At 63.1% G+C, this 114270-nt stretch carries 108 protein-coding genes and 1 tRNA gene (1 of these 109 only partly in view); 32 read left to right on the forward strand and 77 right to left on the reverse strand.

Annotation, left to right across the window (positions count from 1 at the left end; all coding sequences use genetic code 11):
• On the forward strand, positions 1-437 hold the 3' portion of the coding sequence (locus DOD19_RS08010; protein ID WP_239497979.1) for a GntR family transcriptional regulator. 307 nt of this gene lie to the left of the window's left edge; 437 of the gene's 744 nt are visible here — the last part of the coding sequence; the start codon falls outside the window, past its left edge; the stop codon is at positions 435-437.
• A gap of 143 nt (positions 438-580) precedes the next feature.
• On the opposite strand, the gene aceA is transcribed toward DOD19_RS08010, so the two are convergent.
• The 32 genes from aceA to DOD19_RS08180 all read right to left on the reverse strand — a co-directional run bounded on the left by aceA (position 581) and on the right by DOD19_RS08180 (position 34679).
• The gene (gene aceA / locus DOD19_RS08015) at positions 581-1885 is read right to left on the reverse strand and encodes an isocitrate lyase (protein WP_112185977.1); all 1305 of its coding nucleotides are present in this window, start codon (positions 1883-1885) and stop codon (positions 581-583) included.
• A 393-nt stretch (positions 1886-2278) separates the two neighbouring features.
• The gene (locus tag DOD19_RS08020; protein WP_112185035.1) at positions 2279-2542 is read right to left on the reverse strand and encodes a hypothetical protein; all 264 of its coding nucleotides are present in this window, start codon (positions 2540-2542) and stop codon (positions 2279-2281) included.
• Between the two features lie 380 nt (positions 2543-2922).
• Complete coding sequence (locus DOD19_RS08025; RefSeq protein ID WP_112185037.1) at positions 2923-3342, reverse strand: gamma-glutamylcyclotransferase; 420 nt, start codon at positions 3340-3342, stop codon at positions 2923-2925.
• Positions 3339-3836, reverse strand: coding sequence for a ribonuclease E activity regulator RraA (rraA, locus tag DOD19_RS08030; protein WP_024975846.1), 498 nt, complete (start codon positions 3834-3836; stop codon positions 3339-3341). The genes DOD19_RS08025 and rraA overlap by 4 nt, the downstream gene beginning before the upstream one ends.
• Before the next feature lie 54 nt (positions 3837-3890).
• Positions 3891-5627, reverse strand: coding sequence for a thiamine pyrophosphate-binding protein (locus DOD19_RS08035; RefSeq protein ID WP_112185039.1), 1737 nt, complete (start codon positions 5625-5627; stop codon positions 3891-3893).
• A gap of 68 nt (positions 5628-5695) precedes the next feature.
• A complete protein-coding gene (locus tag DOD19_RS08040; RefSeq protein ID WP_112185041.1) occupies positions 5696-6532 on the reverse strand; it encodes a LytTR family DNA-binding domain-containing protein in 837 nt (278 codons plus the stop codon).
• Between the two features lie 3 nt (positions 6533-6535).
• Positions 6536-7810 (reverse strand): sensor histidine kinase, encoded by a 1275-nt coding sequence (locus tag DOD19_RS08045; protein WP_112185043.1) that lies wholly within the window; start codon positions 7808-7810, stop codon positions 6536-6538.
• Entirely contained in the window at positions 7810-8121 is a 312-nt protein-coding gene (locus DOD19_RS08050) for a 2TM domain-containing protein (protein WP_112185044.1), read from the reverse strand. The genes DOD19_RS08045 and DOD19_RS08050 overlap by 1 nt, the downstream gene beginning before the upstream one ends.
• A 128-nt stretch (positions 8122-8249) precedes the next feature.
• A complete protein-coding gene (locus DOD19_RS08055) occupies positions 8250-9209 on the reverse strand; it encodes a CysB family HTH-type transcriptional regulator (protein ID WP_024975850.1) in 960 nt (319 codons plus the stop codon).
• A 41-nt stretch (positions 9210-9250) separates the two neighbouring features.
• Complete coding sequence (locus DOD19_RS08060; RefSeq protein WP_024975851.1) at positions 9251-10360, reverse strand: sulfate ABC transporter ATP-binding protein; 1110 nt, start codon at positions 10358-10360, stop codon at positions 9251-9253.
• Positions 10357-11337, reverse strand: a complete 981-nt coding sequence (gene cysW / locus DOD19_RS08065; protein WP_112185046.1) for a sulfate ABC transporter permease subunit CysW — start codon at positions 11335-11337, stop codon at positions 10357-10359. Before cysW ends, DOD19_RS08060 begins: the two co-directional genes overlap by 4 nt.
• Before the next feature lies 1 nt (position 11338).
• Complete coding sequence (gene cysT / locus DOD19_RS08070) at positions 11339-12253, reverse strand: sulfate ABC transporter permease subunit CysT (RefSeq protein WP_112185048.1); 915 nt, start codon at positions 12251-12253, stop codon at positions 11339-11341.
• Between the two features lie 118 nt (positions 12254-12371).
• Positions 12372-13046, reverse strand: a complete 675-nt coding sequence (locus DOD19_RS08075) for an alpha/beta fold hydrolase (RefSeq protein WP_024975854.1) — start codon at positions 13044-13046, stop codon at positions 12372-12374.
• Positions 13047-13056: 10 nt separating this feature from the next.
• Positions 13057-13935, reverse strand: coding sequence for an EAL domain-containing protein (locus tag DOD19_RS08080; RefSeq protein ID WP_112185050.1), 879 nt, complete (start codon positions 13933-13935; stop codon positions 13057-13059).
• A 41-nt stretch (positions 13936-13976) separates the two neighbouring features.
• Positions 13977-14192 (reverse strand): molybdopterin-binding protein, encoded by a 216-nt coding sequence (locus DOD19_RS08085; protein ID WP_024975856.1) that lies wholly within the window; start codon positions 14190-14192, stop codon positions 13977-13979.
• A 70-nt stretch (positions 14193-14262) separates the two neighbouring features.
• On the reverse strand, positions 14263-15102 hold the full coding sequence (locus DOD19_RS08090; RefSeq protein ID WP_112185052.1) for an ATP-binding cassette domain-containing protein: 840 nt from the start codon (positions 15100-15102) through the stop codon (positions 14263-14265).
• Between the two features lie 19 nt (positions 15103-15121).
• Positions 15122-15928, reverse strand: a complete 807-nt coding sequence (gene ssuC / locus DOD19_RS08095; RefSeq protein ID WP_024975858.1) for an aliphatic sulfonate ABC transporter permease SsuC — start codon at positions 15926-15928, stop codon at positions 15122-15124.
• Positions 15929-15943: 15 nt separating this feature from the next.
• Entirely contained in the window at positions 15944-17107 is a 1164-nt protein-coding gene (gene ssuD, locus DOD19_RS08100) for an FMNH2-dependent alkanesulfonate monooxygenase (RefSeq protein ID WP_024975859.1), read from the reverse strand.
• 27 nt (positions 17108-17134) lie between these two features.
• Positions 17135-18166, reverse strand: coding sequence for an aliphatic sulfonate ABC transporter substrate-binding protein (locus DOD19_RS08105; RefSeq protein ID WP_112185979.1), 1032 nt, complete (start codon positions 18164-18166; stop codon positions 17135-17137).
• Between the two features lie 5 nt (positions 18167-18171).
• Positions 18172-19164: a sulfonate ABC transporter substrate-binding protein gene (locus DOD19_RS08110; protein WP_112185054.1), complete on the reverse strand. Its 993-nt coding sequence runs from the start codon at positions 19162-19164 to the stop codon at positions 18172-18174.
• A 115-nt stretch (positions 19165-19279) separates the two neighbouring features.
• Positions 19280-19912 (reverse strand): NADPH-dependent FMN reductase, encoded by a 633-nt coding sequence (gene ssuE / locus DOD19_RS08115; protein WP_024975862.1) that lies wholly within the window; start codon positions 19910-19912, stop codon positions 19280-19282.
• Between the two features lie 37 nt (positions 19913-19949).
• Complete coding sequence (locus DOD19_RS08120) at positions 19950-20969, reverse strand: sulfate ABC transporter substrate-binding protein (RefSeq protein ID WP_024975863.1); 1020 nt, start codon at positions 20967-20969, stop codon at positions 19950-19952.
• A 1337-nt stretch (positions 20970-22306) separates the two neighbouring features.
• A complete protein-coding gene (clpB, locus tag DOD19_RS08135; protein ID WP_112185056.1) occupies positions 22307-24895 on the reverse strand; it encodes an ATP-dependent chaperone ClpB in 2589 nt (862 codons plus the stop codon).
• A 170-nt stretch (positions 24896-25065) separates the two neighbouring features.
• Positions 25066-27243: a 3-hydroxybutyrate oligomer hydrolase family protein gene (locus DOD19_RS08140; RefSeq protein WP_112185058.1), complete on the reverse strand. Its 2178-nt coding sequence runs from the start codon at positions 27241-27243 to the stop codon at positions 25066-25068.
• A gap of 146 nt (positions 27244-27389) precedes the next feature.
• Entirely contained in the window at positions 27390-27770 is a 381-nt protein-coding gene (gene crcB, locus DOD19_RS08145; protein WP_024975866.1) for a fluoride efflux transporter CrcB, read from the reverse strand.
• Positions 27771-27785: 15 nt separating this feature from the next.
• Complete coding sequence (locus tag DOD19_RS08150; protein ID WP_024975867.1) at positions 27786-28307, reverse strand: molybdenum cofactor biosynthesis protein MoaE; 522 nt, start codon at positions 28305-28307, stop codon at positions 27786-27788.
• 16 nt (positions 28308-28323) lie between these two features.
• On the reverse strand, positions 28324-28581 hold the full coding sequence (gene moaD / locus DOD19_RS08155; RefSeq protein WP_024975868.1) for a molybdopterin converting factor subunit 1: 258 nt from the start codon (positions 28579-28581) through the stop codon (positions 28324-28326).
• Between the two features lie 12 nt (positions 28582-28593).
• Positions 28594-29853, reverse strand: coding sequence for a gephyrin-like molybdotransferase Glp (gene glp / locus DOD19_RS08160; RefSeq protein ID WP_112185059.1), 1260 nt, complete (start codon positions 29851-29853; stop codon positions 28594-28596).
• Positions 29854-29934: 81 nt separating this feature from the next.
• The gene (locus DOD19_RS08165) at positions 29935-30552 is read right to left on the reverse strand and encodes a uracil-DNA glycosylase family protein (RefSeq protein WP_112185061.1); all 618 of its coding nucleotides are present in this window, start codon (positions 30550-30552) and stop codon (positions 29935-29937) included.
• A 4-nt stretch (positions 30553-30556) separates the two neighbouring features.
• Positions 30557-32002, reverse strand: coding sequence for a threonine synthase (gene thrC / locus DOD19_RS08170; RefSeq protein WP_024975871.1), 1446 nt, complete (start codon positions 32000-32002; stop codon positions 30557-30559).
• Between the two features lie 15 nt (positions 32003-32017).
• A complete protein-coding gene (locus tag DOD19_RS08175) occupies positions 32018-33337 on the reverse strand; it encodes a homoserine dehydrogenase (RefSeq protein WP_024975872.1) in 1320 nt (439 codons plus the stop codon).
• A 100-nt stretch (positions 33338-33437) separates the two neighbouring features.
• Positions 33438-34679: a pyridoxal phosphate-dependent aminotransferase gene (locus tag DOD19_RS08180; protein ID WP_024975873.1), complete on the reverse strand. Its 1242-nt coding sequence runs from the start codon at positions 34677-34679 to the stop codon at positions 33438-33440.
• A gap of 296 nt (positions 34680-34975) precedes the next feature.
• Between DOD19_RS08180 and DOD19_RS08185 the strand changes: the two genes are divergently transcribed.
• From DOD19_RS08185 to DOD19_RS08240, 12 genes are all read left to right on the forward strand, one after another.
• Positions 34976-35356 (forward strand): Mth938-like domain-containing protein, encoded by a 381-nt coding sequence (locus DOD19_RS08185; RefSeq protein ID WP_112185063.1) that lies wholly within the window; start codon positions 34976-34978, stop codon positions 35354-35356.
• Between the two features lie 4 nt (positions 35357-35360).
• A complete protein-coding gene (locus DOD19_RS08190; protein ID WP_112185065.1) occupies positions 35361-37031 on the forward strand; it encodes a glycosyltransferase family 39 protein in 1671 nt (556 codons plus the stop codon).
• A gap of 126 nt (positions 37032-37157) precedes the next feature.
• Entirely contained in the window at positions 37158-37529 is a 372-nt protein-coding gene (locus DOD19_RS08195) for an SMR family transporter (protein WP_012761830.1), read from the forward strand.
• Between the two features lie 40 nt (positions 37530-37569).
• Positions 37570-38730 (forward strand): DegT/DnrJ/EryC1/StrS aminotransferase family protein, encoded by a 1161-nt coding sequence (locus tag DOD19_RS08200; protein WP_112185067.1) that lies wholly within the window; start codon positions 37570-37572, stop codon positions 38728-38730.
• Positions 38731-38737: 7 nt separating this feature from the next.
• On the forward strand, positions 38738-39733 hold the full coding sequence (locus DOD19_RS08205) for a glycosyltransferase (RefSeq protein ID WP_024975877.1): 996 nt from the start codon (positions 38738-38740) through the stop codon (positions 39731-39733).
• A complete protein-coding gene (locus DOD19_RS08210) occupies positions 39730-40671 on the forward strand; it encodes a formyltransferase (protein WP_112185069.1) in 942 nt (313 codons plus the stop codon). The genes DOD19_RS08205 and DOD19_RS08210 overlap by 4 nt, the downstream gene beginning before the upstream one ends.
• Positions 40672-40687: 16 nt before the next feature.
• Positions 40688-41746, forward strand: coding sequence for a bifunctional UDP-4-keto-pentose/UDP-xylose synthase (locus DOD19_RS08215; RefSeq protein WP_112185071.1), 1059 nt, complete (start codon positions 40688-40690; stop codon positions 41744-41746).
• 23 nt (positions 41747-41769) lie between these two features.
• Positions 41770-42663, forward strand: a complete 894-nt coding sequence (locus tag DOD19_RS08220; protein WP_112185072.1) for a 4-deoxy-4-formamido-L-arabinose-phosphoundecaprenol deformylase — start codon at positions 41770-41772, stop codon at positions 42661-42663.
• A gap of 96 nt (positions 42664-42759) precedes the next feature.
• Positions 42760-43224, forward strand: coding sequence for a peroxiredoxin (locus DOD19_RS08225; protein WP_024975881.1), 465 nt, complete (start codon positions 42760-42762; stop codon positions 43222-43224).
• Between the two features lie 466 nt (positions 43225-43690).
• The gene (locus DOD19_RS08230) at positions 43691-45418 is read left to right on the forward strand and encodes a PhoH family protein (RefSeq protein WP_024975882.1); all 1728 of its coding nucleotides are present in this window, start codon (positions 43691-43693) and stop codon (positions 45416-45418) included.
• Between the two features lie 118 nt (positions 45419-45536).
• On the forward strand, positions 45537-45962 hold the full coding sequence (locus DOD19_RS08235) for a hypothetical protein (protein ID WP_112185981.1): 426 nt from the start codon (positions 45537-45539) through the stop codon (positions 45960-45962).
• Between the two features lie 141 nt (positions 45963-46103).
• Complete coding sequence (locus DOD19_RS08240; RefSeq protein ID WP_112185073.1) at positions 46104-46853, forward strand: C40 family peptidase; 750 nt, start codon at positions 46104-46106, stop codon at positions 46851-46853.
• 78 nt (positions 46854-46931) lie between these two features.
• Here the strand turns inward: DOD19_RS08240 and DOD19_RS08245 are convergent, their stop codons facing one another.
• From DOD19_RS08245 to DOD19_RS08285, 9 genes are all read right to left on the reverse strand, one after another.
• Entirely contained in the window at positions 46932-47942 is a 1011-nt protein-coding gene (locus DOD19_RS08245; RefSeq protein ID WP_024975885.1) for an inorganic phosphate transporter, read from the reverse strand.
• Between the two features lie 15 nt (positions 47943-47957).
• Entirely contained in the window at positions 47958-48584 is a 627-nt protein-coding gene (locus DOD19_RS08250) for a DUF47 domain-containing protein (protein ID WP_024975886.1), read from the reverse strand.
• A gap of 149 nt (positions 48585-48733) precedes the next feature.
• Positions 48734-50122, reverse strand: a complete 1389-nt coding sequence (locus DOD19_RS08255; protein WP_012435397.1) for a replicative DNA helicase — start codon at positions 50120-50122, stop codon at positions 48734-48736.
• A 143-nt stretch (positions 50123-50265) separates the two neighbouring features.
• Positions 50266-50718, reverse strand: coding sequence for a 50S ribosomal protein L9 (gene rplI / locus DOD19_RS08260; RefSeq protein WP_024975887.1), 453 nt, complete (start codon positions 50716-50718; stop codon positions 50266-50268).
• Positions 50719-50742: 24 nt separating this feature from the next.
• Positions 50743-51030: a 30S ribosomal protein S18 gene (rpsR, locus tag DOD19_RS08265; protein ID WP_004626489.1), complete on the reverse strand. Its 288-nt coding sequence runs from the start codon at positions 51028-51030 to the stop codon at positions 50743-50745.
• Positions 51031-51033: 3 nt separating this feature from the next.
• Positions 51034-51360, reverse strand: a complete 327-nt coding sequence (gene priB, locus DOD19_RS08270; protein WP_112185074.1) for a primosomal replication protein N — start codon at positions 51358-51360, stop codon at positions 51034-51036.
• Positions 51361-51401: 41 nt separating this feature from the next.
• Complete coding sequence (rpsF, locus tag DOD19_RS08275; protein ID WP_024975889.1) at positions 51402-51770, reverse strand: 30S ribosomal protein S6; 369 nt, start codon at positions 51768-51770, stop codon at positions 51402-51404.
• Between the two features lie 93 nt (positions 51771-51863).
• The gene (locus DOD19_RS08280) at positions 51864-52856 is read right to left on the reverse strand and encodes an asparaginase (protein WP_112185984.1); all 993 of its coding nucleotides are present in this window, start codon (positions 52854-52856) and stop codon (positions 51864-51866) included.
• A 136-nt stretch (positions 52857-52992) separates the two neighbouring features.
• Positions 52993-53769: a ferredoxin--NADP reductase gene (locus DOD19_RS08285; RefSeq protein ID WP_112185076.1), complete on the reverse strand. Its 777-nt coding sequence runs from the start codon at positions 53767-53769 to the stop codon at positions 52993-52995.
• 254 nt (positions 53770-54023) lie between these two features.
• Here DOD19_RS08285 and lexA point away from each other — a divergent pair, with 254 nt between their 5' ends.
• Together lexA and DOD19_RS08295 are read left to right on the forward strand one after the other, a co-directional pair.
• On the forward strand, positions 54024-54674 hold the full coding sequence (gene lexA, locus DOD19_RS08290) for a transcriptional repressor LexA (protein WP_112185078.1): 651 nt from the start codon (positions 54024-54026) through the stop codon (positions 54672-54674).
• 119 nt (positions 54675-54793) lie between these two features.
• Positions 54794-54979, forward strand: a complete 186-nt coding sequence (locus DOD19_RS08295; protein ID WP_024975893.1) for a hypothetical protein — start codon at positions 54794-54796, stop codon at positions 54977-54979.
• Positions 54980-55320: 341 nt separating this feature from the next.
• On the opposite strand, the gene DOD19_RS08300 is transcribed toward DOD19_RS08295, so the two are convergent.
• Together DOD19_RS08300 and DOD19_RS08305 are read right to left on the reverse strand one after the other, a co-directional pair.
• Positions 55321-55632: a cupin gene (locus DOD19_RS08300; protein ID WP_112185080.1), complete on the reverse strand. Its 312-nt coding sequence runs from the start codon at positions 55630-55632 to the stop codon at positions 55321-55323.
• 16 nt (positions 55633-55648) lie between these two features.
• Positions 55649-57379 (reverse strand): dipeptidase, encoded by a 1731-nt coding sequence (locus DOD19_RS08305; protein ID WP_112185082.1) that lies wholly within the window; start codon positions 57377-57379, stop codon positions 55649-55651.
• A 132-nt stretch (positions 57380-57511) separates the two neighbouring features.
• Here DOD19_RS08305 and DOD19_RS08310 point away from each other — a divergent pair, with 132 nt between their 5' ends.
• Positions 57512-57904, forward strand: coding sequence for a DUF4440 domain-containing protein (locus DOD19_RS08310; RefSeq protein WP_112185083.1), 393 nt, complete (start codon positions 57512-57514; stop codon positions 57902-57904).
• Between the two features lie 55 nt (positions 57905-57959).
• On the opposite strand, the gene DOD19_RS08315 is transcribed toward DOD19_RS08310, so the two are convergent.
• The 3 genes from DOD19_RS08315 to DOD19_RS08325 form a co-directional block, all read right to left on the reverse strand.
• Positions 57960-58035: transfer RNA gene (locus tag DOD19_RS08315), tRNA-His, on the reverse strand.
• Between the two features lie 88 nt (positions 58036-58123).
• Positions 58124-59158 (reverse strand): tRNA dihydrouridine(20/20a) synthase DusA, encoded by a 1035-nt coding sequence (gene dusA / locus DOD19_RS08320; protein ID WP_112185085.1) that lies wholly within the window; start codon positions 59156-59158, stop codon positions 58124-58126.
• Between the two features lie 44 nt (positions 59159-59202).
• Positions 59203-60312, reverse strand: a complete 1110-nt coding sequence (locus tag DOD19_RS08325) for an enoyl-CoA hydratase/isomerase family protein (RefSeq protein ID WP_112185087.1) — start codon at positions 60310-60312, stop codon at positions 59203-59205.
• 146 nt (positions 60313-60458) lie between these two features.
• On the opposite strand from DOD19_RS08325, the gene DOD19_RS08330 reads away from it, so the two are divergent.
• Positions 60459-61364, forward strand: a complete 906-nt coding sequence (locus tag DOD19_RS08330) for a sterol desaturase family protein (RefSeq protein WP_112185089.1) — start codon at positions 60459-60461, stop codon at positions 61362-61364.
• On the opposite strand, the gene DOD19_RS08335 is transcribed toward DOD19_RS08330, so the two are convergent.
• Positions 61357-62226 (reverse strand): LysR substrate-binding domain-containing protein, encoded by an 870-nt coding sequence (locus DOD19_RS08335; protein ID WP_024975900.1) that lies wholly within the window; start codon positions 62224-62226, stop codon positions 61357-61359. The two genes, DOD19_RS08330 and DOD19_RS08335, sit on opposite strands and share 8 nt — an antisense overlap.
• Positions 62227-62413: 187 nt before the next feature.
• Here DOD19_RS08335 and DOD19_RS08340 point away from each other — a divergent pair, with 187 nt between their 5' ends.
• From DOD19_RS08340 to metC, 7 genes are all read left to right on the forward strand, one after another.
• Positions 62414-63250 carry a transporter substrate-binding domain-containing protein gene (locus DOD19_RS08340; protein ID WP_024975901.1) on the forward strand — a complete coding sequence of 279 codons (837 nt, stop codon included), beginning with the start codon at positions 62414-62416 and terminating at the stop codon, positions 63248-63250.
• Positions 63251-63266: 16 nt separating this feature from the next.
• Positions 63267-63959 carry an amino acid ABC transporter permease gene (locus DOD19_RS08345; RefSeq protein WP_112185091.1) on the forward strand — a complete coding sequence of 231 codons (693 nt, stop codon included), beginning with the start codon at positions 63267-63269 and terminating at the stop codon, positions 63957-63959.
• Between the two features lie 3 nt (positions 63960-63962).
• Entirely contained in the window at positions 63963-64655 is a 693-nt protein-coding gene (locus DOD19_RS08350; RefSeq protein WP_112185093.1) for an amino acid ABC transporter permease, read from the forward strand.
• A gap of 29 nt (positions 64656-64684) precedes the next feature.
• Entirely contained in the window at positions 64685-65440 is a 756-nt protein-coding gene (locus DOD19_RS08355; protein WP_024975904.1) for an amino acid ABC transporter ATP-binding protein, read from the forward strand.
• A gap of 68 nt (positions 65441-65508) precedes the next feature.
• Entirely contained in the window at positions 65509-66102 is a 594-nt protein-coding gene (locus DOD19_RS08360) for a cysteine dioxygenase family protein (protein ID WP_024975905.1), read from the forward strand.
• 92 nt (positions 66103-66194) lie between these two features.
• A complete protein-coding gene (locus DOD19_RS08365) occupies positions 66195-67784 on the forward strand; it encodes a rhodanese-like domain-containing protein (protein ID WP_112185095.1) in 1590 nt (529 codons plus the stop codon).
• A gap of 26 nt (positions 67785-67810) precedes the next feature.
• Entirely contained in the window at positions 67811-69010 is a 1200-nt protein-coding gene (gene metC, locus DOD19_RS08370; protein WP_112185097.1) for a cystathionine beta-lyase, read from the forward strand.
• A 74-nt stretch (positions 69011-69084) separates the two neighbouring features.
• Here the strand turns inward: metC and typA are convergent, their stop codons facing one another.
• Positions 69085-70905, reverse strand: coding sequence for a translational GTPase TypA (gene typA, locus DOD19_RS08375; protein ID WP_024975908.1), 1821 nt, complete (start codon positions 70903-70905; stop codon positions 69085-69087).
• 250 nt (positions 70906-71155) lie between these two features.
• Between typA and DOD19_RS08380 the strand changes: the two genes are divergently transcribed.
• The 4 genes from DOD19_RS08380 (at position 71156) to DOD19_RS08395 (ending at position 76175) form a co-directional block, all read left to right on the forward strand.
• Positions 71156-71674, forward strand: coding sequence for a MarR family transcriptional regulator (locus DOD19_RS08380; protein WP_175537105.1), 519 nt, complete (start codon positions 71156-71158; stop codon positions 71672-71674).
• 75 nt (positions 71675-71749) lie between these two features.
• Positions 71750-73279 (forward strand): AdeC/AdeK/OprM family multidrug efflux complex outer membrane factor, encoded by a 1530-nt coding sequence (locus DOD19_RS08385; protein ID WP_112185099.1) that lies wholly within the window; start codon positions 71750-71752, stop codon positions 73277-73279.
• Between the two features lie 61 nt (positions 73280-73340).
• Positions 73341-74615 carry an HlyD family efflux transporter periplasmic adaptor subunit gene (locus DOD19_RS08390; RefSeq protein ID WP_024975911.1) on the forward strand — a complete coding sequence of 425 codons (1275 nt, stop codon included), beginning with the start codon at positions 73341-73343 and terminating at the stop codon, positions 74613-74615.
• A gap of 3 nt (positions 74616-74618) precedes the next feature.
• The gene (locus DOD19_RS08395; protein WP_024975912.1) at positions 74619-76175 is read left to right on the forward strand and encodes a DHA2 family efflux MFS transporter permease subunit; all 1557 of its coding nucleotides are present in this window, start codon (positions 74619-74621) and stop codon (positions 76173-76175) included.
• A 67-nt stretch (positions 76176-76242) separates the two neighbouring features.
• Here the strand turns inward: DOD19_RS08395 and truB are convergent, their stop codons facing one another.
• The 8 genes from truB to DOD19_RS08435 form a co-directional block, all read right to left on the reverse strand.
• Positions 76243-77199, reverse strand: a complete 957-nt coding sequence (truB, locus tag DOD19_RS08400; RefSeq protein ID WP_112185101.1) for a tRNA pseudouridine(55) synthase TruB — start codon at positions 77197-77199, stop codon at positions 76243-76245.
• A 1-nt stretch (position 77200) separates the two neighbouring features.
• Positions 77201-77572, reverse strand: a complete 372-nt coding sequence (rbfA, locus tag DOD19_RS08405) for a 30S ribosome-binding factor RbfA (RefSeq protein ID WP_004626422.1) — start codon at positions 77570-77572, stop codon at positions 77201-77203.
• Positions 77573-77700: 128 nt separating this feature from the next.
• The gene (infB, locus tag DOD19_RS08410; RefSeq protein ID WP_024975914.1) at positions 77701-80595 is read right to left on the reverse strand and encodes a translation initiation factor IF-2; all 2895 of its coding nucleotides are present in this window, start codon (positions 80593-80595) and stop codon (positions 77701-77703) included.
• 62 nt (positions 80596-80657) lie between these two features.
• Complete coding sequence (nusA, locus tag DOD19_RS08415; protein WP_024975915.1) at positions 80658-82133, reverse strand: transcription termination factor NusA; 1476 nt, start codon at positions 82131-82133, stop codon at positions 80658-80660.
• Positions 82130-82618 (reverse strand): ribosome maturation factor RimP, encoded by a 489-nt coding sequence (gene rimP / locus DOD19_RS08420; RefSeq protein ID WP_112185103.1) that lies wholly within the window; start codon positions 82616-82618, stop codon positions 82130-82132. Before rimP ends, nusA begins: the two co-directional genes overlap by 4 nt.
• 206 nt (positions 82619-82824) lie before the next feature.
• Positions 82825-84609: a pseudouridine synthase gene (locus tag DOD19_RS08425; protein ID WP_112185105.1), complete on the reverse strand. Its 1785-nt coding sequence runs from the start codon at positions 84607-84609 to the stop codon at positions 82825-82827.
• Positions 84610-84702: 93 nt separating this feature from the next.
• The gene (gene scpB / locus DOD19_RS08430) at positions 84703-85548 is read right to left on the reverse strand and encodes an SMC-Scp complex subunit ScpB (RefSeq protein WP_112185986.1); all 846 of its coding nucleotides are present in this window, start codon (positions 85546-85548) and stop codon (positions 84703-84705) included.
• 486 nt (positions 85549-86034) lie between these two features.
• The gene (locus tag DOD19_RS08435) at positions 86035-86778 is read right to left on the reverse strand and encodes a sulfite exporter TauE/SafE family protein (protein WP_112185107.1); all 744 of its coding nucleotides are present in this window, start codon (positions 86776-86778) and stop codon (positions 86035-86037) included.
• 181 nt (positions 86779-86959) lie between these two features.
• Here DOD19_RS08435 and fnr point away from each other — a divergent pair, with 181 nt between their 5' ends.
• Positions 86960-87688, forward strand: coding sequence for a fumarate/nitrate reduction transcriptional regulator Fnr (gene fnr / locus DOD19_RS08440; protein WP_080693650.1), 729 nt, complete (start codon positions 86960-86962; stop codon positions 87686-87688).
• Positions 87689-87709: 21 nt separating this feature from the next.
• Here the strand turns inward: fnr and DOD19_RS08445 are convergent, their stop codons facing one another.
• From DOD19_RS08445 to DOD19_RS08485, 9 genes are all read right to left on the reverse strand, one after another.
• Positions 87710-87964 (reverse strand): hypothetical protein, encoded by a 255-nt coding sequence (locus DOD19_RS08445; RefSeq protein WP_092971415.1) that lies wholly within the window; start codon positions 87962-87964, stop codon positions 87710-87712.
• On the reverse strand, positions 87961-88188 hold the full coding sequence (locus DOD19_RS08450) for a FixH family protein (RefSeq protein WP_024975920.1): 228 nt from the start codon (positions 88186-88188) through the stop codon (positions 87961-87963). Before DOD19_RS08450 ends, DOD19_RS08445 begins: the two co-directional genes overlap by 4 nt.
• Positions 88189-88214: 26 nt before the next feature.
• A complete protein-coding gene (gene ccoG, locus DOD19_RS08455; RefSeq protein ID WP_024975921.1) occupies positions 88215-89678 on the reverse strand; it encodes a cytochrome c oxidase accessory protein CcoG in 1464 nt (487 codons plus the stop codon).
• Positions 89675-90598 carry a cytochrome-c oxidase, cbb3-type subunit III gene (ccoP, locus tag DOD19_RS08460; RefSeq protein WP_024975922.1) on the reverse strand — a complete coding sequence of 308 codons (924 nt, stop codon included), beginning with the start codon at positions 90596-90598 and terminating at the stop codon, positions 89675-89677. The genes ccoG and ccoP overlap by 4 nt, the downstream gene beginning before the upstream one ends.
• Before the next feature lie 12 nt (positions 90599-90610).
• On the reverse strand, positions 90611-90793 hold the full coding sequence (locus DOD19_RS08465) for a cbb3-type cytochrome oxidase subunit 3 (protein ID WP_009238364.1): 183 nt from the start codon (positions 90791-90793) through the stop codon (positions 90611-90613).
• A gap of 3 nt (positions 90794-90796) precedes the next feature.
• Positions 90797-91480, reverse strand: coding sequence for a cytochrome-c oxidase, cbb3-type subunit II (gene ccoO / locus DOD19_RS08470; RefSeq protein ID WP_012435344.1), 684 nt, complete (start codon positions 91478-91480; stop codon positions 90797-90799).
• A gap of 10 nt (positions 91481-91490) precedes the next feature.
• Positions 91491-92948, reverse strand: coding sequence for a cytochrome-c oxidase, cbb3-type subunit I (gene ccoN, locus DOD19_RS08475; RefSeq protein WP_024975923.1), 1458 nt, complete (start codon positions 92946-92948; stop codon positions 91491-91493).
• 95 nt (positions 92949-93043) lie between these two features.
• Positions 93044-93223, reverse strand: coding sequence for a cbb3-type cytochrome oxidase assembly protein CcoS (ccoS, locus tag DOD19_RS08480; protein ID WP_024975924.1), 180 nt, complete (start codon positions 93221-93223; stop codon positions 93044-93046).
• Between the two features lie 9 nt (positions 93224-93232).
• Positions 93233-95776 (reverse strand): heavy metal translocating P-type ATPase, encoded by a 2544-nt coding sequence (locus tag DOD19_RS08485; protein WP_112185109.1) that lies wholly within the window; start codon positions 95774-95776, stop codon positions 93233-93235.
• Between the two features lie 177 nt (positions 95777-95953).
• Here DOD19_RS08485 and DOD19_RS08490 point away from each other — a divergent pair, with 177 nt between their 5' ends.
• Positions 95954-96796 carry a 2-phosphosulfolactate phosphatase gene (locus tag DOD19_RS08490; RefSeq protein WP_024975926.1) on the forward strand — a complete coding sequence of 281 codons (843 nt, stop codon included), beginning with the start codon at positions 95954-95956 and terminating at the stop codon, positions 96794-96796.
• 20 nt (positions 96797-96816) lie between these two features.
• Here the strand turns inward: DOD19_RS08490 and zapE are convergent, their stop codons facing one another.
• The 9 genes from zapE to ugpB form a co-directional block, all read right to left on the reverse strand.
• A complete protein-coding gene (gene zapE, locus DOD19_RS08495; protein WP_112185988.1) occupies positions 96817-97914 on the reverse strand; it encodes a cell division protein ZapE in 1098 nt (365 codons plus the stop codon).
• Between the two features lie 101 nt (positions 97915-98015).
• A complete protein-coding gene (gene lpdA / locus DOD19_RS08500; protein WP_112185111.1) occupies positions 98016-99452 on the reverse strand; it encodes a dihydrolipoyl dehydrogenase in 1437 nt (478 codons plus the stop codon).
• 187 nt (positions 99453-99639) lie between these two features.
• The gene (odhB, locus tag DOD19_RS08505) at positions 99640-100893 is read right to left on the reverse strand and encodes a 2-oxoglutarate dehydrogenase complex dihydrolipoyllysine-residue succinyltransferase (protein ID WP_024975929.1); all 1254 of its coding nucleotides are present in this window, start codon (positions 100891-100893) and stop codon (positions 99640-99642) included.
• Positions 100894-101027: 134 nt separating this feature from the next.
• Positions 101028-103892, reverse strand: a complete 2865-nt coding sequence (locus DOD19_RS08510) for a 2-oxoglutarate dehydrogenase E1 component (protein WP_024975930.1) — start codon at positions 103890-103892, stop codon at positions 101028-101030.
• Positions 103893-104183: 291 nt separating this feature from the next.
• Positions 104184-104936: a glycerophosphodiester phosphodiesterase gene (ugpQ, locus tag DOD19_RS08515; protein ID WP_112185113.1), complete on the reverse strand. Its 753-nt coding sequence runs from the start codon at positions 104934-104936 to the stop codon at positions 104184-104186.
• Positions 104933-106030 (reverse strand): sn-glycerol-3-phosphate import ATP-binding protein UgpC, encoded by a 1098-nt coding sequence (locus DOD19_RS08520; RefSeq protein ID WP_024975932.1) that lies wholly within the window; start codon positions 106028-106030, stop codon positions 104933-104935. The genes ugpQ and DOD19_RS08520 overlap by 4 nt, the downstream gene beginning before the upstream one ends.
• A 10-nt stretch (positions 106031-106040) precedes the next feature.
• Entirely contained in the window at positions 106041-106889 is an 849-nt protein-coding gene (ugpE, locus tag DOD19_RS08525) for a sn-glycerol-3-phosphate ABC transporter permease UgpE (protein WP_024975933.1), read from the reverse strand.
• 18 nt (positions 106890-106907) lie between these two features.
• Entirely contained in the window at positions 106908-107789 is an 882-nt protein-coding gene (ugpA, locus tag DOD19_RS08530) for a sn-glycerol-3-phosphate ABC transporter permease UgpA (protein WP_024975934.1), read from the reverse strand.
• 76 nt (positions 107790-107865) lie between these two features.
• Complete coding sequence (ugpB, locus tag DOD19_RS08535; protein ID WP_024975935.1) at positions 107866-109188, reverse strand: sn-glycerol-3-phosphate ABC transporter substrate-binding protein UgpB; 1323 nt, start codon at positions 109186-109188, stop codon at positions 107866-107868.
• Positions 109189-109385: 197 nt separating this feature from the next.
• Between ugpB and DOD19_RS08540 the strand changes: the two genes are divergently transcribed.
• Positions 109386-110279, forward strand: a complete 894-nt coding sequence (locus DOD19_RS08540) for an HAD-IIB family hydrolase (protein ID WP_024975936.1) — start codon at positions 109386-109388, stop codon at positions 110277-110279.
• A 169-nt stretch (positions 110280-110448) separates the two neighbouring features.
• On the forward strand, positions 110449-110778 hold the full coding sequence (locus tag DOD19_RS08545; protein ID WP_024975937.1) for a hypothetical protein: 330 nt from the start codon (positions 110449-110451) through the stop codon (positions 110776-110778).
• A 115-nt stretch (positions 110779-110893) separates the two neighbouring features.
• Here the strand turns inward: DOD19_RS08545 and ntrC are convergent, their stop codons facing one another.
• The 3 genes from ntrC to DOD19_RS08560 all read right to left on the reverse strand — a co-directional run bounded on the left by ntrC (position 110894) and on the right by DOD19_RS08560 (position 114207).
• Positions 110894-112402 (reverse strand): nitrogen regulation protein NR(I), encoded by a 1509-nt coding sequence (gene ntrC, locus DOD19_RS08550; RefSeq protein WP_024975938.1) that lies wholly within the window; start codon positions 112400-112402, stop codon positions 110894-110896.
• A gap of 70 nt (positions 112403-112472) precedes the next feature.
• Positions 112473-113675, reverse strand: coding sequence for a nitrogen regulation protein NR(II) (glnL, locus tag DOD19_RS08555; protein ID WP_112185115.1), 1203 nt, complete (start codon positions 113673-113675; stop codon positions 112473-112475).
• A 7-nt stretch (positions 113676-113682) separates the two neighbouring features.
• Positions 113683-114207 (reverse strand): hypothetical protein, encoded by a 525-nt coding sequence (locus DOD19_RS08560; protein WP_024975940.1) that lies wholly within the window; start codon positions 114205-114207, stop codon positions 113683-113685.
• Positions 114208-114270 lie beyond the last annotated feature (63 nt).

Genomic DNA, 114270 nt, shown 5'->3' on the forward strand with positions numbered 1-114270 from the left:
AGACCCGCCGCATCATCGAACCCGAGTTGGCCGGCATGCTGGCAAGTGCATGCACGCCTGCCAAGGCCAAACGCCTGCGCGAACACATCGCAGCAGAACACGCGGCACGCGAACGCGGCGACCGAGCGGCCACCATCCGTCTGTCGGGCGAATATCACGTCCTGATTGCCGAGATGGCCGGCAACCACGTGCTGGAACGGCTCACGCGCGAAGCCGTCTCGCGCACGTGCCTGATCATCACGCTCTATGACCGCCCGGGCCTGCCCGCCTGCCCCGAGCACGAGCACGACACCCTGACCGAAGCGATTGCCACTGGCGATGCCGCGCGTGCGCACGACCTGATGCGCGAGCATCTGGAGCACATCGAGCACTCGCTCGACCTGCACGCGACGCCCACATCGGCGCTGGATCTCGAATCGATCTTCAAGCGCGCCTGATCAGCCACCCCGCAACACGCCGCGCCAAGCCGCAATCGCCCAGACGAAAAAAAACCGCGCCGTTGCAGAGGCGCGGTTCGAGAGGCCGGCGTGTGGTCAGCACGGCCGGCGCAGGTACCTGGATGCCGGATGCGTCGGCAACCTCAGGCAACCTTCTTGGCTTGCGCCGTTTCTTCGAAGAATTGTTCGTCTTCCGTCGAGCCCTTCAGCGCCGTGGTCGATGCCTCGCGTTCGATGGTCTGCGTCACGGCATCGAAGTAACCCGTGCCGACTTCGCGCTGGTGCTTCACAGCGGTGAACCCCTTTTCCGCTGCTTTGAACTCGGCTTCCTGCAGCTCGACGAATGCGCTCATCTGGTTGCGGGCATAGCCGTAGGCCAGGTTGAACATCGAGTAGTTCAGGGCATGGAAGCCGGCCAGCGTGATGAACTGGAACTTGTAGCCCATGGCGCCGAGTTCCTTCTGGAAGCGGGCGATGGTGACGTCGTCCAGGTTCTTCTTCCAGTTGAACGACGGCGAGCAGTTGTAGGCCAGCATCTTGCCCGGGAACTTGGCGTGGATGGCTTCGGCAAACTTCTTGGCGTATTCCAGATCCGGCTTGCCGGTTTCGCACCACACGAGGTCGGCCACCTCTGCGTAGGCCAGGCCGCGCGAGATGGCCTGCTGCAGACCCGGCTTGGTGCGGTAAAAGCCTTCGACGGTGCGCTCGCCGGTGCAGAAAGGCTTGTCGTTCTCGTCGACATCGGTGGTCAGCAGGTCGGCGGCTTCTGCGTCGGTGCGGGCGATCAGCACGGTCGGCACGCCCATCACGTCGGCGGCCAGACGCGCGGCCACGAGCTTGCTCACGGCTTCACGGGTCGGCACCAGAACCTTGCCGCCCATGTGGCCGCACTTCTTCACGGCAGCCAGCTGGTCTTCAAAGTGCACGCCTGCGGCACCGGCCTCGATCATGGCCTTCATCAGTTCGAATGCGTTCAGCACGCCGCCAAAACCGGCTTCAGCATCTGCCACGATGGGGGCGAAGAAGTCGATGTCGTCCTTGCCTTCGGACCATTGAATCTGGTCAGCGCGCTGGAACGTGTTGTTGATCTTCTTCACCACCTTGGGCACCGAATCCACCGAGTACAGCGATTGGTCCGGATACATCTCGCCGTTGCTGTTGGCATCGCCCGCGACCTGCCAGCCCGACAGATAGATCGCCTTCAGGCCGGCCTTGACCTGTTGCATGGCCTGGTTGCCCGTCAGTGCGCCGAGCGCGTTGACGAAGGGCTCGTTATTGATCAAGTCCCACAGCTTTTCGGCACCACGCTTGGCCAGCGTGTGTTCGATCTGCAGCGAACCGCGCAGGCGCACGACGTCTTCAGCGGCGTAACCACGCTTGATGCCCTTCCAACGCGGGTTGGTATCCCATTCCTTCTGCAACTTTTGCACTTCGAGTTCGCGTGACATCGCACTCTCCTGTTTGATCGCATCCATCAAATAAAAACCGGGTAACTCACTCTGCACCTTGAGCCGCTGGCACCTTCTTGGGGCGCTGCTGGGTGGCTCATGTCATATGTCTTATATAAGAGTGTAGAAATGGCCGGTGCAGCGCAACAAGGAGAACATGCGCAGGAATTGAAGTTTTTACATCATATTTTTCAAAGACTTAGCGCCTCCGTTTCATGATGCGGAAAGATTTTTTCTATCATGAAAGAAGGTGATGGTGCTGTGCGATGCAGAATTTTTGCGGACCAAAACCCCTTTCCGCATTGTGAAAAATCGTGGGCATCTGTCCGTCACATCGCAGGGCCACAAAAAACGCCGCAAATGCGGCGTTCAGGATGGTGATGGGGTGGAAACTCAAGACGTGCGTTCTACTTCCGCCAAGACATCCCACTGCAGGAGATCCGGGGCCTTGCCCTGGAGGGCTGCGGCTACGAACAGATAGATCGCATCGATGAAACCGGCTCGAAACTCGCGCGGCAGCGCGTGCGTGATGCCGTCGATCTTCGAGCGCAGCCGCATGGCGACAAACGGCCGGCCGGCACGTGCGTCGATGTGCGTACGGCAGAGAAAATCCTTGGCTGCGAGAGCGCCCGATTGGTAGTGGCGTAGCGCGCTCAACGTGCACCTCCGTAAGACGGATGCCAGGAGATGCAGGACGGTGGCGAAGGGTAAGACGCGGGGCGATGCCCGCTTGAGACCATCAACATGGAGCCTCCGTGGGATCAAAAGGAGGCCCAACCAATTCGCTGCTACGCGAGGGGTGGCGGGCCCGACAGTAGGGGTAGCAGACCGACTCCCACGGGGCCGGCAGACCTTGCGGTCTCCCTACCCGGCCCGCCATAAAAACAATAGGCGTGCGCAGGCTCCAGACGAAAAAATGCCGCGCTGAGGCGGCCGTCCGGGCCGTGGGAAAAAAGCTTGTGGCGGGCTGCTACACCCGGCTGTTCAGAGAACAGCGCGCGAATTATATCGTGCGCCCCTCCCCCTCCAAATCGGAATCAGCCTCGAGACAAGCGATGCGCCACCCAATCTCCACCTGTGATGACGGGCCGCCCGGCAATGTGCTGCGGGCTGACCGGATAGACAATGCAGTCGACCGGTTCGCTGCCCAGCATGACGGCGTGGCTCTCGCGCAGGAACAGCGCATCGCCGCCGGGGTAGACCTCTTCGATCTCGTCCAGCACGGGAACAAGCGCCGCGTCGATGCGGTACACATCGCCACGCACGGCGGTGCCGGTCGGGTCCTGCACGAGGCCGGGGTACGCACCAAAGTCGTATAGGCGGCCGTGCAACGTGGCGGTACCGAGCAACTCCGGTTCGGGAATGCCGCGTTTGGCTGCGGCAACCCGCAAATCATTCGCCTCACCGGCGCGCAGCGTGCCGTAGACGAACACATGGATGGCATTGGCGCGGGTCATTCGAGCATGTCCAGCGAAACCAGCACACCGTCTTCATCGGCATAGATCCATTCGCCGGACTGGATGTAAGCACCCGGCATCTGCACACCCACTTCGCGCTGCCCGGCGTTCTTCTTGATGCTCTTGCGCGGATGCACCGCCAATGCGTGGATGCCGACGTTGCATTCGGCCAGCTCGCGTGTATCCCGCACGCAGCCGTTGAGCAAAATCCCTTCCCAACCGTTCTCTTCCGCCAGCTTGCCTAGGTTGCCGCCCACCAGCGCGCAGCGCAGCGAGCCGCCGCCGTCGATCACCAGCACGCGGCCTGCCCCCTGCTCTTCCAGCGCGGCGCGTACCAGGCCGTTGTCTTCAAAGACCTTGAGCGTGGAAGCCGGGCCGGCAAACGCAGCGCGCTTGCCAAAGCTGCGAAATACCGGCGTGAGCACACGCAGGCTGCCGTACACCAGCTTGTCTTCGTGCATGTCGCACAAATCAGTCACGGGAATCATCGTCATGGCAATGGATGGTTTGGCGTTAGCAAAAACAAAAAACGAAAAGCGAAAGCGGATTCAACTGCGCGACTGTGCACGCAACGAATCGATCGTCGCGCGTGGGCTGATGATGTTCGGATCGGTCTGCACCTCGATGACGGAGGCAACGCTTGCAACAAGCGCCGACTCCACAGCCGACTGGAAGCCTTCGAGCGAGCGCACCGTGTGCCCTTCGGCGCCGTAGGCTCTGGCCAATGCGGCGAAGTCGGGGTTGCGCAGCTCCGTGCCGCTCACGTGCTCGGGGTATTCGCGTTCCTGGTGCATGCGGATGGTGCCGTACATGCCGTTGTTGATCACGATAAAGATGACCGGCGCGTTGTACTGCATGGCGGTCGCCAGCTCCTGGCCGTTCATCAGGAAGCAACCGTCGCCGGCCATGCAGATGACGGGCGTGTCGGGGCAGACGATTTTGGCCGCCACCGCGGCGGGCGCGCCATAGCCCATCGCCCCGCTGGTCGGCGCCAATTGCGTGCGCGAGCCTGCCGCCAGCGCGCCGTATTGATAGAACCGATGCAGCCACGTGGCGTAGTTGCCCGCGCCGTTGGTCAGGATGCTGTTTTGCGGCAGACGCTCGCGCAGCCATCGCATCGCGCGGGCCATGTCGATGCCCTTGCCTCCAAACGGCTGCGGCACGATGTTGGCGAGGTAATCGGCGTTGGCCGCTTCTGTCCAGGCAGACCAACGCGGCGGGGTGTCGGGCGAGTCGGGCGTTACACCATCCAGCGCTTCGGCAATCGCGGGCATCGACGCGTGAATCATCAGATCCGCCTGGTAGACGCGTCCCAACTCTTCCGCTCCGGCATGCACGTGGACGAGCGTCTGCTTTGGGCGGGGCACATCGAAGAGCGTGTAGCCCGAGGTCGTCATCTCGCCCAGCCGTGTGCCGATGGCGAGCACCAAGTCGGCATCTTTGACGCGCGCGGCAAGCTTCGGGTTGATGGCGATGCCGACATCGCCGGCGTAATTCGGGTGGCGGTTGTCGAACAGGTCTTGCCGGCGGAACACGCAGCCTGCGGGCAGATTCCACCGCTCGGCAAAGGCCTGCATGCGGGCGGCGGCTTGCGGCGTCCAGCCGGAACCGCCCAGCAGCAGCATCGGGCGCTCGGCGTTCTGCAACAGCGTCTTCAGGCGGGCCAGGTCGTGCGGGCTGGGCCACGCCATCGCGCGCGCTTTCGTTGCCACCTCGGGCGGCACATCGGCCACGGCGGCAACCTCGGTCAGCATGTCTTCCGGCAGCGCCAGCACCACCGGGCCGGGGCGGCCTGCGGTGGCGGTCTGGAACGCGCGTGCGATGTATTCGGGGATGCGCTCGACGCTATCGATCTGCGCGACCCACTTGGCCATCTGGCCGAACATGCGGCGGTAGTCGATTTCCTGAAACGCTTCGCGGTCGGCGAAGTCACGGCCGACCTGCCCGATGAACAGGATCAGCGGCGTGGAGTCCTGAAACGCGGTGTGTACGCCAATGCTGGCGTTGGTGGCGCCCGGCCCGCGTGTGCAGAAGACGATGCCAGGCCGCCCAGTGAGCTTGCCGTAGGCATCCGCCATGTTGGCGGCGCCGCCCTCTTGCCGGCAAACGATGAAGCGCGCGCGGTCGCGGCGCTGGTAGAAGCCTTCGAGCACCGAGAGATAGCTCTCGCCGGGCACGCCAAAGGCCATGTCGACGCCATGGGCCAGCAGTGCATCAACAAGAATCTGGCCGCCGTGGCGTGGCTCGGCAACGTTGCTGGCGTGGCGTGCGACTGGTGTCTCCATGGCGGGTAGTCTCGCTCTCGATCCGTTGACGACACAAGGGATCATAGCGGAACACGCCGCTGCGGCGGCTACATCTGCCGGAACAAATGCGCGTATTGCCGCGCAACCGGCAGCGTCTCGGTGCGCCCGCGTATCTTCAGCCCCAGGCGGCCCAGCGACAGATGCACGGCGCTCGATACATGCGCCACGTTGACCACCGTACCGCGGTGCACCTGCCAGAAGTGCTCCGGGTCGAGCTGGGTCAGCAAGTCACGCAGGCTGGTGCGAATGAGCGATTCGCCGCTGCCTGCCACCACGTTGACGTATTTGTCGGTCGCTTCCAGATAGATCACGTCATCCACGGGGATGAAGCGCACTTCCTGCCCGACCAGCGCCTTGATGAAGCGCAGATAGCCGCCCTGCGGCGTGGCACGCGTTTGCGCGGCGCCCTGCAGGCCGGCAAGGCGCTCGACAAGTTCCGCCAGCGTCTGCGCGGGATCGGTCACGGCAGGCGCGTTGGCGTTGGCGCTCAGGCGCGTGCCGAGGCGGTCCTTCAGCCGCTTGACGGTCTCGGCCAAGCGCTCGGTCTGCACGGGCTTGAGCACATAGTCGACCGCGGCTTGCTCGAAGGCGTCGAGCGCGAACTGGTCATATGCGGTAACGAACGCCACCAGCGGACGAACTTCCCGCTGCGATAGCTCGCGCGCCACATCAATGCCCGACAAACCCGGCATGCGGATATCGAGAAAGACCACATCGGGGTCCTGCCCGTCAGCCGCATCGTCAATCACGTCGAGCACGGATTGGCCGTCGTGCACGGCCGGCAGCAACGCGGCCTCGGGCCATAGCGCCGCCAGTTCGGCGACGAGGTTTTCAGCCAGTGCCGGTTCGTCGTCGGCAATGAGCACGCGTGGGGAAGCAGGCATCGATCAGGTTCCGGCGGATGCGCGCGATGAGAGCGCGCCGGTGGCGTTGGCGGTTGAGCGGGAGGTTGAGCGAGAAAAGCGGCAGCGCCATTCCGGCGCGTCGGCTTGAGACGGTGCAGGCGCCGCTTCGTGCGCCAGCGGCAATTCGACGATGATCGTCACGCCGTGCGGCACGGTCTCCGTAATTGTCAGGCGTGCGTCGCCATCAAACAGACGCGACAAGCGTTCACGCACGTGCGTGAGCCCCAGCCCGGAGCCCGTGGCGCCGTCGTTGCCGAAACCGACACCCGTGTCGCGCACTTCCAGCACGAGCCGCTCGCCCTCGCTGCCGGCAGCCAGGCGAGCAGACAGGGCGATCTCCCCGCCCTCGCGCGCGGGCTCGATGCCGTGCACCACGGCGTTTTCCACCAGCGGCTGAATCAGCATCGGCGGGATGACGATGTTGGCGATGGCATCGTCCAGCGCCAAGGAGAAACGCAGGCGATTGCCAAAGCGCAACGCCTGGATGTCGAGATACGCGCGCAGCAGCGCAAACTCTTGCGCCAGCGTGCACTGCTCGGCGCGTGCGTGCGAGAGCGAGCTGCGCAAAAAGCCGATCAAATGCTGCAGCAAACGCCGCGCGGCGGCTGGGTCCCGTGCGATCAGCACATCCACGTGGGCGAGTGAGTTGAACAGGAAGTGCGGCTCGATCTGCGCCTGCAGCGCCATCAGTTGCGCGCGCACGACCTGCTTCTCGGCTTCTTCCCGCTCCAGCGCATCGAGCGCAGCCTGGCGCTGCAATGCGGCCAGCTTGCCGCGCGACCAGTAGTAATACGTTGCGCCAAGCGCAGCCAGCATGGCGATGATGAAACTCATGCGCAGGCTGTCGGCGCGCCAGGGTTCCGGGTGCGGATTGTTCAGACAGAGGATCGTCCGCGCGATCCACTGGCCGAACGGCACACCGATCAGCACCGCGCCCACGATGACCCACGGAAACACCTTCTTGTTGGGCGGGCCGTCGCCCCAGAGCACATGGCGCGGTATGCCGATCAGCGAGAACATCGACAACCCGATCGCCTGGCTGAAAACGAAGTCTTTCCAGAAGGTCTCTTCTGGCCGGATGCCGAACGCAAGCACGGCCGCGATCAGCGTATTGATGACGATGATGACGGCGTAGCGGATCACCCAGCGCCGGGCAAGGTGAACGCAATCGGCAAGCGAAGGGAAGGACACATTGGCAAACATGCGGGCGATCTTACCGGACGGCTCCCCGGCGTTGAAGCGTGGGGTTTCCCGCATCACCGGCGGCCGGCCTGCTCGCGCAAACGGGCGAGTTCCTGATCGACCATGCGCTGGTAGCCGTGGCCCTGGCTCCAGGCCAGGCTCAGCCCGTGCGCAGCCAGGCCAAACCCCCAGCCCAGCAGCGGCCACACAAACCAGAACTGCCCACGCGACAACGCAATCGCCGCCAACCCGACGTTCACGGCCAGGAACGACAGTAGGTGAATGCGGAACCCCAGGCGCGCGCCGGCGCGGCGTCGAGCGCGGCGCAGCAGAGCGCCGTCGGATTCAACGGATGGGGAAGTTGGGGTGTAAGGCACGGCGGACATGGCGGTCTCTGGTGGAACCGAGGATGTCCGCAGTATAGGAACGACGCCCGGGCGGGCGCCACAGGCATGCGACGAATGGCGGCATTGAGCGGATGAATGGCGCGCCACCGGCGCCGCCCACGCAACCGTTAAGCCGCCAGCGCCTCCCGTGCGGACTGCGACAACACCGTGGACGCCACGGCCTCCGCCACCGTGTCACGGGAGAGGTGCGGCGCAAACATCCCGATGAAGTCATGCGCATAGCCACGCAGATATGCGCCACGGCGCACCGCCACGCGCGTGGTATTCGGCTCGAACAGGTGATCTGCGCCAATGCAGACGAGGTTGTCGTCCTTGCGTCCGTCGTAGGCCATCGAGGCGATGATGCCCACGCCCACGTCCAGCGCCACATAGGTCTTGATCACGTCCGCGTCCATGGCGGTCAGCACAATCTCCGGGTGCAGTCCGGCGCCTGCAAATGCAGCGTCGATGTTGCGGCGGCCCGTAAAACCCGCGTCGTAAGTGATGAGCGGGTATTGCGCCACGTCTTCGAGCGTAGGGAGCGGGTTCTTCGTCAGCGGATGGTCGGGGCTGACCACCAGCACGTGACGCCAGCGGTACGCCTCGAACGACGTCAGCCCCGGCTCGTTGGCCACCGCCTCGGTAGCGATGCCGATATCGGCCTGGCCCGTCAGCAGCAGTTCGACGATGTGCGAGGGCGATGCCTCCTGCAGCGCCAGCGTGACGTGCGGATATTCCTTGCGGAACGACTGCACCACCTTCGGCAGCGCATAGCGGGCCTGCGTATGCGTGGTCGCCACGGTCAGGCGGCCGGATTGTCGGCCGGAGAATTCCTCGCCGGCTTGGCGCAGGTTTTCGGCTTCGAGCAGCAGGCGTTCGACAATGCGCACGATCTCGCGGCCCGGCTCGGTCAAGCCCGTCAGCCGCTTGCCGTAGCGCTCGAAAATCTCCACGCCCAGCTCATCCTCCAGCTCGCGGATCTGCCGCGACACGCCGGGCTGCGACGTGTACAGCGCGTTGGCAACTTCGGTCAGGTTGAACTGGCGGCGCACCGCCTCGCGGATGGAACGCAGTTGCTGGAAGTTCATGGCTCGTGTCCTCTCGTATTGGTTGTCGTCGGAGCGGCGCGTTATGCGGTCGGCTGCGCGGCGGCCGGCCGTGCACCTTGCGCGAACACGCGAATGGCGCGCGGGCGCACCACCAGTGTTTCGCCTTCACGGAAGCCCTCGGCGCGGAAGCGCTCGATGGGCAGGGAGACTTCGATGATGTCGTCGGTGTCTTCGCGCTCCAGCTCAAGCTGGGCAATGGCGCCAAGCGTGAGCGCCCGGCGCAGCATGACGGGAATGCCCTCGGCTCCTGGCGCGTAGCGCTCCAAGTCGATTTCGTGCGGGCGCACGAAGGCCACCGCCTGATCGGCACGCGAAGAATCGACACCACCCGACGGCACGGCAATGGCTGAATCACCCACGTGCAGCACGCTTCCGCCCTCGCCTTCTTCCAGGCGACCATGGAAGAGATTGACGTTGCCGAGGAACCCGTAGACGAACGGCGTGGCCGGCGTGTTGTAGACCGCATCGGGGCTGCCGACCTGCTCTACCTCGCCGCGGTTCATCAGCACCACGTTGTCGGCCACTTCCAGCGCTTCTTCCTGATCGTGCGTCACGAACAGGCTGGTGACGTGCAGATCGTCGTGCAGGCGGCGCAGCCACCGGCGCAACTCCTTGCGCACCTTGGCATCGAGCGCGCCGAACGGCTCGTCGAGCAGCAATACGCGCGGCTCCACCGCCAACGCGCGCGCCAGGGCAATGCGCTGGCGCTGCCCGCCCGACAGTTGCGGCGGGTAGCGATCAGCCAGCCAGTCAAGCTGCACAAGCTCCAGCAGCTCTTTCACCTTCGCGCGGATCTGTGCTTCGCTTGGCCGCTGCGCACGCGGTTTCACGCGCAAGCCGAACGCCACGTTTTCGAACACCGTCATGTGCTTGAACAGCGCGTAGTGCTGAAACACGAAGCCCACCTGGCGCTCGCGCACATGCTGGTCCGATGCGTCTTCACCATTCAGATGGATGCTGCCCGAATCCGCATGCTCCAGCCCCGCGATGATGCGCAGCAGCGTGGTCTTGCCGCAGCCCGAGGGGCCCAGCAGCGCGGTCAGTTCGCCCTGCTTGAAATCGAGCGAGACATCGTTGAGGGCAACAAAATTGCCGAAGCGCTTGGTGATGTGTTGAACCTGGATGCTCATGCTGCGTTCACCTCCAGCGGAGATTGCACGGAGACGTGCGAATTCGAAATCGATGAGGACGGTGCAACGCGTGCGCCCGGGCCTTCACCCACGCCGGCATCTGCATCGGCCAGCTCGCGGCGGCTGCGCCATTCGACCAGCGTCTTCAGTGCCAGCGTTACAAGCGCGAGCAATGTCAGCAGCGAAGCCACGGCAAACGCGGCCGCAAAGTTGTATTCGTTGTACAGAATCTCCACATGCAGCGGCATCGTGTTGGTCAGCCCGCGAATGTGGCCCGACACCACCGACACCGCGCCGAACTCGCCCATCGCCCGCGCGTTGCACAAGATCACACCGTACAGCAGGCCCCACTTGATGTTCGGCAGCGTCACGCGCCAGAACGTCTGCCAGCCCGAAGCGCCAAGCACGATGGCGGCCTCTTCCTCTTCGCTGCCCTGCGCCTGCATGAGCGGAATCAGCTCGCGCGCCACAAACGGGAACGTGACAAACACGGTGGCCAGCACAATGCCCGGCACAGCAAAGATGACCTTGAAGTCGTGGTCGGACAGGTAAGGCCCGAACCAGCCCTGCGCGCCAAACAGCAGCACGTAGATCAGCCCGGCAATGACGGGCGACACCGAGAACGGCAAGTCGATCAGCGTCAGCAGCAGGTTCTTGCCGCGAAACTCGAACTTGGCAATCGCCCACGCCGCCGCCACGCCAAACACCACGTTCAGCGGCACGGCAATCGCCGCAATCGTGAGCGTGAGCACGATGGCCGAGAGCGCATCCGGCTCGACCAGCGCTTCGAGATACACGACGATGCCCTTCTTGAACGCTTCGACAAACACGCTCGCCAGCGGCACGAACAGGAACAGCGCCAGGAACACGAACGATACGAGGATCAGCGTGGTCCGCACCCAGGCCGATTCTGCGGTGGCGCCACGGCGGCCAACAGCCTGCGCGTGACCAAGATGACGGGAAACAGTACCGGCCATGTCAGGCTCCTGCTGCCGCATTGGCGGTCAAGGGTTCGGGTGCGCGCTCGATGGCGTCGTTGCGATTGCCGCGTCGGCGCGTCCAGGCCTGCAGCAGGTTGATCACCAGCAGCAGCGTGAACGAGAGACCGAGCATGACGACGGCAATGGCCGTGGCGCCCGCGTAATCGAACTGCTCCAGCTTGGAATAGATCATCAGCGGCGTGATCTCGGAGACCATTGGCATGTTGCCGGCGATGAAGATGACCGAGCCGTACTCGCCTGTGGCACGCGCAAAGGCCAGCGCAAAACCCGTCAGCAAAGCAGGCAGCAAGGTCGGCAGGACGACGCGAATGAAGGTCTGCCAGCGCGTGGCGCCAAGGCTGGCAGCCGCCTCTTCCAACTCGGCCTCCAGATCTTCGAGCACCGGCTGTACCGTGCGCACGACAAACGGCAGCCCAATGAACGTGAGCGCCACCACGATGCCCAGCGGCGTAAACGCGACCTTCAGGCCCAGCGGCTCCAGTCGCGAGCCGATCCAGCCGTTCGGCGCGTACAACGCGGTGAGCGCGATGCCGGCCACCGCAGTCGGCAGCGCAAACGGCAGATCGACCAGCGCATCGATCAGCCGCTTGCCCGGAAAGCGATAGCGCACCAGTACCCATGCCACGATCAGCCCGAACACGAGGTTGATCACTGCCGCGATCAGCGATGCGCCAAAGGTCAGCTTGTACGACGCCACCACGCGCGGCGCGGTGACGGTGGTCCAGAATGCATCCCACGTCATGGTGAACGTCTTGAGGACGGTCGCCGACAGCGGAATCAGGACGATCAGCGCGAGGTACAGCAGCGAAAAGCCCAGTGCCAGCCCGAAACCGGGCAGCACATTGGCAGGCTTACGCCGCTTGGCGGAAGAAAACGCAGAAGACAGGCTCATCAGCGCACCGATAAAAATGGCCGCAGGGAAAAAACACTGCGGCCGATATGCAGATGAACCGATTGTGGCGAACTGTTCTTATGACGAAAACGAATATTTGCGCATGTGCATCATCGTTTTAGATATAAGGAGTGCTCGGTAAGACATCCCACTGGGCTTGCCAGTCGGCGCCGTCGCGGGTGGTGTCTTGTGCACTTGCACGGCCGATCAGGCGATCGAGCACCGTCAAGCCAGCGTCCCAGTCGCCGAGGTTGGAGTCAGCGTTGATATGGCCGGCCTCGCCAGCGTCAATGAACTCGGCGCCCCAGCGCGCGCCCCAGTCGATGGCGCTGCCTTGCGGCATCCACGGGTCGTTGCGGCTGGCAATGAGCGTGACAGGAAACGGCAAAGCGTGGTCCGGAAGCAGATCGCGCACACCGAATTTATCGGGATCAGCCGGCGCGACCAGCAGCACCGCAGCCACCGCTTCCTTTGTCTGAACCGTCCAGTGCAGCGCCGCCAGGCAGCCGAAGCTATGCGCCACCAAGATCACGGGGCGCCGCGTGCGCGTTGGCGGGCGCTCGGCCAGCGCCGCGTGCACTGCTTCGCCCACCTGGGCAGACCAGCGCGGCAGGTCGGGCGTTGACCAGTCGGCCTGCTCCACGCGGCGCCAGTTTGGAAACCGATGCTCCCAACGCGTCTGCCAGTGGCCGGGGCCGCTGCCATGCAAACCAGGAACGGTCAGGATGACGGCGTCTGCCGGCCACTGCCAGGCTGGTGCGTCCGATGCGATTACGGGTGCGCTGCGTGCCATGGGGTCGTGCTCATTGCGTGAGAGAAATGCCGGCGCACTGCTGCTGCACCAGCGGCGCCTGCGCCATCGGTATCACCAGTGGCGCGGGTACAGCGTCCGGCTCGGGCTCGGCTGCGGGCAGGATGCTGCCCTGCACATAGGCGATACCGGCGGCCCGTGCCAGTTCCAGATCGCTCGGGCGTTCGCAACGGCGCAATGCCAGCGTCACGCCCAGCTCACGTGCGGAATCGGCCAGCGACACCACGTGCCGCGTGCGCCATTCACGCCGGGCATCGAGCTTCAGATAGGCGGGCTTGGCATGCACGAGCAGCGCGCCCGCTTCTGCCGGGTCCGATGCCTGCACCGCCACAGCAAAGCCGTTGCGCCGGTAGTTGTCCACCACGAACAGCAGCAGTCCCAGATCGTCATTGGCCGTGGACGGCACCTGGATGACGAACTGATCGGGATGCAGCCCGAGCGCCGTCACCGCGCGATGGAACGCCTTGCCGTGGTCCGCAGCCACCGCCGCGAGCAACCGGCCGTGCACGTTCACAACAAGCCGCTGCGCGTCGGTGCGGGAGAAGTAGTTGAGCGTATGCACGAGCCGGCACAGGCGATCCAGTTCGACCAGCGTGCCGTCGTCCGACGCCAGCGAAAACACCTTCCACGGGTTCAGGCCGAGATCGCCGTCGCGTGTCCAGGTGCGCATCAGCGCTTCGTGGCCGGCGGGTGCGAGCGCGCCATCGGCGGCAAGCTGCCAGACCGGTTCAAACAGGCTGGTGAGCGCGCAATGGAAGAACTGGCCCTGCACCCGGCCGGCGGCGTCGCGCCACAACTGGCGGTCCGGCGTCGGGGCGCTCGGCAGCGTGCCGAGAAATTGTGCGACTGCGGTGGTGTGCATCAGACTCATCGGGATGGGCTCCTGAAAAAAAGTCGCCTCCTCCTCCCCCGTCACAACTTGGCGATCGACACTTCAGTCGCCTTCACCAGCGCAACCACTTCGCTACCGATCTTGAGGCCGAGGTTGTCGACCGAGCGCGTGGTGATGACCGAGGTGACGATGCCGGCCGGGGTCTCCACGTCGATCTCCGAGAGCACGTCGCCCCGGATGATCTCTTTGATCTGCCCGCGAAACTGGTTGCGTACGTTAATCGCTTGGATGCTCATGATGTTCCTTCTTAGATGACAACGGCACTACGTGCCAATGAATGTTTTCAGGAGAACGGGTTTCGCCGGCTCACACGGCCCAGCGCACGGCAGTGGCGGACACGTCAAAGGGTGATGCCCACGCCGTGTGCGAACGCACATCGGTCACTTCACTCGGATCGATCTTGCGCTGCATCACGCGGTTCAGGATGGCTTCTTCCAGCCGCGCAAACGCGGGCGAACCACGATGGCGCGGACGCGGCAGATCAATGCGTTCATCCAGCGCAATGCGGCCGTCTTCGATCAGCACCACGCGGTCGGCCAGCGCTACCGCTTCGGCCACATCGTGCGTGACGAGCACGGCGGTAAAGCCAAGGCGTTGCCACAGGCCTTCGATGAGGTTCTGCATGTCGATGCGGGTGAGCGCGTCCAGCGCACCCAGCGGTTCGTCCAGCAGCAGCAGGCGCGGTCGATGCACGAGCGCGCGCGCCAACGCCACACGCTGGCGCTGCCCGCCCGACAGGCGTGCCGGCCATTCCCCTGCCCGCTCGGCCAGCCCCACTTGTGCGAGCACTTCAGCGGCTTGAGCGCGCTGCGCTTTCGGCAGCCCGAGTGCAACGTTGTCGAGCACCTTCTTCCAGGGCAGCAGGCGTGCGTCCTGGAACATCACACGGGCATCGTCGTGCAGGCCGTCTTCGGCTGCGCCGTCGCGGCGCAGATGGCCATCGTCAATGCCTTCCAGCCCGGCAATCAGCCGCAGCAGCGTGCTCTTGCCGCAGCCGCTGCGCCCGACGATAACGACAAACTCGCCCGGCGTGATGTCCAGATCGATGCCGTGCAGCACTTCACGATCGCCGTAACGCTTGACGACGTGTTCGATGTGCAAGGCGGTGCCGGCCAGCGCGGCATGTTCAGTGGCGTTGCTTTGCATGCGTCTCTCCAATTCAGCCTCAGGCCGCTGCTTGATAACCGGGGTGCCAGCGCAGCCAGTAACGTTCCAGCCCGCGCGACAACCAATCCGCCAGCTTGCCAAGCAACGCATACAGCAGGATGCCGAGCAACACGACGTCGGTCTGCAGGAACTCGCGCGCATTCATCGTCATGTAGCCGATGCCCGCCTGCGCAGAAACCGTCTCCGCCACGATCAGCGTCACCCACATCAGGCCGAGCGAGAAACGCACGCCCACCAGGATCTGCGGCAACGCTCCGGGCAGGATCACCTCGCGATACAACTGCGCACGCGACAGGCCATAACTGCGTGCCATTTCCACCAGGGCCGGATCGACCGAGCGAATGCCGTGATACGTGTTCAGGTAGATCGGGAAGAACACGCCCAGCGACACGAGGAACAATTTGGCCGACTCATCGATGCCGAACCACAGGATCACGAGCGGAATCAGCGCCAGCACGGGGATGTTGCGCACCATCTGCAGCGTGGTGTCGAGCAGCGTCTCGGCCGTGCGGAAGGTGCCGGTCAGCAGCCCCAGCGCCAGCCCCAACGAACCGCCGATGGCAAAACCCAACAGCGCGCGCCATGTGCTGACCGCCACGTGCGTCCACAGCTCGCCTGAACGCGCCAACGCAACAGCGGATTTCGCCACGTCCAGCGGCGCCGGCAGGATGCGGTTCGACAGCCAGCCCCACTGCGCAGAGGCCTGCCACAGCACCAACAGCACAAGCGGCACGATCCACGGCGCCAGTCGTTGCCGGGCGGTACGCAGGAAGGTGTTTGCCTTCGATTTCGATGCGGATGCCATTACCCTGCCTCCGGCTCAGCTTGCCGACACGCGGGGCACGATGCCGGTGGCGATCACCTCGCCAAACGGCCCGTTGAGCACGTTGCCGGGCAGCTTGTCGCGCACCGAGCGCGGCAGCAGCGGGAACACCAGTTCGGCAAAGCGGTAGGCCTCTTCCAGATGCGGATAACCGGACAGCACGAACGTATCGATGCCCAGCTCGGCGTATTCCTGCATGCGTGCCGCCACGGTTTGCGGATCGCCCACGAGCGCCGTGCCGGCACCGCCGCGTACCAGCCCCACACCCGCCCACAGGTTCGGGCTGATCTCCAGATCGGCGCGCGTGCGTTTGACGCCGCCGGCATGCAGCGCAGCCATGCGTTGCTGGCCGGCCGAATCCATCTTGCGGAAAGCCGCCTGCGCACGCGCAACGGTGTCGTCGTCGAGCTTGCTGATGAGCTTGTCGGCGGCAGCCCAGGCCTCGTCTTCCGTCTCCCGCACGATCACGTGCAGACGGATACCGAAGCGCACGGTGCGGCCATGCTTGGCAGCACGCGCCCGCACGTCGGCCAGCTTCTCCGCCACGGCGGCAGGCGGTTCGCCCCAGGTGAGATACGTGTCGACCTGTTCCGCTGCCAGCTCATGCGCCGCTTCCGACGACCCGCCGAAATACACCGGCGGATGCGGCCGCTGCACTGGCGGATACAGCACCTTTGCGCCCTTCACGCTGAGGTGCTTGCCGGTGTAATCCACCGCAGCGCCTTCATGGCTTGCCGCCAGTGTTTCGCGCCAGATGCGGATGAACTCTTCCGACGCTTCATAACGCTGCGCGTGGTCCAGGAACAGGCCATCGCCGGCCAATTCTGCAGGGTCACCACCCGTGACAAGGTTGACCAGCAAGCGGCCATTCGACAGACGGTCGTACGTGGCAGCCATGCGCGCAGCCAGCGTCGGCGCCATCAGCCCCGGGCGTACCGCGACCAGAAAACGCAGACGCTTCGTCACCGGGATCAGGCTGGCGGCCACGATCCACGGGTCTTCGCACGAACGGCCGGTGGGAATCAGCACGCCCTCGTAGCCGAGCGTATCGGCGGCCACGGCCACCTGCTGCAGATAGGTGTGATCGACCTGGCGGGCGCCCTCGGCGGTGCCGAGATAGCGGCTGTCGCCGTGCGTCGGGATGAACCAGAAAACTTGCATGACAACTCCTCGAATCGTGAATCGTATTCAGCGTTGGGCAATCGCCAGTTGTGCGGGCGTCGGATGCCAGACCAGCTCGATCGGCTTGACCGGGCGTGGAATCAGCCCCAGCCCATGAAAGGCATCGGCCACACGCTGCTGCTCGGCCACCGCTACGGACGTGACGGGCCTCACGGGTGAAGGCGGCCGTCGTGACAGGAACAGGTGCACCGTCGCCAGCGACAGGCCGGAAAAATCGGCAATGCGCTGCGCAGCTTCCTTGCGGTTCTCCTGAACGAGCCGGTCAGCACGCGACAGCTCCGCGAAGATCGCCGCGATGGTGTCGCCGTGCTTCTCGGTAAAGGCCGTCGGCGCGAAGTAGAACGAGTTGTTCGACGACAGCGTGCGCCCGGTGGCCAGCACGCGCGGCTTGATGGCGAGTTCCGTGGCGGCGTAGTACGGATCCCAGATGCCCCAGGCGTCGACGCTGCCGCGTTCGAAGGCGGCACGCGCATCGGCCGGCGTGAGATACACGGGCTGGATGTCGGTAAAGCTCAGCCCGCCCTTCTGCAAGCCCTGCACGATCAGGAAATGCGCGCTCGAACCCTTCTGCAGGGCCACGCGCTTGCCCTTCAGATCGGCCAGCGTCTTGAGCGTCGAATCCTGCTGCACGAGGATGGCCGAGCTATCCGGCTTGGGCGGCTCCACGCCCACGTAGCGCAGGTCCTTGCCCGCCGCCTGCGCGAACACCGGCGGCGTATCGCCCGTGATGGCCAGATCGAGGCTGCCCGCGGACAGCGCTTCAAGCTGCTGCGGCCCGGCGGGAAACTCCAGCCAGTTGATCTTGGTGCCCGGAAAGCGCTGCTCCAGCGCCCGGTTCTCTTTCACGATGACGAGGTTGACCGCGCTCTTCTGGAAACCGATGCGCAGTTGCGCGGGCGGCGTCACCTTGGGTAGGCCCGCCTGCGCAGTTGCGGCAGCGGCGGCATTGGCGGCGTGCGCGACCGGGCCGAAGGTGGCCAGCGATGCGCCCGCCACGGAAGCGCTCAACAGACGGCGGCGTTGGGTATCGATGCTCATGGCAATCAGCGCGCGGCTTGCTGCGTGGTGGGCCGCCACGCAGAATCGGCCACCTTGACGGGGCGCGGAATCAGCTTGAGCGCGTGGAACGTATCGGCAATGCGCTGCTGGTCAGCCAACGCCTCGGCGCCCACGGGCTGGATGCCGTACGCAATGCGCGACACCGAACGCGCCACCACGGCCGGCTCCAGCCCCAGTTGCGGGCCCAGGATGGTCGCCACGTCCGCCGCGTTTGCAGCCGCCCAGGTGTCGGTCTTCTTCAGTTCATCGAGCACGATGTTCAGCACATCGGGCCGGGCACCCGCATAGCCTTTCGATGCCAGGAAATACTGCGAGTTGTTGACCACGCCCGTGCCATCGGCCAGCACGCGCGCACCCAGTTGCTGTTCGGCCGCGGCAAAGAACGGGTCCCAGATCACCCACGCGTCGATGGCGCCGCGCTCGAAGGCGGCACGCGCATCGGCGAGTGTCAGGTACACGGGCTGGATATCGCTGTAAGGCACATTGGCCTTTTCCAGCAGCTTCACCAGCAGGTAATGCACGTTCGAGCCTTTGTTGAAGGCGACGCGCTTGCCTTTGAGATCGGCCACGCTCTTGAGCGGCGAATTCTTCGGCACGATGATCGCCTCGCCGGCCGGCGCGGGCGGCTGGTTGCCGACGTAGACAAGATGGGCCCCGGCAGCCAGCGCGAAGATCGTCGGCGCTTCACCCGTGGTGCCGAAATCGATGGCACCCACATTCAGGCCTTCCAGCAACTGCGGGCCGGCGGGAAACTCCGTCCACTTCACTTCGATGCCTTGTGCGGCAAGGCGCTTTTCCAACGTGCCGCGTGCCTTGAGCACGGTCAGCGTGCCGTATTTCTGATAGCCGATGCGCAGTTGTTTGGCGGCGGTCGGGGGCGGTGCATCGCTGTTGGCGAATGCGGCAGGGGCGCCGAGCGTGGCAAGCAGCGTGGCGGCGATGGTCAAAGTCCTGCGCAGAGGCGAGTGGGTGTTCATGGCGAAATTGGTGGATGCGGTGTGTATGGGCGGCACGATCCGCGCGCAGAGGCTGCGCGGCGTGACAACAACGGGAAAAAGTTGGCTGCGTGTGTAAGGCGGCGCGTTCAGCGCATCACGCCAGACATCGCATTCGCCCAGTGTCGGCCTGGGCGTGGATCAGTGCGGCGGCACGTGCGGCGCTGCGGCTGGAGACAATCACCTGCGCCACGGTCGGATGCCGTGCCAGCGCAAGCGCCTGATGCACGCGCTCCACGCCGTCGTCCAGGCGCTGTTGGAGGGATGGGTCGACCGTGACGCCGTCATCGGCCACGACGATCTGCGAGTCGACCGCAAAGATGCCCGGCAGGATCGAGCGCGCAGCCAATGCCGTCAGCACCGGGCGCAGCGCGTAGTCGATCGCCAGCGTATGAGCCAGGCTGCCGCCGGTGGCGATTGGCAGCACAACTTTGTCGCGCAGTCCGCTCTGCGGCAGCAGATCGAGAAACGTCTTCAGCAAGCCGCTGTAGGCCGCCTTGTAGACCGGCGTGGCCAGGATCACCACCTCGGCCGCTTCCACCCGCGCCACCGCATCGGCGATGGCCTGGTCGGAGACCTGCGCGCCGAGCAAGGCGTCAGCTGGGAGGCTGCGCAGATCCAGGTGATCCGCCCGCTCGCCGGCGCGTTCGAGTTGCGCGCGCACGTGGCCCAGCAAGCGCGCAGACCGCGATTGCGCTGAAGGGCTGCCGGAAATGGTCAGGATTTGCATGATGCGGATCACTCGATGTTGTTGCGTCGCTTGGGTCTTACTTGCCCGGTTGATAGAGCTGGTCAAACTGACCACCGTCGGCAAAGTGCGTCTTCTGCGCCTTCTGCCAGCCGCCGAACGTGTCGTCGATCGTCACCAGCTTCACCTTCGGGAATTCGCTCTCGTGCTTCCTGGCCACTGCCGGGTCGGTCGGGCGATAGAAGTTCTTTGCGCCAATCTCCTGCCCTTGCGGCGAGTACAGGAACTTGAGATACGCCTCCGCAGCCTTGCGCGTGCCCTTCTTGTCGGCCACCTTGTCCACCACCGCCACCGGCGGTTCGGCCAGGATGGAGATGGACGGCACCACCACGTCGAACTTGTCCTTGCCCTCCACGCGCGAGGCCAGCAACGCCTCGTCTTCCCACGCGATCAGCACATCGCCGATACCACGCTCGGTAAAGGTGGTGGTCGCACCGCGCGCGCCCGAATCGAGCACCGGCACGTTCTTGTAGAGCTTCTGCACGAAGCCCTTGGCCGTCGCATCCGAGCCGCCCGGCTGCTTGAGCGCATAGGCCCAGGCGGCAAGGTAGTTCCAGCGTGCGCCACCGGAGGTCTTCGGGTTGGGCGTGATGACGGCAATGCCCGGCTTGACCAGGTCGCTCCAATCCTTGATGCCCTTCGGGTTGCCCTTGCGCACCAGGAAGACGATGGTCGAGGTGTACGGCGAGGCGTTGTGCGGCAGGCGCTTCTGCCAGTCCTTAGCCGTTAGGCCTTTCTCGGCGATCGCGTCGATGTCGTAGCCCAGCGCCAGCGTCACCACATCGGCATCCAGCCCGTCGATCACGGACCGCGCCTGCTTGCCCGAACCGCCATGCGAAGCGCGCAGGGTGATGTCCTCACCCGTTTCAGCCTTCCACTTCTTGGCGAATTCGGCGTTGATTTCCTTGTACAGCTCGCGCGTCGGGTCGTACGACACATTCAGCAGCGTCGTTGCCGCATGCGCACCCACGGTTCCCCCCGCCACGATGGCAGCCGCCGTAGCACGTACCAGCGTGTTGAAAACAAACTTGCGAATCATCTTGCAGGCTCCGTTTCTGATCTCTGATGGATTTGGAATAGGAGCAAGACTACCGACGGGGTCTTGTACGGGGAACGAATGGTTTCAGGGAATGTTCATCGGTTTTTGCATAAAGGCGGGGATTGGGGCTGCGCGGATGCGGGGCAAAGGGCTTCAGGCGGGGGGGCGAGCGTGGCGCTTGAGGGTCAAACCCTCGGCTTTGGGTGTTAAAGAGCCGAGCTTAGGCCTCGGACAGCGGGACTCCGGGGGTTTTGGGTAGAGGCCGGGCCTTGGAGAGACGTTGGGTCGAGTGTTTTTGGGTGGAGCTTGGGTGTTGGAGCGTGGAGCTTGAGGGTTTTTGGGTGACGCTTGAGTGTTGGAGGGTCGAGGCTGGCTGATTTTGTCGGGCGATTTGAATGTCGGAGGGGCGAGAGCGAGGGTTTTGGGGTGGCGTTCGAGTCTTGGAGGGTGAAGTTCGAGCCTTGGAGGGTGAAGTTCGAGCCTTGGAGGGTGGAGGTTGAACCTTGGAGGGTGGAGGTTGAGGGTTTTGGGGTGGAGGTTGAGGGTTTTGGGGTGGAGGTTGAGGGTTTTGGGGTGGGGCTTGAGGGTTTTGGAGTCGCGGCGTCGGGGGCTACCTGGAGCCCTTGGGGTCGGGTTTTGTGGTGGCGTGCGGGGCTTGCTTGCCTGGGGGCGGTCTTTTTTTTGTTGGTGGTGCATCCCTTGTTTCATCCCCTGCCGGGGCTGACTCACTTTCTTTGTCTTGCCAAAGAAAGTAAGCAAAGAAAGGCGCGCCCGAGATGGCGAAAGACTCCTTCAATTTTCGTAACCGGGCGGAGGCGGGGAAAACTCGCTGCGCTCAAACAGTTCCCCGCCTTTTTTCCGCCCGCTTACGAAAATTGAAGGCGCCATCAAGGGCAGGAACGTCAACGACCAAACCGGTGGTTTGCGTGTCCTGTCGGAGTTTCGTTTCGTGCGGTGTGCTGCTTCGCTTCGCTCGCTATCTCAACCTGTTCTTACTGCTTTGCCTCGCGTCTTGCCGCACATCCCACTACTGCGGTTGTGCTTCGATGGTGTGGCCGTACCTTGCCCTAGATGGCGCCTTGAATTTCTGTTGCAGAGAGGAAAAAGGAAGGGAAACTGTCTGAGCGCAGCGAGTTTTTCCCTTCCCCTCTCTGCGACATAAATTCAAGGGGAAGTCGCCATCTCGGGCGCGCCTTTCTTTGCTTACTTTCTTTGGCAAGACAAAGAAAGTGAGTCGCCCCCGGCAGGGGGTGAAACAAGGGATGCACCACAAACAAAGCACAAAAAAAAACCGCTCTGGCGAACCCAGAGCGGCTTTTCGAAGCGCTAACGTAGCCTCAGTGCACAACCCGATCAAACGAGAACTGCCCATCCCGATAATCCACCGGCACCACATCCTTCGGGGCAAACTTGCCCTCCAGAATCATCCGTGCCACCGGATTTTCAAGCTGCTGCTGGATGGCCCGCTTCAACGGCCGTGCCCCAAACACCGGGTCGTAACCCGCCGATGCCAGCTTGGCGACCGCCTCGTCGCTGATCTCCAGCGCCAAGTCCATCTGCGCCAGACGTGCCGAGAGGCGCTTGAGCTGGATGCGCGCGATCGATTCGATGTTGCGTTGGTCCAGCGCGTGGAACACCACCACCTCGTCGATCCGGTTCAGGAACTCGGGCCGGAAATGCGTTTTCACTTCCTGCCACACCGCACCCTTGATCACATCCGCCGGTTCGGTCACCATCTGCTGGATGAGCTGCGAGCCGAGGTTCGACGTCATCACGATCACCGTGTTCTTGAAGTCCACCGTGCGGCCCTGGCCGTCGGTCAGGCGACCGTCATCCAGCACCTGCAACAGCACGTTGAAGACGTCCGGGTGCGCCTTCTCCACTTCATCGAGCAGCACCACGCTATACGGCTTGCGGCGCACGGCTTCGGTCAGGTAGCCGCCTTCCTCATAGCCGACATAGCCCGGGGGCGCGCCGATCAGCCGGCTCACGGAATGCTTCTCCATGAACTCGCTCATGTCGATGCGGATGAGGTGCTCTTCCGAATCGAACAGGAAGCCGGCCAGCGCCTTGCACAGCTCGGTCTTGCCGACGCCCGTCGGGCCCAGGAACAGGAACGAGCCGTAGGGCTTGTTCTCGTCTGCGATGCCGGCGCGCGAGCGGCGGATGGCGTCCGACACCAGACGCACGGCCTCGTCCTGGCCGACCACGCGCTCGTGCAGGCGGTCTTCCATCTTGAGCAACTTCTCGCGCTCGCCGGTCATCATCTTCGACACGGGGATGCCGGTGGCACGGCTGACGACTTCGGCAATCTCTTCGGCACCCACCTGCGTGCGCAGTAGCTTGTTCGGCTGCTTCTGGCCGGCAGACTCGGCGGCAGTGGCGGCCTTGAGCTTGCCTTCCAGTTCGGGCAGCTTGCCGTATTGCAACTCGGCCACCTTGTCGAGCTTGCCTTCTCGCTGCAGCTTGGCGATCTCAAGCTTGATCTTTTCGATCTCTTCCTTGAGCGTCGCCGCACCCTGCGCGGCGCCCTTCTCCGCCTTCCAGATCTCGTCCAGATCGGCGTATTCCTTCTGCAGGCGTTCGATTTCCTGCTCGATCAGCTCCAGGCGCTTCTGCGAGGCTTCGTCGGTTTCCTTCTTGACGGCCTCGCGCTCGATCTTGAGCTGGATCAGGCGGCGGTCGAGCTTGTCCATCGCCTCGGGCTTCGAGTCGATTTCCATCTTGATGCGCGCCGCTGCTTCGTCGATCAGGTCGATGGCCTTGTCCGGCAGGAAGCGGTCGGTGATGTAGCGGTGGCTGAGTTCCGCCGCGGCCACGATCGCCGGGTCGGTGATCTCCACGCCGTGGTGCAGTTCGTATTTTTCCTGCAGGCCGCGCAGGATGGCGATGGTCGCCTCCACGCTCGGCTCGCCCACGAGCACCTTCTGGAAGCGTCGCTCCAGCGCGGCATCCTTCTCGATGTACTTGCGGTATTCGTCCAGCGTGGTCGCGCCGATGCAATGCAGCTCGCCGCGCGCAAGCGCCGGCTTGAGCATGTTGCCGGCGTCCATCGCGCCCTCGGCCTTCCCCGCGCCCACCATGGTGTGGATCTCGTCGATGAAGAGGATGGTCTGGCCCTCTTCCTTCGCGATGTCGTTGAGCACGGCCTTCAGGCGTTCCTCGAACTCGCCACGGTACTTGGCACCGGCAAGCAAACCCGCCATATCGAGCACTAGCACGCGCTTGTTCTTCAGGCTTTCAGGCACCTCGCCGTTGATGATGCGCTGCGCCAGGCCTTCGACGATGGCCGTCTTGCCCACGCCCGGCTCGCCGATCAGCACCGGGTTGTTCTTGGTGCGGCGCTGCAGGATCTGGATGGCGCGGCGGATTTCATCATCGCGGCCGATGACGGGGTCGAGCTTGCCGATCCGGGCCATCTCAGTCAGGTCGATGGTGTACTTCTTGAGCGCTTCACGCTGGCTTTCGGCTTCGGCGCTGCCGACGGTCTGGCCGCCGCGCACGGCGTCGATGGCGGCTTCGAGCGGCTTGCGCGACAGGCCGTGTTCGCGCGCAATGCGCCCCGCTTCGCCCTTGTCGTCAGCAGCTGCCAGCAGGAATAGCTCGCTGGCGATGAACTGGTCGCCGCGCTTGATGCCTTCCTTCTCGGTTTGCTGCAGCAGGTTGCCCAGATCACGGCCGACCTGTACCTGCTCACCGCCCTGCACCTGCGGCAGGTGCTTGATGGCACGGTCCAGCGCCGTGTCGAGGGCGCCCGTGTTCACGCCCGCGCGGGCGAGCAGGTTCTTGGTCGCGCCATCCGGCTGGCGCAGCATGGCCAGCAACAGGTGGACGGGTTCGATGTACGGATTGTCGTTGCCCAGCGCCAGGCTCTGCGCGTCGGCCAGCGCTTCCTGGAAGCGGGTCGTCAGTTTGTCCAAACGCATTAAAAACCCCTTGCGGAAAATGTTTCACTGCTCCGAAAGATAGGGAGCTTCGGTGGCTTTTCAAGCAGGGAAACGCGAGTTTTGATGCAGATTTGCGCCAGAACAAACGGCGGCGCGCCTGCTGGCCACGCCGCCGTCCCAAGTGCGTCAAAACCGTCCCGGCTAGCGCATCAGTTGGGCACCGATACCGTCGCCACACCGCCCGACACGCTCACCGAGATGCGGTCGCCCGCGGCTGGCGTGCTGGTGAAGTTCGGCACGTTTGCCGCATTGATGGCCGGTGCGGCACCGGGCGTGCCACCGCGCGGAGTCGTACGCACCACCTGCGACGGCGGCAACGGCGTGCCGTTCTTCAGGTTCGCGTACATGGCGTCCAGCGCGCGCTGCTCATACAGCACCAGCGGCACGAACAGCGCGTCATAGCCGGGCACAAGGTCGATAAAGCCGTCGAAATGCTGCGCGTTCATCACCTCGATGTACGACAGCTTGCTCGAGCCGCCCTCCACCTTGGCGTTCAGCCCCAGATACGGCCGAGAGCCATGGTTGACCGGCAGTAGCGCGTCATTGCGGCCCTGCACGATCAGCGCGGGCTTGCCCTGCAGATTGCCCGTGCGCAGCGTCTGGCTGATCCCCGTCTGCAGCGATTGCGAGGCGGCATCGGCGCCTGTCAGCAGGTTGCGCAGGCACAGCGCGCCATCGAGGTTGGCGGCCTGCGTGCCGGTCGAGTCCACCGACTGGTTGCTGCGCGTCGGGCCGCCCTGCGCGTTGTTGTTGACGAGCTGCACGCCGGAGGTGGGCGGAATGCCGTTGCCAAGCGCCGCCATCTGCGCGAGCGCCGTGGCGTTCACCGCCGTCGGATGGAACGACGCGTCAGTTGCCGCGAAGCTCAGCCCGCACAGGTTGTCGATCACGCTGGCGCGCGAGAGTGCGTTGCCAAACGTGGTCGCCACCGATGGGTCGATCTCGTAAAACGACATCGACGCGTGCACGAGGTCCGACTCGGGCTCCCAGCCATAGGCGCGCATCTTCTGCAGGGCTTCGTCAGCCTGGGCAGCCGCCGTGGTGGACGTCAGCAGCCCGGCCGCCTTGAGCGCTGCGCAGCGATTAGCCTGCGCGCCAGCCGGGAACGTCGTGAGGCTCGTAAAGAACGCCTGCGCCGGTGCGGTGGCAACGCTCGCAGACGACGCCGCGCAGAGCCGGAATACATTGGCGTAGCTCACGTAGTCGAACAGCGGCTTGCCGGTGGTCGGCAGCGTCGTGCCACCGCGCACCACCTGCACACCGGTATTGGGCGGCAGGTTCAGGCCAGGCTCGCCGACGGCCACCCCGTCGATCCACCCGCCGGTGTCCTGCTCGGCAGCCGCAATGGCCGCGCCGCCGCCGTTCGAGATGCTCGACGCGATGACGATGGTGTTGTCCGGACGCACCGGCAACGCGCTGCCAATGAGCGCACCACTCGTCCCCGCGATCTTGTCGTTGATCGCCCAGAACGCGAACTGCACGGCCTGCAGCGTGAACAGACCCCAATCCTTCTCGGGGTTGCGCTGCGAATGCGCGTGCTTGAACGCCAGCCGGTTCGGCGTGGCGGCATTGAACGCGGACAACTGGCTGCTGGTGAGCGGCGCGGCAAAGTGCGCGTTGGACCCGGCTGCGCTGCGCGTGGTGCGCGTGCCGTCCTGCAGGGCGACGGTGTCGGTAGCCAGATCGTGCGGGCCAGCACCTGTGCCCTTGTCGGTATAGGCAACGGCGCACTTGCGCTTGAGGCCCCACTCGCCGGTGGAAATCGCGCCGTAGATGCCGCGCGAGCCCGACGAGGTGGCGGTGATGATGCAGGGGTTGTTGGCGTCGAAGCTGTCCGGAATCTGCACGAGCAGCACCACGTTCTGCTGGCCTGTGCCGTCGTCGGAGTACGTCACGTATTCCGTCCCAGCGATCATGCCGGAGCCCTGTGTGACGTTGCCGCTGGCATCGACGTTCGGGCCATAAAGCGTGCCGTAGCCGCCCTTGGCTGCCGTGTCGACCAGCGCACGGTAGTTGGCATAGATCGCCAGGCGACGCAGCTCAGCTGCCGTGGGCGCTGCCGGGTTGGCGATGGTCGGCGCGGTGGCCGAAGCCAGGCCGCTTGCGCCCAGGCCGGCGGTCAACAGATCGTCGGACACGCCGTCGTACCGGTTGATGGTCACCTTGCCGGCAAAGGCCGGCTTGGTATTGCCCGGCACGTTGTTGCCATCATTGCTGCCGCCGCAAGCGCTCAGCACACCGCAGCCGGCCAGCAGCACGGCACCGGCCGCGATGAGGTTGCTTGCGAAGACGTGCCGTCGCAGGCGCGCCGTTCGGGTTGGTTTCATTGCGTCTCCTTCTCGTTATGGATGGAACAACACAAAGCAACCTGCGGCGGCCTCCGATACTGCACGTCCCTACGCCACCGCAGGCACTACCAGTATGTGAACCAAACTTCTCATTCGCAATTCAATTTGCGTGATCGGCCTTGCGATCAACTGAACGTGCGTACCGTCCAGAGACCCAGCATGGTCAGGAACAGCGAGCCCCCGAGATGCGCCACGATATGCAGCGCGCCCATCAGGTGGTCGCCGGCCAGGATGTTGGCGACAACCTCGCTGGAAAACGTCGAGAACGTCGTGAGACCGCCCAGAAAACCGGTGATGACGAGCAAACGCCATTCCGGCGGCAGCCCCGCGTGCGTATCGAAAAAACCCACCGCAACGCCGATCAGATAGCCTCCCACCAGATTGGCTGCCAGCGTGCCGTACGGCAAGGCCGGATTGATGGCGTTCCACAAGATGGCGAACGCCCAGCGCAACCAGGCTCCCAGCGCAGCGCCCACCCCAACTGCCAGAATGCCCATTCCGCTCATGCGGTCGCGTCCTTGTTATTCGTAGTCGTTGGGTTGCGCCGATGCGCCAGGCTGATTGGCCGTGTTTGCCCCGGCGTTGGTGGTCGCAATGCCCCAGCGGGCGAGCGCCTTGTCGTCCGTGACGCGTGCATCGACCCAGCGCGCGCCCTCGGGCGTCTGCTCCTTCTTCCAGAACGGCGCCTCGCTCTTGAGGTAATCCATGATGAATTCGCACGCGGCAAAGGAGTCGCCGCGGTGCTTGGAGGCCACCGCCACCAGCACGATCTGGTCTTGCGGCTTGAGCTTGCCCACGCGGTGGATGACGAGCGCGTCAATCAGCTCCCAGCGTTGCATAGCCGCGCTGACGATGTCGGCGAGCGCCTTTTCAGTCATGCCGGGATAGTGCTCCAGCTCCATCTCCGACACACCGGTGCCATCGTTGATATCGCGCACGGTGCCAATGAAGCTGGCCACTGCACCAATGTTCGGGCGGCCGGCACGCAGCGCTGCAATCTCGGCGCCGAGGTCAAAGTCGGCTTCCTGCACACGGACGGACATGGTTGCTCTGCTCCGTTCAGCCGCCGGTCACTGGCGGGAAGAATGCGACTTCGCAGCCGTCATGCACAGCGGTATCGGCCGGCACGATCTGGTGGTTCACCGCCATGCGCAGCGCACGACCTTCGGCCAGAGTTTCGCCCCAGACCGGACCGCGCTGCGCCAGCCAGCGGCGCACATCGCCCACGGTGCGCACGGCCTCCGGCACGACCACCTGCTCCTGTGAGGTTCCGAGTTGCTCACGCACGCTGGCAAAGAAACGAAGCTCAATCTGCATGGCCATCGCTCCTTACACCAGACCCGCGAACGGCAGGAAGCTGACCACATCGCCCTGCGCGATCGGCTGGTTGGGCGGGTTGTCGATCAGGCCATCGCCCCATACGGTGGAGGTCAGCACGCCCGAGCTTTGATTGGGAAACAGGTCCAGCCCGCCGTTGGCGTTGATACGCGCACGCAGAAACTCGTTGCGGCGATCGCCCTTCGGCAGCGCAAAGTCGGCCCGCATCGGGATGCGCTTCGGGGCCACGTCGGACACGCCCTGCAGACGCAGGATGAACGGCCGCACGAACAGCAGGAAGGTGACGAAGCTCGACACCGGGTTGCCCGGCAGGCCGATGAAAAACGCGGTGGGGCCACCCACCATGCCTTCGGGCCGGCGCACCTCGCCAAAAGCCAGCGGCTTGCCCGGCTTGATGGCGATCTGCCATAGGTTCAGGCGCCCTTCGGCTTCCACTGCGGGCTTGATGTGGTCTTCCTCGCCCACCGACACGCCGCCGGAGGTGATGATGAGGTCGTGCTCCTCGGCCGCTTCGCGCAGTGTGTCGCGCGTGGCTTGCAGCGTGTCGGGCACGATGCCGAAATCGGTGATGTCGCAGCCGAGGTTTTCCAACAGCGCGCGCAGCGTGAAGCGGTTGGAGTTGTAGATCGCACCGGGCTTGAGCGGCTCGCCGGGCATGGCAAGCTCGTCGCCGGTAAAGAACACGGCCACGCGCGGACGGCGCGCCACGTGCAGATTGGCGCAGCCGACCGAAGCTGCCAAGCCGAGTTGCTGCGGACCGAGGCGCGTGCCGCGCGGCAGGATCTCGGCACCGTCGGCAATGTCCTCGCCGGCGCGGCGGATCCACTCGCCGGATTCAGGCACGTGGTCGATGGTGACGGTGCCCGTGTCCGGGTCAGCCTTGCATTGTTCCTGCATGACCACCGCATCCGCGCCCGGCGGGATCAGCGCGCCGGTAAAGATACGCGCCGCCTCGCCCGCATTGAGCGGCTGGCCGACATGACCAGCCGGGATGCGCTGGGCCACCTTCAGGCGCACGCCCGGCCCGGTGATGTCGGCGGCGCGCACGGCGTATCCGTCCATCTGCGTGTTGTCGGCGGGCGGCACGTTCAAGCTGCTGCGCACGGCCTGCGCGAGGACGCGCCCGTTGGCGTGCAACGTCGACACGGTTTCGGTCTCGTGCAAGGCGCGCACTGCGGCAAGCAGTTGCGACAGCGCCGCATCGAGCGTCAGCAAGGACGGTTTGACGGCGGGAGCATCGTTGGCGGACATGCGGGAATGGGAAAACGAAATCGGAAAGGAGATTTCGATTGTATCGGTTCCAGGCCGATGCCATGCATCAGCGCCGGCGTATCAAGCGAATGCGCGGGCCAGCGCGGCCCGCAGTGCCGGCACGATGTGCGCGTCAAACCACGGGTTGTGTTTGAACCAGGCCAGATTGCGCGGGCTCGGATGCGGCAGCGGAAACAGCACTCGGCCGTCGGCGTCCTGCACGGGCCCATTACGCACCACGTCCGTCAGCGACCAGTCGCGCGGCACGTCGAGGTAATTGCGCTGGGCATAGGTGCCCACCAGCAGCGCGAGCCTCACATCGGACATCGCCGTCAACAGCGGCCGGTGCCATTTGGGCGCGCATTCGGGGCGCGGCGGCAAATCGCCATTCGCGCCGGTGCCGGGAAAGCAGAAGCCCATCGGCACCACGGCGATGCGCCTGTCAGCGTAGAAATCGTCGTATGAGATCTGCAGCCACTGGCGCAGGCGGTCGCCCGAGCGGTCGTTCCAGGGGATACCGGTTTCGTGGACGATGCGGCCGGGCGCCTGCCCGATAATCAGGACGCGGGCGCGGCGGTCCGCCACGACCACCGGACGAGGCTCGTGCGCCAATGCGCCCTTGCACTCGCGGCAGGCGCGGATGTCGTGCAGGCAGCGCTCGAACGCTGCCTCGGCTACGTCATCCGGCACTGCTTCCATCGTTTTAGAGACCGGTGTGCTGGGCGATGTAGCCCTTGATACGGTCGGCGTCGGCCGGCATGACTTCGAAGCGCTGCGGCAGCGATTCGATATCAGCGTAGCCAGCCGGACGCTCCGGCTCGCGGTCAAGCGCTTCGCGAATGGTGTCGCCGAACTTAGCCGGCAGCGCCGTTTCCAGCACCACCATCGGCACGCCCGGCGTCAGGTTTTCGCGCGCCACTTTCACGCCGTCGGCGGTGTGGGTGTCGATCATCGTGCCGTAGGTGGCAAACACGTCGCGAATCGTATCGACGCGGTCTGCGTGCGAGCTGCGGCCCGAGACAAAGCCGAACTCGGCGATGCGATCGAACTCCGGCTTGCCCGTCATCGAGAAACCACCCTTTTCGTCCACGTCGCGGAAGAGCTGGGCCAGGCGTGCAGGATCACGATCCAGCAGGTCGAACACGAAGCGCTCGAAGTTTGACGCCTTGCTGATGTCCATGCTGGGACTGGACGTGTGATACGTCTGCGCGGCCGAACGCACGCGGTACGTGCCGGTGCGGAAGAATTCGTCGAGCACGTCGTTCTCGTTGGTGGCAACGACCAGCTTGTCGATCGGCAAACCCATCATGCGCGCGATGTGGCCGGCGCAGACGTTGCCGAAGTTGCCCGATGGCACGCAGAACGAAACCTTGTCGCCAATCTTCGGGGCCGCCAGCAGGTAGCCCTTGAAGTAGTAGACGACCTGGGCGACGACACGCGCCCAGTTGATCGAATTGACCGTACCGATCTTCTGGCGGGCCTTGTATTCGAGATCGTTCGACACTGCCTTGACGATGTCCTGCGCGTCGTCGAACACGCCTTCGATGGCGATGTTGAAGATGTTCTTGTCTTGCAGGCTGAACATCTGCGCGGTCTGGAACGCGCTCATCTTGCGGTGCGGGCTCAGCATGAACACGCGAACGCCGCGCTTGCCGCGCATGGCGTATTCGGCGGCGCTGCCCGTGTCGCCCGAGGTGGCGCCCAGGATGTTCAACTCGGCATGTTCACGGTCAAGTGCGTATTCGAACAGGTTGCCCAGCAGCTGCATCGCCATGTCCTTGAAGGCCAGCGTCGGGCCGTTGGACAGGCACAGCAGCGAGAGCGACGTGCCGCCTTCCTCGCCCAGCTTGTGCAGGGGCGTGATGTCGGCAGTGTTGTCGCCGGCGCGCGCGTTGCCGTACACCTCGGGCGTATAGGTGCGGCGCGTCAGTGCTCGCAGATCGTCTTCGGGAATGTCGGTGGCGAACTTGCGCAGGATTTCGAACGCGAGGTCGGCGTACGGCAGGTCGCGCCAGCGGGTCAGCTCGTCAACGCTGACCTGCGGGTACTGCTCAGGCAGGTACAGGCCGCCGTCCGGCGCCAGGCCGCCCAGCAGGATGCGGGAGAAGCTCTGCGGCTCTGCGTGGCCGCGGGTCGATCGGTATTGCATGCTCATGTCCTGCGCTTAGTTCAGTTCTTCCATGCGGATGCGCGTGACCTTCGACAGCACGGTCGGCAGCGCTTCGATGGCGGCGATGGCGGCGTTCACGCGCTTTTCCACGGTCACGTGCGACAGCATGATGATGTCGGTCTGCGGCTCGCCTTCGCGCGATTCCTTCTGCAGCATGGCGTCGATCGAGATGCCGCCTTCGGCCAGGATGCGCGTGATGTCGGCCAGGACGCCGGTTTCATCGGCCACGCGCATGCGCAGGTAATAGCTTGAGCGCACTTCGTCGATCGGCAGCACCGGCGTGTCGGACAGCGCGTCCGGCTGGAACGCCAGATGCGGCACGCGGTGTTCCGGGTCGGCCGTGTGCAGGCGCGTCACATCCACCAGATCGGCGACGACGGCCGAAGCGGTCGGCTCGGCGCCTGCGCCCTTGCCGTAGTACAGCGTCGGGCCCACGGCATCGCCGTTGACGACCACGGCATTCATCGCGCCTTCGACATTGGCGATCAGGCGCTTGGTCGGCACGAGCGTCGGATGCACCCGCAGTTCGATGCCGGCCTCGGTACGACGCGTGATGCCAAGCAGCTTGATGCGATAGCCGAGTTCTTCGGCGTAGCGAATGTCAACGGCTTCCAGCTTGGTGATGCCTTCCACATACGCGCGTTCAAACTGGATCGGCACGCCAAAGGCGATGGCGCTCATGAGTGTGAGCTTGTGCGCGGCGTCAAAGCCTTCGATGTCGAAGGTCGGATCGGCTTCGGCGTAGCCCAGGCGCTGGGCTTCCTTGAGCACCGTATCAAAGTCCAGACCCTTGTCGCGCATCTCGGTCAGGATGAAGTTCGTGGTGCCGTTGATGATGCCGGCGATCCACTCGATGCGGTTGGCTGTCAGGCCTTCGCGCAGTGCCTTGATGATGGGGATGCCGCCGGCGACGGCGGCCTCGAACGCCACCATCACGCCCTTGTCCTGGGCAGCCTTGAAAATCTCGTTGCCATGCAGGGCCAGCAGCGCCTTGTTGGCAGTGACAACATGCTTGCCGTTGGCGATGGCGCGCAGCACCAGCTCACGCGTCAGGTCATAGCCGCCGATCAGTTCCACGACGATATCGATCTCGGGCGAATCCACAATCGCAAACGGATCGTTCACCACGGGCACGGTCGCCCCGGCTTCCTGCACGATGGCGCGGGCGCGGTCGAGATTGCGCACGGCAATCATGGCGACTTCGATGCCGCGACCCGCGCGACGGCGGATTTCTTCCTGGTTCCGTTGCAGAACCTTGAGGGTACCGCCACCGACGGTACCGAGCCCGAGCAGGCCGATCTTGATGGGATTCATGAGACGTGTCGTAAAGAAACGAAAAAGCGGAGAAGCAAAAAACACACAGGGCAGACACTTCGGTCTGCCCCGCAGTTACTGATCTGGCGGAAGACCGAGTTTATGCGGCCCGGATGCCAGTACCGTGACGCTGACGGTACCGCTCCAGGAAGCGCGAAATTCGGCCGATCGCTTCACGAAGATCGTCTTCGTGCGGCAGGAAGACGATGCGGAAGTGGTCCGGCGAGTGCCAGTTGAAGCCGGTGCCCTGCACCAGAAGCACGCGTTCTTCTTCCAGCAGCTGGCGGATGAAAGTCTGATCGTCTTCGATGGGATACACCGCCGGGTCCAGGCGCGGGAACATATACAGCGCAGCCTTGGGCTTGACGCAGGTCACGCCAGGGATGGCGGTGATCAGCTCGTGCGCAAGATCACGCTGACGGCGCATGCGACCGCCCGGTGCCACCAGGTCTTTGATGCTCTGGTAGCCGCCCAGCGCGGTCTGGATGGCCCACTGCCCCGGCACGTTGGCGCACAGGCGCATCGACGACAGCATGTTCAGGCCTTCGATGTAGTCCTTGGCCGGGCGCTTGTCACCGGACACGACCATCCACCCCGCGCGGTACCCGCACGAGCGGTAGCTCTTCGACAGGCTGTTGAACGTCACGGTCAGCACGTCTTCCGACAGCGAGCCGATCGCGGTGTGCTTGTTGTCGTCGAACAGAACCTTGTCGTACACCTCATCGGCGAAGATCACCAGGCCGTGTTCGCGCGCGATGGCGACGATGCCCAGCAGCAGCTCGTCCGAATACAGCGCGCCGGTCGGATTGTTCGGGTTGATGACGACGATGCCCTTGGTGTTGGGCGTGATCTTGGCGCGGATGTCGTCCAGGTCCGGCATCCAGCCGTTGGCTTCGTCGCAGGTGTAGTGCACCGGCGTGCCGCCCGAGAGGCTGGCCACGGCGGTCCACAACGGGTAGTCAGGCGCCGGCAGCAGCAGCTCGTCACCGGCATCGAGCAGCGCGTTGGTGGCCAGCGAAATCAGCTCCGAGGCGCCATTGCCCAGATAGATGTCTTCCAGCGTGACGTTCTTGATGCCCTGCTCTTGCGTGTAGTGCATCACTGCCTTGCGCGCCGCGAAGATGCCCTTGGAATCCGAATACGCCGCCGAATTTGGCAGGTTGCGGATCATGTCCTGCTGGATCTCTTCAGGGGCATCGAAACCGAACACGGCCAAGTTGCCGATATTCAGCTTGATGATCTTGTGGCCCTCTTCTTCCATCTGCTTGGCCTTCTCGAGCACGGGGCCGCGAATGTCATAGCAGACGTTGTTGAGCTTGGCGGATTTCTGGATCGTTTTCACGGGCAAGGCGGCGAGTGGCGACGTTGAACGGGCTGGAACTACGGGGCATTCTGTGGCGCAGCAAAGCGGCGACGGTAACGCCACACAGCGGCAGGCGCCGCTACGCTATTCCTTGCCGGACATCGCTTGTGGCGCGGCGGGCGAAGGAGAGAAAAAGATATAATTTAGCCCATTATGACAGACTTAGGCGGGCATTTTTGCAACGCAGCGAAACCTGTCCGAAGTCTGAAACCTAGCGCCTTTGCCAGCGTGCCGCCGTATGCGCCGCAGTCATCGCGCCCGATGGGATTCCCACCTTGAAGCTCCATTCATCCGATTCGTCGACCATTCTCAATACCGTTACCGGCTATGGCGACGGCTATATCGAAATCAACAAGGTGCGCCACGAGCACTCGGTGCTGGTGATGCCCGAGGGCGCCGTGGTGCAGTGGGATGTGTCGCGCTTTGAGGATCTGACGCCCGAGCATTTCGCCCGCGTGCTCGAACTGGGGGCCGAAGTGGTGATCTTCGGCTCCGGCAACAAGCTGCGCTTCCCGCACCCGCGGCTGACGGTGCCGCTCACAGAAAAGCGCATCGGCGTAGACGCCATGGACCTGCAGGCCGCCGGCCGCACGTACAACATCCTGATGCTGGAAGGCCGCAAAGTGGCCGCCGCCCTGCTGATCGAGCGTGCCTGACCGCATGCCGATCGACCGCACTGCTCAAGCGCCCACCCTTCCCTGGCGCAATGCGTCGCTGTGGCTGCTGGCTGCTGCGCTCCTGGCCGTCTGGCTCGGCACGCTGGGCTACCGGCACCTGATCCCCACCGACGAAGGCCGCTACGCCGAGATCGCACGCGAGATGTTCTCCTCCGGCGACTGGGTGACCATCCGTTACAACGCCCTGAAGTATTTCGAGAAGCCGCCGCTGCAAATGTGGGGGACCGCACTCGCCTACACGTTGTTTGGCATCGGCGACTGGCAAGCGAGGCTCTTCACGGCGCTCTCCGGCATCGTCGGCATTGTTTTCACGATGCTGGCGGCCGCGCGCTGGTGGGGCAAGCGGACAGCCGTCATCAGCGGGCTGGTGCTGGTGAGCGCCCCTCTCTGGAACGTGGGCTCGCACTTCAATTCGCTCGACATGGGCGTGGCCGGCTGCATGACGATGGCGCTGGGTGCGCTACTGCTCGCGCAGCATCCGGATGCCACGCGCGCTCAACAACGCGGCTGGATGTGGGCCTGCTGGGCATCAATGGCGCTCGCGGTGCTGAGCAAGGGCCTCATCGGCGTGGTCCTGCCGGGCTTTGTGCTGGTGGTGTATACCTTAGTCGCGCGCGACTGGGCCCTGTGGAAACGATTGCATCTGGTCAGCGGGCTGATCATCTTCTTCGCCGTCGGCGCGCCGTGGTTCGTGCTGATCTCGATGCGCAACCCGGAATTCGCGTGGTTCTTCTTCGTGCACGAGCATTTCCAGCGTTTCACGTCGACCGTGCATAACCGAAACGCGCCGCTTTGGTACTTCGTGCCATTGCTGGTGGCCGGGTTCCTCCCGTGGCTTGCTCAATTGCCCGGCGCTGCACGCCTGACGCTTGCCCGAGGTGAAACCGCCAGTAACGGTTTCCGCCCCACGCTCATGCTCGGCCTGTGGGCCATCCTGATCTTCGCGTTTTTTAGCATTTCGGACTCGAAGCTGCCGGGCTATATCTTCCCGATCATCCCAGCGCTGGCGATTCTGGCGGCCCTGGTGCTCGACCACACCAGCGAGCGCGCGTGGCGCTGGCAACTCAAGGGCTTCCTAGTGCTGGCGCTGGCTGGTCTGGCGGCCAGCGGTTACGTGGCGACCATGTCGTCGGACATGTACCCGAACGCCGTGTTTTCCCGATTTGCGATGTTCCTGGCTGTGGCGTTCGTGGCGGGAGCCGGGTTCACGTGGCTGGCACTTCGCTTGGCGGACCGGCGCTTCGAGAGCGTGGCCGCATTTGCGTGCGCATGGTTCCTGACATTTACAGCGGCCATGCTCGGCCATGAAGCATTCGGGCGCTCCATGTCGGGTATCGATCTCGTGCCGGCCGTCAAGCCGTGGCTCAAGCCCGACGTGCCGTTCTATGCGGTCGAGCGTCTGGACCATACAATGCCGTTTTACCTCGGCCGGCCCACCATCATGGTGCAGGAGCCTGATGAACTGGCCTTTGGCGTCCAACAGGAGCCGGCCAAGTGGGTGCCGACCACCGAAGCGTTCGTGGCGCGCTGGAAAGCCGGCGGTCAGGCCGTCGCCATGATGGGACCGGGCACCTATGACCGGCTGGCAGCACAGGGCGTACCGATGGTGGTGATTGCCCGCGATGCCCGCCGTGTGATCGTCCGGCGCAACTAGGTTTCACCACCACGGATTGTCGAAAGGGGCGCGCAAGCGGAATTGTCGTAACATGCGGCCCGGCGGCTGGATTAAGAACATCCGCACGGGGAAACCGCCGCAGTCTGTAAAACATCAAAAGAACACATGAATCTGGTCACTTTCGGGCTGATCCTGACGGGCGTCATGCTCAATGCCTGCGCTCAGCTGCTGCTCAAGGCGGGCGTCAATAACATCGGCCGCTTTGCGTTTTCGGCCGACAACATCCTGCCGATCGGCATCAAGCTTGCAACGCAGTGGCCCATCATTGGCGGCTTGTCGTGCTACGTCATCTCGGTGGTGGTGTGGATTCTCGGCCTGTCGCGCGTGGATGTGACCATCGCGTATCCGATGCTCTCGCTGGGCTACGTGGTCAACGCCTTCCTGGCGTGGTATCTGTTTGGCGAAGTGCTGACGGTGCAGCGCCTGATCGGCATCGCGATCATTCTCGTCGGCGTACTTGTGCTGGCTCGCTCGTGAGCCGATCCGCCCACACCCGGCACCCAACCTCATTCAAGTCATGACGCAAACCACCGCCACTGCCGAGCTTCCCTTCCTGCCCTTCGTGCGCCCGACCATTGACGAAGCGACCATCGCCGCCGTGACCGACGTGCTGCGCTCGGGCTGGATTACCTCGGGGCCCAAGGTCGCGGCATTCGAAGCCGCGCTGTCGGAATACTTTGGCGGCCGCATCGTCCGCACATTCGCCAACGGCACGGCCACGATGGAGGTCGCGCTGCGCATCGCGGGCATCGGCCCTGGCGATGAGGTGATTACCACGCCGATCTCGTGGGTCGCCACGTCCAACGTGGTGCTGACGGTCGGCGCCAAGCCAGTCTTCGTCGACATCGACCCGGTGACGCGCAACATCGATCTGGACAAGGTCGAGGCCGCCATCACGCCGCGCACCAAGGCCATTATTCCGGTCTATCTGTCGGGCCTGCCCGTCGACATGGATCGTCTGTACGACATCGCTCGCCGCCACAAGCTGCGCGTGGTGGAAGACGCCGCGCAGGCCATCGGTTCGCGCTGGGGCGACAAGCGCATCGGCCAGATCGGCGACCTGGTCAGCTTCAGCTTCCAGGCCAACAAGAACATCACGACCATCGAAGGCGGCGCGCTGGTGCTGAACACGCCCGAAGAAGCCGTGCTGGCCGAGAAATATCGCCTGCAAGGCGTCGTGCGCACCGGCTTCGACGGCATGGAAGTCGACCTGGTGGGCGGCAAGTTCAATTTGACCGACGTGAATGCCGCGATCGGCCTGGGTCAGTTCGCTCAGTTGGAAGTCGTCACTGCACGCCGCGCCGCACTGGCACGCCGCTATTTTGCCGGCATGCGCGCCGCCGACATCGAGTCGTTCGGCGTCGAGCTGCCGGTAGAGAACTTCACGCACACCAACTGGCACATGTTCCAGATCGTGCTGCCGCTGGATCGCCTGAAGGTCGATCGCGCTGGCTTCATGGCTGGCTTGAAGGCGCTGGGCATCGGCGCGGGCGTGCACTATCCGCCCATCCACCTGTTCAAGCTCTACCGCGAACTCGGCTGGAAGCCGGGCATGTTCCCGGTGGCCGAGCGCATTGGCCGTGCCATCGTTACGCTGCCGATGTTTGCCGGCATGGAAGATTCCGATGTGGATCGCGTGGTCAGCGCGGTCCGCCAACTTTGCGCCCAGTACCAATAATCCAATAATGAAGACACCCGCTCTCTCGGTCGTCATTCCTGTTTACAACGAAGAAGACGGGCTCGCCGCGCTGTTTGCGCGCCTGTATCCCGCGCTCGACGCGCTCGGCATCTTGTATGAAGTCGTGTTCGTCAACGACGGCAGCCGCGACCGCTCCGCCGCCATGCTGGCTGAGCAGTTCCGCGCGCGCCCGGACAGCACGCGCGTGGTGCTATTCAACGGCAACTATGGCCAGCACATGGCCATCCTGGCCGGCTTTGAACATGCGCGCGGCGAACGCGTCGTCACGCTCGATGCCGACCTGCAGAATCCGCCGGAAGAAATTGGCCGCCTGGTGGAAAAACTCGACGAAGGCTACGACTACGTCGGCACCATCCGTCGCGTGCGCCAGGACAGCTGGTTCCGCCGCACCGCATCGCGTGCGATGAACTCGCTGCGCGAGCGCATCACGCACATCAAGATGACCGACCAGGGCTGCATGCTGCGCGCATACAACCGGACCATCGTCGACACGATCAACCGCTGCCGCGAAGTCAACACCTTCATCCCGGCGCTGGCCTACACGTTCAGCAAGAACCCGACCGAAATCGAAGTCGACCACGAAGAACGCTTTGCCGGCGAGTCGAAGTACTCGCTGTACAAGCTCGTGCGCCTGAATTTCGACCTGGTGACGGGCTTTTCCGTCGTGCCGCTGCAATGGTTCTCGGCGATCGGCATGCTGTTGTCGTTTGCCTCTGCCGTGCTGTTCATCCTACTGGTGGTGCGGCGCTTCATCCTGGGCGCGGAAGTCCAGGGCGTATTCACGCTGTTCGCCATCACGTTCTTCTTGATGGGCGTGCTGCTGTTTGGCATTGGCCTGCTGGGCGAATACATCGGCCGCATCTATCAACAGGTGCGCGAACGCCCGCGCTATCTAGTGCAGGGTGTGCTGGAAGAGACGCCGCACCTGCATGAAGCCGGTGCTGCCGATCTGAAGACAGGCTCGCAGCGGGGTGTTGCATGAGTTCCGGGCTCAAGCGGCGCGCGGTCGTTTTCGCGTATCACAACGTCGGCGTACGCTGCCTGCGCGTGCTGGCTGCGCGTGGCATTCAGGTCGAACTCGTTGTCACGCACGAGGACAACGTCGCCGAGAACATCTGGTTCGGCAGCGTGCGTGCCACCGCACAGGAACTCGGTATCCCGTACATCACGCCGGATAATGCAAACGGTGAAAACCTGCACGCCCGCATTGCAACCATTGCGCCGGACTTCATCTTTTCGTTCTATTACCGGCACATGATCCCGATGCGCCTGTTGAGCCTCGCCAAATTCGGCGCGTTCAACATGCACGGTTCACTGTTGCCCAAGTACCGCGGCCGCGTGCCCATCAACTGGGCGGTGCTGCACGGCGAGACCGAAACCGGCGCCACCCTGCACGAAATGGTCGAAAAGCCGGATGCCGGTTACATCGTCGACCAGACCATCGTGCCGATCCTGCCGGACGACACCTCGCACGAAGTGTTCGAAAAGGCCACCGTGGCGGCCGAGCAAACCCTATGGCGCGCGCTTCCCGCGATGATTGCCGGGCACATTCCGCAGCACCCGAACGTGCTGGCCAACGGCAGCTATTTCGGTGGCCGCAAGCCCGAAGACGGCCGCATCGACTGGTCCAAGCCGGCCCAGCAGGTCTATAACCTGATCCGTGCCGTGGCGCCGCCCTACCCCGGTGCCTTTACGGACGCCGGCAGCGAACGCTACGTTGTCGCGCGAGCGCGCTTGGCGCATCAAACCTTTACGAATTTGCCGTCGGGCTTGCACGTCGTGGATAATGCGATGTTCGGCGTGTGCGGCGATGGGGGAGCCATCGCCATCCACGAGCTCTGGCGTGTCGAGCCCCAAGCTGCCAGCGGAACGTCTGTCGTGACCGCGCAGCAGCTCGCCAGCCAGCTCGCCCTCTCCTGATCTTGAGTTTGCCTTCATGAAAAAAGTACTGATCCTCGGCGTCAACGGCTTCATCGGCCACCACCTGTCCAAGCGCATCCTGGAGACCACCGATTGGGAGGTCTATGGCATGGACATGCAGACCGAGCGTCTGGGCGACCTGGTCAACCACCCGCGCATGCACTTCTTTGAGGGTGACATCACCATCAACAAGGAATGGGTCGAGTATCACGTGAAGAAGTGCGACGTGATCCTGCCGCTGGTGGCCATCGCCACGCCGTCGACCTACGTCAAAGACCCGCTGCGCGTGTTCGAGCTGGACTTTGAAGCCAACCTGCCGATCGTTCGCTCGGCTGCCAAGTACGGCAAGCACCTGGTCTTCCCGTCGACCTCCGAGGTCTACGGCATGTGCGGCGATTCGGAATTCGATCCGGAAGCCTCGCCGCTGATCTACGGCCCGATCAACAAGCCGCGCTGGATCTACGCATGCTCGAAGCAATTGATGGACCGCGTGATCTGGGGTTACGGCATGGAAGGGCTGAACTTCACGCTGTTCCGTCCGTTCAATTGGATCGGCCCGGGCCTCGACTCGATCTACACCCCGAAGGAAGGTTCGTCGCGCGTTGTGACGCAGTTCCTCGGCCACATCGTGCGCGGCGAGAACATCAAGCTCGTCGACGGCGGCAGCCAGAAGCGCGCCTTCACGTATATCGATGACGGCATCGACGCGCTGGTGCGCATTATTGCCAACAAGGACGGCGTGGCCTCGGGCAAGATCTACAACATCGGCAACCCGTCGAACAACTACTCGGTGCGCGAGCTGGCCAACATGATGTTGGAACAAGCCGCCAAGATCGACGAGTACAAGGACACTGCCAAGCAGGTCCAACTGGTGGAAACGACGTCTGGCGCCTACTACGGCACCGGCTATCAGGACGTGCAGAACCGCGTGCCGAAGATCGCCAACACCATGGAAGACCTCGGCTGGAAGCCGACCACCGTGATGAAGGACGCGCTGGCGAATATCTTCGAAGCGTATCGCACGCACGTGGCTGAAGCCCGCAGCCTGGTCGAAGACGGCAACGGTAACAAGTAAAAGCAACACCCCCGCGCAGGTTCATGGCTCTCATCGTCCTCAAGATCGACGTCGACACCCTGCGCGGCACCCGCGAAGGTGTGCCCAACCTCGCGCGCATGCTGCGCGAGCACGAGGCGGGCGCGACCTTCCTCTTCAGCCTCGGCCCGGATCACACCGGCTGGGCGCTGCGCCGGGCCTTTCGCCCCGGCTTCCTCAAAAAGGTTTCCCGCACCTCAGTCGTCGAGCACTACGGCTTTCGTACGCTGATGTACGGCGTGCTGCTGCCCGGCCCCGACATCGGCCGCAAAGCCGCAGCCGAAATGCGCGCCATTGCGGAGGCAGGCTTCGAAACCGGCATCCACACCTGGGACCACGTGCTCTGGCAAGACAATGTCCGCCAGCGCGATGCCGGCTGGACCGCCCGCCAAATGACTGCCGCCCACGCGCGCTTCGTCCAGGTATTCGGCAAGCCACCCGTGACGCACGGCGCCGCCGGCTGGCAGATGAACGACCACGCGTTCCGCCAGATCGACAACTGGGGCATGGCCTACGCCTCCGATGGCCGGGGCACGCATCCGTACATCCCGAGCGTTGATGGCAAAGCGCTGAACCACGTGCAATTGCCGACCACTCTACCCACACTGGACGAGCTGATCGGCGTGGAAGACATCACCCTCGACAACGTTGCCCGGCACATCCTGAAGATGACCGAGTCCGACCGCGACCAGGTATTTACCTTGCATGCAGAACTTGAAGGGCAGAAACTCGCCCCGATCTTCCGCGAGTTGCTGCGAGGCTGGCGCGCGCAAGGCCATCGACTAGGATCGATGGGCGATTACTACGCGACGCTCGATCGCAGTACCCTGCCCGTGCAGCCCGTCACATGGGGCGAAGTTGCCGGCCGCAGCGGCAGCCTGATCGTTCAGCCGGCCTGATCCTTCCGATCTCCGGTTTGGCGACGGGCGCGGTATCTCAGATTTGCCCGTCTACGAGCTTCCCGTCTCTCTCCTCGCGGTTTTCCGGAACACACCATGCCCGTCACGATCGACCAGCCTCTTCCCGATTTCTCCGCACCGGCAACCAGCGGCATCACGTTCTCGCCTGCATCGCAGCGCGGCAAGATCGTCGTGCTGTATTTCTATCCGAAGGACAACACGCCTGGCTGCACTACCGAGGCAATGAACTTCCGCGATCAATACGACGCCTTTGAAGCCGCCGGCGCCGTGGTGTTCGGCATCTCGCGCGACAGCCTGAAATCGCACGAAAACTTCAAGGCGAAACTGGAGATGCCGTTCGAGCTGATCTCCGACGCCGACGAAGCCGTCTGCAACATCTTTGACACGATCAAGATGAAGAAGATGTATGGCAAGGACGTGCGCGGCATTGAGCGCAGCACATTCCTGATCGACAGCAAGGGCGTGCTGCGCAAGGAATGGCGCGGCGTGAAAGTGCCCAACCATGTGGATGAGGTTCTCGCGGCGGCGCGTGCGCTGTAACTGCACGTAGAACAACCCGTCGGGAAAGCGCCGTGCGAAGCATCCTGGCGCTTGCTTTTCCGTCGATTTCGCACCGTCCGTCGTGACCAGTTTGCGACGCACCACACGTCACATGGGACAGATTGCAAATCACAAAAGCTTCCGATACAGTCGGAACCGATGAGTACAAAATCCGGATGCCATTCCGATAGCCCACGACGGTACCGGCGGCCAAGTTGGTCTGATACCGCTTCTGCGTTTTTCCCGGCAAGCAGGCTGGGCAGAACGTCCGAATCGTGCAGCTTGTCGTGGCGTTCACCTAGGCCGCCCAACCTCCCGCAGGTCATGGCGGCTTTTTTGTGGCCGTCGTTCGCGCATCAAACGCTGCGGCGCGCCCATCCGTTTTACCGCGTTTTCCGCCAGCACCGCCTCGCCATGTGCGCGGACGGTGTTTCGTCGTTGTTCCACCCAGAGAGGTAATCGAAGCATGCCGCTGCCGACCATGCCCACCCAGCCAGCCCAATTGCTTGACCCGGCTGAATTCAAGCCTTTCGGCAAAGCCGGAAAGCCGAAGGCGGGTCAGGAACCTCGAAAACCGGTGCCAGCGCTCGAGCGCGAGGCGTTGTCAGAAACCGGTCGTGCGCAACCTAAACGCACTGCAGCCAGCACGGCCCGCGCCCGCTCGGGCGAAGCGTCCCCCATGGCAAAAGAGGCTTCACGCGAACACGCCGGCATCCTCGCCAAGGCTGTCGATAAGGTGAGCGCGACCGGCAAATCGACCGAAACCGCTGCCCGTCGCCGCGACCGCCGCGATGAAGGCCCCGCCAAGCTGTTCGTGCTCGACACCAACGTCCTGATGCACGATCCGACATCGCTCTTCCGTTTTGAAGAACACGACGTCTATCTGCCGATGATGACGTTGGAAGAGCTGGACAATCACAAGAAGGGCATGAGCGAAGTCGCGCGCAATGCCCGTACGGTCAGCCGCACGCTCGACCAGCTCGTGGCTGGCACCGATGGCGTCATGGACGACGGCCTGCCGCTCGCCAAGCTCGGCAACCGCGATGCGCAGGGGCGCCTGTTCTTCCAGACGCGTCTGAACGACATCAAGCTGCCCGATGGCCTGCCGCAGGGCAAAGCGGACAACCAGATCCTTGGTGTGGTGGCCGCATTGCAGCAGCAACGTCCGGACCGATCGGTCGTGCTGGTGTCCAAAGACATCAACATGCGGATCAAGGCACGCGCCCTCGGCCTGCCGGCGGAGGACTACTTCAACGATCGCGTACTGGAAGACACCGACCTGCTCTACAGCGGCATCATGGCGCTGCCGACGGACTTCTGGCAGAAGCACGGCAAGAACATCGAGAGCTGGCAGGACCCCAAGACGGGCACGACGTTCTACCGCTTGTCCGGACCGCTGGTGCCGTCGTTCCTGGTCAACCAGTTTGTCTTCCTGGAGCCGAATGACGGCAGCCTGCCGTTGTATGCGCAGGTCAAGGAGCTGAACGGCAAAACCGCTGTGCTGCAGACGCTCAAGGACTACACGCACCAGAAGAACAACGTCTGGGGCGTGACAGCGCGCAACCGCGAGCAGAACTTCGCGTTGAACCTGCTAATGCACCCGGAAGTCGACTTCGTTTCGCTGCTCGGTCAGGCCGGCACGGGCAAGACGCTGCTGGCACTTGCGGCGGGCCTTGAGCAAGTGCTGGATCAGAAGCTCTACAACGAGATCATCATCACGCGCGCCACGGTGCCCGTGGGTGAAGACATCGGCTTCCTGCCCGGCACGGAAGAAGAAAAGATGCAGCCGTGGATGGGCGCTTTCGACGACAACCTCGAAGTGCTGCAAAAATCCGATGACAATGCCGGTGAATGGGGCCGCGCGGCCACGCAGGAGCTGATCCGCTCACGCATCAAGGTCAAGAGCATGAACTTCATGCGCGGCCGCACCTTCGTCAACAAGTTCCTGATCATCGACGAGGCGCAAAACCTGACACCCAAGCAGATGAAGACGCTGGTCACGCGTGCGGGTCCGGGTACCAAGATCGTCTGCCTGGGGAACATCGCGCAGATCGACACGCCATATCTGACGGAAGGTTCGTCGGGTCTGACTTATGTGGTGGATCGCTTCAAGGGATGGAGCCATAGCGGACACATCACGCTAGCGCGCGGCGAGCGCTCGCGGCTTGCAGATCACGCCTCGGACGTGCTGTAAAAATCACGCGGGGACATATTTGTCTGCCGCCAACCGTTGTGCCATCAGGCCACGCAATTGCGTGGCCTTTTTTTTGCTGCTTGTCGGGCACCTCTCTTTTTCCCGATGGAGGCCAATGATGCCCATGCAGCAAAACCTGCAGACACGTTCGCGTTTGACCCTGACGTCGGCCGCGCTGGCGATGATGCTGTCCGCCGGCGCCTCCATTGCACTCGCCGACAACCTCACGCCAAAGACCGCCGGCCAGATCAGCTACATCTGCGGCGGCGTTGCACAGGACGAGCAACAGGCGCTGAACAGCGAAGCGCACAACTACAACCTGTCACTGCTGTTCACGCAAGGCGCGCGCGGCGAGTATCTGGCCGACGTCGACGTACAACTCACGCGACACGGCAAGGAGGTCGCAAGCTTTCGCGCCGATGGCCCGCGCTGCCTGATCAAGGCCCCGCCGGCGAGCTATAACGTCATCGCCACATACCAGGGCGCCACCAAGCGCGCAACGGTGCAGACCGGCAGCAGGCGCAGCGTCCAACTGCGCTGGTAAAACTGCCTGCAAAACGCGACGCCATCGGGGCAAAATCCGCAGACCCGCGCCCCGCTTGGCGTTGCGCCTCGCCAACACGCAGTTTGGCTTTCTGACGCGGCGCGCATAGCATGCTTGCTATCCGGACTCTCCTGATGGCGCATGCTCACGCAGCACAGCTTTCCCCACGGAAACACGCGACTGGCGGGCGCCGCCCTGCTGGCGCTGGTGTGCCTGCTGTCTGCCTGCTCGTCAACACCTACCCGCTCCACCGCCTCGCGCGACGCGGGCCTGCGCACACGCGGCACCCCGATCCACGATCCGAGCGCCGGTCTGGAGGAAATCTCCATCGAGGCGATGGCGCTGGTCGGCACGCCCTACCGCTACGGCGGCAATACGCCCGACAGCGGATTTGATTGCAGCGGGCTTGTGCGCTACGTCGTGCAGCGCGCTGCTTCCGTGAACCTGCCCCGCACCGCCGCCGAAATGGGCCGCCGAGGCTCCTCGCTGGATCGTCGCGACGTTGCATCGGGCGACCTCGTCTTCTTCAACACGACCGGCCAGCCGAATTCACACGTGGGCATCTATGTGGGCCAGAACCGGTTTGTCCATGCACCGGCCACGGGCGGCACGGTACGCCTGGAAGACATGACCAAGTCTTACTGGGCAAGCCGCTACATGGGCGCGCGCCGTGTCGTGGCCGTGAGCAATCTGCCCGATGCACCAGCACCGACCGTCGCACCGATGACTCCGGCGCCTGCCAGCCCTGCCCGTCGGATCGATGATGATCCGCTGGGTACCCTCGCCCGCGCACGCGATGTTCAGGCCGATAACCTGATGTCGACGCGCGCACCGCCAGCTTCGATCCCGCCAGCCGACGATGACCCCATCGCGCGCTTCGCCACGCAATAACGCATCGCTCGCCCCCAATGCAAAACGCCCACCGATTTGGTGGGCGTTTCGTTTTTTCGGAGACGATCTGCGGTCGCCTTACAGCACGTGTCGGCCGATCCACCAGGCAATGGCTGCCATGAACGCTGATGCGGGAATCGTCAAAACCCACGCCCAGACGATGTTGCCCGCCACACCCCAACGCACTGCAGAGGCCTTCTGCGCCGCCCCCACACCGACGATGGCACCGGTGATGGTATGCGTCGTCGACACTGGCACACCCAACGCCGATGCCAAGAACAGCGTCATGGCCCCACCGGTTTCAGCGCAGAAACCGCCGACCGGCTTGAGCTTGGTGATCTTCTGGCCCATCGTGCGCACGATCCGCCAGCCGCCCAGCAACGTACCCAAACCGATCGCCACATAGCAACAGACGATGACCCAGATCGGCGGTTCAGTTGCAGTGGCCGATGCGTAGCCGCCCGCAATCAGCAGCATCCAAATGATGCCGATCGTCTTCTGTGCATCGTTGCCGCCGTGGCCCAGGCTATACAGCGACGCCGAGAACAGTTGCAAGCGCCGGAACCATCGGTCCACCTTGGATGGCGGCGTTCGGAAGAACAGCCAAGACACTGCCACCATCAGCAGCGAGCCGAGAATAAAACCCAGCAACGGCGAAATCAGGATGAACGCCACCGTCTTGAGCAATCCACTGGCCACCAGCGAGCCCGTGCCCGACTTGGCCACAGCCGCGCCCACCAAACCGCCGATCAGCGCGTGCGACGAGCTGGACGGAATGCCGTAGTACCACGTGATGATGTTCCACGCGATGGCGCCGACCAACGCCCCAAAGATGACGTAATGATCAACGATGGACGGATCAATCGTGTCGCGCCCCACCGTAGTTGCCACCTTGAGGTGGAAGATGAAAATGGCGATCACGTTGCAGGCTGCAGCCATCGCCACCGCCTGCTGCGGCTTGAGCACGCCGGTCGACACCACCGTCGCAATGGAGTTGGCCGCGTCGTGGAAGCCATTCATGAAGTCGAACACGATGGCCAGCGCCACCAGCAGAACGACCACCCAGAGACTGATCTGAAGCGTATGCATGAGGGCGTCGTCTCGTCAGGCGTTTTCGAGCACGATGCCTTCGATGATGTTGGCAACATCCTCGCAACGGTCGGTGACACTCTCCAGTTGCTCGTAAATCGCCTTCAGCTTGATCAGCAGCTTGATGTCGCTTTCGGTGCGGAACAGCTTGGCCATGGCGGCGCGCATCACGCGATCGGCTTCCGACTCAAGACGATCGATCTCCTGAGCGATGGAGAGGATCTGGCGGCCGTTGTTCATGTCGTTGAGCAGAGCCACGGCCTTGCGGACTTCTTCGCAGCAAGCCACGCAAATCATCGCGAGCTGACGCGATTCGTCCGTGACATTGGTCACGTCGTACAACGAGATGGTGAGCGACACGTCTTCCATCAGGTCGAGGATGTCGTCCATCGTCGTGATCAGCTTGTGGATCTCGTCGCGGTCGAGCGGGGTGATGAAGGTCTTGTGCAGCAGCTCGATCGTGTCATGCGTGATGCGATCGGCTTTCTTTTCAAAGTTCTGCACATTGCGTGCATGCATTTCGGCATTGGGCAAGTCATTGACCAGTTCCTTGAGTGCATGGGCCGCCTTGACGGCGCACTCGGCGTGCTGGTTGAAGTACTCAAAAAACTTGCCTTCGGTGGGCATGAAGCGACCGAACATGATGATCCTTGGGAACGGAAAAAAGCAGGAGTCGTAAAAACAACGCCGGACGGGATCACCGCCGGCGCTGTCATTAAAACGCAATATTTTACCGGAACCAGCCTCGCGACATGCGTGGCACGTTGTGGCGGGCCGACACGAATTACACGTTACGTGTCGTTGTCAAAGAATGCATTGCCCCCGGTGAAGTTGTCGAACTTCGTGTATTCACCCAGGAACGTAAGACGAACGGTACCAATCGGGCCGTTACGTTGCTTACCAATGATGATTTCGGCCGTACCCTTGTCCGGAGAATCGGGGTTGTAGACCTGATCACGATAGATGAACAGGATCACATCGGCATCCTGTTCGATAGCGCCGGATTCACGCAAGTCTGACATCACAGGACGCTTGTTCGGACGCTGTTCCAGGCTTCGGTTCAACTGCGACAGCGCGATCACCGGGCAGTTGAGTTCCTTGGCCAGGCCCTTGAGCGATCGGGAGATTTCCGAAATTTCGGTCGCGCGGTTCTCACCGCTGCCCGAGCCCGACATCAGCTGCAGGTAATCGATCACGATCAGGCCGAGCTGCCCGCACTGCCGTGCAAGCCGGCGCGAGCGCGCACGCAATTCCATCGGGTTCAACGCGGGCGTCTCGTCAATGAAGAGCTGCGCGTCGTTCATCTTCTGGATGGCATGCGTCAGGCGCGGCCAATCCTCGTCGAGCAAGCGGCCGGTACGCAGCCGGTGCTGATCCAATCGCCCGACCGAACCCAACATACGCATGGCGAGCTGCGTGCCGGCCATTTCCATCGAGAACACGGCTACCGGCAGCCCCTGCTCCACCGCAACGTGTTCGCCGATGTTCAGCGAGAACGCCGTCTTACCCATCGACGGGCGACCGGCCACGATGATCAGATCGCCGCCCTGCATACCGCTGGTCATGCGGTCGAGGTCAACGAAGCCCGTCGGCACGCCGGTAATGTCGCTCTGGTTATCGCGGTGGTACAGCTCGTCGATACGCTCGACCACCTGCGTCAGCAGCGGCTGGATTTCCAGAAAGCCCTTCTGCCCGCGTGAACCTTCTTCGGCAATCGCGAACACCTTGGATTCCGCCTCGTCCAGCAGCTGGCGCACGTCGCGCCCCTGCGGGTTGAAGGCACCGGCGGAAATCTCGTCGGCGATCGTCACGAGTTGACGCAGCACGCCTCGATCACGAACGATTTCCGCATAGCGACGGATGTTGGCTGCGCTCGGCGTGTTCTGCGCCAGCGCGTTCAGGTAGGCCAGCCCCCCCACCTCTTCCGCCTTGCCGGCGGCCTGCAACTGCTCGTACACCGTGATCACGTCGGCCGGCTTGGCCTGCGAGATCAGCTTGCCGATATTGTGGAAGATCAGCCGGTGGTCGTAGCGATAGAAATCGTGCTCGTTGATGAAATCGGCAATGCGATCCCAAGCGGCGTTATCCAGCAGCAACCCGCCGAGCACCGACTGTTCGGCCTCGATGGAATGCGGGGGCACCTTGAGGGAATCGAGCTGGGGATCGGAGGGTGCGTTCATGGCGGGATTATAGCGGCGCTGCTCGGTCTTCAATCTGGAACCCCTGACACAAAGGACAACAAAAAAAGGCAGAGACTTTCGTCCCTGCCTTCTTGACTCGCGTCGATCGGTGACCCGGGCGCCGCGAGGTGCTGCGTGCGTGCTTAGACCGACTCGCCTTGCACCGACACGTTCACGTCAACTGCCACGTCGGTGTGCAGCGACACGACGACCGCGTGGTCGCCCACAGTCTTCAGCGGGCCGTTCGGCAGACGCACTTGCGCCTTCTCAACCTTGAAGCCTTGCGCAACCAGTGCGTCGGCGATGTCGTGGTTGGTGACGGAGCCGAACAGACGGCCATCCACACCAGCCTTTTGCGACAGTTGCAGCGTCAGGCCGTTCAGCTTCTCGCCTTCGGCTTGCGCAGCAGCCAGCTTTTCAGCGGCCAGCTTTTCCAGCTCAGCGCGGCGGGCTTCGAATTCCTTGATGGCGGAATCCGTAGCGCGGCGGGCTTGCTTGTTCGGGATCAGGAAGTTACGAGCGTAACCGTCCTTCACACGCACCACGTCGCCCAGGTTACCCAGGTTGACGACCTTCTCGAGCAGAATAATTTGCATTGTGAGTTCTCCTTATCCCGCTGATTAGTGCTTGTGCTGATCGGTGTACGGCATCAGCGCGAGGAAACGTGCGCGCTTGATGGCCGTGTCCAGCTGGCGCTGATAGATCGCGCGCGTGCCGGTCAGGCGGGCCGGGGTGATCTTGCCGTTCTCGCCGATGAAGTCCTTGAGCGTATCCAGATCCTTGTAGTCGATCTGCTCAACGCCGGCCACGGTGAAGCGGCAGAACTTCTTGCGCTTGAACAACGGGTTTTGCTGCTGGAAGCGCTTCTTATTCTTCGCGTCGCGCTGCTTCTTGTTCATGAATGCCATGATTCAATCCTTTACGAATACGTTACATCCGGAGATGTGAAAGACCAGTGCCTTACTGCTGCGGTGCTTGCGAGCCAAGAATCCTACGCAATCCAGGACGGTGCCCGGAGCGATGCGATCCAGAACGGAAGCCATCTTGCCGGCTGCCAGTGCTTCCATCGAAAACTCGATCTGCCGCACTGTCTGCGCTTCGACCGCCTGCCCGCTGTATGCCAGAAGACAATTGACGATCGGTACGCCGGCTGGGGTGTATCGCATCACCTCGCGCTCGACCAGAGTGGCGACGAGCTGCAGGCGGTTGATGGCGCTGTCCCCGTGGGTTTCGTTCATACTGGTGATGCGCGATCAGGCTTGCGCAGCACCGCGCGGCATCAGGCGGCCTGTTCGGTCTGAGCGGCGGCCTTCTTGGCCTCTTCGCGTGCGACTTCCTTCATCATCGGCGACGGTGCCGTTTCAGCCTTCTTGGTCTGAACGATGAGGTGACGCAGCACGGCGTCGTTGAACTTGAACGCGTGCTCAAGCTCAGCCAGGGTGTCCTTGCCGCACTCGATGTTCAGGCACACGTAGTGAGCCTTCGCGAGCTTCTGGATCATGTAGGCCAGTTGACGACGGCCCCAGTCCTCGACGCGGTGCACTTGGCCGCCTTGCGTGGTGACCGTGCTCTTGTAGCGCTCGATCATCGCGGGCACTTGCTCGCTCTGGTCCGGATGGACGATGAATACGATTTCGTAATGACGCATTGACGCTCCTTGTGGATTAAGCCGCCCGGGCGTCACACTCCGGTGCAGCAAGGTTGGTTAGCCTGCCATTATACGCAGGCCTTGGAGATTTTTTCAATATCGATCAATGACTTGCTGCAGGGAGGCAACTTCTGCCTGGGCGCGGCCTGAGGCCAGAAGCAACGTCAACAGCACACGCGCCTTATATGGGTTAAGCGAGCCGCTCGAGGCCCAGCGCTCTCCACCAGGTTGCGCGGGCACCACGCCAGCCCCGGTACGCGTGGAACGCAGCACGAAAACGCCCTGCTGACTCGCCCGGTTCAGCGCGGCCTCAAGATTGGCGTGAATCGAGCCTGCGCCAGTTGCGGCAATCACCAGCCCCTTTACGCCAGCGGCAACCAGGGCATCGACCACACGTGCATCGGGTTGCGCATAGCTCGCCACAACCTCAACCCATGGCCACTGCCCCGCTGGCGGCATCGGCAACACGTCTGCCGCGGCTACACGCTGCCCGGCACGCTGAAACTGCACCTGCGTGTCGAGCACGAAACCCAGCGCCCCCGTATCCGGCGAGACAAAAGCCTCCACCGCGTAAGTGTGACTCTTCTGCACATCGCGAGCGGCATGCACGCGCTGGTTGAGCGCCACCAACACGCCACGCCCGCGCGCAGACGGATTGGCCGCGAGCCGTACCGCGTTCAGCAAATTCAGCGGACCATCCGCCGACAGCGACGTCGACGGCCGCATCGCCGCCGTCAGGACGATCGGGGTATCGGTCTGCTGCGTCAGGTGCAGCAGCATCGCGGTTTCCTCCAGCGTGTCGGTACCGTGCGTGATGACCACGCCGTCCACACGCTCGACGTCGATCCAGTGACGGATGCGTGCAACCAGTTTTTCCCATACCTCGAACGTCAGGTCCTTGCTGTCGATCTGGGCGACCTGCTCGGCGCGCACGTTGGCGAGGCGCTCTAAACCAAGTTTGCTGGCCGCGAGCAGTTGATCGATGGGGACGGCGCCTGCGCGGTAGCGCGCGGCGGAGCCAGCGTCGTCAGCGGAGCCGGCGATCGTGCCGCCGGTAGCGAGGATGGCGATGGTAGGCAAGGACATCGTTGCAGACATGCGTTGTGGGCAAGGCGCGCATTGTATCCGCCCGCCCCGCCTTTGCCGACGCGGGATTGCCCTGGGCGCCCCGAAAACAAAACGCCGGCTCACAGGCCGGCGTTTGCAGCGGAAGCAACGTCGATTATTTCTCGACGAAAGCGCGCTCGATCACGTAGTCACCGGCCTCGCCCATGCGCGGCGAGATCTTGAAACCCCGGGCATCGAGCAGCTTGCAAGTGTCTTCCAGCATGGCCGGACTGCCGCAGATCATGGCGCGATCCACTGCCGGATCCATCGGAGGCAGGCCGATGTCGGCAGACAGCTTGCCGCTATCGACGAGGTCAGTCAGGCGCCCCATGTTGCGGAACGGCTCGCGCGTGACGGTCGGGTAGTAGATCAGCTTCTCGCGCACCTGATCGCCGAAGAACTCGTTATTCGGCAATTCGCGGGTGATGAAGTCGGCATAGGCCAGCTCGCTCACTTGGCGCACACCGTGCAGCAGCACGACCTTCTCGAAGCGCTCGTAGGTGTCCGGGTCTTGGATGATGCTCATGAAAGGCGCGAGGCCGGTGCCGGTCCCGAACAGATACAGGTTCTTGCCGGGCAGCAGGTCATCCAGCACAAGCGTGCCGACCGGCTTCTTGCTCACCAGCAGCTTGTCGCCCACCTTCAGATGCTGCAGCCGCGACGTCAGCGGACCGTTCTGCACCTTGATGCTAAAGAACTCGAGGTGCTCTTCGTAGTTCGGGCTGGCAATGCTGTAGGCGCGCATCAGCGGCTTGCCCTCGACCTCCAGCCCGATCATGACGAAGTGGCCGTTATGGAAGCGCAGCGCCTGATCACGCGTGGTCTTGAAGCTGAATAGCGAGTCGTTCCAATGATGGACGCTCAGAACGGTCTCTTGATTGAAGGCGGACATGGTGACGTTCGGGCCAGCCCAACGAGGCTCAATCGGGCTATGTGGCGGTGCAAAAAATCGGTCAAGGCCTTGATTTTATGCGATTCCCCACGGCCGCGCCTGCATGGATTGCGCATAAGCTTCTAACCAGTCGCATAGGTTTTGACGCCGGTCATAAGGGCCGGGTGCTCACGCAACACATCACAACAAAATCACTTGCGCTTCCCGCGTCACTGTATAAAATCACAGCACCTGTTCAAATATACAGTACGCCAATGGCCGCCCTCACCTCTCGCCAACAGCAGATTTACGACCTGATCAGCCAGACGATCCAGCGCACGGGCTTTCCGCCAACGCGCGCCGAGATTGCCGCCGAGTTCGGCTTCTCATCGCCGAACGCGGCCGAGGAACACCTGCGCGCGCTGGCACGCAAGGGCGTGATCGAGCTGACGCCCGGCGCCTCGCGCGGCATTCGGCTGCGGGCAGCAGGCAACACGGCGCAGCATCAGTTCTCGCTGCCCTCGATGGGGTTGATGCAATTGACGCTGCCACTGGTTGGCCGCGTAGCCGCCGGTAGCCCCATCCTGGCTGCAGAACACATTGATCGCCAGTATCAGGTGGATCCGTCGCTGTTTTCTGCGCAGCCCGATTTTCTGCTGAAGGTGCGTGGCATGAGCATGCGCGACGCCGGCATTCTGGATGGCGATCTGCTGGCCGTGCAGCGCGCCGCCGAAGCCACCAACGGCAAGATCGTTGTTGCTCGACTTGGCGACGATGTCACGGTCAAGCGCTTCCAGCGCAAGGGCCGGCATGTCGAGCTGATTGCCGAGAACCCGGATTTCGAACCGATCCACGTCGATCTGGATCGTGATGAGTTTCACCTGGAGGGCCTGGCCGTCGGTCTGATCCGGCCTGCTGCTCCGTAAGTCTCCGGCGCATCTCAGCGCCAAACCTTCGCTGTTTGATCCAACCTGGAGGTGAGCCATCGGCTCGCCAGGGCGGAGTCTTGCCTCTCGCTTTTCCACCCGAACTCACGAGGTCTGCCATGCGACTCGGATCGATGTCTTCCCGCCGCCGTCCGGTACAGCCGGTGCCCTTCCGCCAAACCCAAGGCGTGCGCATCTATCAGGGGGAGCAGCGCCGTACGATGGTCGGCAGCATGGCCGCCATCTGCCGCATGCTGGATGCGATTCCGGTCGCTTCACGTACCGCTGGCGCCGAAAACTGCTGAGGAAAAGAAGGACGATGAGGGGCGATGAAACGCGCTCCAGCGGCCGATCAGGGCATACCCCAATGCTGCCGCCGCAACTGATTTCATACACTTGCCCTGCCCTGAGGACAGGGCTTTCTTCAACTGATTTTCGGCCCGCCGTCTGAGCGGGCTGTTTTTTTCTGTTCGCAAGTTGCTGCAGCGGCACATTCGGCGATGTTCCGTCAGCAAAACGGACGTTTACCCGGATGTTGTTTGGCGTACGTGACAGTAGTATTGCCAGTGCCCTCAGGGGCAATGAGATCGCTGAATTCGAAGCCCGCACATTGCGGGCTTTTTTTTCGCAATCGGCTGGCGAGCCGCTAAACGCTCCCGGCTTTCTCGACGACGAGAATTCTTGCCTCACCGCGTGGGTGCGCCACATGCTCGCAGCCGACACCGGCGAAGAAGATGTCGCCGGGCTCCAGCGTCGCGACCTTCTCTTCGCCGGCTTCGCGGTAATGCATGTCGACCGTGCCGTCGAGCACCACAAACACCTCTTCGCCATCGTTCACATGCCAGCGATAAGGCTCGTCGGTCCAATGCAAGCGCGTCGTAATGCCGCTCATGTTGGCAATATCGAGCGCGCCCCAGGCACGCTCGGCAGTGAACGACTTGGCGCGGATGATGTTCATGGCGATCCTCCGGCGGTTACTGCATCGACTGCAGATTGCCGATACGTACCAGCATCTCGGTGAACATCTGCATATCGAGGTCGAGGTCCGGCACTTCCTTGTACTCGTTGGCGTTGTGCGCGGTGTACTTCTTGCCGGGCATGGCGGGACCGAAGTTGATGGCGTTCGGCATCAGCTTGGCGGTTGTACTGCCGGCGGTCGGCACGGGCTTGGCGTCGAGGCCCGTGGTGTCTCCGTAGATGTTGAGCAGCGTCGACAGCCATGCCCCCTTCGGATCGCGTGCCATCCAGTTGCCTTGCTCGTGGTTGATCTCAAGGGCGACATGGTTGGCGTTGGCCCATGCGTTGATCTTGCCGGCGATCTCACCGCGCAGCGCGTCGGGCGTTTTGCCGCGCGGCATGCGTACGTTGGCGGTCACCTCCACGCGGCCATTCTTGTCGCCGATCACCGTAGGCGAGATGGTGAGCGGACCCATGAAGTCGTCCTTGTAGGCGAGGCCCATGGTGTTGCCGAGGTAGTCGGTGCCGTAAAGGTCGGTGAGGTAGCGCACAGCGTGAGCGTAAGCGTTGTCCGCCAGACCGAGATCGGCTGCTCGCAGGAACAGCGCCAGACGCGGCAGCGGGTTAACGCCTTCCTCCGGGCGCGAGCCGTGCGCCGACGTGCCGGTAACCTTGACGACGATGCTGTCCGCGGTGCGCGTGATGTCGATCACAAACTTGCCCTGTGCGGCCAAGCTGTTCACGAACGCGTCGCGCTTGGCTTCGAGCGCGGCGGCCGCCACGCCCAGATCCCCGCCTTTGAGCGTAGCGGTGGCCGTCTGCGGGACGGAGCTGGCCGACGCCGCACCCGTCATCGAAACGATGGCCGTATGCGTTGCATCGCCGGCCTGCGCAGGGAAAAACACCTTCAGCGCGCCAGTGCCTTTCTCGGCTACCACCGCCGGGTATTTGCTGTCGAGCACGATGTTGTACGCGGGCAATTGTGTGTGCTCGCGGTAGTACTTCATGCCATCGCCACCGGTTTCTTCGGTGGTTTCGATCATCAGACGGATCGTGCGCGCAAGCGGCACGCCGCTGTCCTTGACCGTTTTCATGGCGTACATGGCGGCGGCAATCGAGCCCTTGTCGTCAATCGTGCCGCGGCCGTACAGCAGATTGCCAACGCGCGTGACCTTGAACGGATCGAGCTTGGTGCCGTCGCCGAGCACCCATTCTTCGGGCTTTGCGGGTACGACATCGGCGTGCGTCAGGATGCCGAATTCATCCGAGCCGGTGCCGGGCAGCGTGACTTCAAATACGCGGTTGTCGACGTTGCGATATTTCAGGCCGAAGTCGCGCGCCATGCCCTCGACCAGCTTGCCGAACGCAACGATGGCGGGGTTTTCGTACTGCGGAATTTTGTCGTCACGCACCGTCGGCAGCGCGACCATCTTCTCGATCGAGGCGATCACCGCCTGCTGGTTGTGCAGGCGGTTGTACAGACCCAGCAGACGCCCGATGTTGATGAGGTCATAGCCAGTGAGCGCGGCCTTCTTCTGGTACGCGGCGACGCTACCTGCAACCTGCGGATCAGCCTTGGCGGCTGCCGCTAGAAAACTGCTCAGGTCAGCCGATGCCTTGGATTGTTCGGCGGCGAGCAGCGCGTCGAGTTGCGGTTTCTGAAGCGTGGCGGCAAAGGCGCCGGTGCCGCAAGCCAGCGACAGTGCGATCGTCAGCGAAGACAGGCCAATACGGGCAGTGCGTTGCATCGAAGTGGTTTCCGGAAAAGGGAAAGGCGCCATCATAGGGGCGAAGCGCAAGCCACGCATTGTGCAACGCGAAAAGCGCTAAGCCACGCCCGCTGCGCGGTATGCTTGGAACTTTCCCAGGAGGCTTGCCGCATGGAACCGTCTCTGGATACCGCCCCGGGTCTGCTGAGCGTGCTGGAAGAACTACGCCGGCGCGAACCCATCTTCCATCGCCCCGAACTGGGCACGCGCCGCGAAGACTTCGAGCGCATGACCACGGAAGACTTCTGGGAAACAGGTGCCTCGGGTCAGCGCTATAGCCGCAGCTATGTGCTCGGCGTTCTCGATGCCCGGCACGGCCATATCGGCGAGGATTTCTGGCAAACGCGGGATTTCCGCTGCCAGGAAATTGCGCCCGACAACTACCTGCTAACGTACACGCTGGTGCAATCGAACCGGACAACACGCCGGGCAACGTTGTGGCGGCGGACGGCTGATGGCTGGAAGGTGGTGTATCACCAGGGGACGGTCGTGGCGGAGGCGTAGACACTGCGCGCAGACGTAAAAAAGCCCGCTTTTGCGGGCTTTTTTACTGAAACTTTGGGGTGACTGATGGGATTCGAACCCACGACAACCAGAATCACAATCTGGGACTCTACCAACTGAGCTACAGCCACCATCGTACGAACAGCAAAACTGGCAACTGCTCGGCGAAAACCGAAATTATACAAACATTCTTTCGGCGTGCCTAGGGGGTCATGCAATTTATGCTGCGACCGCCTCGTCAGCTGATTCTTCGCCGCGCCGCAAATGGGTCCGGGCCTCATCAAACAGCCTGTGGGCGTCGGCCAGCGTCTTGACGCGACCCAGCGCCTTGGAATCCGACAGCACGCGCCGCCAGCCGCGCGCACCCGCCACGCCACGATACAGTCCCAGCATATGGCGCACCGCAGCACCGGCGTAGCCGCCGCGCTCTACCCAGCGGCCGACGTAGCCGATCATTGCGTCTTCCACCTCTGCGCGCGCGGGGGCCTCGGTGCCTGCGCCGTAGTACCGCGCATCGAACACCGCCATCAGATGCGGATGGTGATATGCCTCGCGGCCGATCATGACGCCATCAATGTGTGCAAGGTGCGTGTCGATCTGCTCCAGCGTCTGCACCCCGCCGTTGAGGAGGATTTCCAGATGCGGAAAATCGCGCTTGAGCTGGTAGACGACTTCATACCGCAGCGGCGGAATCTCGCGATTTTCCTTGGGGCTCAGGCCTTTCAGGATGGCGTTGCGCGCGTGGACGATGAAGGTTTCGCAACCCGCCTCGGCGATGGTGCCAACGAAATCGCGCACGAAATCATAGGTCTCGATGGCGTCGATGCCGATGCGGTGCTTGACCGTGACCGGAATCGACACCGCGTCGCGCATCGCCTTGACGCCCTGGGTGACGAGCTTCGGTTCGGCCATCAGGCACGCGCCGAACGCACCTCGCTGCACGCGCTCTGACGGGCAGCCGCAGTTGAGGTTGATTTCCTTGTAGCCCCATTGCTGGCCGAGACGCGCGGCCTGGGCCAGATCATCGGGTTCGCTGCCGCCGAGCTGCAGTGCCACGGGATGCTCGACCTCGTCGAAATCGAGGTGGCGCGGGACGTCGCCGTGCAGCAGCGCGCCGGTGGTCACCATTTCCGTGTAGAGCCAGGTGTGGCGCGAGATCTGGCGATGGAAGAACCGGCAATGTCGGTCCGTCCAATCCATCATGGGCGCCACCGACAAGCGGCGAGGGTTGGGCGTGGGGCGTTCAGCGGTCACAGCAAGATCAACGATTCAAATTCCAGGCGCGCAGTTTACCGGTTCTAGTCCCACAGCCCCAGCAGCGGATGCTGCTCATGGCGCCACGGCGAGATAAAGAACGCAGCCACTTCATCGTCACGGACAGCGTCGATGTTCGCGTGCTTCCACTTGGGCGCATGGTCCTTGTCGACCGCGAGTGCGCGAATGCCTTCGATACCGTCGCCTTCAGCAAACACGTGCGTCATCATGTCCAGCTCGCGGCGCAGTTCATCGGCCAACGTGGTGTGGCGGCCGCGGCGGATCAGCTCAAGCGTCACCGCCATCATCAACGGCGAGCGCTTGGCCATGTGCTCAGCGGTCTGTGCGGCCCATTCGGCCTCCGTGCTGCCAGCCAGATCGGCAAAGATGCCTTGCACGCTGCTCTGGCTGAAGCAGGCGTCGATGGCCTCGCGGTGAGGCGCGATGATGGCCTTGGCATCATCCGGCGTCGATGCAGCTTCGGTAAAGCAGGCAGCGATCTGCTCGGCGCTGCTCCAGTCTCCGTCGCGCAGGCGTTGGACGATGGCCGCCAGCGCCTCGGTGGTGACGTGGCAATCGGCAAGGCCAACCGACAACGCGTCCGCCGCTTCGATCATCTGCCCTGTCACTCCCAGGTATTCGCCCACATGGCCGGGCACGCGCGCCAGGAACCAGCCACCGCCCACGTCCGGGAACAGGCCGATGTTGGTTTCGGGCATGGCCATCTTCGTGCGCTCGGTCACCACGCGCAGCGATGCGCCTTGCGAGATGCCCATGCCACCGCCCATCACCACGCCGTCCATCAGCGCGATGTAGGGCTTGGCATAGCTGAAGATCAGGTGATTGAGGCGGTATTCCTCGGTGAAAAAGGTGATGAGTTGCGGGTCGCCCGCCGTGGCGGCGCGGTGGAAGAAACGGATGTCGCCGCCTGCACACAGGGCCTTGCCGCCCTCGCCACGCAGGATGACGGCGTGGACCTCCGGATCGTGCTGCCAGGCCAGCAGCGCATGCGACATCGCGCGGATCATCTCCAGCGACAGCGCGTTGAGCGCCTGCGGCCGGTTCAGCGTCAGCCAGCCGATGCCGCCGCGTACTTCGGCGATCACGTTGGGTTGGACTTCAGCCTGAGGCGCGATGGAAACAGTGGATTGCATGTCTCGGATGTTGTTGTGGGAATAACGGCTCGCACTGTACACGACAGCGTATTGAAGCGAGGAAGGGCTCTAGCCTGCCCCCTTTCGCAGCGCGGGTGTTGGGCGTATACCTGCCGGTTGGAGACGACACACATCACAACAATCCAATGACCCCTGCGAACGCTACCCCGGGCGCATCCGGTTTCGACCCAGGCCTGATCCTGCTGGCCTTTGCGCCAGTCTTCCTACTGACCATCGGCGCAGAGGCGTGGTACTGGCGCAAGCGCGATCCATCCGTCTACAGCTTCAAGGACACCGTTTCAAACGCCTGCCTCGCACTCATGCACCAGGCGTCGGATGCGTTCTTTCTGTGGCTGATGATCAAGACGGTCTACTCGTGGACATACAGCCACGGCCTGCGCGCGGTGCCCGAGACGTGGTGGTCCTTCGTGTTGCTCCTGTTGCTGCAGGATTTTCTGTACTACTTCTTCCATCGCGCGAGCCATCGCGTGCGCTGGATGTGGGCCTCGCATGTGACGCACCACTCGTCGGAAGGCATGAATTTTTCGACGGCGTTCCGCCAGAGCCTGACCTATCCGATTTCCGGCATGTGGCTGTTCTGGATTCCGCTTGCCTGGATCGGCTTTACGCCGGACTGGGTGATCCTTGCCGTGGGCCTGAACCTGGCATTCCAGTTCTTCGTGCATACGCGGCTGGGTGCGCTGGATTCGCGCTACGCCGGCTTCTGGCGGTGGCTCGGGCAATACGTGAATACGCCGTCGGTGCATCGCGTGCACCACGCCAAGAACCCGCAGTACATCGACCGAAACTACGCCGGCGTGCTGACTATCTGGGACCGCATGTTCGGCAGCTTCGTGCCGGAGGAAGACGCGCCCATCTTTGGCATCACGCGGCAAGTCCACACACACAACCCGATCGCCCTCACCTTCCACGAATGGCGCGACATGTGGGCTGACGTGTTCCGCGATCGGGACATTCGCTACCTGTGGAAACCACCCGAGTGGCGCAGCCCGCGTGCTGCAGTCGCGGCCGAGGCGATGCCGCTCACATGAATGGCGGCCCGAAGCGCGTGGCGACGCGATCGGTGGAATCGAACAGATCGCGCAGGACGGCGCTGGTGCACGTTGGCTGCACGTAAAGGTAGAAGGCCACCTCCGGCAGTCGCGGCAAGCCGTCTGCTTCGGTCAGCACACGCATGTTGGCGTCGAGCAATTCGGTCGTGCGCGCCGTCACGCCCAGCCCCGCGCTGATCGCAGCCTTGATGCCCGTGAGCGTGGGCGACAGATAACTCGTGCGCCACGGGATGTGATGCGCGTCCAGGCATTCAATCGACAGCTGACGGAACAGGCTCAGCTCGTCGGCCATGACCAGCGGCACCGGCGCGGCAGAGTTGAAGATGAAATCTTCCGCGCAGATCCACACCATCGGCGACGTGCGCAGCTTGATGCCGGGAAACGCATCGTCATAGCGCGTGGAAATCGCCAGATCGAGCGTCTTGTCGCGCAACGCGTCCATCAGGAACGGGCTGCGACCAACGTTGATCTCCATCTGCAATTCCGGCGACAGCTTGGACAACCGCCGCAGCAAATTCGGCAAAATCGAATCGGCCACGTCATGCGGTGAGCCGATGCGGATTTTCTCGATTGGGCCGCCCGTCTGGATCACCTGCACGGCCTGGTCGTTCAGCGCCAGGATCTTGTGCGCATAGGCGACGAGCCGCACGCCATCGGGCGTCATCATCTTGTGGCGGCCGCGTTTTTCGAACAGCGCGCAACCCATTTCCTCCTCCAGCCGCTGCATCTGCTGCGTGACCGCAGACTGCGTGCGCCCCACCCGTGCCGCCGCCGCGGCAAACGTCTCGTGCTGTGCGATCGCTACGAATGTGCGCAGCAAATCGATGTCCAGATTTCGCATCTCGATCCCGATACTTCAGAAGCTCTAATCAATTCCAGCCAAGAATTAAATTGTTCTGCGCAATTCTGGCCGATAACCTGCCGGAAACACAAATAACACTGAACGAACAATACGTTCAGGCAGACACCCGAGCCGTGGGGAAATCGCGGTCCGACACTGAATCGGTTTCATACAAAGGAGGAACACCATGTGGGTATGGAAATGGGCGCAAGCCGCCGCGACGCTGACCTTGGGCACGCTAGGCGTGGCAGGTGCGGCGCACGCCGACGCGCTGACGGATATCAAATCGCGCGGCACCCTGGTCTGCGGCACGCAGAACGCCAGCGAGCCTTACGCCTTTCCCGACGCCGCCACACGGCAGATCGTCGGCTTTGACGTGGATGTGTGCAGCGCGTTGGCCAAGGGTCTGGGCGTCAAGCTGGAGCACCGCGCGCTGTCGACCGACGCACGCATTCCTGAACTGAAGACACATCGCGTGGATGTGCTGGCCGCCGCTGTGGCATGGATGCCGGCGCGCGCCGCGCAAGTGGATTTCAGCAACCAATATTTCGTTGCGCCGATCCGCGTGCTGGTGCGGGCTGATTCGCCCATCCAGACGCTCGATCAGCTTGCCAACAAGAAAATCGCCGCATCCGAAGGGTCCAGCTCGGCAGCCGTGTCGGTCACGCGCCTGCCGGATTCGCGCCTGCTGACATTCCACGATATTTCGTCAGCGTATCTGGCCTTGCAACAGGGCAAGGTCGATGGGCTGGTAGCGGGGCAACTCGTGCTGGCCCGCTTTGCCAACGAGGCAGCGCAGAAAGGCGGCCAGCAATATCGCCTGCTGAGCGCACCCGTTTATGAAGAGCGCTGGGGCGTGGTGATGAACAAGAACGAGCCCGCGCTCATGGCGGCGGTCAACAAGGTGCTGGCGGATTACGACCAGTCCAGCGGACTGCAGACGAGCTTCGACAAGTGGCTCGGCGCCAAGTCGGTCTACAAGTTCTCGCGCGACTACAAGGTCGAACCGATCAAGCCGCAGTAAGCCCAAGGCGGCCGACATGTTCGATCTCTCGTTCCTGCTCGAAGACGGCTATCTGCGCCTGTTGCGGGACGGCATCCTGACCACATTGCGTCTGTTTGTCGTCTCGGGCCTGCTGGCCACCGCCGTTGGCGTTTCACTGGCCACGCTGCGCGCGCTGCCGGTACGCGTGTTCAAGGCGTTCGTCATCGTGGTTGTCGAATACCACCGCAACGTGCCAATGCTGGTGCAGATACTGGTGTGGTATTTCGGCATCCCGCAGTTGCTGCCGGAATCGCTCAAAGTATGGATCAACGCCGGCAACACCGAGTTCTTCTTCGCGGCGATCGCCCTGGCGCTGAACTCAGGCGCGTTCATCTCCGAAGACCTGCGCTCGGGCCTGCGTGCGATCCCGCATACGCAGCAGGAGGCGGCCTGGTCGATCGGGCTGACGCATCTGCAGGCGCTGCGTTACGTGATCCTTCCGCAGGGGATTCGCGTGGCGCTGCCCGCGCTGCTCAACCAGGCGCTATTGCTGTTCAAGAACAGCTCGCTCGCGATGGCCATCGGCGTGCACGAATTGCTCTACCGCACGCGGCAGATCGACAACCTCACCTTCCGCACGTTTGATGTGTTCCTCATCGCCACGCTGCTGTATCTGCTCGGCACGCTCGCGTTGATGTCGCTGTCGGATCGCGTTGCCAAGCGTCGTACGACGCCACTGGGGGTCTGACGCATGCTTGAAATCCTGCATGACTATCTGGCGTTGTTCCTGGTCGGGTCGTGGCCGAACGGGCCGCTGGGCGGCGTAGCGGTGACGCTGGTGCTTTCGGTGCTGGGCTTGGTGATGTCGTTCCCGATTGCAGTGCTGATCGGTCTGGCGCACGTGAGCCCCTGGCGCTGGCTGCGTCGTATTGCCGGTGTTTGGTCTCGCCTGGTGCGCGGCATTCCGCTGCTGATGATCATCTTCTGGGCTTACTTTGCGGTGCCGCTGCTGGTGGGCAAGGAAGTGTCGGCGTTCACCACGGCGGTCTGCGCGATCATCGTCTACGAGAGCGCATTCCTCTCGCAGATTGTGCGCGCGGGGCTCGAGGGCCTGCCGCGCGGGCAGATGGAAGCAGCGCGCTCGAACGGCCTGTCCTGGCTGCAGAGCATGCACTACGTGCAACTGCCGCAAGCGCTGACCAACATGCTGCCGTCGATCGTCAACCAGTTCGTGTCGATCATCAAGGCAACGTCGCTCGCCTATGTGATTGGCGTGCCGGAGCTGACGTACTCGGCGGCGCAGGTCAACACCATCACGCTGACCAAGCCGCTGGAGACCTTCCTCGTGCTGGCTGCCTTCTACTTCGTTCTGTGCTTCGCCATCTCCCGCTTCGCGGGGCAGCTGGAGCGCCGCATTGCCCGCCATCGCGCTGGGCTTGCCTAGGAACAAACCCTTGCCGGAGACCACTTCCCATGCTGGCATTTGAAAACGTCGACAAGTATTACGACGACTACCACGCGCTCAAAGGCATCAACGCCACCATCGAACGCGGTGAAGTCGTTGTGGTGTGCGGGCCCTCGGGCTCGGGCAAATCCACGCTGATCCGCACGGTCACGCGGCTGGAGGGCATCCACGGCGGATGCATCCGCTTTGAAGGACGCGATGTCCATGCGCGCGATGTGCGCGTCAACCAATTGCGTGCGCGCATCGGCTTCGTGTTCCAGAACTTCAACCTGTTCCAGAACCTGTCGGTGCGGCAGAACCTGATCCTCGGGCCGACCAAGGTGCTCGGTCTATCGCGCGACGAAGCGACGGCGCAGGCCGAAGCGCTGCTTGCCAAGGTCGGCCTTGCCCACAAGATCGACGCGATGCCCGAGAACCTCTCGGGCGGCCAGCAGCAGCGCGTGGCCATTGCGCGGGCGCTGGCGATGAAGCCGCCGCTCATGCTGTTTGACGAGCCGACCAGCGCTCTCGATCCCGAGATGGTGCAAGAGGTTCTGCACGTGATGCGCGAGCTGGCAGACGACGGTCTCACTATGATGATCGTCACCCACGAGATGGGCTTCGCGCGCGATGTGTCGAGCCGTGTCTGGTTCATGGACCAGGGCGAGTTGCTGGAGGACTCGCCGCCCGACCAGTTCTTCAGCCGCCCGAAACACGCCCGCGCGCAGCGCTTTCTGCAAGACGTCCTGCGGCCTGCCCCGCGCATTGCCGAACTCGTCGCCTGATACCGACAACGACAACAACGCCACGTAATACAACGCAAGGCGCCCCAATACCTCAGGAGAATCCATCCATGTCTACATCTCTTCCTCTGCAACGCCAAGCGGCAGTCAATGACGCGATTGCCGCCATGAAGGCCGCACTCGCACCCGAAGGTGAAACGCGTCCCGCACTGGCGGACGTACTCGAACAGGTCAAAGGTCTCGCCGCGCGCACGGAGTTCTGGCAGGAAACCGACTTCCCGCCTCCCAGCGACGGCGAGCTGCAAGCCCGCTACCTGATTCACGAAGATGCCGACCAGACCTACGCGCTGTACCTGAACGTCATGCGCCCGGGCAAGAAGATCACGCCGCACAACCACACCACGTGGGCCTGCATCGCCGCCGTGGACGGCACGGAATACAACTACGTCTACCGCCGCACCGATGACCGCACCACGCCCGGCGTCGGCACGCTGGAAATGACCGACACCGTCGTCGTCGAACCCGGTACCGGCATCGCGCTGGCAGCCGAAGACATCCACGCCGTTGAGATCAAGGGCGAGGCTCCCATCCGCCATCTGCACATGTACGGACGCGCGCTCGAAACGCTGACCGAGCGCATCACGTTCGACCTTGCCACTGGTCGCTACCAGACCATGGGCATTGGCGTGAAGACCCGCCGCTAACCGGCCAGCTTCAACCCGAATCGCGTTGCCTGCAATCCGCGCTGCGTGCGCGGAGGGGCGTCGCTCACCCTTTTGATTCGTTTCGCATCGATATGACATCGTTCGTTACCGCCCAGACCCTGAAAGCGTGGCTGCATGACGGCGCCGAGATCGCGCTGTTCGACGTGCGCGAGCACGGCCAGTACGGCGAAGCCCACCTCTTCTACGCCATCCCTCTGCCGTACAGCCGTCTTGAGATCGATGTCCCGCGGCTCGCGCCTCGCCGCGCGGTGCGCATGGTCGTTTATGACGACAACGATGGCGTTGCCGAGCGCGCGGCTGAACGACTGACCGCCATCGGCTACACCAATGTGCACGTGCTGCAAGGCGGCGCACAGGGCTGGACCCACGCAGGCTTCACGCTGTTTGCCGGCGTCAACGTGCCGTCCAAAACCTTCGGTGAACTCGTCGAGATGGCGTACCACACGCCACGCGTCACCGCACGCGAGCTTGCGGCCATGCGCGAGCGCGGCGACGACGTCGTCATCGTCGACGGCCGACCCGTCAGCGAATATCTGAAGATGACGATCCCGTCGTCGATCTGCTGCCCGAACGGCGAGCTGGGGCTGCGCATCCGCGAGCTTGTCCCGGACGCGACCACGCCGATCGTCGTCAACTGCGCGGGGCGCACACGCAGCATCATCGGCGCGCAGACGCTGATCAACCTGGGCATCCCCAACCCGGTGATGGCGCTGGAGAACGGAACGCAAGGCTGGTGCCTGGAAGACCTTCCGCTGGAGCACGGCAGCACGCGCCGTTACCCCGACGTCGTTACGCCCGCTACTGTCAAGGACATGCGCGAGGCCAGTCAGCAACTCGCCGCTCGCTTTGCAGTGCCCGAGGTGGATGCAGCAACAGTCGCACGTTGGGCTGCACACGGTGAGCACAGCGTCTTCCTGTGCGATGTCCGCACGCCCGAGGAATTCGCCAGCGGCAGCCTGCCGGGAGCGCAGCATGCGCCGGGCGGACAGTTGATTCAGGCAACCGATCAGTACGTCGGCGTACGCCATGCCCGCCTCGTGCTCTTCGATGCCGACGGCGTGCGTGCGCCAATCGTTGCGAGCTGGCTGCGGCAACTCGGCCACGATGCCTATGTGCTGCGCGAGGGATTGAACAGCAACGCAAGCCTGCAGGTGGCCCCCACCGCGTTGCCGCAACCGTTACCGGAAATCAGTGCGCAAGCGCTCTCCACCCTGCTTGCGGCCAGTACCGCACAAGTGATCGACTTGCGCTCCAGCATGGCCTTCCGCCGCGCCCACGTGCCTGGCGCCACATGGGCCATTCGTCCGCGCTTGCCGGCCCTGGCCGCTGACCGCGATACCGTGCTGATCGCTGACGACCCGCGCATCGCACAACTCGCCGCAGCAGATTGGATCGCAAACGCACCCCAGACCGCGTCGCGTCTCAAACTCCTCGCCGGAAGCGTCGCCGCGTGGACTGCCGCTGGCTACGTCACCGAAGGTTCCGAGAACGTCCCGCCCGACGCCGATTGCATCGACTATCTCTTCTTCGTGCATGATCGGCATGACGGCAACAAGGCTGCGGCAAGGCAATACCTGGCCTGGGAAACCGGCCTGCTCGCCCAGCTCGACGCGCAGGAGCTTGGCGCCTTCCGCGTGGGCGCCGGTGCCGCGCAGTCATGACGCTCAACCTTTGAGACCCACGCACCATGTCATCGCAGAAAACCGAGCCACGATTGGCAACCCGAGTCGCGACTCGCCTCATCAAGGGCGGCACATCGCCCGCCTTTGAAGGCGGCCGAGCCGTCAACCCGCCCGTCGTGCGCGCCTCCACCGTGCTGTTCGATTCGATGGACGAGATGAACGACGCGCGCCGCCGTCGCGACACCGAACGCATGTTCACCTACGGTGCGCGCGGCAACCCGACGGGCTTTGCGCTGGAAGACGTTGTCGCACAACTCGAAGGCGGCTATCGCACGCGGCTCTTCCCGACTGGCCTGGCCGCCATCTCGATGGTTTTCCTGGCCTTCGCCCGCCCAGGGGATCACGTATTGATTGCCGATTGCGTCTACCAGCCGCTGCGTTATTTCGTCGATACGTTCCTGCGCCCCTGGGGCGTGGAGGTGACGTACTTCTGCGCCGACGGCAACGATGTCGCACAGCAGCTCAAAACGACGACCAAGCTCGTCTACGTGGAATGCCCGGGCTCGCTCGTCTATGAGATGTGCGATCTGCCCGCGCTGGCTGAGATTGCGCATCGCCATGGGGCGCTGGTCATCGCCGACAACACGTGGGGTTCGGGCCTGCAATACCGCCCACTCACACTGGGCGCCGACGTATCGGTCATGGCGGCAACCAAGTACCTGAGCGGCCACTCCGACGTGATGATGGGCACGGTGACCACCACACAGGCGTGCTGGCAAACGCTCGCCACGATGTGCGACGCCCAAGGCGTGGCTGTCAGCCCCGACGATGCCTATCTCGTGCTGCGCGGCACGCGCACGCTGGCCGCGCGCCTCGCCATGCATGAACGTAACGCGCTGGAGATTGCGCATTGGCTTGTGGCGCGCCCGGAAGTGGCACGTGTCTTTTGTCCCGCGCTTCCCGAAGACCCCGGCCACGCATTGTGGCAACGCGACTGCAGCGGCACCAACGGACTCGTCTCGTTCGAATTCGCCCAAGCAGATGCGCAAACCGCTGGGCGCTTCGTCGATGCACTCACGCTGTTTGGCATCGGTGCTTCATGGGGCGGCTTCGAGAGTCTTGCGACGGTCAGCAATGTGGCGGGCACGCGCACCTGCACGGATTGGTCCAGAGCGGGCCCGATCGTGCGCCTGCATATCGGACTGGAAGACCCGCAAGACCTGATCGGCGATCTGGCACAAGCCTTCGCGCGCATCCAGACGTAACGCCACCGGCATGGCCGGACGAAAAAAAAACGCCCCGAAATCTCGGGGCGTCTTCTTGGCAGATCGACTGGCGATCAGACCGCTTCTTCACGCGATGCGCGCTTGCGCTCGTGTTCCTTCAGGTGACGCTTGCGCAGGCGGATGCTCTTCGGCGTGACTTCCACCAGCTCGTCGTCGGCGATGAACTCGACCGCGTATTCCAGCGACATCTGAATCGGCGGCACCAGGCGCACAGCTTCATCGGTACCCGACGCACGCACGTTGGTCAGCTGCTTGCCCTTGATCGGGTTGACGACCAGGTCGTTATCGCGGCTGTGGATGCCGATGATCATGCCCTCGTAAAGAGCATCACCAGGCGACACGAACATACGGCCGCGATCCTGCAGCTTCCACAGCGCGTAGGCCACGGCAGCGCCGTCGTCCTGCGAGATCAGCACGCCGTTGTGGCGCTCGCCCAGGTCGCCTTCCTTGACCGGCGAATAATCGTCGAAGATGTGGCTGATGAGGCCGGTGCCGCGGGTCAGCGTCAGGAATTCACCCTGGAAGCCAATCAGACCGCGGGCCGGAATGCGGTATTCCAGACGCGTACGGCCCTTGCCGTCCGACGCCATGTCGAGCAGTTCGCCCTTGCGGCGGCCCAGCTCTTCCATGACACCGCCCTGGTGGCCGTCTTCCACGTCCACGGTCAGGCGCTCAAACGGCTCGCATTTCACGCCGTCGATTTCCTTGAACACCACGCGCGGGCGCGACACGGCCAGCTCGTAGCCTTCACGGCGCATGTTTTCCACCAGAATCGTCAAGTGCAGTTCACCACGGCCCGACACTTCGAAGATCGTGTCGTCGCCGGTGTCCTTCACGCGCAGGGCCACGTTGGACTTCAGCTCGCGGTCCAGACGGTCGCGCAGTTGGCGGCTCGTCACGAACTTGCCTTCGCGGCCAGCCAGCGGCGAGGTGTTGACGCAGAAGTTCATCGTCAGCGTCGGCTCGTCCACCTTCAGCATCGGCAGCGCTTCCTGGGCGTCCGGCGCACACACGGTGCAACCGATGCCCAGTTCTTCAATACCGTTGATCAGCACGATGTCGCCGGCTTCGGCTTCCTGCACCAGCTCACGCTCCAGGCCGCGGAACTTCAGCACTTGGTTGATACGGCCCTTGATCGGGTTGCCTTCCGGACCGAACTTGACCACCACGTCCTGCAGCGGACGCACACGGCCACGCGTAATGCGGCCCACGCCGATCTTGCCGACGTAGCTTGAGTAGTCCAGCGAGATGATCTGCAGCTGGAACGGACCGTTCGGGTCGTCGTTACGCTGCGGCACCTTGTCGAGAATGGTCTCGAACAGCGGCTTCATGTCGCCTTCGCGCACGTCGTCGGTCAGGCCGGCGTAACCGTTCAAGCCCGAGGCGTACACCACCGGGAAGTCGAGCTGGTCGTCGTTGGCGCCCAGCTTGTCGAACAGGTCGAAGGTCTGGTTGATCACCCACTCCGGACGCGCACCCGGGCGGTCCACCTTGTTGATCACGACGATCGGCTTCAGGCCCAGGGCCAGCGCCTTGCGCGTCACAAAGCGCGTTTGCGGCATCGGGCCTTCCACTGCATCCACCAGCAGCAGCACGCCGTCGACCATCGACAGCACGCGCTCGACCTCGCCGCCGAAGTCGGCGTGCCCCGGCGTATCGACGATGTTGATGTGGGTACCGTTGTATTCGACCGCGCAGTTCTTCGCGAGGATGGTAATGCCGCGTTCTTTTTCGATGTCGTTCGAATCCATCACGCGCTCGGCGATCTGCTCGTTCTCGCGGAACGTGCCGGATTGGCGAAGGAGCTGGTCGACCAGTGTGGTTTTGCCGTGGTCAACGTGGGCAATGATGGCGATGTTGCGAAGCGCGCGCATGGGATGTGAACTCGAAAAGACGTGACACGAGCCCGGGACAGCACCCAAATTCAGCTCGCGGAATAACCTGACATTCTAGCATGCTGCGATGCGCAAGACATGACACTCAGTGAAGAATCGATAAGGGAGCGATGTCTGAGTGATTACTGAATCACTCATTATTTCCTAAACTGGAATCACACATTCAGTACCTTGCTGTTTGCTGCGCCAATTCGTATATTTGTCCGGACAATGATTGTGCATACATAAGATGTCCGAACAGACAAGACCCGCCACCGAAGTTGCTGCCGGAACCCTCTTCCGGGTGGAGGACTACCGCATGTGCGAAAGCGTGGGCTACCTCGTGGGGCGCGCCAAGACGGCGCTGTCCATGGCCATCGAGCAGGAAGTTGCCGCGATGGATGTGACGCATTCCCAGGCCAGTTGCCTGGTGCTTCTCGCCAACGGCCGATGCCAAACCGCCACCGACCTCGGCCGCGAATTGAACACCGACATCGGTTCGCTCACGCGCATGCTCAGCCGCATGGAAAAGCGTGGCCTGATCGAGCGCGTGCGCAGCGAGTCCGACCGCCGCGTCGTGCATCTGGAGGTGACCCAAGCCGGCCGTGACTTGGCCGACCGCATGCCAGCCATCTATACGCACGTGCTGAATCGTTTCTTTGCCGGCTTCACGCCGGGCGACGTCGATACGCTGCGCGAGCTCCTCAAGCGCATTCTCGACAACGGTGCCGCAACGGAGGGGCATCGCGTACGCCCCGCCGGTCACTGACGCTGCTCTGCCTGAATTGCACCCGCAGCACCGAACGCTTTCCGCCCCTCTTGATCGCTTGACCCATCAAACAACATGAACGCCTCGAACTCCGCCCCTCAGGCATTTTCGCCCCTAAGCCGCGCCGGCAGTCCGCGCGCGCAATGGCCGGCGCGCCTGGGCGTGGCGCTTTCCGCCGTGACGCTGGCTGTGCTGGCCGGTTGCGCAAACCTCGGCAATTCGCGCAGCACGCAGACGCTGACAACGCCGGGCCAGTTGGCGAGCGCGCAATCGTTGCCCTCGCAGGGCGGCCAGTGGCCGTCGCAGAACTGGGTCGATCAGTTCAACGATCCGCAACTGCGCGCACTGGTGGACGAGGCCATCAAGGACAACCCGAACCTGCAAGTCGCCTTTGCTCGCGTGCGCGCTTCGCGTGCGATGGCCGATGTGGTGCGCGGCAATCTGTATCCGAGCGTCGGGCTCGATGCCGACATGACACGCCAGCGCCTGTCGGAATACGACATGTTTGAAGGCACGCCGCTCGCTGGCCGGTGGTTCACGGAATCGAAGATCCAGCTTGGCGTGAGCTACGACCTGGATTTCTGGGGCAAGAATCGCTCCGCGCTGGAAGCTGCGCTGTCCGACGACAAATCGATGGAAGCGGAAAGCCAGGCTTCGCGACTGGTGCTGTCGACCACGGTGGCACGCACCTACGCAAAGCTGGCCGCGCTCTACGCGCAGCGCGACGTGGCCGAACGTGCAATCGTGCAGCGCAAGGATTTGACCAACCTCGCAGGCCAACGCTTGCGTGCGGGGCTCGATACGCAAGTTGAAACCACGCAGGCTCGCGCCAACGTGGCCGCCGCGCAGACGGAATTTGAACAGGTCGACGAGCAGATCACGCTGGCACGCAACCAACTGGCCGCGCTGCTGGGCAAGGGCCCGGACCGCGGCCTCGCGATCACGCGCCCGACGCTGCTCGCGCAAGCCACGCCCAAGCTGCCTAACAACCTGACCATCGACCTGATCGGTCGTCGCCCGGATCTCGTGGCCGCACGCTGGCGCGTGGAAGCCGCGTCGAAGGATATCGACGTCGCCAAGGCGGAGTTCCTGCCGGATATCAGCCTGACCGCATTCCTGGGGCTGGCTTCGATTGCGCCGGAAAACCTGCTGCTTGGCGCATCGCGTCAGCTCGGCATCGGTCCGGCGCTCAAGCTCCCGATCTTCCAGGGCGGCAAGCTGCGCGCCAACCTGCGCGGCAAGTACGCCAACTATGACGCCGCTGTCGCGAGCTACAACCAGACGCTAACCGAAGCCCTGCACGACACCGCGGACCAGATCACCACGCTGCACAGCATCGACTCGCAGATCGCCATCCAGCGCACCGCCTTGAGCGAAGCTGAGCGCGCCTACAGCCTCGCCCGCACCCGCTACAGCGCCGGCCTTGGTACACAACTGGTCGTGCTGAACGCGGAGACGACCGTGTTGCAGCAACGCAAGCTCGCGACCGATCTGCAGGCACGCCGACTCGATGCGCAGATGGCCCTCATCAAGGCCCTCGGCGGCGGCTATACGGCAGAAGACCTCCCCGGCATCAAGCCCGAGGCTACCGCATCGCATGGCTGACCTGTACTGAATTGAATTGAACTGAACCGACCGTTCCAACGCATTCTTTCGAGCCAACATCATGAGTGACAACAAGCCCCAAGCCGCTCCGTCCGCAGCCCCCGCGGCAACGCCCACCGGCAACGGCAATACCAATGGAAACCGCAAGCGCATGCTGACCACGCTGGCCGCCGCACTGGTGGTTGCCGGCGTCGGCTACGGCGTCTACTGGGGCCTGTACGGCCGCTGGTTCGAGTCGACCGACGATGCCTACGTGCAAGGCAACGTGGTCCAGGTGACGCCGCAGGTGGCAGGCACCGTGGTCGCCATTCGCGCCGATGACACGCAACTCGTCACCTCCGGCCAGCCCGTGATTGAGCTGGATCGTGCCGATGCGCGCGTCGCGCTGGAGCAGGCTGAAGCCGCGCTCGCGCAGACGGTGCGCCAGGTGCGTACGCTGTACTCGAACACCAGCGCATTCACCGCCACGCTGGCCATGCGCGAGAGCGATCTCGCCAAGGCGAAGGACGACTTGGCCCGCCGCAAGCAGATCGCCGGTACGGGCGCCGTGTCGCAAGAAGAAATCTCGCACGCACAAACCGCTGTGCAGGCTGCCCAATCCGCACTGGAAGCCGCCAAGGAACAACTGCAGGGCAACCGCGTGCTGACCGAACAGACCACGCTGGACCGTCACCCGAACGTGTTGCAGGCTGCCGCCAAGGTCCGCGAGGCTTACCTCGCCTATGCGCGTACCAGCCTGCCGGCATCGGTCACGGGCTACGTGGCCAAGCGTTCGGTGCAGGTCGGCCAGCGCGTCGCGCCGGGCACGCCGCTGATGGCCATCGTGCCTCTGGACCAGCTCTGGGTGGACGCCAATTTCAAGGAAGTCCAGGTGCGCCACATGCGCGTGGGTCAGCCGGTTGAACTGGTGGCCGACGTGTATGGCAGCAGCGTGACGTATCACGGCAAGGTGGTGGGTTTCTCGGCGGGTACGGGCTCGGCGTTCTCGCTGCTGCCGGCACAGAACGCTACTGGCAACTGGATCAAGGTGGTGCAACGCCTGCCGGTGCGCGTGTCGCTCGACCCGAAGGAACTGAAGGACCATCCGCTGCGCGTGGGCCTGTCGATGGAAGCCAAGGTCGACATCCATGACGAAGGTGGTCAAAGCCTGGCCACCGCGCCGACGGCTTCGCCGCTGCAAACGACGGTGTACGACCAGGCCGGAAAAGACGCCGACCAGGTCATTGCCAGCATCATCACCGCCAACGCCGGCCGCGGCGGCGCTAATGCACCGGCCGCCACCAACGTGCCGGCTGCAACGAGTCCGCGCGCTTCGCAACCCGCACCCAAGGTCTGACGCATGGCAACCGCCGCGCCCAAGCCGCTGCAGCCACTGACTGGCGCCAAACTGGCGATCGGTACGGTCGCGCTGTCGCTGGCCACCTTCATGAACGTGCTGGATTCGTCCATCGCCAACGTGTCGATCCCGGCAATTTCGGGCGACCTGGGCGTGGCCCCGAACCAGGGCACGTGGGTCATCACCTCGTTTGCGGTTGCCAACGCCATCTCGGTGCCGCTCACGGGGTGGCTGACGCAGCGTTTCGGGCAGGTGCGCCTGTTCGTCACGTCCATTCTGCTGTTCGTACTGTCGTCGTGGGCGTGCGGACTGGCGCCCAATATGGGCATGCTGATCGCCGCCCGGATCATCCAGGGCGCTGTGGCAGGCCCGATGATTCCACTGTCGCAATCGCTGCTGCTGTCGACATATCCGCCCGCCAAAAGCTCGATGGCATTGGCGCTATGGGGCATGACCACGCTGGTCGCGCCGATCATGGGGCCGATCTTCGGCGGCTGGATCTCAGACAATATGAGCTGGCCGTGGATCTTCTACATCAACATCCCGGTGGGCATCCTGGCTGCGTACGCAACGTGGGTCATCTACAGGGACCGTGAATCGCCGACACGCTTGCTGCCGATCGACAAGATCGGCCTGGCGCTATTGATCCTGTGGGTGGGCTCGCTTCAGTTGATGCTCGATCGCGGCAAAGAACTCGACTGGTTCAATTCGACCGAGGTTGTGGTGCTGACGGTCGTTGCCATCGTGGGCTTCGCGTTCTTCCTGGTGTGGGAGCTGACCGAAGATCACCCCGTGGTGGACCTGACGCTGTTCAAGGGCCGCAACTTCAGCGCGGGGGTCGTTGCCATCTCGGTGGCGTACGGACTGTTCTTCGGCAACCTGGTGATCCTGCCGCTATGGCTGCAGACCATCGTGGGCTACACCGCCACGGATGCGGGCCTGATCATGGCGCCGGTGGGTATCTTCGCCATCATCCTGTCGCCCGTGATCGGCAAGAACCTGCCGAAGATGGATGCACGCTGGGTGGCGACCACGGCGTTCGTTACCTTCGCGCTGGTGTTCTGGATGCGCTCGCGCTTCACCGTGCAAGTGGACACGTGGACGCTGATGATTCCCACGCTGATCCAGGGCGCTGCCATGGCGATGTTCTTCATCCCGCTCACATCGATCATCCTGTCGGGCCTGCGGCCCGAGCGGATTCCGGCGGCCTCGGGTCTGTCGAACTTCGTGCGGATCATGTTCGGCGGCATCGGTGCATCGATCTCGACCACGGTGTGGGACAACCGCTCTGCCCTCCACCACGCGCAGCTTGTCGAGCACGTGAATCCTTACAACCCTGCCTATGCGTCGTCGATCAACCAGTACACGCAACTGGGCATGCCCAACCTGCAGGCCAATGGCGTGATCGAACGCGTGATCTCGCAGCAAGCCGCAATGTTGGGCGCCAACGATATCTTCTGGATTTCTGCGGTGCTGTTTATCGTGCTGATCGTCTTCATCTGGCTGACCAAGCCGGCGAAGTCGGCGGCCGGTGCTGAAGCGGCAGCTGGCGCGCACTGATCCAACATCGAGCAAACAAAAAAGCCACGCGTAGCTGCGTGGCTTTTTTGTTTGCCGGTCGATCGGCTTAAAGATGCACGAGCCGCCCCGGTCGCAGCACACCATCTTGCCAAGCAGCCACTCCGAGCAGCGACGCCGCGGCGCCCGCCTCTATCGTCTCACGCACGCCGTACACGCGTACCTGATCTGCGTTCGGCAACGCCAATCGCAACGGCAAGCGCTGACCATGCAGGAAGCGGCGGCTCTCTTCCGCATCCAACTCCACACGCGGCAGCGTCTGCAACAGCGCATCGACTGGCGCCAGCAATGCGGCGCGGGCATCGTCAGGGGCTGCATCCAGCGATTCGAGCGTCACGGCGCCGTTCAGTGTCAGGTTGCCGACCTGCGTGCGACGCAGCGCAACCAGATGCCCGCCGCAGCCCAGCGCCTCGCCAATGTCTTCACCCAACGTGCGGATGTACGTTCCCTTGCTGCATGACACGCGCAACGTGATCGTCGGCTCCGTCGACTCTAGATCCGTCGCCAGCACATCGATCGCGTGAATCGTTACCCGCCGCGCAGCGCGTTCCACGGTCTGACCCGCACGCGCGTACTCGTACAAGGGCTTGCCGTCCTTCTTCAGCGCAGAGTGCATCGGCGGCACCTGGTCGATCTCGCCGACAAAGCGCGCGATGGCTGCCTGCAGTTGCTCGGGCGTGACCGATACCGGGCGCTCGTTCAACACCTCGCCTTCCGCGTCTGCGGTACTCGTCTTGATACCAAGACGCACGACGGTTTCGTACGTCTTGTCTGCATCGAGCAAATCCTGCGAGAACTTGGTCGCCTCACCAAAGCACAGCGGCAGCAAGCCCGTAGCCAGCGGATCGAGCGTGCCGGTATGCCCCGCCTTCTTTGCCCACAGCAGGCGCTTAGCGCGAATCAGCGCATCGTTGCTCGACCAGCCGATCGGCTTGTCCAGCAGCAGCACGCCATGCACATCGCGGCGCGGTGGCTTTTGTGGCGCGGGCACATGTTGCTCGGCCATTTCAATCGTCTTTGGCACGCGTGGCGTTGGCCTCATCGATCAGACGCGACATCTCGATACCGCGCTCGACCGAACCATCAAAGTGGAAATGCAGCGTCGGCACCGTGTGGATGTGCAGGCGCTTGAACAACAGTGAATGCAGGTAGCCCGCCTTCTCGTTCAGAATGGCGCCGGCAACTTCCGGCTCAGCACCTAGCACCGTAAAGTAGATTTTGGCGTGCGCGTAGTCAGGCGTGAGCGTCACGGATTGCAGCGTCACCAGGCCCATCGCCGGGTTCTTGATTTCGCGCTGGATCAATTCGGCCAGATCACGCTGGATCTGATCGGCGATGCGCACGTTGCGGCCAGCGGCCGATCCCGATTTCTTCGGCATAGTGTGTTCCTCACATGGGCGCCGCCAGCACACGCCGGCGCGGCCCAAAAAGACAAAACGGTGGCGCGGGACGCGCCCGGGCCACCGTCGCAAAGTCGAGCCGGACACCGAAGCGTCCGGCTAACGTATTACAGCGTACGCGCCACCTCGGTGATCTCGTAGACCTCGAGTTGATCGCCTTCTTGAACGTCGTTGAAGTTCTTGATCGACAGGCCGCACTCGAAGCCTTGCTTCACTTCCTTCACATCGTCCTTGAAGCGCTTGAGTGAATCGAGTTCGCCCGAGAAGATAACCACGTTCGCACGCAGCACCCGCACCAACGAATTGCGCTTGACGAAACCGTCCAGCACCATACAGCCGGCGACGGCGCCAACCTTCGGCACGTGGAAGACTTGGCGTACCTCGACAAGGCCCGTCGTCTCTTCGCGCTTTTCCGGCGAGAGCATGCCCGACATCGCCGCCTTCACCTCATCCACAGCGTCATAGATGATGTTGTAGTAGCGGATGTCGATGCCCTGATGCTCGGCCAGCTTACGTGCGCCCGCATCGGCCCGCGTATTGAAGCCGATGATGACGGCCTTCGACGCGGTTGCCAGGTTGACGTCCGACTCGGTGATGCCACCCACGGCGGCGTGCACAACTTGTACGCGCACTTCGTCGGTCGACAGTTTCTGCAGCGAGTGCACCAATGCTTCCTGCGAACCCTGAACGTCTGCCTTGATGATCAGCGGCAGCGACTTCACATCGCCTTCGCTCATCTGTTCCAGCATGTTTTCCAGCTTGGCAGCCTGTTGGCGCGCCAGCTTCACGTCACGGAACTTGCCTTGGCGGAACAGCGCGATTTCGCGTGCCTTGCGCTCGTCCGGCAGCACCAGCACTTCTTCGCCGGCGCCCGGCACTTCCGACAGACCCTGGATTTCCACCGGGATCGACGGGCCAGCTTCCTTGGCCGGCTTGCCGTTTTCGTCCAGCATGGCGCGCACGCGACCATAGGCCGTGCCCGCGAGCACCACGTCGCCGCGCTTGAGCGTACCGCTCTGCACGAGCACCGTAGCGATCGGACCCTTGCCCTTGTCCAACTGCGCTTCCACCACCAGGCCCTTGGCCGGCGCATTGACCGGCGCCTTCAGTTCCAGCACTTCGGCCTGCAGCAGCACGTTTTCGAGCAGGCTGTCGATACCTTCGCCAGTCTTGGCGGACACCGGCACGAACGGCACATCGCCACCGTACTCTTCCGGAATCACGCTCTCAGCCACCAGCTCCTGCTTGACGCGGTCGGGGTTGGCTTCGGGCTTGTCGACCTTGGTGATCGCCACCACGATGGGCACCTTGGCCGCCTTCGCATGGGCGATGGCTTCCTTCGTCTGCGGCATGACGCCGTCGTCGGCAGCCACCACCAGAATCACGATGTCGGTTGCCTTGGCACCACGTGCACGCATAGCCGTGAAGGCCTCGTGACCCGGGGTGTCCAGGAAGGTGATGACGCCGCGATCGGTTTCGACGTGATATGCGCCGATGTGCTGCGTGATGCCGCCGGCTTCGCCTGCCGCAACCTTGGCACGACGGATGTAGTCCAGCAGCGAGGTCTTGCCGTGGTCAACGTGACCCATGACGGTCACGACCGGCGGACGGGTTTCTGCCTCGGCATTCGTCGGTTCTTCCACGCCGCCAATCAGCAGCGCTTCCGGATCATCCAGCTTGGCCGCGACCGCCTGGTGGCCCATTTCTTCGACCACGATCATCGCGGTCTCCTGGTCCAGCACCTGGTTGATCGTGACCATCTGGCCAAGCTTCATCATCTGCTTGATGACTTCGGCGGCCTTGACTGACATCTTGTGCGCCAGATCGGCCACAGAGATGGTTTCCGGCACATGCACTTCACGCACGACCGGCTCGGTTGGTGCCTGGAAGGCATTGCGGTTGTCGTCGCCATGGCGGTTGCGGCCGCCCTTGGAGCCGGAGCGCCAACCGTCGGCACCGCCGCCGGTGTCGCCGCGCGTCTTCAGGCCACCACGCTTGCCACCACGGTTGTCGTCTTGCCAACCCGACTTGCCACGACCGCCCTTCTTGTCACCCGTAGGCGAACTCGGTGCAGCAGCGGCAGGTGCCGGAGCAGCCGGCTTCTTGGCAGCCGCAGCCGGGCGTGCTTCGCCAGCCGGCTTGACCGGCTTGTGCAGCGTGCCCAACTGCTCGGCCTTCTTGACCTCTTCAGCCTTACGCTCGGCGGGCGTCTTCAGCACGCGAGCCGGGGCGCTCATCATCTCGCGGATGGCGCGGGCTTCGGCTTCAGCAGCTTCGCGACGCTTGCGAGCGGCGTCTTCCTCGGCCTTGATCTTGTCGGCAGCAACGCGCGCTTCGTCAGCAGCCTTCTGCGCGGCTTCGCGCTCGGTTGCCAGACGTGCGGCGTCTTCCTCGGCCTTGCGGCGCGGGGCTTCGTCCGACGCTTCAGCGGCAGCGCGGGCTGCAACGGCTTCTTCTTCCGCCTTCTTGGCAGCAAGTTCAGCCTGGCGTTTCTGCTCGGCTTCCGCTGCTTCCTGGCGGGCGCGACGCTCAGCCTCCTCGCGCTCCATCGCTTCCTGGCGCGCCTTCAGCTCGGCTTCCTGCCGGGCTAGCAATTCGGCCTGGCGGCGCTGTTCTTCCTCGCGACGCGCAACTTCCTCGGCATCGACCACCGGTGCAGCTTCTGCGGCCTCCGATTCAGCCTGTGCCGCGTTCGGCTCATCACGCTTGACCAGCACGCGCTTCTTCTTAACTTCCACTTGCACGGTACGCGTCTTGCCGGTGGCATCCGCTTGGCGGATTTCGCTGGTTTCGCGTTTGGTGATCGTGATCTTCTTGCGCGCGCCATCCTCGGCGCTGCCGTGTGCTCGCTTGAGATAGTCGAGCAGTCGGGTCTTGTCCGATTCGGTGATGACGTCTTCCGGCGTCGCCTTTTGCACGCCCGCGGCTTGCAATTGTTCCAGCAGCGCTGATGCGCTACGGTTCAATTCGCCAGCGAGTTGGGCAACTGTTGTGCTTGCCATTCAAACCCTTTCGATGCTTGGTTTCAGTGAGAATTGCGATAAACGATCAACGCTTATGCGACTCACGAAAACCAGTGTTCACGCGCCTTCATGATCAGCGCCTTGGCTTGTTCTTCGTCGACGCCGGTCATCTCGACCAATTCGTCCACGGCCAGCTCGGCCAAGTCGTCACGCGTCTGGATGTTCCCCTCGGCCAGCTTGCCGATCAGCTCCGGGGTCAGCCCCTCGAGGTCGCGCAGGTCTTGCGATACCTTCTCGACCTTTTCTTCCTTCGCCAGCTCCATCGTCAACAGCACGTCCCGAGCGCGGTTGCGCAGCTCGTTGACGGTGTCTTCGTCGAACGCTTCGATTTCCATCATTTCCTGCAGCGGCACGTAAGCCACTTCCTCGAGCGAGCTGAAGCCCTCTTCGATCAGGATGTCGGCAACCTCTTCGTCCACGTCCAGCTTCGCCATGAACAACTGGCGAACGACTGAGCTTTCTTCTGCCTGCTTCTGCGCAGACTCTGCCGGCGTCATGATGTTGATCTGCCAGCCGGTCAACTCCGACGCCAAGCGAACATTCTGGCCGCTACGGCCGATGGCCACGGCGAGGTTTTCCTCGTCGACCACCACGTCCATGCTGTGCTTTTCCTCGTCCACGACGATGGACTGCACTTGCGCCGGCGCCAGCGCACCGATCACAAACTGCGCCGGGTCTTCCGACCACAGCACGATGTCCACAGCCTCGCCGCCAACTTCGTTACGCACAGCCGTCACGCGGGTGCCGCGCACGCCAACGCAGGTGCCAATCGGGTCAATACGCTTGTCGTGCGCAACGACCGCGATTTTCGCACGCACGCCAGGATCGCGCGCGGCGGCCTTGATCTCCAACAGGCCCTGTTCCATTTCCGGCACTTCGTTTTCGAAGAGCTTGATCAGGAACTCTGGGCAGGTGCGCGAAAGCTCGATCTGCGGGCCGCGTGCGGTGCGGTCGACATTCAAGATGTACGCGCGGACGCGGTCGCCCGTGCGCAAATTTTCCTTCGGGATCATCTGGTCGCGGGCCAGCAGCGCCTCGACGCGGCCGGTTTCAACGATCAGGCCCTTCTTGTCGGCGCGCTTGATCGTGCCGGTCATGACCTTCTCGCCACGATCCAGGTAATCGTTCAGGATCTGCTCCCGCTCGGCATCGCGAATGCGTTGCAGGATCACCTGCTTGGCAGCCTGCGCGCCAATGCGGCCGAACTCGACCGACTCGATCTGCTCTTCGACGAAGTCGTCGACATCGAGGTCAGGATTTTGCTCCTTGGCTTCGAACAGCAGAATCTGCTTGTCCGGTTCCTGCAGGCCTGCATCGTCGGGAACGACGAGCCAGCGACGGAAGGTTTCGTGTTCGCCCGACTCACGGTCGATCGCCACGCGCACATCCACGTCTTCTTCAAAGCGCTTCTTGGTCGCGGAAGCCAATGCGGCCTCCAACGCCCCGAACACCACATCCTTGTCGACGTTTTTTTCGCGCGCAAGCGCATCGACGAGCAACAGAACTTCGCGGCTCATTGCTTGTTCCCTTTGTTTCGATTTCCTTTGAAGTCCAGCACAGGCACCAGCCGGGCGCGGTCGAGTTCCGACAGCGTGAATTCCAGCAGCGCGGGGCCTTCCTTGCCCTCAAACTCAAGGCCGATTCGTTCCTGGCCTGGCTCGCCCGTCGGAGCCTGAATGATTCCCGTGAAATTCTTTTGCCCGCCCACCGGCAGACGCAACGTCACCTTGACCTCAAGGCCGGCGAAGCGCGTGAAGTCGGCAAGCGTGCGCAGCGGGCGGTCCAGCCCGGGCGACGACACTTCCAACCGTTCGTAGTTGACGCTTTCAACTTCGAACACGCGCGTGAGCTGATGGCTCACTTTTTCGCAATCTTCAATGACGATGCCGTTCTCTGCCTGATCGATATACACGCGCAGCAGCCCGGCGGGCGCGCGCTCCACTTCCACCAGCTCGTAACCCATGGCGGTGAGGGTTTTCTCAATCAGATCAGTCAAATGCACGTTTTTCCTGAAGAATTTCCCGGTATGACCAACCTGCGGAAGCAAAAAAAAATGGGCGCAACGCCCATATCATTCGCCCATCTTCTGCAGGATGACTTTTGATTAGACTCTTATTGTAATACGTTTCGAGGCAAAACGCAAAAATTGCCTAGAAGCCGCCACAAAATGGGGCGTTGCGACGAACGCCGCACACAACACCCGCATTTTTAACGCTTACCGCCGCGTTTGCTACCACCGCGCGGCGCCTTATTGCCACTCGGGACACCACCACCACTCTTTCCGGGGCGCTTGCTGCCGGGCGCGCGATTGCCATCACGCATACCACCGCCGCCGGCCGCGCCGCCGCGGCCATTCGGGCGCTCACCCATACGGGTGCGCGCTGTCAGCGTGGTGGGACCGCCCACATTGATGTAGCCCATGGACGTTTGCATCGGATCGGGCTGACGCGGGCTCGACGGACGGCGCTGCGCGGGTTGCGCGCGATTACCGTTCTCAACGCCCATACCGCGCGACTGGAAGTTGGCTTCCCCCGCAAAACCGGACGACATCGGCCCCATCAACACCGGCGCGGGCCCACGGCGACGATTGCCCTGGCGGTCTTGCCCACCGCCAGAACTGGCCGTCGGCACCTTCATGCCCAGCGTGCCCATCAGCGTACGCACATCGTCGGCCGACACTTCCTGCCAGCGCCCTCGCTTAAGCCCGCGTGGCAATACGAAGCTGCCATAGCGCGTACGGATCAGGCGCGACACGGTCAGGTTGACCGCTTCGAACATGCGCCGCACTTCGCGGTTACGCCCCTCGGTCAGGGCGACGTGGTACCAGTGGTTGACACCTTCGCCGCCGCCATCGACGCAGCGCAGGAAGTTGGCTTCGCCATCCTGAAGCGGGATGCCGTGCAAGAGCTTCTGACGGTCAGTTTCGGCCAGCTCACCCAGCGTACGCACCGCGTATTCACGCTCAACGCCATAGCGCGGGTGCATGAACCGGTTGGCGATGTCGCCGGAGGTCGTGAAAATCAGCAGGCCCTCGGTATTGAAGTCGAGGCGGCCGACTGCAACCCACTTGCCCGTCTTCATGCGTGGCAACGCGTCGAACACGGTCGGACGGCCTTCCGGATCGGACTGGCTCACGATTTCACCGGCCGGCTTGTGATACAGCAGCACGCGCGGCGGCTTGTTCGGCAGCTTGCGTTGGATCAGCTTGCCATTCACGCGCACCTGATCGGTCGCGAGAATGCGTTGGCCGATGTGGGCCGGCAGGCCGTTCACGGAGACGCGACCTTGCAGGATCAGGTCTTCCATGTCGCGGCGCGAGCCAAGCCCGGCATCAGCCAGGATTTTGTGCAGTTTGGGAGCGTCGTCGTCGGAGGTCAGTTCGCGCACCTTGGGGGGCTGCGATGCACCTCCAGCGTCAACCTCCGAATCGTACGCGCCGGAAATCACGTATTGGAAGACGTCTTCGGAGCCCTTACCGCTCTTCAGCCCCTTGCCCCCTCGATTCTGGGTCTGGCCGCCAGCCTTGCCCTGCGGTTTGCCATTGCGGTTCGGCTGCTTGCCACGACCGCCGGCATTCTTGTCGCCAGCGCCTTCCGTACGTTCGCTGCGCTCGGCGCGTTCCGCCGGTTGGCCTTCGCCTTGACGGCGACGGTTCTTGCCGAAACGGCCGCGCGGACCACGTCGCTCCCCCTGGCTTTCTGCTGGCGCCTGTTCTGCCGGAGCAGCACCTTCTGCGGCAACGGTCGCCGGCTCACCAGCCGCCTCTTTCGGCTTGCGTGCCCGTGGCGCGCGGCTCTTGCGCGGTTGCGCAGGCTGGCCGGCGTCCGCACTACCCGCCTCAGCAGCTTCCCCCTCAGGGCGGCCGTCCTGCTGCTGGCGGCGCGAAGCCACAAGGTTGCGCAAGCCTCGGCGCAATCCCTTGCGACGAGGCGCGGCCTCAGTCCCATCACCGCCGTCTTGTCGCGGCGGCTGAGCGTCGGCGTCGGCCGGCATACGTGTATCCATGGAGTCTGACTGGGTGCTCACAACGTCTTCAAAAAAATCTAGGGGTTCAGACCATGCACCGACTGTGCGGCGGGCATGGCGTCACGAATGTTCATTGGCGGGAGCCGCAGGCGGCTCGATCGGTGTTTTGTACTCGTCTTCAGTTGCAACCTCGATCGCATTCACTGTTTGCGACTCGGTTTCCAGCGCTGGCTCGCCACCCGCCGCAACCTCAACGGGCTGCGCTGGCGTTTCAGCAATTGCCTCGACGGAAGCCTCGGCAACGGGCGATCCGGCAGAGTCCTCCGCCGAAGCCGCTACGCTCTCAGCACCTTCCGGCGCGTCGTTGACCATCGCCGTCAGCTCTTCCACCGCAATTGCACCGCCCTCGAATTCGATGGCGCCCTGCTCCAGCAGGCTCGCCTGCGCCTGGGCGCGGGCATCTTCAAGCGGCGGCAGTTCGTCCAGCGAACGCAAGCCAAGGTCGTCGAGAAACTGCTTGGTCGTCGCATACAGCGCAGGGCGACCTGGCACGTCGCGATGACCGATGACCTCGATCCAGCCGCGGTCTTCAATCTGCTTGATGACCTGCGTGTTGACCGTCACACCGCGAATGTCTTCGATATCACCGCGGGTGACCGGCTGGCGATAAGCGATGATCGCCAGCGTTTCCATCACGGCGCGCGAATACTTTGGCGGCTTTTCCGGATGCAGGCGATCGAGATACACGCGCATTTCCGGGCGGCTCTGCAGGCGCCAGCCCGAGGCCAGCGCGACCAGTTCGACACCGCGATTCAACCAGTCCTGGCGCAGCTCTTCGAGCAGCACACGGATGGTGTCTGCGGAAACATCTTCGTCGAAGAGCTTGCGCAAGTCATTGACTCGCAACGGGTCCTGCGCGCAGATCAGCGCGGTTTCGAGGACGATCTTCGCCTCTTGGGTATTCATCGGGTTGAGCGGCTCGTCATTGCTCGCGCGCGGCCAGTCGCCGTCACGCTTGAGGTTTGTCGTCCCGCCGCGAAGCACGCGGCATTTCTGAATGCTGTTGCCCGTCCGGGCCCGGCACGCGAAGGCCAATTAATTCAATTGGACTCTGCACCAAAACGCAGTGGCTGTGCCCGTAAAGTAGGGCCGGAGGAGCGAGTTGATCCGGTGCCGGTCAGGCACCACAAGGGCAATTTCTTCCGCCGCCATGGGAACGGATACTGCACCGGACGACTACCAAGAAGAACGGCAGCCTGCCCGAATCGACTGTCCAGGGTGACTCTACCGCTGGATGGCATCGCTTGGCGCCGCGCTTGGGATTGTTGATTTGCGCGGGTGGCGAATCGAATTGTTGTCGATTGTAGGGCAATTTCCAGCGACGCCGCAACCGGGAAGATGCCCTAGCCACCCATCCCAGGCCGGATGGCAATTTCCGCGCGCCTTAAACACCTACAGCACTAGACAGAATCCGTGTGCGTTAAGCATCTCTGGCAACCAGATTGCGTGAACCAGCCCCCAGACCCCAAATCCGGCGATGGCGATGCCGGCCGCGCCCCGCGCCCATCGCTGGCGCGACAGTCCGCGCAGCCACCCAGCCAGACCAGACATCATCAGCAGGTTGGGCAGCGTACCGGCACCAAAAGCGAGCATGACCACGGCCCCGGAGGCGGCGTTGCCCGCCAACAACGCCACAGCCAATGCGCCGTAGACCATGCCACACGGCACCAGCCCCCAGGCCATGCCAGTGAGATAGCGGCGTAGTAACGGCGGCTGACGTTGCAGCCGACTTCCCAGCGTGGCGGCCCCTCGAGACAGGCCACCTGCCACGCGGCCAAGCAAGCGCTCAAGCCACACACTGCGCCACGCATCCCCAGCGGAACGAACAAGCAGCAAAACCCCGTAGGCGACCAGCAATGCGCTAGCGAAGGCAAACAAGCCGCGTTGAATCGGCAGCCATTGCTGGCGCCAGACGGTCGCGCCCATCGCGCCCATGATTGCGCCCAGCAACGCATAGGTGGTCAGCCGGCCGGCATGCATGACGATCTGCTCAAACCATAGCCGGCGGCGGGACACGATCCGCACCGCCACAGCTCCACGCTCGGCCGCGAGTGCGATACCGCTGCACATCGCCAGACAATGCACACCACCGAGCAATGCAATCAGGAAAACGCTCAGAAGCGCTGCGGCACTCATCTTTCTGACGCTCTCTTGATATGGACCAAGGTTTTCGTTTTACTGTTGCGAACTAAGCGTAATCGACGCCTTTTGCCGCATCGGAAATGTCCGAGGACAAGAAGGTCGCCGTTATAATAAGCTGCAGCAGCATCACAAGAATTACTCATTTCACTTTCCCGAAATTCAGTCGCCCCCACCCGTGCTCACTCGAATTGCACTTACCGATCAAGCCTCGCGTTGCTCCACCTGCGTACTAGGGCAAATCTGCCTGCCGGTGGGAATGAACTCGGACGACGTGCGCAAGATGGACGATTTGGTCAGCGAGCGCATCCGAATTAAGAAGGGGCAATCGCTCTATTCCTTGGGTGAGCCGCTGGAAGCGGTTTATGGCATTCGTTTCGGCACGCTCAAAACCCATCTGACGCTTGAAGACGGTCGACACCAGATCACGGGGTTCCACCTGCCGGGTGAAATCGTCGGGCTCGATGGCATTGGCGACATGCGCCACGTGTCGGACGCCACCGCGCTCGAAGATACCGAAGTCTGCGTGGTGCGCTACGACGAGTTGCAGCACCTTTCGCGCCGGCTGCCTTCGCTGCAGCATCAGTTCCTGCGCATCATGAGCAAGGAGATTTCGCAGGATCATCTGATGCTGCTCACGCTGGGCTCCATGCGTGCGGAGGAGCGTCTCGCAGCGTTCCTACTAAACCTCTCGAAGCGTTCGGCCCAGCGTGGATATTCGTCGACCGAGTTTGTCCTGCGGATGAGCCGCGAAGAACTCGGCAGCTATCTTGGCCTGAAGCTCGAAACGGTCAGCCGCCTGTTCTCGCGCTTTGCCGAAGCGGGTCTCATCCAGATCCGCCAACGCCACGTCAAGCTGATCGACCTGGCCGGCCTGCGCCAGGTCATGAGCGGTCAGGCGGCCTAAGCTGCCCTCCATGTCGCTCGCTCAGACGAGCGGGTGTTCATGCGCTTCCAGCTTGCCAATGCCCGGTGACACATAGAGCGTCAGCGCGCTCGACAATCCGCACAACAACCAGAACACAAAGAACGACACGGTGTAGACCGCTTGGGTCGACACCGTGATCTGCTCGCCGAAAAAACGCAGGTCTGCGGGGTCGACCACCGCGAAGACCACCAGCTCAGCCAGCGCGGCCGACAGAAATGCCGGCCACAGAATCCACATCAGCAATCGACGCTTCATCGGGCCTCCGTGTGAATGGCATGCGCCGGCGTCACGACCGTCTTTTCAACGACCAAACCGCGCCGCACGACGTTGTCATGAATAACAGCATCGGGATGCGACACCGCCAGCCAGATTGTGACGCCGCAGCCGACCATGGCGACGAACGGCCCTGCCATCAGCAGCCACGGCCAGGGCTCGCGCCACCAAGGACGGGCCTGTGCGGAAGATTGCGTTGCGTGCATCGTTGCCTCCTGTTGGGGATGCCGCATCAGCGCGGCACGATGAAGCTCGACGGTTCGCGCAGTACGAGGCTGTCGCTACCGCTGTCTGCATGGATGACGAAACGGATTTTGTGCGAGCCGGGGGCGGCATCGTCGGCCGGCCGGCGTACGCGCACTGGCAGCAGTCGGTTAGCCGCCGGCGGCAGTTCCAATGTGGTCGACTCGCCGCGACCGCCTTCCACGTCCAGTTCCGGCATGCCCTCTGCGGTGATGGTCACGCGCATGGGGTGCTCGGAGGCGTTCATCAGTTGCAGGCGATAAACGTTCTCGATCTTGCCGCCGTCCACTTCACGCGCCAGTGCACCACGATCACGAATGACGTCAACCTTGAGTGGCTGCCGCATGGCCAACGCCACGATGAACCCGGTGAAGAGCACCAGCATGATCCCGGTATAGATCAGCACACGCGGACGCAGCAGATGTCGCCGGGCTTCCTTCGGGCTGAGCCGATCAAGCATCGCGCGTTCTGACGTGTAGCGAATCAGACCGCGCGGGTAGCGCATCTTGTCCATGACCTGGTCACAGGCGTCAATGCAAGCACCGCAACCGATGCATTCGTATTGCAGCCCTTGACGGATGTCGATGCCGGTCGGGCACACCTGCACGCAGATGCTGCAGTCGACGCAAGCACCCAGACCCTGAGCTTCGAAATCGGCGTTGCGCGAACGGCTGCCGCGCGGCTCGCCGCGCTGGGTGTCGTAAGTCACAACATAGGTATCGGGATCGACCATCACGCTCTGGAAACGAGCGTAGGGACACATGTACCGACAGACTTGCTCGCGCATGAAACCGGCGTTGCCCCACGTCGCAAATGCGTAGAACAGCATCCAGAATGTCTGCCAAGGACCGAGCGACAGCGTCCAGGTCTCCATGCCCAGATCGCGGATTGGCGTGAAGAAGCCCACAAAGGTGAAGCCTGTCCACAGGGCGATGAGGATCCAAGCCGAATGCTTTGCGGCCTTCAGGCGGAATTTGCGCAGACTCCAACGCTCACCGTCGAGGCGGATGCGCGCGAAGCGATCTCCTTCGATGTGCCGCTCGATCCACATGAAAATCTCGGTGTAGACCGTCTGCGGACAGGCATAGCCGCAAAAGAGCCGCCCCGCCACCGCCGTAAATAGAAACAGCGCCAGCGCCGACAGCACCAGCAGCAACGTCAGATAGATGACATCCTGCGGCCACAACACGAGGCCAAAGAGGTAGAACTTGCGTGCGCCCAAGTCGAATAGCACTGCTTGGCGACCGTTCCACTGGAACCACGGCAAGCCATAAAAGATGGCTTGCGTGGCCAGCACCAGCCAGACGCGCCAACGCGCAAAGGCGCCGGTCACGGCGCGTGGATAAATCTTGCGCCGGACCTCATAGAGCATCTGCTCGGTGGGTGCGTCTTCGGCGCCCGCCGCCGCAGTGGCGGGCGTCATCGGGCGCCAGGCTGGTTCTTTGTCGCTCATTGCGCGTGACTCGTATTGCTATTCGACAGACCCCATACATAGGCCGCCAGCATGCGGATCTTCTCCGGCGAGAGCAGGTTCTCGTGCGCCGGCATCGTGTTGTCACGACCCTTGAGAATGGTCTCGACGATGGTTGCTTCCGAACTGCCGTACAGCCAGACGCGGTCGGTCAGGTTAGGTGCGCCAAGTGTCTGATTGCCCTTGCCGCTTGCCGTGTGGCAGGCCGCGCAGACCGACTTGAACGTCGGTTCACCACGCGCTGCCTTGATCGGGTCGTAAGACAGGCCCGACAGCGAGCGCACGTAGTTGGCCACGTTGACAGCCTGGTTGCCATCCACCACAGCAGCCAGCGATGGCATGACACCGTGACGCCCCTTGGTGATGGTGGTCAGGATCGTCTCGGGCTCGCCGCCGTACAGCCAGTCGCTGTCGGTCAGGTTCGGGAAGCCCTTCGAGCCGCCGGCGTCGGAGCCGTGGCACTGCGCGCAGTTGTTCAGGAACAGGCGCTGGCCGATCTCATGGGCCTGCGGGTCGGCGGCGATCTGCTTGATGTCCATGCTGGCATAACGCTCATAGACCGGACGGACCTGTGCATCGGCTGCAGCGCGCTGCGCGGCCAATTCGCCCCGTGTCGAGAAACCGAGGGCGCCGCCGTATGAACCCAACCCCGGGTAGAGGATCAGGTACCCCAACGCAAAGATGCACGACAGCAGGAACATCCACATCCACCAGCGTGGCAGCGGGTTGTTCAGTTCGCGCAGGTCGCCGTCCCATACATGGCCGGTGTCCTCGCCCGCGCTATGACCGGGCGCAATCTGAATGCGCCGCTGCGAAAACAGCAACCAGACACACCACACGATGCCGACCAAGGCGATCGCTGCGATGTAATACCCCCAGAACTCCGAAATGAAGTCGCTCATGATTCTGTGTCCTTATTGATGCGGGCGCGACGCGTCTGCGCGCGCACCGGCGACCTCGGCCTCATCGGGCAGCAGGAACGGCAGCATGGCCGATTCCGCATTCGCAGCGCGGCGATGCGCGGAGAATGCCCACCAGGTAATGCAGACGAACAACACGAGGAAGACGGCAGTCGCAATTGCACTCAGCATGGCCATGGCTTACTCCTTGGCTGCAACGGTGGCAGGCGCAGCAGCCGGAGCGACAGCCACGTCCCGGACGTTACGCAGCTCCACGCCAAGGCCTTGCAGATAGGCGACCACGGCGTCTTCTTCCGTTTTGCCTGCGAGTTGCTCGCGCGCCCCGGCAATCTGGGCATCCGTGTACGGAACACCCAGCTGACGCAGGACATGCATCTTCTTTTCGATGTCGCTGTTGTCCAGCGGCGTCTTCGAGAGCCATGCATATGACGGCATATTCGACTCAGGCACCACTTCACGCGGATCACGCAGGTGGATGCGATGCCAGTCGTCCGAATAGCGCTGCCCAACGCGCGCCAGATCCGGGCCCGTGCGCTTGGAACCCCACAGGAACGGGTGATCGAACACCGACTCGCCAGCCAGCGAGTAGTGGCCGTAGCGTTCGGTCTCGGCGCGAAGCGTACGCACTTGCTGAGAGTGGCAGCCAACGCAGCCTTCGCGGATGTAGATATCGCGCCCCGCCAGCCGCAGCGGCGAATACGGAGCGATGCCCTTGACCGGTTCAGTGGTCGAATGCTGGAAGAACAGCGGCAAGATCTGCACCAGGCCCGCAATGCTGACGACGACGAGCGTCATCACGATCAGCAAGCCGATGTTCTTTTCCAGCGTCTCGTGCGAGAAAAACTTGTTGGATTGATTGCTCATGTTCCCCTCCTCACTGAGCCGCGACCATCGGGGTCTGGGCCGATTGAGGAATCGGTGCATCGATTGCCTTGCTGCCCTGGATGGTCTTGAACACGTTGAATGCCATCAGCAGCATGCCGCCCAGGAAGCACAGGCCGCCAGCCAAGCGAATCAGGTAGAACGGGTACGTTGCCTTCACCGCTTCGACAAAGCTGTAGGTCAGCGTGCCGTCAGCCTCGGTGGCGCGCCACATCAGGCCCTGCATCACGCCGGCTACCCACATGGCAGCGATGTAGAGCACCACGCCGATGGTCGCCACCCAGAAGTGGACCTCGATCAGGCGCGTGCTGTACATCTTCTGCTGGCCGAAGAGGCGCGGGATCATGTAGTACATCGAGCCGATAGTGATCATTGCCACCCAGCCCAGGGCGCCGGAGTGCACGTGGCCGATCGTCCAGTCGGTGTAGTGCGACAGCGCATTCACGGTCTTGATGGACATCATCGAGCCCTCGAACGTCGCCATGCCGTAGAACGACAGTGCCACCACGAGGAACTTCAGGATCGGATCGGTGCGCAGTTTGTGCCAGGCACCCGAGAGGGTCATGATCCCGTTGATCATGCCGCCCCACGATGGGGCCAGCAAAATGAGCGAGAACACCATGCCCAGCGACTGCGCCCAGTCGGGCAGCGACGTGTACTGGAGGTGGTGCGGACCCGCCCACATGTAGGTGAAATTCAGCGCCCAGAAGTGGACGATCGAGAGGCGATACGAATAGATCGGACGCTCGGCCTGCTTGGGCACGAAGTAATACATCATGCCCAGGAAGCTGGTGGTCAGGAAGAAGCCCACTGCGTTGTGGCCGTACCACCATTGCACCATCGCATCCTGCACGCCGGCATAAGCCGAGTACGACTTCCACATCGACACCGGCAACTCAGCGTTGTTGACGATGTGCAGCAGCGCAATCGTGATGATGTAGGCGCCGAAGAACCAGTTGGCCACGTAGATGTGCCGGGTCTTGCGCTTGACGATTGTGCCAAAGAACACGATCGCGTAGGCCACCCACACCACGGTGATCAGGATGTCGATCGGCCATTCGAGTTCGGCGTATTCCTTCGAGCTTGTGTAGCCCAGCGGCAGGGTGATGGCGGCTGCCACGATCACTGCCTGCCAGCCCCAGAACGTGAAGGCGGCGAGCTTGTCGGAAAGCAGGCGCACCTGGCAGGTACGCTGCACGATGTAGTAAGACGTCGCAAACAGAGCGCTGCCGCCAAACGCAAAGATGACGGCATTCGTGTGCAGAGGACGCAGCCGACCATAGGTCAGCCAAGGCACCCCGAAATTCAGTTGCGGCCAGATCAACTGGGCCGCGATCAGCGCACCGACCGCCATACCGACGATGCCCCAGACGATCGTCATGATCGAGAACTGGCGAACAACGCGGTAATTGAAGGTCTGGGTGGGCTGCAACGCGCTGGACGATTGCATGCTTGCTCCCCGAGAGTGTTGGTTTGATAGGGTCATGTTAAGAATGGGGCGACATTCGAGTCTTGATGTGCGTCAAGGCACCCCAGCCAACGTGGTCAAGTAGTTCCGTCCCGCGACATTGCGTCACGCGCCGGGGTATCAGGGTCCAGCAGAATCGATTCAGCAGGTGCCTTGAGATCGTCGTACTGGCCCGAGCCGACGGCCCACCACAGCACCCCGACAATCGCCACCACCAACATCAGCGACAGCGGAATCAGCAGGAATAGCGTTTCCATTTCGGCTCCTTAAGCGGCGCGCGACAAACGCCACGCATTGAGCGCCACCAGCAACGACGACACCGACATGCCGATGCCCGCCACCAGCGGCGACAACCACCCCAGCGTGGCGAGCGGAATGCTGATCGCGTTGTAGGCGAAAGCCCAGCCGAGGTTCTGGCGCACCACGCGCAACGTGCGACGGCCAATCGACACGGCCTCGCTAATGGCAAACAGGCGAGGCTCGGTGAGGATGGCATCCGCGCCGGCCTGGGCCAGCGGCGCACCCGACCCAATGGCAATGGAGACCTGCGCCTGCGCGAGCAACGGCGCATCGTTGATGCCGTCGCCGACGGCCAGCACGCGGGCGCCGTCTGCCTGCAGCTTGCGCACGTAGGCACGCTTGTCTTCGGGGCTGGCGCCGCCCACGGCGCGGTCGATGCCAAGGCGGTTGGCCCACCAGTGCACAGTCTCAGGCGCATCGCCAGAAACGAGATGCAAGCGCAATCCTTGTGCGCGCAACGCACTCAGGCATGCAGGCGCATCGGCACGTGGCGTATCGGCCAGCGTGAAGCGCGCGAGCGGTTGGCCATCGCGGCCGAGCCAGACCGACGTGCATGCGGCCGCTGGCGGCACCTCCTCCATCGGCGCTTCCGTGCCGTAACGAATGGAAGCAACCGGCTGATCTGCGTAGTGCGCGACCGCGAACGACTGCGTGCCAAGACGCACCAATTGGTTATCAGCCACGGCATACACGCCCTGCCCTGGCACGTTGGTCACGCGCCCCAACGTTGGCAACGACATTTCAGCGGAGGTGGCGGCGCGCAACGACTGGGCAATCGGATGATTCTCGGATTGCTCCATCGCGCATGCCAGTGCGAGGCAGTGCTCGGCATCCACATCGGCGAAGGTCTCGATGCTCAGCAAGCGCAGACGCCCCTCGGTGAGCGTACCGGTCTTGTCGAGCAGCACGTCCGTCACGGCTGCCAAGCTCTCGATGGCGTGGCCGCGCGTGACCAGCACACCGCGCCGTGCCAGGGCACCACTCGCCGCGGCCAGCGCAGACGGCGTAGCCAGCGACAACGCGCAGGGGCAACTCACCACCAGCACCGCCACGGTGACGGCAAACATGCGTGTCGGATCGATCCACCACCACGCGATCGCCGTCAGCAGCGCCCAGCCGAGCAGCACTGCCACAAAGCGCCCGGCCACACGATCGGCGAGTTCAGCCATGCGGGGCTTGTCCGTCAAGGCGCGTTCAAGCAAGTCAACGATGGCGGCAAGGCGCGTCTGGGCACCCACGCGGTTGACACGCACGCGAATGGCGCTGACCACGTTGTAGCTGCCCGCCAGCACGGTCGCGCCCACGTCACGCGGGCGCGGCACGCTTTCACCGGAGAGAAGCGATTCGTCGATCTCAGTGGTGCCGCGTTCAATGGTGCCGTCGGCGGGCAGAACTTCACCGGCGCGCACTTCCACGCAATCACCTTGCTGCAAGGCTGCAACGGGGATGGTCTCGAGCACGCCGCTTTCGGCGTTGAAACGCCGGCAAGTAGCCGGCAACTGATGCACCAACGCTTCGGCACCGGAAGCCGCACTCTGCCGCGCACGCAGTTCGAGATAGCGCGCCGCCAGCAGGAAAGCGACGAACATCGTCACGGAATCGAAGTACGTCTCGCCATGACCGCGCAAGGTCGCCAGCACACTGGCAATGAACGCCGCGCCGACCCCCAGCGCCACGGGCGCATCCATGCCGACGTGCGCATGCCGTACTTGCCGCCACGCATTGATAAAAATGGGCCGCGCAGAAATCAACACCACCGGCACGGTCAGCATCAGGCTGGCCCACTGCATCAGGCGCGTCTGGCTCGCAGGGATGTCGCTGCCGTGCAGATACACCGGCCACGCGTACATCATCACTTGCATCATCCCGAGCATCGCCAGCCCCAAGCGGATCAGCAGGCTGCGGCGTTCACGCGCTTCGGCAGTGCGGCGAGCGGATGGCTGGTCGGGCCACGCTTCGTAACCGACGTCGGCAATCGCGGCAAACACCGCAGACAGCCGCATCGCCCCAGCGTCTCCGACGATGCGCGCGCGTTCCGTAGCGTAATTGACAGTGGCTTCGCGCACGCCCGGCACTCGCGAGAGCGCGCGCTCGATCAGCCATACACACGCGGCGCAACGCATGCCGCTGATGGCAAGAGAAAGTTCTTCCGCGCCGTCAGCGCGTGTGCGTACGAAGCGCTCACGCATGACGGGCAGATCGTAGGTTGCCCAAACGGCTTCCGCTTCGGTGCGACGGTCACCTTCGATGGGCTTGGCGAAGGCGATTGGGCCATCATAGACGTGACCCATGCCGGAGGCGTGCAGCGTTTGCGCGACAGCCTGGCAGCCGGCACAGCAAAATTCCCGGGACTTGCCGCCGATCTCAGCGTGGACGGCGGTGTCGCCCTCCAGTGGCGACGCGCAGTGATAGCAAGTGATGTGCGACGCGCCTGCCCCGCTCGGGCCGATAGGCGAGCCTATGCCGTCAACCGGCGCGGTTGGATAGTTGGGGGCGAATATCGTCGTCATTATGGGGACGATGCTAGCCAGCATCCCCCGGCGCGCCCTTGATGCGCATCAAGCACGGCGCAATAAGAATCAACCCGAAATGCGATTCTCAGCGCACTTCAACCGCCCCTACCCTCCCATAAAAAAAATAGGCCGCCTATATTGGATAGCTGCACCAGGCAAACAGGAGGGCGCGACATGGCAACCGAATTCAGCCTGTACAACATCCACTGTGAATGGGGTGAGCACGGAGCATCCGCGCTGGCGCCGCATTGCGACGCCGTCATCGTGGTGGACGTGCTGTCCTTCTGCACTTGTGTGGATGTAGCCGTGGCGCGCGGGGCACGCATCTATCCGTACCCATGGCGTGACGCCAGCGCTGAAACCTTCGCACGCCGCGCCGGCGCCATGCTGGCGGGCTACAACCGCAGCCAGGCGGGGTATACGCTCTCGCCAGCGTCGCTGCGTGAATTACCAATCGGCAGCAACCTGGTCCTGCCCTCGCCTAATGGTGCAACACTCGCGCTCGCCACCGGATCGACGCCGACGTTTGCAGGTTGTCTGCGCAACGCGCGCGCCGTGGCAGAAGCCGCATCGCGGCTGGGCCGTCGCGTGGCCGTGGTAGCGTCAGGAGAGCGCTGGGCCGATGGCAGCCTGCGCCCGGCCCTTGAAGACTGGCTGGCCGCCGGTGCGATCGTGCATCACCTTTCGGAAACGGTGGCGGGGTTCCTGCCGCAAGCGCTGTCGCCCGAAGCGCTCGCCGCCCGCGCGATCTATCGCGAGGCGTCGCAGACAGGCATGATGAAAGCGTGGTTGCTCGATTCCGTGTCGGGCCGGGAGCTGTGCGAACGCGGCTTTACCGAAGACGTGACCATGGCTTCGCAAACCGATGTGAGCAACGTCGCCCCCATGCTGGTGGAAGGCGCGTTCCGGAACGTCAACCGCAAGACCGAGCGTCTGCCACAGGACTTCTTTGGCGCAAACCTGCGGCCCTCGCAGGCACCGCCGTCGCACCGCAACCCGCCGCCGACGTCACACTAGGCGGTTGCCACCGGGAGAAGTCAGGTCAGTGATGTGTCGACCTCACGTCGAGGCGCCTCGAGGTATTCGCGCGACTGCATCTCGACGATACGCGACACGGTGCGCTGGAATTCATTGGCCATCTGGCCTTCGGTGTACAGCTCGTCCGCCGGCACCTCCGCCGACATCAGCAGCTTGACCTTGTGGTCGTAGAACACGTCGATCAGCCACGTGAAGCGGCGTGCCTCGGACGCCATGCGCGGCGTCATCTTCGGCACATCGGCCAGGATAACGGTGTGAAAGCGCGAGGCGATTTCCAGGTAATCGTTCTGTGAGCGCGGGCCACCGCACAGCGTGGCGAAATCGAACCAGACCACGCCGCCGGCCTTGCGCGCCGCGCGAATCTCACGGTGCTCGATGCGCAGCACCGGCGATTCGTCCGGCGCTTCCGCCACTGCCGCAAACGCATCGCGCAACGCCGAGTTGGCCTTGGCACCCAACGGCGTGTAATACGCCTGCACCTGCTCCATCGCTCGCTTGCGGTAATCAACGCCCGCGTCGACGTTGAGGACGTCGAGCTTCTCCTGCAGCAGCGCAATGGCCGGCAGCACGCGGTCGCGGTGCAGGCCGTCCGGATACAGCAAGTCGGGCCGATAGTTGGACGTCATCACAAACTGCACGCCGTTGGCAAACAACTGATCGAGCAAGCGGTGCAGGATCATCGCGTCGGCAACGTCGCTGACGTGGAATTCATCAAAACAGATCAAGCGGTAGCGCTTGGCGATGCGACGGGCCAGCTCGTCCAGCGGATCAGCGCGGCCGCGCAGCTCTTCCAGTTGACGATGCACTTCGCGCATGAACTCGTGAAAGTGCAGGCGCGTCTTACGCACCAACGGCACGCAGCTATAGAACGCATCCATCAGGAACGACTTGCCGCGCCCCACCCCGCCCCACATGTAGACGCCACGGGGCAAATCCGGGCGCACGAGCATCTTGCGCAGCGCAGTCGAACGACGGGCCTTGTAGGCAAGCCATTCGTCGTAGCACCGCTGCAGGCGATCGACGGCGCGCTGTTGCGCTTCGTCGGGCCGATAGCCGCGCGCCTTCAATTCCTGTAGGTAGGTTTCCTGGACGTTCATCTGCTTGATCTGCATGGGGCACCGTTTGCGGGCCCAGATGGACCGATGCCCGGCAATCTTGTGGATTCACCGGGCATCGTACTTGCCTTGCGGCTTGCGATTTACATATTGAGCTGACGCTTGTCGACCGCCAGCGCAGCTTCGCGCATCACTTCCGACATCGACGGGTGCGGATGGCAGATACGGCCGATGTCTTCAGCTGCAGCCTTGAACTCCATCGCCACCACGGCTTCGGCAACCAGGTCCGAAGCGTTGGCTGCCACGATGTGCACGCCCAGGATTTCATCGGTCTTCGCATCGGCGATGACCTTCACGAAACCATCGGATGCGCCCATGCCCAGTGCGCGGCCGTTAGCAATGAACGGGAACTGGCCGGCCTTGGTCTCGCGGCCTTCGGCCTTGAGCTGCTGTTCGGTCTTGCCCACCCATGCAATTTCCGGGTAGGTGTAGATGACCCACGGAATGCAATTGTAGTCGATGTGCGGCTTCTGGCCAACGATGCGCTCGGCCACGGCCACGCCTTCGTCTTCTGCCTTGTGCGCCAGCATCGGGCCACGCACCACGTCGCCGATCGCCCACAGGTTCGGCAGCTTGGTCGCGCAGTGTTCGTCCACCTCGATAAAGCCACGCTGATCCGCCGCCAGGCCGATCGCTTCCAGGCCCAGGTTGTCGGTGTTCGGCACGCGGCCGATCGACACGATCAGCTTGTCGCACTCCAGCACTTGCGCGGCGCCCGCAGCGTCGGTGTAGTTCACCTTCACGCCCTTGCCCGACGATTCGATCTCGCCGACCTTCACGCCGACGTTGATCTTCAGGCCCTGCTTGGTCAGCAGCTTGTTGGCTTCCTTGGCAACGGATTCGTCAGCCGCACCGAGGAAGCTCGGCAGCGCTTCGAGAATCGTCACTTCGGCACCCAGACGGCGCCACACCGAACCGAGCTCGAGGCCGATCACGCCAGCACCGATCACGCCCAGCTTCTTCGGCACTTCGCCAAACTTCAGTGCGCCTTCGTTGTCGGCAATGGTCACGTTGTCGACCTTCACGCCCGGCAGATGGCGAGCCTTAGAGCCCGTAGCGATGATCACGTGCTTGGCCGTTACAACTTCCGTGCCGGCCTTGCCTGCGATCTCGACCTGATAGCCCGCGTCCGTCTTGCCGACGAACTTGCCGTGGCCCTTGAGCAACGTCACCTTGTTCTTGCGGAACAGGAACTCGATGCCCTTCGTCATCTTGCCGACGATGTCGTCCTTGCGCTTGAGCATCTTGGCCACGTCGACCTTGACGCCATCCACCGTGATGCCGTGGTCGGCCAGGTGGTGGTTCACGTTCTCGAACTCTTCCGACGAGGCCAGCAGCGCCTTCGAGGGAATGCAGCCGACATTCAGGCAGGTGCCGCCCAGGCGCGGCTCGCCCTTCGGGTCGTCGTAGGCGTTGTCTTCGCAGCAGGCCACGTTCAGGCCCAGCTGGCCAGCGCGGATGGCGGCGATGTAACCGCCAGGGCCGGCGCCGATCACCAGCACGTCAAATTCTTTGCTCATGGAGAAATCCTTTAGTCCGTCGCTCCCGCACAAGCGGGAACGTCAACAAGCGGTTTAAACCTGTTCACGGTCCGTAGCGAGCGGGCCGAGGTTGGTCCGACGAATTTGCCAAAATCGGCAGCCGTACGTAGGTACGGCGAGTATCACAGGGCCAAGATCGGGCCGCGCAGTCGGAACGTGGGCAGGTTTACAGGTCCAGCAGCAGGCGGGCCGGGTCTTCCAGCGCTTCCTTCATCGCCACCAGGCCCAGCACAGCTTCGCGGCCGTCGATGATTCGGTGGTCGTAGGACATGGCCAGGTAGTTCATCGGGCGAACCACGACTTGGCCGTTCTCCACCACAGCGCGATCCTTGGTGGCGTGCACGCCCAGGATGGCCGATTGCGGCGGGTTAATGATCGGGGTCGACAGCATCGAGCCGAACGTGCCGCCGTTCGAGATCGAGAACGTACCGCCGGTCAGGTCGTCCAGCGTCAGCTTGCCATCCTTGGCCTTCTGGCCGAACTCGGCAATCTTCTTCTCGATATCGGCCAGGCTCATCTGGTCGGCATTGCGCAGGATGGGCACCACCAGGCCACGCGGCGAGCCGACAGCGATACCGATGTCGAAATAGCCGTGGTAGACGATGTCGTTGCCGTCAACCGACGCGTTGATCACGGGGTACTTCTTCAGCGCGTGGACAGCGGCCTTCACGAAGAACGACATGAAGCCCAGCTTCACGCCGTGGGTCTTTTCGAACTGGTCCTTGAACTTGGCGCGCAAGTCCATCACCGGCTTCATGTTGACTTCGTTGAAGGTGGTGAGGATCGCGTTGGTCGATTGCGACTGCACCAGGCGCTCGGCGATGCGGGCGCGCAGGCGGCTCATCGGCACGCGCTCTTCCGGACGGTCGCCCAGGGCGGCGAAGTCCACCGGTGCAGCGACTTGCTGCAGCGCCGGACGTGCGGCTTGCGGTGCAGCAGCGGCAGCCGGCTTGGCGCCACCAGCCACGGCACCCAGCACGTCGCCCTTGGTGATGCGGCCATCGCGGCCCGTGCCGGCCACTTGGCCAGCCGACAGATTGTTCTCAGCCATCAGCTTGGCAGCCGACGGCATGGCCACGCCACCCGCTGCAGCTGCAGCCGGAGCGGCAGCAGCCGGTGCCGGCGCAGCGGCTGCAGGAGCCGGTGCAGCAGCAGCCGGAGCGGCGGCGCCTGCCTTGCCTTCGGTGTCGATCTTGGCCAGCAGCTGCTCCGACGTCACGGTTGCGCCGTCCGCCACCAGCACTTCAGCCAGCACGCCAGCCGACGGGGCCGGCACTTCCAGCACGACCTTGTCGGTCTCGACTTCGATCAGGATTTCGTCCTGGGCCACGGCTTCGCCCGGCTTCTTCTTCCAGGAGATCAGCGTGCCTTCTTCAACGGACTCGGAAAACTGCGGGACCTTGACTTCAACGATAGCCATTTCGGTGCTTCCTTGGATTCATGTGCACGTGCTCCTCTTGTTCGGGAGCCGCGCCAATTCGATATACGGTGGAATTCGGGAGCGAAGATGCGTCAAGGCGACAGCCGAAGCTGCCGCCCTGGTGCAGATGTCGCTTACTTGTTCAGCACGAAGCCCTTGAGCTTGCCAAACGCGGCATCGATCAGCGCCTTCTGCTGCTCGTTGTGCTTCGCGTAGTAGCCCACGGCCGGAGATGCCGATGCCGGGCGGCCTGCGTAGCCCAGCTTCTGACCTTCGGTCATGTTCTCCAGGATGTAGTGCTGCACGAAGAACCAAGCGCCCTGGTTCTGCGGCTCGTCCTGGCACCACACGACTTCAGCAAGGTTCGGATACTTCTTCAGCTCGGCTGCGAACGCCTTGTGCGGGAACGGATAGAGCTGCTCCACACGGATGATGGCTGTGTCGGTCAGGCCACGTTCCTTACGAGCGTTGACCAGGTCGTAGTAGACCTTGCCCGAGCAGGCCACGATGCGCTTGACCTTGGCGGCGTTCAGATCTTCGGCCGTATCGGCGATCACCGTCTCGAAATGGCCCTTGGCCAGATCCGACAGCGGCGACACAGCGTCCTTGCTGCGCAGCAGCGACTTCGGCGTCAGGATGATCAGCGGCTTGCGGAACATCCGGATCATCTGGCGACGCAGCAGGTGGAAGATCTGCGCCGGCGTGGTCGGCTGCACCACTTGCATGTTGTGGTCTGCGCAGAGCTGCAGGTAACGCTCCATGCGTGCCGAGCTATGCTCCGGACCTTGACCTTCGTAGCCGTGCGGCAGCATCAGCGTCAGACCCGAGGCACGACCCCACTTCACTTCGCCCGACGAGATGAACTGGTCGATCACCACCTGTGCACCGTTAGCGAAGTCACCGAACTGGGCTTCCCAGATCACCAGGGTGTTCGGCTCAGCCGACGAATAGCCGTACTCGAAGCCCATCACGGCCTCTTCCGACAGCACGGAGTCGATCACCGTAAAGGGAGCTTGGCTCTCCGACACATTCTGCAGCGGGATGTAGCTGCCGGCGTCCCAACGCTCGCGGTTCTGATCGTGCAGGACTGCGTGACGGTGCGTGAACGTGCCGCGACCAGCATCCTGACCGGTGATACGCACCGGGTAGCCAGACGCCACCAGCGATGCGAAAGCAAGGTGCTCGCCCATGCCCCAGTCCAGCGACAGCTCGCCCTTGCCCATCTTGGCGCGGTTGTTGACAACGTTCTCAACCAGCGGGTGCAGCTTGAAGTGATCCGGGATGGCGGTGATGCGCTCGGCCAGACGCTTGAGTTCGGCCATCGGCACAGCGGTATCGGCGGCATCCGTCCACTTGCGGTTCAGGAACGGCATCCAGTCCACAGCGAACTTGTTCTTGAAGTTCGACAGCACCGGGTCGACCGTGTGCTTGCCCGCGTCCATGGCAGCACGGAATTCCTGCACCAGGGTGTCCGGCTCTTCAGTCTTCAGCGTGTTCTGCGTGACAAGCCTGTCTGCGTAGAGCTTGCGCGTGCCGGGGTGCGTGCCGATCTTCTTGTACATCAGCGGCTGCGTCATCGCCGGCGTGTCTTGCTCGTTGTGGCCGAGCTTACGGAAGCAGATGATGTCGACCGCGATGTCCTTTTGGAACTCGGTACGGTAGTCCACGGCCAGTTGCATGGCCAGCACGACGGCTTCCGGATCGTCGCCGTTCACGTGCAGGACCGGCGCTTCGATCATCTTGACCACGTCGGTACAGTACAGCGTCGAGCGCGAGTCGCGCGGGTCCGACGTCGTGAAACCGATCTGGTTGTTGATGACGATGTGGATCGTGCCGCCCGTGCCGTAACCGCGCGTTTGCGCGAGGTTCAGCGTTTCCATCACGACGCCCTGGCCGGCGAAGGCTGCGTCACCGTGGACTTGCACAGCCAGCACTTGCGCGCCGTGCTTGTCGCCGCGGCGCTCCTGACGCGCCTTGACCGAGCCTTCCACGACCGGGTTGACGATTTCCAGGTGCGACGGGTTGAACGCCAGCGACAGGTGGACGGGGCCGCCCGGGGTGGTCACGTCGCTCGAGAAGCCCTTGTGGTACTTCACGTCGCCGGCCGGCAGGTCGTCCACGTGCTTGCCTTCGAATTCGGCGAACAGGTCGGCGGGCATCTTGCCCAGCGTGTTGACCAGCACGTTCAGACGGCCGCGGTGGGCCATGCCGATCACGATTTCCTGCACGCCCTTGGCGCCGGAATGCTGGATCAGTTCGTCCATGGCCGCGATGAAGCTCTCGCCGCCTTCCAGCGAGAAACGCTTCTGACCGACGTACTTGGTATGCAGGAAGCGCTCGAGGCCTTCAGCGGCTGTCAGGCGTTCCAGGATGTGCTTCTTCTTTTCAGCCGAGAACGTCGGCTTGGAGCGGATGGTTTCCAGACGCTCTTGCCACCAGCGCTTTTGGGCCTGGTCGCTGATGTACATGAACTCAGCGCCGATCGAGCCGCAGTACGTTTCGCGCAGGTTGTTGACCAGCTCGCGCAGGCTCATCGATTCCTTGCCGAAATACGTGTTGCTGGCATTGAAGATGATGTCCTGGTCGGCTTCGGTGAAACCGTAGAAAGCCGGGTCCAGATCCGGCACAGGCGGGCGCTCCTGACGCTTGAGCGGATCAAGATCGGCCCAACGCAGGCCCACATTGCGGTACGCGGCGATCAGCTGCGTAGCCGACACGCGCTTGCGACCCATATCGGAATCGGCAGACGCGACAATCGTCTTGATCGGGCCGGACTTGGCGCGCTCAGCGAACGACGTGACGATGGGGGCGTGGGGGATATCCCGGGCGTTGGAACCGTCGACGGCGGGGACGTTCTGCAGCGCATCGAAGTACGCGCGCAGTGCCTCGCTAACGGACGTGGGATCTTGAAGGTACGCTTCGTACTGATCTTCAACGTAGGCGGCGTTACCGCCGGACAGGTACGAAGTGTCCAGGTACTGCTTATACAGCTCTGTCATGGGGCGCTCACTTTTCTCCGGGTCTGCCGGAGTTCAGCGGGTTCATCAACCTTCCGCGACACGGCTTGACCGGTTAGCGGATCGCAAACTAAATCGCCTGAAATCACCTGGTCGGACCGGATCGCGCAAGGCAGAAAAGAGGTACCGAGACAGCTTTTACAGACAAGTTGTGCGGGAAGGACCTAAGTCTTCACGGAGCGGAAGCATAGCATGTTTATAAGCAATATTCCGATTCTTTGACGTGACAAACGACGCTTGTTATGCCACGTCAAAGCCATGCTTTCATCACATTCAGGCGGGCGAAATACGGTCCACCCAATCGGTAATCAAACCGTCCAGTCCCGCACTCCAGAGCAGATGCGCTCGATCTAGGTCGTTGACCGTATAGCAGCAGACGCGAAAGCCTGCGGCGTGTGCCTCGTCAATGATTTCGGGCGTGAGTTCGCGATGGTTGGCGTCGAGTGCCACACAATCCAATGCGCGCAGGCGATCGAGCCAATCGGCGGGGAGCTTGTCGAGCAGCAATGCGCGCGGCAATTCCGGCGCAGCTTCGCGTGCGGCGGCCAAGGCTTCTTCGGAGAACGACGACAGCAGCGGCGGCACGTCGGCGCCGGCCCACAGCGTGCGGGCGTCGAGCGCCACAGCCGCGCCCGTGCGCCACTCCGCGCCTGGCACCGGCTTGATCTCGATATTGGCGAGGAAGTTGTTGGCGCGAAGGTAGCGCGCGATGGCTGCCAGCGTCGGCACCGGCTCACCCGCGTAGGCAGCGCTGTGCCAACTGCCGGCGTCTAGTTGCGCGATCTGACCCACCGTGAGCGCATCGAGGCGGCCCGCGCCGTTCGTGGTGCGATCCAGCGTGGCGTCGTGCAACAGGACCGATGCGCCGTCGCCGGAAAGCTTCACGTCGAATTCGAACATGCGATAGCCGAACGATGCGCCATGGCGGAAGGCTGCCAGCGTGTTCTCCGGCGCCAGCTTGCCCGCGCCGCGGTGTGCGATGGCACGCGGATACGGCCATGCCGGCAAGGCGTGTGCGCCAGTCATGCCAGAGCCTCGATGCGGCGGGTGGTTTGCGGGTCGAACCAGTGCAAGTGCTCGGCGGACGCGGTGATCGGCAGCTTGTCACCGGCCTTTACGCTGGCATGCGGCTCTAGGCGGACCACGACTGGATGACCAGCCAGCGTGCCGTACGCGAACGCATCCGCACCGAGGGCCTCGACCACGCGCACGTCGATGAAGGCGATGGCCTGATCAGCCGAGCACGACTCGATGTGTTCGGGGCGCAATCCCATCAGCGCGTGTTCGGGCAGGTGCAGCCCCATCGGCAGATGGCCGAGCGTGGCCGCAACATCGCCCTCCTTCGCACCATCCACCCGGATCTGCGTGTCGCCACCGGCATTGCGCGACACAGGCACGAGGTTCATCGGCGGCGAGCCGATGAAGCCCGCCACGAACGTGCTGGCCGGACGCGAGTACACCTCAAGCGGTGTACCGATCTGTTCGACCCGGCCGCCGTTGAGCACCATCATGCGATCGGCCAACGTCATCGCTTCGACCTGATCGTGCGTGACGTACAGACTGGTCGTGCGCAGACGGCGATGCAGATCCTTCAGCTCCAGGCGCATCTGCACGCGCAGCTTGGCATCCAGGTTGGAGAGCGGTTCGTCAAACAGGAACACAGCCGGCTCACGCACGATCGCTCGGCCCATGGCCACACGCTGGCGTTGGCCGCCCGAGAGCTGGCGCGGCTTGCGATCGAGCAGTTTGCCGAGTTCGAGAATGCCCGCAGCCTGTTCCACACGCGCTTGAATATCGCTCTTGGGCAAGCCTCGGATCTTCAGGCCGTAGGCCATGTTGTCGAACACGCTCATGTGCGGATACAGCGCGTAGTTCTGGAACACCATCGCGATATCGCGCTCGGCCGGCTCCAGTTCGTTGACGACGCGGTCGCCAATCCACACTTCGCCGCCGGTGATCGGCTCCAGCCCCGCCACCATGCGCAGCAGCGTGGACTTGCCGCAGCCCGAGGGCCCGACGATGACGATGAACTCCCCGTCGCCGATTTCCATGTCGATGCCGTGCACGACCTGGAGGTTGGCGTAATGCTTCTGGACGTTGCGTAGCGAAAGTTTTGCCATCTTGCTTCTTTTACTTTTCGGTTTCGACGAGGCCCTTCACGAACCACCGCTGCATGCCGATCACGATTGCCGCGGGCGGCAACATGGCCAGCATCACGGTGGCCATCAGCAGGTTCCAATCGGTGGCGGAGTCGCCGGAGCGGGAGATCATTTGCGTCACGCCCAGCACGATGGGCGTCATGCTCTTTTCGGTCGTGATCAGGAGCGGCCAGAGGTACTGGTTCCAGCCGTAAATGAACTGGATCACGAACAGCGCGGCGATGCTGGTGCGCGAGAGCGGCAGGACCACGTCCCAGAAGAACTTGAGCGGGCCAGCGCCATCGATGCGCGCGGCTTCCGCCAGCTCATCGGGAATGGTCAGGAAGAACTGCCGGAACAGGAAGGTAGCCGTGGCCGACGCGATGATCGGAATCGTCAGGCCGAAGTAGCTGTTCAGCATGCCGAGATCCGACACCACCTTGTACGTGGGCAGAATCCGCACCTCCACCGGCAGCATCAGCGTGACGAAGATGAGCCAGAAGAATGTCTTGCGCATCGGAAAACGGAAATAGACGATCGCAAACGCCGAGATGATGGAGATCGCGATCTTCCCCAGCGAGATGCCCAGCGCCATGATGAGGCTGTTCATGAGCATGGTGCCGACCGGCGTGGCCGAGTTGCCCATGCCCGACGTGAGCACCGTGCGGTAGTTTTCGATGAGGTGCGGACCAGGGATCAGCGTCATCGGTGCCTGCAGCACGTCTTCGGCCGTCAACGACGACGCGACGAAGACGACGTACACCGGAAACGCGACGATGATCACACCGAGGATCAGCACGACGTGGGTGAGGAAGTCCAGGAATGGACGGCGTTCAATCATGGCGCGTATGCCCTCCTTTCAGTATTGGACTTTGCGTTCAACGTAACGGAACTGGACGATCGTCAGCACGATCACCAAGGCCATGAGGATCACCGACTGGGCCGCCGATCCACCGATATCGAGACCGCGCACGCCGTCTTGATAGACCTTGAACACCAGCGTCTCCGTCGCCTTGAACGGCCCGCCCTGCGTGACAGAATCGATGATGGCGAAGGTGTCGAAGAATGCGTACACGACGTTCACCACCATCAGGAAGAACGTGGTCGGCGACAGCAGCGGAAAAACGATCGACCAAAAGCGCTTCCAAGGCCCGGCACCGTCAATGGCGGCCGCTTCGATCAGTGACTTCGGGATGCTCTGCAGCCCCGCCAGGAAGAAGAGGAAGTTGTAGCTGATCTGCTTCCACGCCGCGATGATGACCACCAGCGTCAGCGCCTGCCCGCCGTTGAGCACGAAGTTCCAGTCCACGCCCATTTTGCGGATCACGAACGACACGATGCCCAGCGAGGGGTTGAAAAGGAAGCTCCACAGCACGCCCGCCACGGCCGGCGCAATGGCGTACGGCCAGATCAGCAGGGTCTTGTAGAACGTGGCGCCACGCAGCGCGCGATCAGCAAAGTACGCCAGCGCCAGCGAGGTGCCCAGACCCACCAGCGCGACGCCAATGGCGAATACCGCCGTGGTCTGGAACGAACCGAGATAGGTCGGATCGTTGAAGAGATCACGAAAGTTCTCCAGCCCCACGAATTCGAGGTTGATGCCGAAGGCATCCTGGCGCAGCAGCGACTGATATAGCGCCTGCCCCGCGGGCCAGAAGAAGAACACCAGGGTGATGACGATCTGCGGGGCAACCAGCACATACGGCAGCCAGCGCGACCGAAAAACGACGCGTTTTTCCATGCGACATTCCAAAAACGCACCGCCGGCCTGTGCGAGCGCACGAGGCCGGCGGTTTAGACGAGCACCGAATCGGCGCTTATTCCTTGACGGTCTTCTCGAAACGGGCGAGCAGCTCGTTGCCGCGTGACACAGCCGTGTCCAGCGCTTCCTTCGGCGTCTTCTTGCCGGCCCAGACGGCTTCCAGCTCTTCGTCGATCACCTGGCGAATCTGCGGGAAGTTGCCCAGACGAATGCCGCGCGACTTGTCGGTCGTCTTGACGATCATCTGCTTGACAGCCACGTCGGCGCCCGGGTTCTTGTCGTAGTAACCGGACTTCTTGGTCAACTCATACGCTTCCATCGTGACAGGCAGGTAGCCGGTCGACTGGTGCCAGTCGGACTGGATATCCGGACGCGACAGGAAGGTGAAGAACTTGGCCACGCCCTTGTATTCGTCAGCCTTGTGACCGCCCATCACCCACAGCGAAGCCCCACCGATGATGGTGTTCTGCGGCGCGCCGGGCACACCGGCTTCGTACGGCAGAGGCGCCGGGCTGAAAGCGAACTTGGTGCCGACGCCCTTGCGGATGTTCGCCAATGCCGCCGACGAACCCGTGTGCATGGCGCACTCACCCGCGATGAACTTCGCCTTCGGCTCGTCCTTGCGGCCGGCATAGGTGAAGTAGCCCTTCTTCTCCATGTCGAGCAGGTTCTGGATGTGCTTGATCTGCACCGGGCCGTTGAAGTTCAAGCGAGCCTTTGCGCCACCAAAACCGTTGTTCTCGGTAGCGAACGAGACGTTGTGCCAGGCCGAGAAGCTCTCCAGATGCACCCACGATTGCCAGTCGGTCGTGTAGCCGCAGGGCACGCCGGCGGCTTTGAGCTTGGCCGCATCGATGGCCACTTCCTGCCACGTTGCGGGCGGCTTGTTCGGGTCAAGGCCGGCCTTCTTGAAGGCGTCCTTGTTGTAATACATGATCGTCGTCGAGCTGTTGAACGGGAACGACAGCATCTCGCCCTTATTCGACGTGTAGTAGCCAGCCACAGCAGGCACGTAGGCCTTCGGATCGAACTTCTCGCCAGCGTCCTTCATGATCTTGGCGACCGGCACGATGGCGCCCTTGGCGTTCATCATCGTCGCGGTACCCACTTCGAACACCTGCAGGATGGCCGGCGCATTGCCGGCGCGAAACGCCGCGATGCCCGCAGCCAGCGATTCGTCGTACTGGCCCTTGTAGACCGGCACGATCTTGTAGTCGGACTGGCTCGCGTTGAACTTGGTGGCGATCTCGTTCACCTTGTCGTTCAAGGCGCCTTCCATCGAATGCCACCATTGGATTTCCGTCACCGCGTACGCGCCTTGCGCAAACGTACACGCGGCCAGTACTGCTGCGGCCCCCGCAATCTTCTTGATCGACATGATTTCTCCTGGTTTCGACCCGGCGGGCTCCCTCGCTCCGCCCACGGCGCGCCGACTGTATATGCACGGTCGGTCATTTTTATGACAGCGGGATGTTACTTGGCTTTCTGTCACAAAGAAATCGGGAAATCCCTCCAAGGTTTGGCTTGCGACGGCCGTTAAAATGGGTTCAAGACACTCTCTTTTGCACCCGCAGCATGCTCGCCCCACCCACCACTCCTGCCGCTCCGGACTCACCTGAAACCACGCCCGTCATCGCCGAGCGGCGTGTTCCGCTAGCACTCCATCAGCTCTCGGATGATGCACTGCGCAATATCACCGGCGTCTTCACCGACGTGGATGGCACCCTCACCACGAGGGGGAAGCTTCCCGCGCAGACGTACTCGGCGCTCGAGCGCTTGCACCGTGCCGGCATCAAGGTCGTGCCGGTCACGGGCCGCTCGATTGCCTGGTGCGAAGTCATCGCGCGGCTGTGGCCCGTAGATGCCGTGATCGGCGAGAACGGTGCGTTTGCCATGCGCGTCGATTCGCGTGGGCATCTGGCCACCGACTTTGTAGACGACGCGCAAACGCGCGCGCGCAATCTGGAGCGCATCCGTGAAGTCGCTGCGGAGATCCGGCGTGCCGTGCCGGGTTCAGCGCTGGCAACGGATCAGGCCTGGCATGCAGCGGATCTCGCTGTCGATCATGCTGAGCAAGTCCCGCCGCTACCGCATCATGCCGTGCAACACATCGTCGACATCATGCGCATGCATGGCATGCATGCCACGGTCAGTTCAATTCACGTCAACGGCTGGTTCGGCAAGCACGACAAGCTGAGCGCCAGCGTGTCGCTCGCACGCCGCGCATTCGGTATCGACTTGCATGCAGAACGTGAACGCTGGGTGTTCGTGGGTGACTCCGCCAACGATGCTGCAATGTTCGAGTTCTTCCCGCTCTCGGTGGGTGTGGCCAATGTGCTGGACGTGATCGATACGCTGCCCGTGCCGCCCGCTTACCTCACAGAGGCCGAGGGCGGTGGCGGCTTTGCCGAAGTCGCTGAACGCATCCTGGAAGCGCGCTCCCTGGCCCTGCCCGCGCCGCGCGACTGACGCGGCATCCTCGCACCGCAACACGACCTGGAGATCCGGCGTCGCTTGCCGCACCCGGCACGCCGCTTGCGCCGAAATTGGGCGTTGCACCGCTTTGCACCATGTGACGGCCTCATAACGGTGCATGCGGTGCCAACGCCCTTTTTTACGCAACCGACAGGAGCCCTCCATGCAAACAGAGAAACTGCGCCAGCGTTTTGAACATGCGGAAAGCACCATCGCCGAACTGGCCCGGACCTGCGCCTCGCACAAGGACGTGCCTGACTCGCTGAAGCAATCGATCCAGCAACTGGACGACCAAGCCCGCCAGTGCCACTCGCGCCTGGAAGGTGCAGAAGACCAACAGACCTTCGTCGAGGCCATCGACAAGCTCGAAGCCTGCTCCGACCGCGCGAAGATGGCCTGCCAAAACGCCACCGGCAAGGTGGACCACTCCGTGGAATCTGCCGTGATGCGCGCACACGAAGAACTGTCGCAGCTGAAGCACAAGCTGCACTAAGCGCGATACGCATTCGCGGCACACAAAAAAAGGGCGGACTCCCTTACCGGAAATCCGCCCAATCCCAATCGCCAAGCTCGACGATATTCGGTGGACTGGCCTTGCTGACACCACGTCAGTCGAAGCCAAGCTCCTGCAATTTGCGCGTGATGGTGTTTCGGCCGATACCCAGGCGCGTTGCCGCCTCGACACGGCGCCCGCGCGTGACACCAAGCGCAGCCTCCAGAATTGCCTTCTCGAAGCGACGCGTAAGCGCGTCCATCACGTCAGGTTGGCCCGCTTCGAGCATGGCCTTGGCCTCGCCGGCGAGCGCACGCTCCCAGCCTGCGGCGATGGATGCGCCCACTGAAGTCGTCGAAAGCAACGCATCGACCGACGGCGTAACACCGTACGGTTCGCCACCATGCGAGGGCTCGCCGATGAAGGCCGGGCGCGCCTGGGCATCGCCCATGGCAGGCAGCATCTGCGCGTTGCCTCGCACCAGATCGGCGGGCAGATCCTTGCTTTCAATGGTCTGCGCCGGCGCCATCACGGTCAGCCAGTTGCAGAGGTTTTCCAGTTGCCGCACGTTGCCCGGGAACGGCAGCGTGGCGATATGCGCCAGCGCATCGTCCGACATGCGCTTGGGCTCCACGCCCAGCTCCTTGGCGCTCTTCTGCAGGAAATGGCGCGCCAGCAGCGTGATGTCTTCCGGGCGTTCGCGCAGCGCCGGCAAGCGCAGACGGATTACGTTCAGGCGGTGAAACAAGTCCTCGCGGAACAAGCCGTCCTTGACGCGCGTTTCAAGATTCTGGTGCGTGGCCGCAATGACGCGCACGTTGGCCTTGAGCGGGTTGTGACCGCCCACGCGATAGAAGTGTCCGTCCGACAGCACGCGCAGCAACCGCGTCTGCAGATCGAACGGCATGTCGCCGATTTCATCGAGGAACAGCGTGCCGCCCTCGGCTTGCTCGAAGCGCCCGCGGCGCATGGTCTGCGCGCCCGTGAAGGCGCCACGCTCGTGACCGAATAGTTCGGATTCCAGCAGATCTTTCGGAATCGCCGCCGTATTCAGCGCGATAAAGGGACCGCTCGCACGCGGGCTGTGCTTATGCAGCGCCCGGGCCACCAGCTCTTTACCCGTGCCGGATTCGCCGGTGATCAGCACCGTCACGTTGGACTGCGACAACCGCCCAATCGCGCGGAACACGTCCTGCATGGCCGGCGCCTGCCCGAGAATCTCAGGCGCGTCGCTCAGGCGGTCGTCGATTTCCTCCTCGCGCAGGCTCTCTTCCAGCGCTCGGCGGATCAGCTCGACCGCGCGATCCACGTCGAACGGCTTGGCCAGGTATTCAAACGCGCCGCCCTGGAACGCCGCCACAGCGCTGTCCAGGTCCGAATACGCGGTCATGATGATGACCGGCAGCCCCGGGTGCTTGGCCTTGATGGCCTGCAGCAGATCCAGCCCCGAGCCGCCCGGCATGCGGACGTCTGAGATCAGAACTTGCGGCGTTTCTTCGTCGAGCGCATTGAGCGCGTCGCGCACGTTGGTAAAGCTGCGCGAGAGCAGGCTCTCACGCGCCAGCGCCTTCTCAAGGACCCAGCGGATGGATTGATCGTCGTCGACTATCCAGATTGGCTTCATGTGTTGGTTCGTCTGCTTGACTTCGTCTCGCCTGGGCCGTCTCGCGCTGCGTTGTTGAAGCTGCGACGCTTCAGTGCAGCGGCACGAGAATGCGGAAATCCGTTTGACCCGGCCTGCTCTCGCATTCGATCAGACCATCGTGCTGCTGCACGAACGTCTGCGCGAGTGTCAGGCCCAGCCCACTTCCCCCCTCCCTTCCGGACACCAGCGGGAAGAAGATTCGCTCGCGGATGTCGTCCGGGATACCAGGACCGTTGTCCACTACATGCAAGTCCAATGCCAGCTTGTAAAGACGTTTTGCAATCGTAACTTTGCGTGCGACGCGTGTGCGCAGAATGATCTCGCCATCGCCCTGTGCAATGCGAGGGCCCAGCGCATGCGCCGCGTTGTGAACGATGTTGAGCACGGCCTGGATGAGCTGCTCCTTGTCGCCTCGAAACTCCGGCAGGCTCGCGTCGTAGTCGCGCACGATCCGCAAACCCTGCGGAAACTCCGCCAGCACCACCGAGCGCACACGCTCCAGCACCTCGTGGATGTTCACATCGCCAACGATATGTGGATGCCGGTGCGGTTCCAGCAGGCGGTCGACCAGCGTCTGCAACCGGTCGGATTCTTTGATGATCACCTGCGTGTACTCGCGCAGCGAGCGCTCCGGCAGCTCAAACTCCAGCAACTGCGCGGCGCCGCGAATGCCGCCCAACGGGTTCTTGATCTCGTGCGCAAGGTTGCGGATCAGTTCTTTGTTGGCGGAGGTCAGGTCGAGCAGACGCTCTTCACGCTCGCTGCGGATCTTCTGCTCATTGGGCAGAAGCTCAAGCAGCACCGAGCCCGGCGCAAAGTCGAGCGCGCCCACGACGGCATGCGCATGCAGCGGCTCATGGCCCACCCGGTCGAGCGACACGTCACGCCGCTTGGCGTCGAACTGGCGAGCTGCCACGGTGGCGATCATCTCGGCCAGCTCCGACGGATCGGCAAACAGCTCGTACAGCGACATCTCGACCAACTGGCGGCGGGACACGGCCAGTGCGGCTTCAGCGGCGGGATTGGCGTAGAAGATCGTCAGCGCCGGATGGCGGACGAACAGAATGGGATTGGGCACCGCGTCGAGCCCGGGGAACGATGGCGGTGCACCATGGGAAAACGGAATCGGCGGCGGCCCGTCGATGGGCTCGCCTACAGAGACCTCCAGCCCGACGGCGGAGGCTGACGGCGCGGGTGGCGTCGTCTGTTCCTGTTCATCGCGGCGTGCCGCTTTGCGGATCAGTCGACGCATGGTTTATCTAGTCCTTGAGATTGCCCAGCTCCCGGCGGATGGAATCGACATTGGCCTGGCTGCGCTCGATGTCGCCCTTCAACTGCGCGGTGCGGTCCAGATACTTCTGATAGTTACGTTCGTTGCCCTGACGCTCAGGCTGACCGTTGTTGTATTCGGCCTTCAACGCCTGGAGCTTGCGCTCCTCGTCTGCCAGCTCGGCCTCCAGCACCTGGCGGCGCTCGCCGTCACGTGCCTTCTGCGTGGCGTTGTCCACGCGGGGGAAACCACCACCTGCATTGTTTTGCGCCGGTGCGGGTGCCGCTCCTGCACTGCGCGGGCTGCGCGTGCCGGGGACGGTTACCACATCTGGCAGCGTCAACTTCTTGCAGCCTTTCACATTGCCGCTGTTGCGGTACTCCGGCACGCCGTTCGGGCCGGTGCACAGATAGACATCATCAGCGTACGCGGGTGCCTGCACGGACAGCGTGGCAAACACCGCCGCGGCGGCGGCAAGCAGTCCGGATGCGATGCGTGGGGAAGGACGGAACATGAATGGAACCTGGCGGATACGTCGATCGGGCGCCGGAGTCCGGCGGACGCTCATTCTAGCCAC

The sequence above is a fragment of the Ralstonia sp. GX3-BWBA genome (genome assembly GCF_003290055.1).
In the GTDB taxonomy this organism is placed as follows: Bacteria; Pseudomonadota; Gammaproteobacteria; order Burkholderiales; family Burkholderiaceae; genus Ralstonia; species Ralstonia holmesii.

Excerpts from the sequence above, each read along its gene's own strand:
- rplI (WP_024975887.1), bottom strand. The coding sequence starts at position 50,718 with ATGCAAATTATTCTGCTCGAGAAGGTCGTCAACCTGGGTAACCTGGGC.
- DOD19_RS08540 (WP_024975936.1), top strand. The coding sequence starts at position 109,386 with ATGCTCGCCCCACCCACCACTCCTGCCGCTCCGGACTCACCTGAAACC.
- DOD19_RS08345 (WP_112185091.1), top strand. The coding sequence starts at position 63,267 with ATGTTCGATCTCTCGTTCCTGCTCGAAGACGGCTATCTGCGCCTGTTG.
- DOD19_RS08200 (WP_112185067.1), top strand. The coding sequence starts at position 37,570 with ATGACGCAAACCACCGCCACTGCCGAGCTTCCCTTCCTGCCCTTCGTG.
- DOD19_RS08335 (WP_024975900.1), bottom strand. The coding sequence starts at position 62,226 with ATGCGAAATCTGGACATCGATTTGCTGCGCACATTCGTAGCGATCGCA.
- DOD19_RS08365 (WP_112185095.1), top strand. The coding sequence starts at position 66,195 with ATGACATCGTTCGTTACCGCCCAGACCCTGAAAGCGTGGCTGCATGAC.
- DOD19_RS08295 (WP_024975893.1), top strand. The coding sequence starts at position 54,794 with ATGCGACTCGGATCGATGTCTTCCCGCCGCCGTCCGGTACAGCCGGTG.
- truB (WP_112185101.1), bottom strand. The coding sequence starts at position 77,199 with ATGGCCGAGCAACATGTGCCCGCGCCACAAAAGCCACCGCGCCGCGAT.
- moaD (WP_024975868.1), bottom strand. The coding sequence starts at position 28,581 with ATGCAGATTGAGCTTCGTTTCTTTGCCAGCGTGCGTGAGCAACTCGGA.
- clpB (WP_112185056.1), bottom strand. The coding sequence starts at position 24,895 with ATGCGTTTGGACAAACTGACGACCCGCTTCCAGGAAGCGCTGGCCGAC.
- DOD19_RS08520 (WP_024975932.1), bottom strand. The coding sequence starts at position 106,030 with ATGGCAAAACTTTCGCTACGCAACGTCCAGAAGCATTACGCCAACCTC.
- DOD19_RS08300 (WP_112185080.1), bottom strand. The coding sequence starts at position 55,632 with ATGAACATCATCCGCGCCAAGTCGTTCACTGCCGAGCGTGCCTGGGGC.
- DOD19_RS08025 (WP_112185037.1), bottom strand. The coding sequence starts at position 3,342 with ATGACCCGCGCCAATGCCATCCATGTGTTCGTCTACGGCACGCTGCGC.
- DOD19_RS08425 (WP_112185105.1), bottom strand. The coding sequence starts at position 84,609 with ATGCCGGCCGACGCCGACGCTCAGCCGCCGCGACAAGACGGCGGTGAT.
- DOD19_RS08035 (WP_112185039.1), bottom strand. The coding sequence starts at position 5,627 with ATGGAGACACCAGTCGCACGCCACGCCAGCAACGTTGCCGAGCCACGC.
- rbfA (WP_004626422.1), bottom strand. The coding sequence starts at position 77,572 with ATGCCGAAGAAATCGGGATCGGCCGCTGGCCGCAACGTGCGCATCGCC.
- ccoO (WP_012435344.1), bottom strand. The coding sequence starts at position 91,480 with ATGAGCAATCAATCCAACAAGTTTTTCTCGCACGAGACGCTGGAAAAG.
- aceA (WP_112185977.1), bottom strand. The coding sequence starts at position 1,885 with ATGTCACGCGAACTCGAAGTGCAAAAGTTGCAGAAGGAATGGGATACC.
- DOD19_RS08240 (WP_112185073.1), top strand. The coding sequence starts at position 46,104 with ATGCTCACGCAGCACAGCTTTCCCCACGGAAACACGCGACTGGCGGGC.
- DOD19_RS08310 (WP_112185083.1), top strand. The coding sequence starts at position 57,512 with ATGGAACCGTCTCTGGATACCGCCCCGGGTCTGCTGAGCGTGCTGGAA.
- DOD19_RS08090 (WP_112185052.1), bottom strand. The coding sequence starts at position 15,102 with ATGCAAAGCAACGCCACTGAACATGCCGCGCTGGCCGGCACCGCCTTG.
- DOD19_RS08255 (WP_012435397.1), bottom strand. The coding sequence starts at position 50,122 with ATGAACGCACCCTCCGATCCCCAGCTCGATTCCCTCAAGGTGCCCCCG.
- DOD19_RS08545 (WP_024975937.1), top strand. The coding sequence starts at position 110,449 with ATGCAAACAGAGAAACTGCGCCAGCGTTTTGAACATGCGGAAAGCACC.
- ugpB (WP_024975935.1), bottom strand. The coding sequence starts at position 109,188 with ATGTCGATCAAGAAGATTGCGGGGGCCGCAGCAGTACTGGCCGCGTGT.
- DOD19_RS08445 (WP_092971415.1), bottom strand. The coding sequence starts at position 87,964 with ATGAAGCGTCGATTGCTGATGTGGATTCTGTGGCCGGCATTTCTGTCG.
- ugpE (WP_024975933.1), bottom strand. The coding sequence starts at position 106,889 with ATGATTGAACGCCGTCCATTCCTGGACTTCCTCACCCACGTCGTGCTG.
- DOD19_RS08040 (WP_112185041.1), bottom strand. The coding sequence starts at position 6,532 with ATGCCTGCTTCCCCACGCGTGCTCATTGCCGACGACGAACCGGCACTG.
- ugpQ (WP_112185113.1), bottom strand. The coding sequence starts at position 104,936 with ATGACTGGCGCACACGCCTTGCCGGCATGGCCGTATCCGCGTGCCATC.
- DOD19_RS08245 (WP_024975885.1), bottom strand. The coding sequence starts at position 47,942 with ATGCATACGCTTCAGATCAGTCTCTGGGTGGTCGTTCTGCTGGTGGCG.
- DOD19_RS08150 (WP_024975867.1), bottom strand. The coding sequence starts at position 28,307 with ATGTCCGTCCGTGTGCAGGAAGCCGACTTTGACCTCGGCGCCGAGATT.
- DOD19_RS08250 (WP_024975886.1), bottom strand. The coding sequence starts at position 48,584 with ATGTTCGGTCGCTTCATGCCCACCGAAGGCAAGTTTTTTGAGTACTTC.
- ccoS (WP_024975924.1), bottom strand. The coding sequence starts at position 93,223 with ATGGAAACGCTATTCCTGCTGATTCCGCTGTCGCTGATGTTGGTGGTG.
- DOD19_RS08140 (WP_112185058.1), bottom strand. The coding sequence starts at position 27,243 with ATGAAACCAACCCGAACGGCGCGCCTGCGACGGCACGTCTTCGCAAGC.
- lexA (WP_112185078.1), top strand. The coding sequence starts at position 54,024 with ATGGCCGCCCTCACCTCTCGCCAACAGCAGATTTACGACCTGATCAGC.
- rpsR (WP_004626489.1), bottom strand. The coding sequence starts at position 51,030 with ATGGCATTCATGAACAAGAAGCAGCGCGACGCGAAGAATAAGAAGCGC.
- DOD19_RS08380 (WP_175537105.1), top strand. The coding sequence starts at position 71,156 with ATGTCCGAACAGACAAGACCCGCCACCGAAGTTGCTGCCGGAACCCTC.
- DOD19_RS08195 (WP_012761830.1), top strand. The coding sequence starts at position 37,158 with ATGAATCTGGTCACTTTCGGGCTGATCCTGACGGGCGTCATGCTCAAT.
- glp (WP_112185059.1), bottom strand. The coding sequence starts at position 29,853 with ATGTCCGCCAACGATGCTCCCGCCGTCAAACCGTCCTTGCTGACGCTC.
- DOD19_RS08355 (WP_024975904.1), top strand. The coding sequence starts at position 64,685 with ATGCTGGCATTTGAAAACGTCGACAAGTATTACGACGACTACCACGCG.
- DOD19_RS08210 (WP_112185069.1), top strand. The coding sequence starts at position 39,730 with ATGAGTTCCGGGCTCAAGCGGCGCGCGGTCGTTTTCGCGTATCACAAC.
- DOD19_RS08395 (WP_024975912.1), top strand. The coding sequence starts at position 74,619 with ATGGCAACCGCCGCGCCCAAGCCGCTGCAGCCACTGACTGGCGCCAAA.
- DOD19_RS08360 (WP_024975905.1), top strand. The coding sequence starts at position 65,509 with ATGTCTACATCTCTTCCTCTGCAACGCCAAGCGGCAGTCAATGACGCG.
- DOD19_RS08190 (WP_112185065.1), top strand. The coding sequence starts at position 35,361 with ATGCCGATCGACCGCACTGCTCAAGCGCCCACCCTTCCCTGGCGCAAT.
- ntrC (WP_024975938.1), bottom strand. The coding sequence starts at position 112,402 with ATGAAGCCAATCTGGATAGTCGACGACGATCAATCCATCCGCTGGGTC.
- DOD19_RS08085 (WP_024975856.1), bottom strand. The coding sequence starts at position 14,192 with ATGAGCATCCAAGCGATTAACGTACGCAACCAGTTTCGCGGGCAGATC.
- DOD19_RS08110 (WP_112185054.1), bottom strand. The coding sequence starts at position 19,164 with ATGAACACCCACTCGCCTCTGCGCAGGACTTTGACCATCGCCGCCACG.
- DOD19_RS08560 (WP_024975940.1), bottom strand. The coding sequence starts at position 114,207 with ATGTTCCGTCCTTCCCCACGCATCGCATCCGGACTGCTTGCCGCCGCC.
- ccoG (WP_024975921.1), bottom strand. The coding sequence starts at position 89,678 with ATGAGCGACAAAGAACCAGCCTGGCGCCCGATGACGCCCGCCACTGCG.
- metC (WP_112185097.1), top strand. The coding sequence starts at position 67,811 with ATGTCATCGCAGAAAACCGAGCCACGATTGGCAACCCGAGTCGCGACT.
- DOD19_RS08230 (WP_024975882.1), top strand. The coding sequence starts at position 43,691 with ATGCCGCTGCCGACCATGCCCACCCAGCCAGCCCAATTGCTTGACCCG.
- DOD19_RS08385 (WP_112185099.1), top strand. The coding sequence starts at position 71,750 with ATGAACGCCTCGAACTCCGCCCCTCAGGCATTTTCGCCCCTAAGCCGC.
- lpdA (WP_112185111.1), bottom strand. The coding sequence starts at position 99,452 with ATGAGCAAAGAATTTGACGTGCTGGTGATCGGCGCCGGCCCTGGCGGT.
- odhB (WP_024975929.1), bottom strand. The coding sequence starts at position 100,893 with ATGGCTATCGTTGAAGTCAAGGTCCCGCAGTTTTCCGAGTCCGTTGAA.
- ccoP (WP_024975922.1), bottom strand. The coding sequence starts at position 90,598 with ATGAGCGACTTCATTTCGGAGTTCTGGGGGTATTACATCGCAGCGATC.
- DOD19_RS08435 (WP_112185107.1), bottom strand. The coding sequence starts at position 86,778 with ATGAGTGCCGCAGCGCTTCTGAGCGTTTTCCTGATTGCATTGCTCGGT.
- DOD19_RS08280 (WP_112185984.1), bottom strand. The coding sequence starts at position 52,856 with ATGTCCTTGCCTACCATCGCCATCCTCGCTACCGGCGGCACGATCGCC.
- glnL (WP_112185115.1), bottom strand. The coding sequence starts at position 113,675 with ATGCGTCGACTGATCCGCAAAGCGGCACGCCGCGATGAACAGGAACAG.
- thrC (WP_024975871.1), bottom strand. The coding sequence starts at position 32,002 with ATGCAATACCGATCGACCCGCGGCCACGCAGAGCCGCAGAGCTTCTCC.
- typA (WP_024975908.1), bottom strand. The coding sequence starts at position 70,905 with ATGCGCGCGCTTCGCAACATCGCCATCATTGCCCACGTTGACCACGGC.
- DOD19_RS08060 (WP_024975851.1), bottom strand. The coding sequence starts at position 10,360 with ATGAGCATCCAGGTTCAACACATCACCAAGCGCTTCGGCAATTTTGTT.
- scpB (WP_112185986.1), bottom strand. The coding sequence starts at position 85,548 with ATGAATACCCAAGAGGCGAAGATCGTCCTCGAAACCGCGCTGATCTGC.
- zapE (WP_112185988.1), bottom strand. The coding sequence starts at position 97,914 with ATGAACGTCCAGGAAACCTACCTACAGGAATTGAAGGCGCGCGGCTAT.
- DOD19_RS08485 (WP_112185109.1), bottom strand. The coding sequence starts at position 95,776 with ATGACGACGATATTCGCCCCCAACTATCCAACCGCGCCGGTTGACGGC.
- DOD19_RS08490 (WP_024975926.1), top strand. The coding sequence starts at position 95,954 with ATGGCAACCGAATTCAGCCTGTACAACATCCACTGTGAATGGGGTGAG.
- cysW (WP_112185046.1), bottom strand. The coding sequence starts at position 11,337 with ATGGCCGGTACTGTTTCCCGTCATCTTGGTCACGCGCAGGCTGTTGGC.
- rraA (WP_024975846.1), bottom strand. The coding sequence starts at position 3,836 with ATGACGATGATTCCCGTGACTGATTTGTGCGACATGCACGAAGACAAG.
- DOD19_RS08330 (WP_112185089.1), top strand. The coding sequence starts at position 60,459 with ATGACCCCTGCGAACGCTACCCCGGGCGCATCCGGTTTCGACCCAGGC.
- nusA (WP_024975915.1), bottom strand. The coding sequence starts at position 82,133 with ATGAGCCGCGAAGTTCTGTTGCTCGTCGATGCGCTTGCGCGCGAAAAA.
- rpsF (WP_024975889.1), bottom strand. The coding sequence starts at position 51,770 with ATGCGTCATTACGAAATCGTATTCATCGTCCATCCGGACCAGAGCGAG.
- DOD19_RS08175 (WP_024975872.1), bottom strand. The coding sequence starts at position 33,337 with ATGAATCCCATCAAGATCGGCCTGCTCGGGCTCGGTACCGTCGGTGGC.
- DOD19_RS08225 (WP_024975881.1), top strand. The coding sequence starts at position 42,760 with ATGCCCGTCACGATCGACCAGCCTCTTCCCGATTTCTCCGCACCGGCA.
- DOD19_RS08075 (WP_024975854.1), bottom strand. The coding sequence starts at position 13,046 with ATGGCACGCAGCGCACCCGTAATCGCATCGGACGCACCAGCCTGGCAG.
- DOD19_RS08215 (WP_112185071.1), top strand. The coding sequence starts at position 40,688 with ATGAAAAAAGTACTGATCCTCGGCGTCAACGGCTTCATCGGCCACCAC.
- infB (WP_024975914.1), bottom strand. The coding sequence starts at position 80,595 with ATGGCAAGCACAACAGTTGCCCAACTCGCTGGCGAATTGAACCGTAGC.
- priB (WP_112185074.1), bottom strand. The coding sequence starts at position 51,360 with ATGAACGAAACCCACGGGGACAGCGCCATCAACCGCCTGCAGCTCGTC.
- crcB (WP_024975866.1), bottom strand. The coding sequence starts at position 27,770 with ATGAGCGGAATGGGCATTCTGGCAGTTGGGGTGGGCGCTGCGCTGGGA.
- DOD19_RS08120 (WP_024975863.1), bottom strand. The coding sequence starts at position 20,969 with ATGATTCGCAAGTTTGTTTTCAACACGCTGGTACGTGCTACGGCGGCT.
- DOD19_RS08350 (WP_112185093.1), top strand. The coding sequence starts at position 63,963 with ATGCTTGAAATCCTGCATGACTATCTGGCGTTGTTCCTGGTCGGGTCG.
- ssuC (WP_024975858.1), bottom strand. The coding sequence starts at position 15,928 with ATGGCATCCGCATCGAAATCGAAGGCAAACACCTTCCTGCGTACCGCC.
- ssuD (WP_024975859.1), bottom strand. The coding sequence starts at position 17,107 with ATGCAAGTTTTCTGGTTCATCCCGACGCACGGCGACAGCCGCTATCTC.
- ccoN (WP_024975923.1), bottom strand. The coding sequence starts at position 92,948 with ATGCAATCGTCCAGCGCGTTGCAGCCCACCCAGACCTTCAATTACCGC.
- DOD19_RS08510 (WP_024975930.1), bottom strand. The coding sequence starts at position 103,892 with ATGACAGAGCTGTATAAGCAGTACCTGGACACTTCGTACCTGTCCGGC.
- DOD19_RS08050 (WP_112185044.1), bottom strand. The coding sequence starts at position 8,121 with ATGTCCGCCGTGCCTTACACCCCAACTTCCCCATCCGTTGAATCCGAC.
- cysT (WP_112185048.1), bottom strand. The coding sequence starts at position 12,253 with ATGAGCCTGTCTTCTGCGTTTTCTTCCGCCAAGCGGCGTAAGCCTGCC.
- DOD19_RS08285 (WP_112185076.1), bottom strand. The coding sequence starts at position 53,769 with ATGTCCGCCTTCAATCAAGAGACCGTTCTGAGCGTCCATCATTGGAAC.
- DOD19_RS08165 (WP_112185061.1), bottom strand. The coding sequence starts at position 30,552 with ATGGAAGCAGTGCCGGATGACGTAGCCGAGGCAGCGTTCGAGCGCTGC.
- DOD19_RS08080 (WP_112185050.1), bottom strand. The coding sequence starts at position 13,935 with ATGAGTCTGATGCACACCACCGCAGTCGCACAATTTCTCGGCACGCTG.
- ugpA (WP_024975934.1), bottom strand. The coding sequence starts at position 107,789 with ATGGAAAAACGCGTCGTTTTTCGGTCGCGCTGGCTGCCGTATGTGCTG.
- DOD19_RS08465 (WP_009238364.1), bottom strand. The coding sequence starts at position 90,793 with ATGGCCATGCTGAGTGCAATTGCGACTGCCGTCTTCCTCGTGTTGTTC.
- DOD19_RS08305 (WP_112185082.1), bottom strand. The coding sequence starts at position 57,379 with ATGCAACGCACTGCCCGTATTGGCCTGTCTTCGCTGACGATCGCACTG.
- DOD19_RS08205 (WP_024975877.1), top strand. The coding sequence starts at position 38,738 with ATGAAGACACCCGCTCTCTCGGTCGTCATTCCTGTTTACAACGAAGAA.
- ssuE (WP_024975862.1), bottom strand. The coding sequence starts at position 19,912 with ATGCAAATCCTGACCATTTCCGGCAGCCCTTCAGCGCAATCGCGGTCT.
- DOD19_RS08045 (WP_112185043.1), bottom strand. The coding sequence starts at position 7,810 with ATGCGGGAAACCCCACGCTTCAACGCCGGGGAGCCGTCCGGTAAGATC.
- DOD19_RS08450 (WP_024975920.1), bottom strand. The coding sequence starts at position 88,188 with ATGCACGCAACGCAATCTTCCGCACAGGCCCGTCCTTGGTGGCGCGAG.
- DOD19_RS08235 (WP_112185981.1), top strand. The coding sequence starts at position 45,537 with ATGCCCATGCAGCAAAACCTGCAGACACGTTCGCGTTTGACCCTGACG.
- DOD19_RS08220 (WP_112185072.1), top strand. The coding sequence starts at position 41,770 with ATGGCTCTCATCGTCCTCAAGATCGACGTCGACACCCTGCGCGGCACC.
- DOD19_RS08340 (WP_024975901.1), top strand. The coding sequence starts at position 62,414 with ATGTGGGTATGGAAATGGGCGCAAGCCGCCGCGACGCTGACCTTGGGC.
- DOD19_RS08105 (WP_112185979.1), bottom strand. The coding sequence starts at position 18,166 with ATGAGCATCGATACCCAACGCCGCCGTCTGTTGAGCGCTTCCGTGGCG.
- DOD19_RS08325 (WP_112185087.1), bottom strand. The coding sequence starts at position 60,312 with ATGCAATCCACTGTTTCCATCGCGCCTCAGGCTGAAGTCCAACCCAAC.
- DOD19_RS08390 (WP_024975911.1), top strand. The coding sequence starts at position 73,341 with ATGAGTGACAACAAGCCCCAAGCCGCTCCGTCCGCAGCCCCCGCGGCA.
- DOD19_RS08055 (WP_024975850.1), bottom strand. The coding sequence starts at position 9,209 with ATGAACTTCCAGCAACTGCGTTCCATCCGCGAGGCGGTGCGCCGCCAG.